This window comes from Methylopila sp. Yamaguchi, from assembly GCF_002897035.1.
Classification (GTDB): domain Bacteria; phylum Pseudomonadota; class Alphaproteobacteria; order Rhizobiales; family Methylopilaceae; genus Methylopila.
On record NZ_BAUX01000001.1, the window covers coordinates 57,672 to 169,215 of the forward strand.

General features: G+C 69.2%; 109 protein-coding genes, 1 tRNA gene and 2 pseudogenes (1 of these 112 running past the window's edge). 71 read left to right on the top strand and 41 right to left on the bottom strand.

Annotated elements, in window-relative coordinates; all coding sequences use genetic code 11:
* Window positions 1-273: the 5' end (the start) of a sulfurtransferase gene (locus METY_RS00265; RefSeq protein ID WP_244593460.1), read on the bottom strand. 648 nt of this gene lie to the left of the window's left edge; only the first 273 of its 921 coding nucleotides appear in the window; the start codon lies at window positions 271-273; its stop codon lies beyond the left edge, outside the window.
* Between the two features lie 150 nt (window positions 274-423).
* On the opposite strand from METY_RS00265, the gene METY_RS00270 reads away from it, so the two are divergent.
* The 9 genes from METY_RS00270 to METY_RS20965 all read left to right on the top strand — a co-directional run bounded on the left by METY_RS00270 (window position 424) and on the right by METY_RS20965 (window position 8,822).
* A complete protein-coding gene (locus tag METY_RS00270) occupies window positions 424-1,791 on the top strand; it encodes an LLM class flavin-dependent oxidoreductase (RefSeq protein ID WP_103119403.1) in 1,368 nt (455 codons plus the stop codon).
* 53 nt (window positions 1,792-1,844) lie between these two features.
* Complete coding sequence (locus tag METY_RS00275) at window positions 1,845-2,714, top strand: ABC transporter ATP-binding protein (protein WP_103119404.1); 870 nt, start codon at window positions 1,845-1,847, stop codon at window positions 2,712-2,714.
* A 12-nt stretch (window positions 2,715-2,726) separates the two neighbouring features.
* Entirely contained in the window at window positions 2,727-4,079 is a 1,353-nt protein-coding gene (locus METY_RS00280) for an LLM class flavin-dependent oxidoreductase (RefSeq protein ID WP_103119405.1), read from the top strand.
* Window positions 4,080-4,279: 200 nt separating this feature from the next.
* Window positions 4,280-5,341, top strand: a complete 1,062-nt coding sequence (locus METY_RS00285) for an ABC transporter substrate-binding protein (RefSeq protein ID WP_103119406.1) — start codon at window positions 4,280-4,282, stop codon at window positions 5,339-5,341.
* Window positions 5,338-6,420 (top strand): ABC transporter substrate-binding protein, encoded by a 1,083-nt coding sequence (locus METY_RS00290; protein WP_103119407.1) that lies wholly within the window; start codon window positions 5,338-5,340, stop codon window positions 6,418-6,420. The genes METY_RS00285 and METY_RS00290 overlap by 4 nt, the downstream gene beginning before the upstream one ends.
* The gene (locus METY_RS00295; protein WP_103119408.1) at window positions 6,417-7,235 is read left to right on the top strand and encodes an ABC transporter permease; all 819 of its coding nucleotides are present in this window, start codon (window positions 6,417-6,419) and stop codon (window positions 7,233-7,235) included. The genes METY_RS00290 and METY_RS00295 overlap by 4 nt, the downstream gene beginning before the upstream one ends.
* A gap of 2 nt (window positions 7,236-7,237) precedes the next feature.
* On the top strand, window positions 7,238-7,999 hold the full coding sequence (locus METY_RS00300; protein WP_103119409.1) for an ABC transporter permease: 762 nt from the start codon (window positions 7,238-7,240) through the stop codon (window positions 7,997-7,999).
* Window positions 7,996-8,337, top strand: a complete 342-nt coding sequence (locus tag METY_RS20960) for a hypothetical protein (RefSeq protein WP_160147273.1) — start codon at window positions 7,996-7,998, stop codon at window positions 8,335-8,337. The genes METY_RS00300 and METY_RS20960 overlap by 4 nt, the downstream gene beginning before the upstream one ends.
* The gene (locus tag METY_RS20965) at window positions 8,334-8,822 is read left to right on the top strand and encodes a TetR family transcriptional regulator (protein WP_160147274.1); all 489 of its coding nucleotides are present in this window, start codon (window positions 8,334-8,336) and stop codon (window positions 8,820-8,822) included. The genes METY_RS20960 and METY_RS20965 overlap by 4 nt, the downstream gene beginning before the upstream one ends.
* On the opposite strand, the pseudogene METY_RS00310 reads toward METY_RS20965, so the two are convergent.
* Window positions 8,819-8,947 (bottom strand): annotated as a pseudogene (locus tag METY_RS00310) (SDR family oxidoreductase); the annotation flags it as partial. The gene METY_RS20965 and the pseudogene METY_RS00310 overlap by 4 nt on opposite strands.
* A gap of 298 nt (window positions 8,948-9,245) precedes the next feature.
* Here METY_RS00310 and METY_RS00315 point away from each other — a divergent pair.
* The 9 genes from METY_RS00315 (at window position 9,246) to METY_RS00350 (ending at window position 15,848) form a co-directional block, all read left to right on the top strand.
* Complete coding sequence (locus METY_RS00315; protein ID WP_103119411.1) at window positions 9,246-9,821, top strand: hypothetical protein; 576 nt, start codon at window positions 9,246-9,248, stop codon at window positions 9,819-9,821.
* An 11-nt stretch (window positions 9,822-9,832) separates the two neighbouring features.
* Complete coding sequence (locus METY_RS00320; RefSeq protein ID WP_103119412.1) at window positions 9,833-10,648, top strand: SOS response-associated peptidase; 816 nt, start codon at window positions 9,833-9,835, stop codon at window positions 10,646-10,648.
* Window positions 10,649-10,892: 244 nt separating this feature from the next.
* Complete coding sequence (locus tag METY_RS20970) at window positions 10,893-11,324, top strand: hypothetical protein (RefSeq protein ID WP_160147275.1); 432 nt, start codon at window positions 10,893-10,895, stop codon at window positions 11,322-11,324.
* Complete coding sequence (repB, locus tag METY_RS20975; protein WP_160147276.1) at window positions 11,321-11,962, top strand: plasmid partitioning protein RepB; 642 nt, start codon at window positions 11,321-11,323, stop codon at window positions 11,960-11,962. Before METY_RS20970 ends, repB begins: the two co-directional genes overlap by 4 nt.
* Before the next feature lie 152 nt (window positions 11,963-12,114).
* On the top strand, window positions 12,115-12,390 hold the full coding sequence (locus METY_RS00330) for a helix-turn-helix domain-containing protein (RefSeq protein ID WP_103119414.1): 276 nt from the start codon (window positions 12,115-12,117) through the stop codon (window positions 12,388-12,390).
* 317 nt (window positions 12,391-12,707) lie between these two features.
* On the top strand, window positions 12,708-13,211 hold the full coding sequence (locus tag METY_RS00335) for a hypothetical protein (RefSeq protein ID WP_103119415.1): 504 nt from the start codon (window positions 12,708-12,710) through the stop codon (window positions 13,209-13,211).
* Window positions 13,208-13,576 (top strand): hypothetical protein, encoded by a 369-nt coding sequence (locus METY_RS20980; RefSeq protein ID WP_103119416.1) that lies wholly within the window; start codon window positions 13,208-13,210, stop codon window positions 13,574-13,576. The genes METY_RS00335 and METY_RS20980 overlap by 4 nt, the downstream gene beginning before the upstream one ends.
* 182 nt (window positions 13,577-13,758) lie before the next feature.
* Window positions 13,759-15,546 carry an AAA family ATPase gene (locus METY_RS00345; RefSeq protein ID WP_160147277.1) on the top strand — a complete coding sequence of 596 codons (1,788 nt, stop codon included), beginning with the start codon at window positions 13,759-13,761 and terminating at the stop codon, window positions 15,544-15,546.
* Window positions 15,543-15,848 (top strand): DUF6634 family protein, encoded by a 306-nt coding sequence (locus METY_RS00350; protein ID WP_103119418.1) that lies wholly within the window; start codon window positions 15,543-15,545, stop codon window positions 15,846-15,848. The genes METY_RS00345 and METY_RS00350 overlap by 4 nt, the downstream gene beginning before the upstream one ends.
* A gap of 240 nt (window positions 15,849-16,088) precedes the next feature.
* Here the strand turns inward: METY_RS00350 and METY_RS00355 are convergent.
* A tRNA-Gly gene (locus tag METY_RS00355) sits at window positions 16,089-16,162 on the bottom strand.
* Window positions 16,163-16,525: 363 nt separating this feature from the next.
* Here METY_RS00355 and METY_RS00360 point away from each other — a divergent pair.
* Window positions 16,526-17,119, top strand: coding sequence for an SCO family protein (locus METY_RS00360; protein WP_103119419.1), 594 nt, complete (start codon window positions 16,526-16,528; stop codon window positions 17,117-17,119).
* On the opposite strand, the gene METY_RS00365 is transcribed toward METY_RS00360, so the two are convergent.
* On the bottom strand, window positions 17,110-18,969 hold the full coding sequence (locus METY_RS00365) for a glycosyltransferase (RefSeq protein ID WP_244593461.1): 1,860 nt from the start codon (window positions 18,967-18,969) through the stop codon (window positions 17,110-17,112). The two genes, METY_RS00360 and METY_RS00365, sit on opposite strands and share 10 nt — an antisense overlap.
* A gap of 193 nt (window positions 18,970-19,162) precedes the next feature.
* Between METY_RS00365 and METY_RS00370 the strand changes: the two genes are divergently transcribed.
* From METY_RS00370 to METY_RS00380, 3 genes are all read left to right on the top strand, one after another.
* Window positions 19,163-20,011 (top strand): transporter substrate-binding domain-containing protein, encoded by an 849-nt coding sequence (locus METY_RS00370; RefSeq protein WP_244593462.1) that lies wholly within the window; start codon window positions 19,163-19,165, stop codon window positions 20,009-20,011.
* 75 nt (window positions 20,012-20,086) lie between these two features.
* Window positions 20,087-21,736, top strand: a complete 1,650-nt coding sequence (locus tag METY_RS00375; protein ID WP_103119422.1) for a lysine--tRNA ligase — start codon at window positions 20,087-20,089, stop codon at window positions 21,734-21,736.
* A 13-nt stretch (window positions 21,737-21,749) separates the two neighbouring features.
* A complete protein-coding gene (locus tag METY_RS00380) occupies window positions 21,750-22,034 on the top strand; it encodes a DUF6460 domain-containing protein (protein ID WP_103119423.1) in 285 nt (94 codons plus the stop codon).
* Between the two features lie 40 nt (window positions 22,035-22,074).
* Here the strand turns inward: METY_RS00380 and METY_RS00385 are convergent, their stop codons facing one another.
* Both METY_RS00385 and METY_RS00390 read right to left on the bottom strand, forming a co-directional pair.
* Window positions 22,075-23,166, bottom strand: coding sequence for a quinone-dependent dihydroorotate dehydrogenase (locus tag METY_RS00385; protein WP_103119424.1), 1,092 nt, complete (start codon window positions 23,164-23,166; stop codon window positions 22,075-22,077).
* Complete coding sequence (locus METY_RS00390; RefSeq protein ID WP_103119425.1) at window positions 23,163-23,528, bottom strand: DUF952 domain-containing protein; 366 nt, start codon at window positions 23,526-23,528, stop codon at window positions 23,163-23,165. Before METY_RS00390 ends, METY_RS00385 begins: the two co-directional genes overlap by 4 nt.
* 211 nt (window positions 23,529-23,739) lie before the next feature.
* On the opposite strand from METY_RS00390, the gene METY_RS00395 reads away from it, so the two are divergent.
* The 10 genes from METY_RS00395 to METY_RS00440 all read left to right on the top strand — a co-directional run bounded on the left by METY_RS00395 (window position 23,740) and on the right by METY_RS00440 (window position 35,909).
* The gene (locus tag METY_RS00395; protein WP_103119426.1) at window positions 23,740-24,369 is read left to right on the top strand and encodes a S24 family peptidase; all 630 of its coding nucleotides are present in this window, start codon (window positions 23,740-23,742) and stop codon (window positions 24,367-24,369) included.
* Between the two features lie 62 nt (window positions 24,370-24,431).
* Entirely contained in the window at window positions 24,432-25,310 is an 879-nt protein-coding gene (locus METY_RS00400; RefSeq protein WP_103119427.1) for an NAD(P)-dependent oxidoreductase, read from the top strand.
* 546 nt (window positions 25,311-25,856) lie between these two features.
* Window positions 25,857-27,065, top strand: coding sequence for an aminotransferase class V-fold PLP-dependent enzyme (locus METY_RS00405; protein WP_103119428.1), 1,209 nt, complete (start codon window positions 25,857-25,859; stop codon window positions 27,063-27,065).
* Between the two features lie 122 nt (window positions 27,066-27,187).
* Window positions 27,188-28,129, top strand: coding sequence for a D-2-hydroxyacid dehydrogenase (locus METY_RS00410; protein ID WP_103119429.1), 942 nt, complete (start codon window positions 27,188-27,190; stop codon window positions 28,127-28,129).
* 184 nt (window positions 28,130-28,313) lie between these two features.
* Window positions 28,314-29,180, top strand: a complete 867-nt coding sequence (locus tag METY_RS00415) for an NADP-dependent methylenetetrahydromethanopterin/methylenetetrahydrofolate dehydrogenase (protein ID WP_103119742.1) — start codon at window positions 28,314-28,316, stop codon at window positions 29,178-29,180.
* On the top strand, window positions 29,177-29,806 hold the full coding sequence (fchA, locus tag METY_RS00420; protein WP_103119430.1) for a methenyltetrahydrofolate cyclohydrolase: 630 nt from the start codon (window positions 29,177-29,179) through the stop codon (window positions 29,804-29,806). The genes METY_RS00415 and fchA overlap by 4 nt, the downstream gene beginning before the upstream one ends.
* A gap of 52 nt (window positions 29,807-29,858) precedes the next feature.
* The gene (locus METY_RS00425; protein WP_103119431.1) at window positions 29,859-31,028 is read left to right on the top strand and encodes a malate--CoA ligase subunit beta; all 1,170 of its coding nucleotides are present in this window, start codon (window positions 29,859-29,861) and stop codon (window positions 31,026-31,028) included.
* A 12-nt stretch (window positions 31,029-31,040) separates the two neighbouring features.
* Window positions 31,041-31,940, top strand: coding sequence for a succinate--CoA ligase subunit alpha (gene sucD, locus METY_RS00430; RefSeq protein WP_103119432.1), 900 nt, complete (start codon window positions 31,041-31,043; stop codon window positions 31,938-31,940).
* 103 nt (window positions 31,941-32,043) lie between these two features.
* Window positions 32,044-34,812: a phosphoenolpyruvate carboxylase gene (locus METY_RS00435; protein ID WP_103119743.1), complete on the top strand. Its 2,769-nt coding sequence runs from the start codon at window positions 32,044-32,046 to the stop codon at window positions 34,810-34,812.
* A gap of 122 nt (window positions 34,813-34,934) precedes the next feature.
* Window positions 34,935-35,909 carry an HpcH/HpaI aldolase/citrate lyase family protein gene (locus METY_RS00440; protein ID WP_103119433.1) on the top strand — a complete coding sequence of 325 codons (975 nt, stop codon included), beginning with the start codon at window positions 34,935-34,937 and terminating at the stop codon, window positions 35,907-35,909.
* Between the two features lie 92 nt (window positions 35,910-36,001).
* On the opposite strand, the gene METY_RS00445 is transcribed toward METY_RS00440, so the two are convergent.
* The 5 genes and pseudogenes from METY_RS00445 to METY_RS00465 form a co-directional block, all read right to left on the bottom strand.
* Entirely contained in the window at window positions 36,002-39,400 is a 3,399-nt protein-coding gene (locus METY_RS00445; protein ID WP_146035629.1) for a hypothetical protein, read from the bottom strand.
* Window positions 39,401-39,510: 110 nt separating this feature from the next.
* Window positions 39,511-40,209 carry a MotE family protein gene (locus METY_RS00450; protein WP_103119435.1) on the bottom strand — a complete coding sequence of 233 codons (699 nt, stop codon included), beginning with the start codon at window positions 40,207-40,209 and terminating at the stop codon, window positions 39,511-39,513.
* A complete protein-coding gene (locus METY_RS00455) occupies window positions 40,206-40,763 on the bottom strand; it encodes a DUF6468 domain-containing protein (protein WP_103119436.1) in 558 nt (185 codons plus the stop codon). The genes METY_RS00450 and METY_RS00455 overlap by 4 nt, the downstream gene beginning before the upstream one ends.
* A 3-nt stretch (window positions 40,764-40,766) precedes the next feature.
* Window positions 40,767-41,922 (bottom strand): annotated as a pseudogene (fliM, locus tag METY_RS00460) (flagellar motor switch protein FliM).
* 25 nt (window positions 41,923-41,947) lie between these two features.
* Entirely contained in the window at window positions 41,948-42,484 is a 537-nt protein-coding gene (locus tag METY_RS00465; RefSeq protein ID WP_103119437.1) for a flagellar basal body-associated FliL family protein, read from the bottom strand.
* A 310-nt stretch (window positions 42,485-42,794) separates the two neighbouring features.
* On the opposite strand from METY_RS00465, the gene flgF reads away from it, so the two are divergent.
* Genes flgF through flgH form a run of 4 tightly spaced genes read left to right on the top strand, consistent with a single transcriptional unit; the run spans window position 42,795 to window position 46,056 of the window.
* Complete coding sequence (gene flgF / locus METY_RS00470; protein WP_103119744.1) at window positions 42,795-43,538, top strand: flagellar basal-body rod protein FlgF; 744 nt, start codon at window positions 42,795-42,797, stop codon at window positions 43,536-43,538.
* Window positions 43,539-43,565: 27 nt separating this feature from the next.
* The gene (flgG, locus tag METY_RS00475; protein WP_103119438.1) at window positions 43,566-44,354 is read left to right on the top strand and encodes a flagellar basal-body rod protein FlgG; all 789 of its coding nucleotides are present in this window, start codon (window positions 43,566-43,568) and stop codon (window positions 44,352-44,354) included.
* Between the two features lie 5 nt (window positions 44,355-44,359).
* Window positions 44,360-45,289, top strand: a complete 930-nt coding sequence (flgA, locus tag METY_RS00480) for a flagellar basal body P-ring formation chaperone FlgA (protein WP_103119439.1) — start codon at window positions 44,360-44,362, stop codon at window positions 45,287-45,289.
* A 14-nt stretch (window positions 45,290-45,303) separates the two neighbouring features.
* Window positions 45,304-46,056, top strand: coding sequence for a flagellar basal body L-ring protein FlgH (gene flgH / locus METY_RS00485; protein WP_103119440.1), 753 nt, complete (start codon window positions 45,304-45,306; stop codon window positions 46,054-46,056).
* Window positions 46,057-46,210: 154 nt separating this feature from the next.
* On the opposite strand, the gene METY_RS00490 is transcribed toward flgH, so the two are convergent.
* On the bottom strand, window positions 46,211-47,401 hold the full coding sequence (locus METY_RS00490) for a PQQ-dependent sugar dehydrogenase (protein ID WP_200819561.1): 1,191 nt from the start codon (window positions 47,399-47,401) through the stop codon (window positions 46,211-46,213).
* Between the two features lie 59 nt (window positions 47,402-47,460).
* Window positions 47,461-48,450: a prolyl aminopeptidase gene (pip, locus tag METY_RS00495; RefSeq protein ID WP_103119441.1), complete on the bottom strand. Its 990-nt coding sequence runs from the start codon at window positions 48,448-48,450 to the stop codon at window positions 47,461-47,463.
* Window positions 48,451-48,677: 227 nt separating this feature from the next.
* Here pip and METY_RS00500 point away from each other — a divergent pair, with 227 nt between their 5' ends.
* The 3 genes from METY_RS00500 (at window position 48,678) to METY_RS00510 (ending at window position 53,485) form a co-directional block, all read left to right on the top strand.
* Window positions 48,678-50,051 carry a flagellar hook protein FlgE gene (locus tag METY_RS00500; protein ID WP_103119442.1) on the top strand — a complete coding sequence of 458 codons (1,374 nt, stop codon included), beginning with the start codon at window positions 48,678-48,680 and terminating at the stop codon, window positions 50,049-50,051.
* Between the two features lie 64 nt (window positions 50,052-50,115).
* Window positions 50,116-51,939, top strand: a complete 1,824-nt coding sequence (gene flgK / locus METY_RS00505; protein ID WP_103119443.1) for a flagellar hook-associated protein FlgK — start codon at window positions 50,116-50,118, stop codon at window positions 51,937-51,939.
* A 10-nt stretch (window positions 51,940-51,949) separates the two neighbouring features.
* Window positions 51,950-53,485, top strand: a complete 1,536-nt coding sequence (locus METY_RS00510) for a hypothetical protein (protein WP_103119444.1) — start codon at window positions 51,950-51,952, stop codon at window positions 53,483-53,485.
* A 161-nt stretch (window positions 53,486-53,646) separates the two neighbouring features.
* Here the strand turns inward: METY_RS00510 and METY_RS00515 are convergent, their stop codons facing one another.
* The 3 genes from METY_RS00515 to METY_RS00525 all read right to left on the bottom strand — a co-directional run bounded on the left by METY_RS00515 (window position 53,647) and on the right by METY_RS00525 (window position 55,832).
* Window positions 53,647-54,576, bottom strand: a complete 930-nt coding sequence (locus METY_RS00515) for a glycine--tRNA ligase subunit alpha (RefSeq protein ID WP_103119445.1) — start codon at window positions 54,574-54,576, stop codon at window positions 53,647-53,649.
* 79 nt (window positions 54,577-54,655) lie between these two features.
* Window positions 54,656-54,850, bottom strand: coding sequence for a hypothetical protein (locus METY_RS00520; RefSeq protein WP_103119446.1), 195 nt, complete (start codon window positions 54,848-54,850; stop codon window positions 54,656-54,658).
* A 100-nt stretch (window positions 54,851-54,950) separates the two neighbouring features.
* Window positions 54,951-55,832: a S49 family peptidase gene (locus METY_RS00525; protein ID WP_200819562.1), complete on the bottom strand. Its 882-nt coding sequence runs from the start codon at window positions 55,830-55,832 to the stop codon at window positions 54,951-54,953.
* A 202-nt stretch (window positions 55,833-56,034) separates the two neighbouring features.
* Between METY_RS00525 and METY_RS00530 the strand changes: the two genes are divergently transcribed.
* Window positions 56,035-56,361 carry a hypothetical protein gene (locus METY_RS00530; RefSeq protein WP_020188051.1) on the top strand — a complete coding sequence of 109 codons (327 nt, stop codon included), beginning with the start codon at window positions 56,035-56,037 and terminating at the stop codon, window positions 56,359-56,361.
* Here METY_RS00530 and METY_RS00535 read toward each other — a convergent pair.
* Together METY_RS00535 and METY_RS00540 are read right to left on the bottom strand one after the other, a co-directional pair.
* Window positions 56,355-57,170 (bottom strand): tRNA1(Val) (adenine(37)-N6)-methyltransferase, encoded by an 816-nt coding sequence (locus METY_RS00535; RefSeq protein ID WP_103119448.1) that lies wholly within the window; start codon window positions 57,168-57,170, stop codon window positions 56,355-56,357. The genes METY_RS00530 and METY_RS00535 overlap by 7 nt on opposite strands.
* Window positions 57,167-57,397: a putative signal transducing protein gene (locus tag METY_RS00540; protein ID WP_103119449.1), complete on the bottom strand. Its 231-nt coding sequence runs from the start codon at window positions 57,395-57,397 to the stop codon at window positions 57,167-57,169. The genes METY_RS00535 and METY_RS00540 overlap by 4 nt, the downstream gene beginning before the upstream one ends.
* Window positions 57,398-57,813: 416 nt before the next feature.
* Here METY_RS00540 and METY_RS00545 point away from each other — a divergent pair, with 416 nt between their 5' ends.
* On the top strand, window positions 57,814-58,818 hold the full coding sequence (locus tag METY_RS00545) for a polyprenyl synthetase family protein (RefSeq protein WP_020188047.1): 1,005 nt from the start codon (window positions 57,814-57,816) through the stop codon (window positions 58,816-58,818).
* Window positions 58,819-58,832: 14 nt separating this feature from the next.
* Window positions 58,833-59,333, top strand: coding sequence for a hypothetical protein (locus METY_RS00550; RefSeq protein WP_146035631.1), 501 nt, complete (start codon window positions 58,833-58,835; stop codon window positions 59,331-59,333).
* Window positions 59,334-59,481: 148 nt separating this feature from the next.
* Here METY_RS00550 and METY_RS00555 read toward each other — a convergent pair whose 3' ends face one another.
* The 3 genes from METY_RS00555 to METY_RS00565 are packed head-to-tail and all read right to left on the bottom strand — an operon-like array spanning window position 59,482 to window position 62,720.
* On the bottom strand, window positions 59,482-59,802 hold the full coding sequence (locus METY_RS00555) for a YnfA family protein (protein ID WP_103119451.1): 321 nt from the start codon (window positions 59,800-59,802) through the stop codon (window positions 59,482-59,484).
* Window positions 59,803-59,809: 7 nt separating this feature from the next.
* The gene (locus METY_RS00560) at window positions 59,810-60,655 is read right to left on the bottom strand and encodes a 4-(cytidine 5'-diphospho)-2-C-methyl-D-erythritol kinase (RefSeq protein ID WP_103119452.1); all 846 of its coding nucleotides are present in this window, start codon (window positions 60,653-60,655) and stop codon (window positions 59,810-59,812) included.
* 19 nt (window positions 60,656-60,674) lie between these two features.
* Window positions 60,675-62,720 (bottom strand): tetratricopeptide repeat protein, encoded by a 2,046-nt coding sequence (locus tag METY_RS00565; protein ID WP_103119453.1) that lies wholly within the window; start codon window positions 62,718-62,720, stop codon window positions 60,675-60,677.
* A gap of 150 nt (window positions 62,721-62,870) precedes the next feature.
* Between METY_RS00565 and trhO the strand changes: the two genes are divergently transcribed.
* The 4 genes from trhO (at window position 62,871) to METY_RS00585 (ending at window position 65,904) form a co-directional block, all read left to right on the top strand.
* Window positions 62,871-63,620, top strand: a complete 750-nt coding sequence (gene trhO, locus METY_RS00570) for an oxygen-dependent tRNA uridine(34) hydroxylase TrhO (RefSeq protein WP_103119454.1) — start codon at window positions 62,871-62,873, stop codon at window positions 63,618-63,620.
* On the top strand, window positions 63,617-63,835 hold the full coding sequence (locus METY_RS00575) for a SlyX family protein (RefSeq protein ID WP_444849059.1): 219 nt from the start codon (window positions 63,617-63,619) through the stop codon (window positions 63,833-63,835). Before trhO ends, METY_RS00575 begins: the two co-directional genes overlap by 4 nt.
* 116 nt (window positions 63,836-63,951) lie before the next feature.
* Entirely contained in the window at window positions 63,952-64,482 is a 531-nt protein-coding gene (locus METY_RS00580) for a gluconokinase (protein WP_103119455.1), read from the top strand.
* Between the two features lie 33 nt (window positions 64,483-64,515).
* The gene (locus METY_RS00585) at window positions 64,516-65,904 is read left to right on the top strand and encodes a GntP family permease (protein ID WP_103119456.1); all 1,389 of its coding nucleotides are present in this window, start codon (window positions 64,516-64,518) and stop codon (window positions 65,902-65,904) included.
* Window positions 65,905-65,972: 68 nt separating this feature from the next.
* On the opposite strand, the gene METY_RS00590 is transcribed toward METY_RS00585, so the two are convergent.
* Both METY_RS00590 and METY_RS00595 read right to left on the bottom strand, forming a co-directional pair.
* Window positions 65,973-66,395: an FKBP-type peptidyl-prolyl cis-trans isomerase gene (locus tag METY_RS00590; RefSeq protein ID WP_103119457.1), complete on the bottom strand. Its 423-nt coding sequence runs from the start codon at window positions 66,393-66,395 to the stop codon at window positions 65,973-65,975.
* 31 nt (window positions 66,396-66,426) lie between these two features.
* The gene (locus METY_RS00595; protein ID WP_020188036.1) at window positions 66,427-66,642 is read right to left on the bottom strand and encodes a hypothetical protein; all 216 of its coding nucleotides are present in this window, start codon (window positions 66,640-66,642) and stop codon (window positions 66,427-66,429) included.
* Between the two features lie 314 nt (window positions 66,643-66,956).
* On the opposite strand from METY_RS00595, the gene rpsU reads away from it, so the two are divergent.
* Window positions 66,957-67,271, top strand: a complete 315-nt coding sequence (gene rpsU, locus METY_RS00600; protein WP_103119458.1) for a 30S ribosomal protein S21 — start codon at window positions 66,957-66,959, stop codon at window positions 67,269-67,271.
* Window positions 67,272-67,285: 14 nt separating this feature from the next.
* Here the strand turns inward: rpsU and METY_RS00605 are convergent, their stop codons facing one another.
* Window positions 67,286-67,774 (bottom strand): DUF3617 domain-containing protein, encoded by a 489-nt coding sequence (locus METY_RS00605; protein WP_244593463.1) that lies wholly within the window; start codon window positions 67,772-67,774, stop codon window positions 67,286-67,288.
* Between the two features lie 925 nt (window positions 67,775-68,699).
* Here METY_RS00605 and METY_RS00610 point away from each other — a divergent pair.
* From METY_RS00610 to METY_RS20740, 3 genes are all read left to right on the top strand, one after another.
* Entirely contained in the window at window positions 68,700-68,990 is a 291-nt protein-coding gene (locus METY_RS00610) for a GIY-YIG nuclease family protein (protein WP_103119460.1), read from the top strand.
* 470 nt (window positions 68,991-69,460) lie between these two features.
* Window positions 69,461-70,099, top strand: coding sequence for a hypothetical protein (locus METY_RS00615; protein ID WP_103119461.1), 639 nt, complete (start codon window positions 69,461-69,463; stop codon window positions 70,097-70,099).
* Window positions 70,100-70,237: 138 nt separating this feature from the next.
* Window positions 70,238-71,713, top strand: a complete 1,476-nt coding sequence (locus METY_RS20740; protein ID WP_146035632.1) for a hypothetical protein — start codon at window positions 70,238-70,240, stop codon at window positions 71,711-71,713.
* Between the two features lie 10 nt (window positions 71,714-71,723).
* Here METY_RS20740 and METY_RS00620 read toward each other — a convergent pair whose 3' ends face one another.
* From METY_RS00620 to METY_RS00630, 3 genes are all read right to left on the bottom strand, one after another.
* Complete coding sequence (locus METY_RS00620; protein WP_103119462.1) at window positions 71,724-73,391, bottom strand: electron transfer flavoprotein-ubiquinone oxidoreductase; 1,668 nt, start codon at window positions 73,389-73,391, stop codon at window positions 71,724-71,726.
* 214 nt (window positions 73,392-73,605) lie between these two features.
* Window positions 73,606-73,785, bottom strand: a complete 180-nt coding sequence (locus METY_RS00625) for a hypothetical protein (protein WP_103119463.1) — start codon at window positions 73,783-73,785, stop codon at window positions 73,606-73,608.
* A 148-nt stretch (window positions 73,786-73,933) separates the two neighbouring features.
* The gene (locus METY_RS00630; RefSeq protein WP_160147278.1) at window positions 73,934-74,131 is read right to left on the bottom strand and encodes a hypothetical protein; all 198 of its coding nucleotides are present in this window, start codon (window positions 74,129-74,131) and stop codon (window positions 73,934-73,936) included.
* A 275-nt stretch (window positions 74,132-74,406) separates the two neighbouring features.
* Between METY_RS00630 and METY_RS00635 the strand changes: the two genes are divergently transcribed.
* On the top strand, window positions 74,407-74,706 hold the full coding sequence (locus tag METY_RS00635) for a hypothetical protein (protein ID WP_103119465.1): 300 nt from the start codon (window positions 74,407-74,409) through the stop codon (window positions 74,704-74,706).
* A gap of 48 nt (window positions 74,707-74,754) precedes the next feature.
* On the opposite strand, the gene METY_RS00640 is transcribed toward METY_RS00635, so the two are convergent.
* From METY_RS00640 to METY_RS00660, 5 genes are all read right to left on the bottom strand, one after another.
* On the bottom strand, window positions 74,755-74,994 hold the full coding sequence (locus METY_RS00640) for a hypothetical protein (protein WP_103119466.1): 240 nt from the start codon (window positions 74,992-74,994) through the stop codon (window positions 74,755-74,757).
* A gap of 81 nt (window positions 74,995-75,075) precedes the next feature.
* Complete coding sequence (locus METY_RS00645; RefSeq protein ID WP_103119467.1) at window positions 75,076-76,551, bottom strand: protein adenylyltransferase SelO; 1,476 nt, start codon at window positions 76,549-76,551, stop codon at window positions 75,076-75,078.
* Window positions 76,552-76,656: 105 nt separating this feature from the next.
* Window positions 76,657-78,069, bottom strand: a complete 1,413-nt coding sequence (locus METY_RS00650) for an FGGY family carbohydrate kinase (RefSeq protein WP_103119747.1) — start codon at window positions 78,067-78,069, stop codon at window positions 76,657-76,659.
* Between the two features lie 10 nt (window positions 78,070-78,079).
* The gene (locus METY_RS00655) at window positions 78,080-79,066 is read right to left on the bottom strand and encodes an NAD(P)/FAD-dependent oxidoreductase (protein ID WP_103119468.1); all 987 of its coding nucleotides are present in this window, start codon (window positions 79,064-79,066) and stop codon (window positions 78,080-78,082) included.
* A complete protein-coding gene (locus METY_RS00660; protein ID WP_103119469.1) occupies window positions 79,063-80,445 on the bottom strand; it encodes an NAD(P)/FAD-dependent oxidoreductase in 1,383 nt (460 codons plus the stop codon). Before METY_RS00660 ends, METY_RS00655 begins: the two co-directional genes overlap by 4 nt.
* Window positions 80,446-80,563: 118 nt before the next feature.
* Here METY_RS00660 and METY_RS00665 point away from each other — a divergent pair, with 118 nt between their 5' ends.
* The 8 genes from METY_RS00665 (at window position 80,564) to pdxR (ending at window position 88,914) form a co-directional block, all read left to right on the top strand.
* Complete coding sequence (locus METY_RS00665; RefSeq protein WP_103119470.1) at window positions 80,564-81,352, top strand: DeoR/GlpR family DNA-binding transcription regulator; 789 nt, start codon at window positions 80,564-80,566, stop codon at window positions 81,350-81,352.
* Entirely contained in the window at window positions 81,352-82,050 is a 699-nt protein-coding gene (locus tag METY_RS00670; protein WP_103119471.1) for a type 1 glutamine amidotransferase, read from the top strand. The genes METY_RS00665 and METY_RS00670 overlap by 1 nt, the downstream gene beginning before the upstream one ends.
* 133 nt (window positions 82,051-82,183) lie before the next feature.
* Window positions 82,184-83,125, top strand: a complete 942-nt coding sequence (locus METY_RS00675; protein ID WP_103119472.1) for an aminotransferase class IV — start codon at window positions 82,184-82,186, stop codon at window positions 83,123-83,125.
* A 119-nt stretch (window positions 83,126-83,244) separates the two neighbouring features.
* Window positions 83,245-84,441, top strand: a complete 1,197-nt coding sequence (locus tag METY_RS00680) for an ABC transporter substrate-binding protein (RefSeq protein WP_103119473.1) — start codon at window positions 83,245-83,247, stop codon at window positions 84,439-84,441.
* Between the two features lie 130 nt (window positions 84,442-84,571).
* On the top strand, window positions 84,572-85,654 hold the full coding sequence (locus METY_RS00685) for an ABC transporter ATP-binding protein (protein WP_103119474.1): 1,083 nt from the start codon (window positions 84,572-84,574) through the stop codon (window positions 85,652-85,654).
* On the top strand, window positions 85,651-86,511 hold the full coding sequence (locus METY_RS00690; RefSeq protein ID WP_103119475.1) for an ABC transporter permease: 861 nt from the start codon (window positions 85,651-85,653) through the stop codon (window positions 86,509-86,511). Before METY_RS00685 ends, METY_RS00690 begins: the two co-directional genes overlap by 4 nt.
* Window positions 86,511-87,332, top strand: coding sequence for an ABC transporter permease (locus tag METY_RS00695; RefSeq protein WP_103119476.1), 822 nt, complete (start codon window positions 86,511-86,513; stop codon window positions 87,330-87,332). The genes METY_RS00690 and METY_RS00695 overlap by 1 nt, the downstream gene beginning before the upstream one ends.
* Before the next feature lie 70 nt (window positions 87,333-87,402).
* Window positions 87,403-88,914 (top strand): MocR-like pyridoxine biosynthesis transcription factor PdxR, encoded by a 1,512-nt coding sequence (pdxR, locus tag METY_RS00700; RefSeq protein ID WP_103119477.1) that lies wholly within the window; start codon window positions 87,403-87,405, stop codon window positions 88,912-88,914.
* A gap of 27 nt (window positions 88,915-88,941) precedes the next feature.
* Here the strand turns inward: pdxR and METY_RS00705 are convergent, their stop codons facing one another.
* Both METY_RS00705 and METY_RS00710 read right to left on the bottom strand, forming a co-directional pair.
* Window positions 88,942-89,604 (bottom strand): response regulator, encoded by a 663-nt coding sequence (locus tag METY_RS00705; RefSeq protein WP_103119478.1) that lies wholly within the window; start codon window positions 89,602-89,604, stop codon window positions 88,942-88,944.
* A 4-nt stretch (window positions 89,605-89,608) separates the two neighbouring features.
* Window positions 89,609-91,021 carry a HAMP domain-containing sensor histidine kinase gene (locus METY_RS00710; protein WP_103119479.1) on the bottom strand — a complete coding sequence of 471 codons (1,413 nt, stop codon included), beginning with the start codon at window positions 91,019-91,021 and terminating at the stop codon, window positions 89,609-89,611.
* Window positions 91,022-91,234: 213 nt separating this feature from the next.
* On the opposite strand from METY_RS00710, the gene METY_RS00715 reads away from it, so the two are divergent.
* Complete coding sequence (locus METY_RS00715; protein ID WP_103119480.1) at window positions 91,235-93,040, top strand: methanol/ethanol family PQQ-dependent dehydrogenase; 1,806 nt, start codon at window positions 91,235-91,237, stop codon at window positions 93,038-93,040.
* Window positions 93,041-93,354: 314 nt separating this feature from the next.
* Window positions 93,355-93,780, top strand: coding sequence for a DUF983 domain-containing protein (locus METY_RS00720; protein ID WP_103119481.1), 426 nt, complete (start codon window positions 93,355-93,357; stop codon window positions 93,778-93,780).
* 24 nt (window positions 93,781-93,804) lie between these two features.
* Here METY_RS00720 and METY_RS00725 read toward each other — a convergent pair whose 3' ends face one another.
* Complete coding sequence (locus tag METY_RS00725) at window positions 93,805-95,175, bottom strand: aminotransferase-like domain-containing protein (protein WP_103119482.1); 1,371 nt, start codon at window positions 95,173-95,175, stop codon at window positions 93,805-93,807.
* Between the two features lie 203 nt (window positions 95,176-95,378).
* Between METY_RS00725 and METY_RS00730 the strand changes: the two genes are divergently transcribed.
* Entirely contained in the window at window positions 95,379-95,579 is a 201-nt protein-coding gene (locus METY_RS00730) for a hypothetical protein (RefSeq protein WP_103119483.1), read from the top strand.
* A 90-nt stretch (window positions 95,580-95,669) separates the two neighbouring features.
* On the opposite strand, the gene METY_RS00735 is transcribed toward METY_RS00730, so the two are convergent.
* The gene (locus tag METY_RS00735; RefSeq protein ID WP_103119484.1) at window positions 95,670-96,638 is read right to left on the bottom strand and encodes a Bug family tripartite tricarboxylate transporter substrate binding protein; all 969 of its coding nucleotides are present in this window, start codon (window positions 96,636-96,638) and stop codon (window positions 95,670-95,672) included.
* Window positions 96,639-96,783: 145 nt separating this feature from the next.
* Between METY_RS00735 and METY_RS00740 the strand changes: the two genes are divergently transcribed.
* The 6 genes from METY_RS00740 to METY_RS00765 all read left to right on the top strand — a co-directional run bounded on the left by METY_RS00740 (window position 96,784) and on the right by METY_RS00765 (window position 102,417).
* Window positions 96,784-97,683: a LysR family transcriptional regulator gene (locus tag METY_RS00740; protein WP_103119485.1), complete on the top strand. Its 900-nt coding sequence runs from the start codon at window positions 96,784-96,786 to the stop codon at window positions 97,681-97,683.
* A 112-nt stretch (window positions 97,684-97,795) separates the two neighbouring features.
* Window positions 97,796-98,794: a Bug family tripartite tricarboxylate transporter substrate binding protein gene (locus tag METY_RS00745; RefSeq protein ID WP_103119486.1), complete on the top strand. Its 999-nt coding sequence runs from the start codon at window positions 97,796-97,798 to the stop codon at window positions 98,792-98,794.
* A gap of 4 nt (window positions 98,795-98,798) precedes the next feature.
* A complete protein-coding gene (locus METY_RS00750; protein WP_103119487.1) occupies window positions 98,799-99,245 on the top strand; it encodes a tripartite tricarboxylate transporter TctB family protein in 447 nt (148 codons plus the stop codon).
* A 4-nt stretch (window positions 99,246-99,249) separates the two neighbouring features.
* Window positions 99,250-100,749, top strand: a complete 1,500-nt coding sequence (locus tag METY_RS00755) for a tripartite tricarboxylate transporter permease (RefSeq protein ID WP_103119488.1) — start codon at window positions 99,250-99,252, stop codon at window positions 100,747-100,749.
* Window positions 100,750-100,864: 115 nt separating this feature from the next.
* The gene (locus METY_RS00760; RefSeq protein ID WP_103119489.1) at window positions 100,865-101,113 is read left to right on the top strand and encodes a helix-turn-helix domain-containing protein; all 249 of its coding nucleotides are present in this window, start codon (window positions 100,865-100,867) and stop codon (window positions 101,111-101,113) included.
* Entirely contained in the window at window positions 101,113-102,417 is a 1,305-nt protein-coding gene (locus METY_RS00765) for a type II toxin-antitoxin system HipA family toxin (RefSeq protein ID WP_103119490.1), read from the top strand. The genes METY_RS00760 and METY_RS00765 overlap by 1 nt, the downstream gene beginning before the upstream one ends.
* An 18-nt stretch (window positions 102,418-102,435) precedes the next feature.
* Here the strand turns inward: METY_RS00765 and METY_RS00770 are convergent, their stop codons facing one another.
* Complete coding sequence (locus METY_RS00770) at window positions 102,436-103,632, bottom strand: L-talarate/galactarate dehydratase (RefSeq protein WP_103119491.1); 1,197 nt, start codon at window positions 103,630-103,632, stop codon at window positions 102,436-102,438.
* 269 nt (window positions 103,633-103,901) lie between these two features.
* On the opposite strand from METY_RS00770, the gene gudD reads away from it, so the two are divergent.
* The 3 genes from gudD (at window position 103,902) to METY_RS00785 (ending at window position 107,107) form a co-directional block, all read left to right on the top strand.
* Entirely contained in the window at window positions 103,902-105,236 is a 1,335-nt protein-coding gene (gudD, locus tag METY_RS00775) for a glucarate dehydratase (protein WP_103119492.1), read from the top strand.
* A 44-nt stretch (window positions 105,237-105,280) separates the two neighbouring features.
* The gene (locus METY_RS00780; RefSeq protein WP_103119493.1) at window positions 105,281-106,048 is read left to right on the top strand and encodes an HpcH/HpaI aldolase family protein; all 768 of its coding nucleotides are present in this window, start codon (window positions 105,281-105,283) and stop codon (window positions 106,046-106,048) included.
* Window positions 106,049-106,222: 174 nt separating this feature from the next.
* Window positions 106,223-107,107, top strand: coding sequence for a 2-hydroxy-3-oxopropionate reductase (locus METY_RS00785; protein ID WP_103119494.1), 885 nt, complete (start codon window positions 106,223-106,225; stop codon window positions 107,105-107,107).
* Window positions 107,108-107,147: 40 nt separating this feature from the next.
* Here the strand turns inward: METY_RS00785 and METY_RS00790 are convergent, their stop codons facing one another.
* Genes METY_RS00790 through METY_RS00805 form a run of 4 tightly spaced genes read right to left on the bottom strand, consistent with a single transcriptional unit; the run spans window position 107,148 to window position 111,486 of the window.
* The gene (locus tag METY_RS00790) at window positions 107,148-108,380 is read right to left on the bottom strand and encodes an acyl-CoA dehydrogenase family protein (protein WP_103119748.1); all 1,233 of its coding nucleotides are present in this window, start codon (window positions 108,378-108,380) and stop codon (window positions 107,148-107,150) included.
* A 13-nt stretch (window positions 108,381-108,393) separates the two neighbouring features.
* Window positions 108,394-109,779: an LLM class flavin-dependent oxidoreductase gene (locus METY_RS00795; protein WP_103119495.1), complete on the bottom strand. Its 1,386-nt coding sequence runs from the start codon at window positions 109,777-109,779 to the stop codon at window positions 108,394-108,396.
* Window positions 109,780-109,787: 8 nt separating this feature from the next.
* On the bottom strand, window positions 109,788-110,441 hold the full coding sequence (locus METY_RS00800) for a methionine ABC transporter permease (protein ID WP_103119496.1): 654 nt from the start codon (window positions 110,439-110,441) through the stop codon (window positions 109,788-109,790).
* Window positions 110,422-111,486: a methionine ABC transporter ATP-binding protein gene (locus tag METY_RS00805; protein ID WP_244593482.1), complete on the bottom strand. Its 1,065-nt coding sequence runs from the start codon at window positions 111,484-111,486 to the stop codon at window positions 110,422-110,424. Before METY_RS00805 ends, METY_RS00800 begins: the two co-directional genes overlap by 20 nt.
* Window positions 111,487-111,544 lie beyond the last annotated feature (58 nt).

Below are 111,544 nucleotides of genomic sequence, written 5' to 3' on the forward strand. Positions count from 1 at the left end.
CGCGGACAGGAGCTTCTGCAGGCTCTCACGGCTGGCGATGTCGCGCTTCACCGGATCGACCAGCTCCGAATGCCAGCGGATGTTGACGGCGCCCGGCACATGGCCGCGCTCGTAGACGCCCGGATCGACGCTGACTTCGAACACCTTGACCTTCGGGTTCTTCAGATTGTCGGCGACCCAGTCCGCCGTCACCACAGCGCTTCCCTCCGCGGCGGCGACGCCCCCGAGCGCTAGCGCGAACCCAAAGCCCAGAACCCCCGAAATCACCTTCATCGCCGGCCTCCTCAGCCGTTCGTCAGAACCATCGCCAATCTCACAGGCACGCCAGATTTTTATTATAGTCTTTCTGTCGTTTTAATTGACATTAGCGTGATGAATGTGTGGTGATGTGATCGATCGAATGGCGCCCGAGGGAGCACGACGATGGCGAAACGTCGCGACAAGCTGAAGCTAGGGGCCTTCCTCTATCCAACCGGCCACCACGTCGCCGCATGGCGTCACCCGCAAGCGCAGGCCGACGCGGGAGTGAACTTCCGGCACTACGTGGCGCTGGCGAAAAAGGCCGAAGCGGCGAAGTTCGACCTCGTCTTCATGGCCGACAGCGTCGCCGTGCGCGGCACGGACGTGGACGTTCTCAGCCGCGGCGCCCTGCGCTACGTCGCGCAGTTCGAGCCGCTGACGCTGCTCACGGCGCTGTCCGCGGTCACCACGAACCTCGGCTTCGTGGCCACCGCCTCCACAACCTACAATGAGCCCTTCCATCTCGCCCGCGCCTTCGCCTCGCTGGACCAGATCTCCGGCGGTCGCGGCGGCTGGAACCTCGTGACGTCATCGAACGAGACCGAAGCTCTGAATTTCGGGCTCGACGCCCATCCCGCGCACGCCGACCGCTACGAGCGGGCGCGGGAGTTCGCGGCCGTGGTCGAGGGCCTGTGGGACAGCTGGGAAGACGACGCCTTCGTCCGCGACAAGGACAGCGGGATCTATTTCGCCCGCGACAAGCTCCATGTGCTCCATCACCGCGGCAAGCACTTCCAGGTGAAGGGGCCGCTCAACGTCGCCCGATCTCCCCAGGGGCGTCCGGTGGTGGTGCAGGCAGGCTCTTCGGAAGCGGGCAAGCAGCTTGCGGCGGAGAGCGCCGAGGTGATCTTCACCGCGCAGCAGACGCTGGCCGACGCGACCGCGTTCTACGCCGACGTGAAGGGGCGGCTCGCCCAGCACGGCCGAGAGCCGGACGACCTGAAGATCATGCCGGGCGTCTTTCCCGTCGTCGGGCGCACCGAGGCGGAGGCGCGGGAGAAGTACGAGGAGATCCAGTCCCTCATCCATCCCGCGGTCGGCCTGTCGCTGCTGTCGCACATGACCGGCGGGCTCGACCTGTCGTCCTACGATCTCGACGGACCGCTGCCTGTGGAGGCGCTGCCCGTGACCGAGGGTGGCAAAAGCCGGCAGACCCTGCTGATCGAACTCGCCACCCGCGAGAATCTCACCATTCGGCAGCTCTATCTCCGCATCGCCGGCGCCCGCGGACACTGGACGCTGATCGGCACCCCCGAGCAGATCGTCGACCAGCTCGAAGAGCGCTTCCAGAACTACGGCGCGGACGGCTTCAACGTGATGCCGCCGCATCTTCCGGTTGGCCTCGACGATTTCGTCGCGCTCGTCGTCCCGGAGCTGCGCCGCCGCGGCCTGTTCCGCGAGGAATACGAGGGCCGGACGCTGCGCGAAAACCTCGGCCTCCGCCGACCGGAGCATTTCGCCCGCCGCGCCGTCGCGCAGGCCGCCGAATGAGCGTCTCTAGCGAAGACTTCGTCGCCCGAGGCCGCACTACGCGAGGACGCGACATGGACGCACGCGGCGGAACGGCGGCGGCGCATCTGGAGGTCACCGACGTCGGGAAGCGCTTCGCCGTCAACGGCGAGGCGTTCGCCGCCCTCGACCACGTGGCCCTCGGCGTCGCCAAGGGCGGGTTCGTCACCATCGTCGGGGCGAGCGGCTGCGGGAAGTCCACCCTGCTGCGCCTGATCGCCGGGCTCGACCGCCCCACGTCAGGCGCGCTGCGGCTCGGCGGCGTCCCTATCGACGGGCCGAGCCTCGACCGAGGGATTGTGTTCCAGGAGCCGCGGTTGTTTCCGTGGCTCACCGTCGCCGGCAACGTAATGCTCGGCCTCGAAAACGCGCAGATGCCGAAGTCCGCGAAGCGCGCGGCCGTCGCCAAGCATCTCGCGCTCGTCGGCCTCACCGCCTTCGCCGATGCCTATCCGCACCAACTCTCCGGCGGCATGGCACAGCGCGCGGCCATCGCCCGCGGCCTCGTCAACCGCCCGGCCGTGCTGCTGCTGGACGAGCCCTTCGGCGCGCTCGACGCGCTGACGCGGACGCGACTCCAGGGCGAGCTTCAGGCGATCTGGGCGCAGGAGAAGATCACGACCGTTTTCGTCACCCACGACGTCGACGAGGCGGTCTATCTCGGCGACCGCATCGTGGTGATGGCGCCGCGTCCGGGCCGCATCGCGAAGGTGTTCGAGAACGCCCGCCCGCGCCCGCGCGAGCGGACCGACGCCGCGCTCGTTCATCTGCGCAACGCGGTGCTCCGCGAACTGGAGGCGACGCTCGGCGCCGAAGCCCCCGAACCAACCCGCGCGGGCCCGCAGGCCGCCGCGCGGCCGCAGCGCCCTGCCGCCCTTCGGCTGCCGGGCGCCGCCGGCGCCTGAAGGAGAGCTTCCATGACCGCCCCCCGCCAGATGAAGCTGAACGCCTTCATCCACGCCACCGGCCATCATGTCGCCGCCTGGCGCCACCCCGACGCGCAGGCCGACGCCGGCGTCAACTTCGAGCACTACGCGCAGCTTGCGAAGACCGCGGAAGCGGCGAAGTTCGACGCGCTGTTTCTGGCCGACACCGTCGCGATCCGCGATGGGAACATCGAGAGCGCTAGCCGCACCGCGCGATACATCGTGCAGTTCGAACCGCTGACGCTGCTGGCGGGCCTCGCCGCCGTCACTGAACGGCTCGGACTGATCGCCACGGCCTCGACCACCTACAACGAGCCCTATCACATCGCCCGCAAGTTCGCGTCGCTCGACCACATCTCGGAGGGTCGCGCGGGCTGGAATCTCGTGACCTCCGCGACCGAGGGCGAGGCGCTGAACTTCAGCCGCGAGAAGCATCTGGAGCACGCGCTTCGCTACGAGCGGGCGCGCGAGTTCGCCGAAGTCGTGACCGGCCTGTGGGACAGCTACGAGGACGACGCCTTCCCGCGCGACAAGGCCGAGGGGCGCTTCTTCGATCCGGACAAGCTCCACGTGCTGAACCACGCGGGCAAGCACTTCCGCGTGCGGGGGCCGCTCAACACGGCGCGATCGCCGCAGGGGCGACCAGTCATCGTGCAGGCGGGCTCCTCCGAGGCCGGCAAGCAGCTCGCGGCGGAGACGGCGGACGTCGTGTTCACCGCCCAGCAGACGCTGGAAGAGGCGCAGGCGTTCTACGCCGACGTGAAGGCGCGCGCCGTCGCCGCCGGCCGCTCGGCGGACGCGATAAAGATCCTGCCCGGCGTCTCGCCGGTGGTCGGGCGCACACGCGCGGAGGCGCAGGCGACGTTCGAGAAGCTCCAGTCCCTGATCCACCCGGTGGTCGGCGTCTCGCTGCTGTCCAGCATGATCGGCGGCTTCGACCTGTCCGGCTACGACCTCGACGGTCCGGTGCCGGACCTGCCCGAGACCAACAACGGCAAGAGCCGGCAGGCGCTGCTGTTCGGCATCGCGAAACGCGAGAACCTGACGATCCGCGGCCTCTATGAGTGGATCGCCGGCGCCCGCGGGCACTGGACCGTCGTGGGCTCCCCCGAGGAGATCGCGGACCAGCTGCAGGAGCGCTTCGAACAGGGCGGCGCCGACGGCTTCAATGTCATGCCGCCGTATCTCCCGGGCGGCTTGGACGATTTCGTCGCGCTCGTCGTGCCGGAGCTCCGCCGCCGCGGCCTGTTCCGCACCGAGTACGAGGGCCGGACGCTGCGCGAAAACCTCGGCCTGCCCTACCCGCACCACTCGGCCGCCGGCCTCGCCCAGGCGGCGGAGTGATGTTCGTCATCTGAGGCTCCCCCTCACCCACCGTTGCGCGGCGACCTCTCCCACCGGTGAGAGGTGAAGACCAGCGCCTCTTCTCAAACGTCGGCGCGCTCGCGCAAGGCCGCCGTCGCTTACCTCTCCCCGGAGGGGAGAGGTCGGCCCGAAGGGCCGGGTGAGGGGGCTCTCCGCTATCCCGTAAGGATTGAAACGAAATGCGCTTCCGCCCCCTCCTCCTCGGCCTCATCGCTCTGCTTGCCGCGACCGCCGCCTCCGCCGAGCCGCTGACCATCCGTCTCGCCTTCTCGCAGGTTGGGACCGCCGGTCAGCAGTTCGCCGGCATCCAGACCTCCGCCATCGCCCACGCCCGTCATTACCTGGAGGACGAGTTCAGGAGCGAGGACGTGAAGATCGAATGGACCTTCTTCCGCGGCGCCGGGCCCGCCACCAACGAGGCGGTGGCGAACGGTCAGATCGATTTCTTCTCGCAGGGCGACCTGCCCTCGCTCGCCGGCCGCGCGGCTGGGCTGAAGACCAAGCTGCTCGCGAACGTCGCCGCACGCCAGAGCCGCTACCTCGCGGTGCGCCCGGACAGCGACATCACGGGCGTCGCGGACCTTCGGGGCAAGAAGGTCTCGCAGCACCAGGGCACCAACATCACGCTATCAATCCCGAAGATCCTCGCGAACCACGGGCTGACCGACCGCGACGTCCGCTTCATCAACATGGACAACGCGACGGCGGTCGCCGCGCTGCTGAAGGGCGACACGGACGCGGCGTTCGGGACCCAGCAGCTGCTGGAGCTCGCGAACAAGGGCCAGGTCAAGATCGTCTACTCGACCAAGACCGACGACCCGAGGACCACCAGCAACTCCGCATTCTTCGTCACCGAAGATTTCGAGGCCAAGCATCCCGATGTCACCTACCGCGTCGTCAAGGCGCTGACCAAGGCCGCGGCCTGGGCGTCCGACGAGGCGAACCGCGAAGCGGTGTTCGAGACCTGGGCGCTGAGCGGCGTGCCTGTCGAAACCTATCGGGCGGAGTTCGAAGGCCAGACAGTCGCCTACCGCAACTCGCCGCTGATCGACGACTTCCTCATCGAGTTCTACCGGGAGCAGGCCAAGCAGGCCAAAGCCTTCGGCTATGTCCGCAAGGAGGTCTCGGTCGACGGCTGGTTCGAGCCCAAATACCTTACGCGCGCGATCGCGGAACTCGGACTGAAGGACACCTGGAAGCCGCTCGACGCCGACGGCAAGGTCGTGGCGGTGAACCAGTGAGCGCCGCCCTCACCCGCCGCGCGCTGCTCACGGTCGGCGCCGCAGCCGGCGCCCTCGCACTGGCGCCCCGGCCGGCCCGCGCCGACGCGCTGACGGTGCGGATCGGCTACGCGGCCATCGGCGCCGACAACGCCCCCTTCGCCAACGGCACCATCGCCGCCACCGCCCACGCCGCAAACGCGCTCGAGAAGGCCTTCGCAGACCAGCCGGACGTGAAGATCGAATGGTTTTTCTTCCGCGGCGCAGGCCCCGCCGTGAACGAGGCGCTGGCGAACGGCCAACTGGACCTCGCCTACCAAGGCGACCTGCCCGCGATCGCCGCCCGCGCGAACGGCCTCAAGACCAGGCTCCTGCTCGCCGCAGGCGCCCGCACGCCGCTCTACCTCGCCGTCCAGCCGGACAGCGCAATCGCGACGGTCAAAGACCTCAGGGGCAAGAAGGTCGCGCTGTTCCGCGGCACGAGCGGGCATCTGGCCGCCGTCAAAGTGCTGACCGCGAACGGCCTGACCGAGCGTGACCTGCAGATCGTCAATCTGGACTACGCCGCCGCAGTCGCGGCCATCGCCAACAAGGACATCGACGCGATCTTCGGCCAGCTCAACCTGATCGGGCTGAAGGACAAGAGCGTCGCCAAGATCGTCTACACCACCAAGGGCGACCGCCCGGAGTTCGGCCGCAACGGGCACGTGCTGGCGACGGAGGCCTTCGAGCGGTCGCGTCCGGAGATCGTGCAGAAGGTGGTGACCACGCTGGTCCGCACCGCGCACTGGTCGTCGCTTCCCGAGAACCGCGCGGCGCTGATCGACCTCTGGGCCAAGTCCGGCGTCGAGAAGGGCATCCTCGCCCAGGATCTCGAAGGCGACGATCTCGCCGTGCGCTCTTCGCCGGTCATCGACGATTTCATCCGCGCGCAGTACGCCGCTCAGGCGCGAGCCGCCCGCGAAAACGGCCTCGTGCGCCGTGACGTCGACACCGACGGCTGGTTCGAGACGCGATACCTCGACGCCGCGCTGAAGGAGTTGAAGCTCGAGTCGTTCTGGCCGCGCTTCCGCGCCGACGGCACGAAGGTGAACGCATGAGCGCCGGCGAGACTCTCGCGGTCCTCGGCGGCGGCGCCGAAGCGCAGCCGAGCGGCGCGCGCATCCGGCGCGCCGCCGTCGGCCTGCTGGTCCCCCTCGCGGCCCTCGTCATCTGGGCCGCCAGCGCGCAGTACGGCTGGCTGCCGATCCAGATCTTGCCCGAGCCCCTGGTCGTCTGGGACAGCCTGGTCCAGCTCTGGAGTTCGGGCGAGCTTCTCGACCATGCGCGCGTGAGCCTGCTCCGCGTGGTGTACGGCTTTTCGGCCGGCGCTGCGGCGGGCCTCGCGCTCGGTCTCGCCATGGGCCTGTCCGAGACGGTCGAGGACTATGTCCGGCCGCTGTTCACGGCGCTGGCTCAAGTTCCGACGCTGGCCTCGATCCCGCTGCTGATGCTGCCGCTCGGCATCGACGAGGCGCTGAAGGTCGTCATCATCGCCAAGGCCGCCTTCGTGCCCATGACGCTGAACGCCTTCGCTGGCGTCCGCGGCGTGCCTGCGCAACTTGTGGAGGTGGCGCAGGCGTTCCGGTTCACCCGGCTTCAGCTGCTGCGCCGCGTGATCCTGCCCGGCGCGGTCGCGCCGATCTTCACCGGCGTGCGCTACGGCCTCACCAAGTCCTGGACGGCGCTGGTCGCGGTCGAACTCCTCGCCTCCTCGGAGGGGCTCGGCTACCTGCTGGTCTGGGGCCGCCAGATGTTCTGGCTCGACGTGGTCATCGTCGCGATGATCGCGATCGGCGTGGTCGGCTTCCTGATGGACAAGACGCTGGCGCTCGCCGAGACCCGGCTGCAGCGCTGGCGCGTGACGGCGGTCTGACCATGACCCGTACGACGCAGAAGATCCTCCGCGGCCTCGCCCTACCCGTTGGTCTCCTTGGGCTGTGGCAGCTCTCGGCCAGCCTCGGTTGGACCGACGTGCGCTTTCTTCCGCCGCTCGACGAGGTCGGAGGGACCTTCCTGCGCGAACTCGGCTCCGGCGGGCTCGCCACGAACATCGGCGCGAGCCTCGGCCGCAACCTCGCGGGCTTCGCCCTCGGCGCCGGCCTCGGCCTCGCCTTCGGGACGGCGACCGGCCTGTCGCGCCCGTTCGATCGGCTGTTCGGCCCGAGCTTCCACGCGCTGAAGCAGATCGCGCTGCTCGCCTGGGTTCCGCTGATCTCGATGTGGTTCGGCTTCGGCGAGACCGCCAAAGTCGCCTTCATCGCTCTCGGCGCGTTCATCCCCGTCGCGCTCAACACCCATGAAGGGATGCGCAGCGCCTCCGCCCAGCTGGTCGAGGTTGGGACCGCGCTGCGGTTCTCGCGCGCGCAGTTCCTCCGGAAGCTGTTCCTGCCGTCCGCCCTGCCCTCGATCGCGACGGGCCTGCAGCTCGGGCTGATCTACTCCTGGCTCGGGACCATTGGGGCCGAATACTTCATGGCGGTCGGCCCCGGGATCGGCGGGCTGATCATCGCCGGCCGCGAGCGCTTCGAGATGGACCTCGTGATGGTCGGCGTCGTCCTCCTCGGAGTGATCGGCTTCGCGCTCAATGCGCTGGCGACCGCCGCGACCAACCGTCTTCTGGTCTGGAGGACCGCATGACCGACAGGCTTCCATCCGCCGCCCGGCGCCGCTTCCTCGCGACGGCGGCCGCCTCACTCGCCGGCGCAGGCTCAGCGACGGCGTCCGACCTGGTTCCAGACTGGACGCGCACGCAAGGCGCTCCGATTTCGGGCTACGGGACGCCCTCCCCGTTCGAGAAGGAGGTCGCTCGCCGATCGCGTATCCAGCCGCCGTTTCCAAGCGCGGCCTCCAGCCTGACGCCGCTTGCGAAGCTCCATGGGATCATCACGCCCGCGGGCCTGCACTTCGAGCGCCACCACGGCGGCGTTCCGGCGATCGATCCGAGGTCGCGAAGGCGGCCGGCGTCGCCCGCATGACCGTGTTCAACTACTTTCCGCGCAAGGAGGACCTGTTCTTCGACCGCGAAGACGAGGGCCGGATGCTCGCCGAGGAGGCTTTGCTCGACCGCGGCGAGGGCGTCGCTCCGATCAACGCCCTGCACGCCCTTATCCACCGCCTTGCCGAGGAGCGGCATCCGTTCGCGTGGTTCGACATCAGAACAGCGAGATTCCGGCGGACGATGAACGCTAGCCCCGCACTGAGCGCGCGGGCTCGCGAGATTCTCGACGAGCTCGCGCGCGACATCGCCAGAATGCTGGCTCGCGAGGCCGGTGAGCGCGCCGCGCGCCCCAGGACTCGCCTTGCAGCCTCGATGCTGGTCGCCGCCTGGAGTGTCGCCCAGGAGGAAGGCCACGGGACGTTTTCGCGTTCGGGACGATCGGACGCCGCGCGGGCGGCGTTTCTGTCAGTCATCGACAGCGCATTCGCCGCCGCAAGGGTCATCGACGGAACAGCGACCTAGATCGATCGGGTCAGCCCGCCGTCCATTCGAATGTTTTGGCCCGTGATATAGGCCGCGCCGTCCGAGACCAGGAACGCGACCGTCGCCACGATCTCCTCGGCGCTTCCGGAGCGGCCGACGGGCACGAGATTGCCACCTAGAAGAGCGTGAACTCGGGGTTTGTCTCGATCGTCGGCGAGCCCATGATCGTCGAGGTGAACGCGTTCGAGACCTTCCACCTCAACACGATCAAAATGAAGGACCAGAAGTCTCCGGTAAGGGCCTGTAGCGGTAACATGTAGTAGCTGTATCGCGGAGCGAACTCGCCAGACGCACGCGACGCGGTCGCCGCTTCGAGACGCCGTGCGCAGGCGCGAACGCGGATCGTCCGCCAATTCGTGCACGACCCGAGGGATCAATCATCGAGGTCGGGGGGCGGAGCAGATGCTCGACTTGGAGCAGTTGAAAGCCGAATTTCCCGAAAATATCGCTCGACTTGAGCGTCTCACCCAGAACATGGTCGCCATCAATCTGGTGGAGCATGCCTATGGCAGGCTGACGCGCTTGAAGATTGCAGTTTCAATGGATCTTCTTCTCGAGATAGAGGATCTTACGACGGGTCTCGTAATGTTCTATGGTCGACTTTTCACACAAACGACTGGAACGACGAAGTTAATCCAAACAAAATACCCGCCGAGCTCCGCCCCATTCACGAACAAATTATGCAGTTGCGCCATGAGCGTTACGCGCATCATGGAGCCCATCCGTCTACCTCTTCCGACGTGTCGCTTGCGCGACATCGATCACGACGTCGTCGTAACGATCCAGGCTCGACTTGGGATGTGGATGGGTCCCGCGAAACACTGGGCGCCGCTGTTCGTCTGGCTGCAAAGCCACATCGCTGAAATGCTGGAGAAGTCGCGCGTCCATCTATCCCAGAAGAGCGGCGTGACCTGGCGGATGAACGCAGAACCACCTTCGCAGCCGCCTCGGATCATCGTGGTCGACCAAGAGCGCTAAAGGCCGACAGAATGTGCAACCTCTATTCGCTCACCAAAGGCCAGGCCGCGATCCGCGAGCTGACGCACGCGATGGTCGACCACACTGGCAATCTGCCGCCGATGCACGGGATCTTTCCCGACTACCCCGCGCCGCTCGTCAGGAACGGCCCGGAACGCCGCGAGCTTGCCTTGGCCCGTTGGGGCATGCCGTCGTCGAAGAAGGCCCTGTTCGAGGCCGCTAGGAAACGCGCGGGCGCGCTGGAAAAGAAGGGCAAGGCGGTCGATTTCGCCGAGCTGCTGAAGATGGAGCCGGACGGCGGGACGACGAACATCCGCAACCTCGCCAGCGCTCACTGGAAGCCGTGGCTTGGAGCGGCGAACCGCTGCGTGGTCCCGTTCACGTCGTTTTCGGAATACCAGCGCGGGCCGGACGGACGATTTTCGCCGATCTGGTTCGCGCTGAGCGAGGAGCGACCGCTGGCGGTCTTTGCGGGCGTCTGGATGGCCGGATGGTCGGGGGGCCGCAAGATCAAGACCGGCTGGGAGGACGGCGTCGACCTTTATGGGTTTCTGACGACCGAACCCAACGCCGTCGTCGCGCCGATCCATCCGAAGGCCATGCCCGTCATTCTGACCGAGGCTGACGAGATCGAGGTCAGGATGACGGCGCCGTGGGACGAAGCGAAAGCGCTACAGCGTCCGCTGGCGGACGACCGACTGGTCATCGTCGCGCGCGGCGCCAGCAGGACGGCTAGGCGCGTCGCGCGATCGCGCGATGCCGGCCGCATGTCCCTCGACCAAAGCGTGGTCGCGTCGACCCCAAGGCCGCCGCTTCAGGTTCATTAACCATCGCGAGTTTTCATCCTCGATCCGATCAGGGACAGCAGGGACGGATAATTCCTCATCGGGCGAACCGGGTCCCTCAAAGATCTCTCGATTTATAGATTTAGCGATCTCAAATAGAGACAGGTCGTTTCAACTGTCCCTGTTAGGAGGTTTCATGCGATTGGATCTAGAATGCCTCCGCCGGTTACGTCACGTCCCATGATGTGCGCGACGGCGCTGTTTCATCCGGGTCGTCGGAGATGGCATGGCCAAAACGAAGGAAAACGGGTTCGAGCTGTTTCGCGCCTCGCCCGCCGCGAAGCTGGTGCGGCGGATGATCGGTCTCGACATCGGGGCCATGGCGAGTTGGGGCGAGATGTCCGCAGCCTTCGGAAGGCGGATGGACGACCGCGGTTGGGAGCGGGTGTCGTCGGCCTTCCATGTCGCGTCGTCCGGCGAGGCGTGCGCGATGGCGGCGATCCTGTCCTCCATGGACTACCACACTCTTGCGGATCGGCTCCTGGCGGAGCGCAACGTGACGTTCCTCGACCTGCTGCGTCCGACCACGGGTCCGTTTCGCACCGCCGTCGCGCTCGCGATCATGCTGAACGAGGTCCCGCAAGCCTGGAGGGCCGGTCGCGAGACCTCGGCGCCCGCCCGGCCCGCAACCGATCTTGGAAAGGGGGCCGCGAGGTGAGCCTTCAGGAGAGCGCCGCCCAAGCGGTCTTGCCGATCGACCCGGACGTGGTCGATGCGCCGGCCCATCGCCGGCGGTTTGCCGATGACGACGTCTTCGTCGCCGCCATTCGCGAGGATGGGCAGATTGCGCCGATCGTCGTCCGTCCTCATCCAAACTCGGTTGGGCGCTTCGAACTGGTCTGCGGCTTGCGCCGCCTTGAGGCGGCGCGTGCGCTTGGTCGGCCCGTTCAGGCGATCGTGCGCGACCTTAGCGACGCCGAAGCGGCCCGGATCGAAGGCCAGGAGAATGTGGCGCGCCGAAACCTGACGTTCATCGAGCAGGCGGAGTTCGCGCGCGGTCTGGAGGGCCGCGGCATTTCACGCGCCGACATCATGGCGGCCTTGCAGGTCGACAAATTTGGGTTGGCAGCCCGGCTCCACATCGCCTTCGGCATTCCGTCGTGCCTAAGCGACGTAATCGGCCCGGCGCCGGCGTCCGGGCTCAACCGCTGGCGTAAGCTTGCGGAGCGATTGCGGGAGCCGGGCGCGCTCAAACGCGCTCAGGCGGCCGTCGAGACCCCGCAGTTCCAGCGACTGGCAAGCGACGCGCGTCTTGGACGACTGTCTTCGCTTCTGGGCGCTCGCGAGAAGCGCTGAGCGAGCGCCGCTGCAGGCCGACTGGCGGCCCCTGACGAGGTCGAAGCCCACCGCGGTCGAACGCTCGCGGCGCGCAAGTCGACGGCCGCCGTCGAGTTATCCACCGGTGTCACTCATAACCGGATGCGGCAGGTCGGCGGACACCTTCCAGTATGGCGGTGGAGAACCGCCATACCAAAGCCTTGCGGGCCAGGCTCGCTTACAACATCCGGCGGCTGAGACGACGTCTCGGCTGGAGCCAGGACAGGCTTGCGTTGGAAGCGGGGCTCAACCGCACCTATCTCGCCGAGGTCGAAAGTCGGTCCCGCAACATTGGCGTCGACAATGTCGCGAAGCTCGCCAAGGCGCTCGACGTCGATCCGATCGAGATGTTTCTGCCCGAGCGATCGGACGTCGCTCCCGCGCCCGACGCACCTCCTGTGCAGTGACAAGACTCTGATGGGCGCCGCTTCCGAGCGCGACAGCCGTCAAGTCAAGCTGATGCGGATCATAAGTCGTTTTGCATCCCGCAAATCCTGAACTTGTCCCTAATTCATGAAGGATACTTGTCCTCTGAATCCTGCTGGTACGCTTATCCGGCCGGCGACTCGAGCTGCGATACGGTCTTCTTGACGAGCCCACGTAATGTCGCTTATTGTAGACTACATCGGTTCGGCGTGAATAAGCCGAACTCTCAACAGACATAGCCGCACGACAGGGCGGATCTTCGGGCGCAGGGCCTTCGACTGAATGTCGGGCACCGTCTATGCGCCAGCCGAGCGATACGGCCTGCGATCTCCATCCGCATTCCAGCCATCGCCTGGCGATCGAGAGCCGCGCGTTGCTCGAGGCGCTCAAGCGCTTCATCAGCGCAAAAGGCGGCGTGTCGGACGCAAGCAGCGACGGCTTCGTCGACCGCGCGATCTACCAGCACGATCGGGCGTTCGAAGGCCTGGTCGTTCTGAAGGGGCAGTTTCCGCGTGGCGAAGTCGTCTACGTCACGGCCCCCGGCCTGTGCTTCAACGCCAAGAACCGCCCGTCGCTCGATGCGCTCGTCGCGCGCATCGCCCTCAGTCACACGGCGGAGCTGGTCGACAAGGTCGCCCTTCAGGCTCATGCGGTCGATGGCGACGGCGCGCCTCGCCGCATTCAGGTCCGGCCGGGTCGTCAGGGGCGGACGGAGCACCGACGCCGCCTAAAGGAGGAGCGGCGTCTCAGGCAAATCCGCCGCGAATGGTTCGGTCGCGATTCCTGGGAGCCGGGGCGATGAGGCCGCGCGCCGTCGTCCTGATCTTTCCGGACCGGCGCGTCCGGCGCCTGCGTCGCTCGCGGCCCACGGCGCTCAGCGCTTGGCGCGGTCCTCTCACCAAGCCCGGCTCGACATTGCATGCTGCGGTGATCGCAGGTCTGTCGCCGATTCATGTGTTGCGCGTTCCCCAATGGCGCGCGGCGGTTCAGGGCGATCCGGCGGCTGCGATCGGCGTCGCGATCGCTTTCGCGTTTTCGACCCGTCAGACCGCGCAGATCAGAGATCTCGTCATGGCGAGCCTCTGGTGGCACGCCTGCGCCGGAAACCGCGCCGCTGTGATGACGCTGCAGATGCTTCTGCGGGAACGGGGGCGGCTCAGGTCATGACAAAAGACGCCTCGCCCACGCCCGACGACGAATTGCCAGAGATGGTGAGAACCGCGCTCGGCCAACCCAAAGCGCTCCGGTCGTCGCGCACGAAGCGGAGCAGGTCGGCGGTAGTCGCCAAATCGCCGGGCAAGCCCCGCGAGGCGCCTCCGTTCGATCCCGTTGGCGCGCTGGCGGGCGCCATGCTCCAACGGGCAGTGTCGCCCGCGCTGCGCAAGCGAATCAACCGTCGCGAAGCGATCCTCGTGATCGTCGAGACGCCGAGCGCCGCGTGGACCGAGCCGATGGCCACGGTCGCGCGCGAGATGTTGCCTCACGTGCACACGACGCGGGCGAGCGCCCCACGCCGGGCCAGCGCCGGGATCGAAGTCTCCATTGTCGACGAGCCGCTGCTAGCCTTCACGCCGGAGCGCGATTTCTTCCACCCGAGCGTGTTCGCGGCCGCCGACGCAGTCGTCACCGCCAAGATCACCCCGACCGTCGTCACACGGGCAATCGAGCGCTGCTACAAGACGCGCGAGTTGGTGTCGGCCGCCGACATCGCCGGCCTCGATTTTCATGACCTTTGCCTGGCGCTGCGGCCAGGTTCGACGGCGAAAGCCGCGGTCGAACGCCTCGCGCGCAGTTCGTCGGCGCGGCGGACCACGATCGACGACGGCGGCGAGGGCCTCGACACGCTGGTCGGTTACGGCGCGGCGCTCGCAGAAATCCGCCGGATCGCAGCCGACCTTGTGCGCGTCCGCGACGGCCGGCTGCCGGGCCGGCTTTTGCCGTCGGTGCTGCTTTGGGGCGCGCCCGGCGTCGGAAAGACCCAGCTCGTTCGCGCGCTCGCAAGGACCGCCGGGACGCCCTTCGTGACCACCACCGTCAGCCACTGGTTTGCGGGCTCGCCGACGGGACTGACGCCGGTGCTCGAGAAGGCGCGCGCGTTTTTCGAACAGGCGGCGTCTTCGGCGCCGTGCATCGCCTTCATCGACGAGATCGACGGTCTGCCGGACCGCGCCCGCGTCGACAGCCACAATCGCGACTATTGGACCCCGATCGTCACGGAGGTCCTGACCCTGATCGACCGGACGCGGCGGCGTGGCGGCGTGCTGCTGGTGGCGGCGACGAACCGCCCCGACGACCTCGACGCCGCCTTGCGGCGCGCTGGCCGCTTCGATCGCCACATCGAGATCGTGCGCCCCCAGACAGACAAGGAGATCGCAGCCATCTTCCGCGCCTATCTCGGCGCCGACCTGAAGGAGTCCAACCTCTCGACGATCGCGCGCGCCGCGCTCGCCCGCCAGGCGACCGGCGCCGTCGTCGAGGCCTGGGTGTCGGCGGCGCGCGAGCTCGCGCGCGCCAGGAGACGTGCGCTGACGCTCGCAGACCTTTCCGCGATCGTGCTTCCGCCCGCGAAACTGTCGTCAGAGAGCGAAACGACGCTGGCGCTGCACGAATGCGCGCATGCGGTCGCCGGACGCGCGCTCGGCATAGGCGTGCCGCTGGTCTCCATTGTCGCGGCCGGCCGCTCGCTCGGGCGCGCCAGCTTCGACTTCGGCGCAGGTCCTCTCACCCGAGACGAGCTCGAGCGCCACGTCACGGCTGGTCTTGCGGGCCGCGCCGCGGACGAACTTTTTTGCGGCGGCGCCGAGGCCGGCGCGATGGGCGACCTGCGAGAGGCGACCCGCATGGTGGCGGGCATCCATCGCGTTCTGGGGCTTGGCGCGAAACTGTCATCGCGCGGCGTGCTCGAGACCGCCGACGAGATGCTCGCGCTCGACCCGGATCTCGCGCGCCTCGTCGAAAGCGAATTGCAGCGGCTGATGGGAGATGCGCGCCGCCTGGTCAGGGACTGCGAACCTGCGATCCGGGCGCTTGCGCAAACGCTTTTGACGCAGCGTGTCGTCGACCAGCGCGCGATCGACGCGGCGCTGGCGCGAAGCGGCGTTCGGCCGGGTTCGGCTCGGCTCGGAGAGCGACCGTGAGCCTCGAGGAAGCCGAGCTGCGCGAGGCCATGGCGCACCGGCTTCACGCTGCGAGCCAGGAGGCGCTGGCCGGTCAGCCGCTGCTGGAGCGCTGGGCCATAGACCGGTCGCTCGGTGGCGCTTGCCTGGTCGGGTATGTCAGCGGACATCCGCTGATCGCCGACGGCCGGTTCATGCGGTCGAGCCTCATCCGCCGCCATGCGCCCGAGGCCGGCTGGGCGCTGACGCTCAACCGCTTCTACCGGCTGGGAACGAGCATGGAGGACTGGCTGACGGCCTCGTTGGAGGCGTCGCGGCGATGAACCTGCGAATCCTCAAACGCCTAGGGAGTGATCAGGATTTACGGGTTCGGGATGCGCACGTCGCGGACGTCGGCGTCACGTTTGGCAGGCCGTCGGCGGAAGAGGGACAGACACCTTGGCCGATGAGGATTCGGCCCTTCGCCGCGCCAAATTGTTGTATCGATGTTGTACGGAGCGATTTTGAGGGACTGCAGCCGAGCGCCCGGAATCGCTATAAGATTGCGGAATATATGGAATTTTTGGAGCGGGCGAAGGGAATCGAACCCTCGTATGCAGCTTGGGAAGCTGCCGTTCTACCATTGAACTACGCCCGCCTTGGGCGGACCATAAGCTGGAGGCGCGCGGGGGACAAGACGGTTTCCCCGGGGTTCCTGCGCGAGACGCGCGCTCGTGATCGTGGTGGGTCGGCCCGGCCGTCGACGCCGTTTAGCGCAGGGAGTAAACGATCCGCGTGCGGCGTATCGGACGTCGCCGGAAGCGAAGGCGCCCATGGCCGAACCGGGCCTGACTCGTGACCGACGCCGAACCCGGCCCAGCGCGGCCGTGGCCGCGACTGCGCTCGGCCTCGCGGCGATGGTCGCGGCCGGAGTCGCGCTATGGGCGGAGGAGGGCGGCTCGGTGTTCCTCGCGAGCGCTTTCGCCGCCGTCATGACCTGTTTCTGAACGGAGTTTCGCGCATGTCCCCCCGTACGGCGTTTTTTGCGGGCGCGGTGGTCTTCGCCCTCGGCGCAGCCGGCCTCGGCGTCGCGCTGGTCCACCTCACCTCGGGCGGCGGCGCCGTCGCGACGCAGAGCTCCAGCGTCGGCGGCCCCTTCGCGCTGGTCGACCAGGACGGCGCGCCGGTGACGCAGGCAACCTTCAAAGGCCAGCCCTACGTCGTGTTCTTCGGCTTCACCCACTGCCCCGACGTGTGCCCGACGGCGCTGTCCGACATCACGCAGGCCTTCGAGGCGCTCGGCGCCGACAAGGACAAGATCCGCGCGGCCTTCGTCACCGTCGACCCCGCGCGCGACACCCCCGCGGACATGAAGGCCTATCTGGCGAGCTTCTCGCCGCGGATCATCGGCCTGACCGGCTCGCAGGAGCAGGTCGACGCTACGGTGAAGGCGTTCAAGGCCTACGCCAAGAAGGCGCCTCTCGCGGGCGGGGACTACACGATGGACCACACCGCGATCGTCTATCTGATGGACCGCAACGGCGCGTTCGTGCAGCCGCTCAACCTCAAGCGCGCCCCTGAGGAGGTCGCCGCCGAGCTCAAGCGCTACCTCTGAGCTCCGGACGCGCGACGGGAGGACAGGCCGTGCGCCGTCTTCTCCCAATGCGTGGCGCTGTCGAACACGATCTGACCAAGCGCGCGCCACGCCGCGGCGCCCACGAAAAGCCAGTAGACGGGCATCGTCAGCAGATCGACGGCGAGCGACGAGGGTCCCCGGCGGTCCACGCCGATCCAGCCGCAGGCGAGCCCCACGGCGTAGCCCGCGAGGAGGTTCGTGACGTGAAAGGTCGCGAGCGTCTGTTCCGCCAGCGAGGCGGACGGCGCGAGCAGCGCCCCTGTGCAGAGGGCGACCAAAATGCCTGCGACCACGGCGGGATAGGCCAACGCCGTGGCCGCCACCCCGCCGACCACCAGATGGGCGGCGACGAACCTGCGGATCCCAAGCCGGCGCGCGAGGTCTCCCGACCGCCGGCCATGTACGACCGCGGTCACCATGTAGCCTTTCATCCAGCGCGTGCGCTGGCGGATCCAGAGCCCGGGCGTGGCCGGCGCCTCCTCCCAGGTCACGGAATCGACCGCGCGCGTCGACCAGCCGCCGCGGGCGAGCCGGAGGCCGAGATCGGCGTCTTCGGTGACGTTTCCCGCGTCCCACCCGCCGACGGTGCGCAGGGCCGCGGTCCGGAAGTGGTTGGAGGTGCCCCCGAGCGGGATCGGGAGATCAAGCGCCGCGAGCGCCGGAACGACGACGTCGAACAGCGCCGCGTACTCGATGCGGAACTGCCGGGCGAGCCACCCGTCCCCATGGTTGTCGATGGCGAGGCGCGCCTGGACGCAGGCGACCGTCTCGGGGCTCGTGCCGAAGGCGTCGAGCGCGCGGCGCAGCTGGTCCGGCTCGGGGCGATCCTCCGCGTCGAACACGGTCAGGAATCTCCCTCGCGCCGCCATCAGGCCGGCGTTCAGCGCGCGCGGCTTGGTGCGCGGCCCGCCGGGCGGAAGCTTGAGCACCTCGATCCCCGCCCGCGGCGGACGCGCCTTGAGCGCGCCAAGCGTCTCCCCGTCGTCCGCTTCAACCAGGAGTTTGATGTCGAGCTTTGCCGCCGGGTAGTCGAGCCGCTCCAGCGCGTCGAGCAGATCCGGCACAATCGCCGCCTCGCGGGCGAGCGCTACGAGCACGGTGTAGACTGGCAGGCTTTGCTCGGATCGCAGCAGGAGGGGCCGTTCCGGCCGCGCCGGGTTCAGGGCGATCGCCAACCGGAACGCGTTCATGACGAAGAACAATCCGCCGATAGCGGACGCGCAGGCGGCGAACACCAGGGGGCTGACGAAGGCCGCTCCGGCGAGGCAGGCCGCGACGACGAAAAGCAGGGTCCGGGCGCGCGCGTCGATCTTCGGCATGCCGCGCGCCACCGTGAGCTCAGGCGAAACGAGCGTGGGGCCCATCGAGGCCGCCTCCGCCAGCGCGGGCCCCGCGCAGGAGACCGCGAGATCGACGAAATCCGCTGGTCCCAGCAGGGCGAGGCGGCCGCCCTCGGGCGCCCGCAGGGCCGAAAGACGCGCAAGGCTCGCGACCGAGACGCCGCGCGCGGCCACCACGATGACCTGTCGCGCATCCGCATCGCTGAGCGCGAGCGTTCCCGTCCGCATCGCCGTGGCGAAGGTCTCGGCGTCGATCGGCGCCGGCGGCGCCAAATCAGGGTCGTAAAGCGCGACGCCGAGACCGCGCGCGAGCCGCCCGACCAGATCCCGCTCCGGAAGGGGCCCGGACGCCAGCAGCGCGTCGAAGGGCTCGCATCCCGCATGGTCGGCCTCCGCCAGCGCTGCGAGAAGAGCGCCGGGAGCGACGCCGCCGGCCGCGAGCGCGACGAACTCCGGCGGAAGCGGGCGGACGACGCGGGCCGCCTCCAAGGCATTGGAACGGCGCAGCGGACCGAAGTGCGGGGGCTCGAGGCTGGCGCGCGAACGCGTCCCGCTCTCGGCACGAGACTCTTCCGCTCCCCGCACGATGCCCAGCCCCCCGGCGTTTACGCGCTCTGCAGGCGAAAAGTGTAGGATCGCCTGAAGCGAGGAGTCGAGTCCTATGCAACTTCAAGGCGCACTCGTGCGCGCAATCGCCCTAGCCCTGTTCGTCGCCGGCGCATGGACGCCCGCCGCGGCCCAGACTCCTGCGCCGTCGGCGGCGCCGAACGTCGCCATTCCGCGCTTTTCCGATCCGAGGACGCGCATCGAGAAGCCCGATCTGCCCGCGGGCCGGGTTCTGAAATGGGCGACGGGCGACGACTACCCGCCGTTCCACTACGCCGACGGCGACGGCCAGCCCGCGGGCTTCGCGGTCGATCTCGCGCGCGCCGTCTGCGCCGAGCTCCAGGTCGCGTGCACGCTCCAGGCCTGGCGCTGGGACGCGCTGCTCGACACGATCGACAAACGGCAGGCCGACGCCATCGTCGCCATGCTGCGGCCGACGCCGGAGATCCGCGCGCGCTTCGGCGTGTCGGAACGGTTTCACCAGACGCCGGCGCGCTTCGTGGCGCGCAACGATAAGGCGATCCCAGGCGCGACGCCGGAGGCGCTCGCCGGGCGCGCGATCGCCGTGGTGGAAGGGTCGGCGCACGAGGCCTTCCTCAAGACCTTTTTCCCCCAGGCGGCCGCGACGCCGTTCCGGAACGCCGACGAGGCTCTCGCTGCGGTGAAGGACGGCCGAGCGGACGCCGGCTTCGGAGACGGCGTGGCGCTGGCGTTCTGGCTGAACGGCACCGTCTCCGGCGGTTGCTGCCGGTTCGTCGGAGGCCCCTTCGCGGAAAGCCGGTATTTCGGAGAAGGCGTCGGCGTTCTGGTGCGCCCAACCGACGACAAGCTGCGGCAGGCGATCGACTACGCTCTGCAGCGGCTCGATGAGAGCGGAGCTTACGCCGAGATCTACCTCCGGCATTTCCCCATCAGCCTGTGGTGAGGGCTGCGTCGATTGACGCGCAGGCGGCCGGTTTCTAGTTTCCGCCCTCTTTTACCCCTAACGCCTGCAGGCATCATGACCGTCCTCGACGCATCCGCCCTCGCCGCTCTCGCCCGCACCTCGAACGCCTGGCCGTTCGAGGAGGCGAAGAAGCTCGTCGAGCGGCTGAAGAAGCATCCGAAGGACGAACCGGTTCTGTTCGAGACCGGCTACGGCCCCTCCGGCCTGCCGCACATCGGCACCTTCGGCGAGGTGGCGCGCACCACCATGGTGCGGAACGCCTTCCGCACGCTCACGGAAGACAAGATCCCGACGCGGCTGCTGTGCTTCTCGGACGACATGGACGGCATGCGGAAGGTGCCGGACAACGTGCCGGACCCGGCCGCCCTGCAGCCCTATCTCCAGATGCCGCTGACCTCCGTGCCGAACCCGTTCGGCGGCGACTACCCGAGCTTCGGCGCGCACAACAACGCCATGCTGCGGCGCTTCCTCGACACCTTCGGCTTCGACTACGAGTTCGCCTCGGCGACCGAGTACTACGCTTCGGGCAAGCTCGACGCCGTGCTCCTGCGCGCGGCCGAAAAGTACGACGCCATCATGGGCGTGATGCTGCCGACGCTCGGCGAGGAGCGGCGGGCGACCTACTCGCCCTTCCTGCCGATCTCTCCCGCGAGCGGCCGCATCCTCTATGTGCCGCTGAAGAAGGTGGACGCGAAGGCGGGAACGATCACGTTCACCGACGAGGACGGCGTGGACAAGACCGTGCCGGTCACCGGCGGCCATGTGAAGCTGCAGTGGAAGCCCGATTTCGGCGCGCGCTGGGCGGCGCTCGACGCCGATTTCGAAATGTTCGGTAAGGACCATCAGACCAACGCGCCGATTTACGACCGGATCTGCGAGATCCTCGGCGGCGTCGCTCCCCAGCATTACGTCTACGAGTTGTTCCTCGACGAGAACGGCCAGAAGATCTCGAAGTCCAAGGGCAACGGCCTGACGATCGACGAGTGGCTGACCTACGCCAGCCCGGAGAGCCTTGCGCTCTACATGTACCACAAGCCGCGCGAGGCGAAGCGGCTGCACTTTGACGTCATCCCGCGCGCGGTCGACGAGTACTTCCAGTTCCTTGGCGGCTTCGGCCGTCAGGAGCCCAAGCAGCAGCTCGGCAATCCGGTCTGGCACATCCACTCGGGCCAGCCGCCCGCCGCGGACATGCCCGTGTCCTTCGCGCTGCTGCTCAACCTGGTGTCGGCCTCCAACGCCGAGAACCGCGCCGTGCTGTGGGGCTACATCGGACGTTACGCGCCCGGCGTGACGGCGGAAACCCATCCAAAGCTCGACGAGCTGGTGGGCTACGCGCTGCGGTACTACGAGGACCACGTGAAGCCGACCAAGCGCTTCGCCGCGCCGGACGAGGTGGAGCGGCAGGCGCTGGAAAGCCTCGACGCGGCCCTCGGCGCCCTCCCCGCCGATGCGCCCTCGGAAGACGTGCAGGCGGCGCTCTACGACGTGGCGCGCGCCGTCCCGCGCTATCAGGACTTCAACGCCAAGGGCGCGACGCCGGAACGCCCCGGCGTCAGCCAGGAGTGGTTCTCGGCGCTCTACAAGACGCTGATCGGCCAGGAGAAGGGTCCGCGGTTCGGCTCCTTCATCGCACTTTACGGCGTCGACGAGACCCGGGCGCTGATCCGGCGCGCGCTCGACGGCGAACTCGCCCAGGCGGCGTGAGAGGGAACGAACGATGTCCTATGGGTCCTCCGGCGCCTCGCGCTTCTTCGGCGGCTCGCCAATCGGCGTCATCCTGCGTCTGCTGCTGCTGTGCGTGATCGTGGGCCTGGTGCTGGACCAGCTCGACCTCGACGTGTTCCGCCTGCTGGACTACGCGATCGACGTGGTCCGCGACCTGATCGCGAACAGCGCCGACCTGCTGCGGACGCTGCTGCGCTACCTCATCATCGGCGCGATGGTGGTGATCCCGATCTGGCTCGTCCTGCGCCTGCTCAAGATCGGCTCCGGCCGCCCCTGAGCCGGCGGAAGCGGACCGGGCGACGGGCTGGAACGAACCGTCAGCCCGGTCCGGCCGCCGCGACGGCGCGCGCGTCGACGCCGACGAGCGGCGCGAGTGAACCGGCGCCCGCCGCCCCGACCGCCTCGGTCAGAGTCGACAGCGTGCGGCGGACGAGACCGGGGCCTTCATAGATCAGGGCGCTGTAGAGCTCGACCAGCGTCGCGCCCGCCCGGATCTTCGCAAGCGCGTCCGCGCCCGACGCCACCCCGCCCACTCCGACCAGCGGGATGCGTCCCCCGGTGCGCAGGTATGTCTCGGCGAGCGCCCAGGTGGCGCGGCGGAACAGCGGCGCTCCGGACAGGCCGCCGGTTTCCCCGGCCGCCGCGGAGCGTAGCGTGGCGGGGCGCGCGAGCGTGGTGTTCGAAACCACGAGCCCGTCAAGTCCACGGTCCAGCGCGACCTGCGCCACGTCGTCGAGGCCGTAGAGGTCGAGGTCAGGCGCGATCTTCAGCAGCACGGGCCGACGCCGGCCGGTACGGGCCGCCGCCCGGTCGCGGGCGTCGAGAACGCGCGCCACCAGATCGTCGAGAGCCACCTTCGCCTGCAAATCGCGCAGGCCCGGCGTGTTGGGCGAGGACACGTTGACCACGAAGAACGAGGCGACCTCGGCGAAGGTCTCGACGCCCGCGACGTAGTCCGCGGTGCGATCGGCGGAGTCCTTGTTGGCGCCGACGTTCACGCCGACCACCCCCGGCCGCCCGGCCCGCCGCGTCAGCCGGCCGAGCGCCGCCGCCGAGCCGTCGTTGTTGAAGCCCATGCGGTTGACGATCGCGCGGTCCTCGCTGAGCCGGAACAGGCGAGGCTTCGGGTTGCCGACTTGGGGCTTCGGCGTGACCGAGCCGATCTCAACGAAGCCGAAACCCAGCGCCAGCATTGCGTCCGGGACCTTGGCGTCCTTGTCGAGGCCGGCCGCAAGCCCGATCGGATTCGGAAAGCTGAGGCCGAACGCCTGCACCGCCAGCCGGGGATCGCTGGGCGGCGGGCGCCGGGCGGGCATCCGCTCCAGCGCGGCGAGCGTCGCCGTGTGGGCGGTCTCGGCGTCGAGCGCGTGCAGCGCGACCCGTGCGAGCGGCCAGAGCGGCCCGATCACGTCGGGTTCTCCCCAAACGAGGGCTCAGGAAAGGCGTGGCGGCCGTCGGCGCTCAGCGGCAGCGGGCGGACCCAGCGCACCGCATCCAGCCCGAGCGGCGCGTAGAGGTGGGGGAACAGCGCGCCGCCGCGGGACGGCTCCCAGCGGAGGGCCTGTCCGAGCGCGCCGGGGTCGACCGCGATCAGCAGAAGATCGTCCTGACCGGCGAAGTGTTTCGCGGCGGTCTCCCTCGCCTGCGCGGCGGTCGAGAAATGTATGTAGCCGTCCGTCAGGTCGACGGGCGCGCCGTCGAAACGGCCGGCCGCCTGCGCCTCGCGCCACAGCGCGGCGGGCGCGATCTTGTAGATCAACTCAGGCGTCATGATCGATCGACCCTTGGACGGCGTGGGCGCGGAACGCACCTCGGCGTGCGGCGTTGAGGCACGGCGACGCCTCGTGGTGGATTAAAGCCGCGATGACGCGCTCGCAAGGCCGGGCGGGCCCCGATTGCCGCTGGACATGCGGCTCGAAAGGTACTAATTCCTATTGAAACGACGTCCGGGACGCCGTTTCGACACGGTGGAGTCCGATGTCATGCTGGGCCACGGCCAGATCTGGGCGGCGATAGACGCATTGGCGGCTAAAAACGGGCTGTCGGCGTCTGGGCTTGCGCGGCGATCAGGCCTCGATCCCACCACCTTCAATCGCTCGAAGCGCATCGCCGCCGACGGGCGACCGCGGTGGCCCTCCACCGAGTCCATCGCGAAGGCGCTCGACGCCACCGCGACCAACCTCGACAGCTTCATGGGCCTGCTGACCGACGGCGCGCCAACGCCGCGCCGGCATGTGCCGCTGATCGGCTTGGCCCAAGCCGGCGAAGGCGGTTATTTCGACGACGCCGGCTTTCCCGTCGGCCAGGGCTGGGACGAGATCGATCTGCCCGGCGCCGATCGGGAGAACGTCTACGCGCTCGAGATTTCCGGCGACTCGATGTCGCCCGTCTATCGCGACGGCGACGTCGTGCTGGTCTCGCCCGGAGCCGCGGTGCGGCGGGGCGATCGCGTGATCGTACGCACCACCGGCGGCGAGGTCCTCGCCAAGGAGCTCGCCCGCTCGACCGCCAAGCAGGTCGAGTTGAGGTCGATCAACCCGGCGCATCCCGACCGCACCCTTCCAACATCCGAAGTCGCGTGGATCGCCCGCATCGTGTGGGCCAGCCAGTAGCTCCCACCTCGTTCTCGTTCTCGTGCGCGTCCGCGTCCGCTTTCCATCATAAGGAGGTCGTCATGCAGGCGGCGTTTCTCGGGCTCGGCACCATGGGCGCGCCGATGGCTGCCAATCTGGCGAAGGCGGGCGTGGCCCTGCGGGTGTGGAACCGGTCCGAGGGCCCGGCGGCCCGGCTTGCGGAGTTCGGCGCGGAACCTGCTGCGAGCCCGGCCGAGGCGGCTCGCGGCACGGACGTGCTGATCGCCATGCTCGCGGACGACGCCGCGACGAGCGCCGTCCTGCTCGACGGCGGCGCGCTTGAGGCGCTCGCGCCCGGCGCTCTGCTCGTGAACATGGCGACGGTCGCGGTCGCCGTCGGCGCGTCGCTCGCCGCACAGGCAGAGAGCCGCGGCGTCGCTTACGTGGCGGCGCCGGTGCTCGGCCGGGTGAACGTCGCGGAGGCCGGCGAGCTCAACATCCTCGCCGGCGGCCGCGCCGACGCGATCAACCGCGCGCAGCCGCTGTTCGACGTCATGGGCCGCAAGACCTGGCGCTTCGGCGACCGGCCCGAGCAGGCGAACGCGGTGAAGCTCGCGGTGAACTTCATGCTGGCCAGCGCCATAGAGACCATGGGCGAAGCCGCCTCGCTCGCCGAGGGCCATGGTGTCGCGGGCGCCGATTTCCTCGCGATGGCGACCTCGACCGTGTTCGCGGCGCCCGCCTATCAGGGCTACGGCGCGGCGATCGCCTCAGAGACGTTCGAGCCGGCAGGTTTCAAGCTGTCGCTTGGGCTGAAGGACGTCAGGCTCGCACTGGAAGCGGCCGAGGCGGCGCGGACGCCGATGCCTTTCGCCGCCGTGCTGCGGGACAACCTGATCGACGCCGTCGCGCATGGCGAGGGCGACCTCGACTGGGCCGCGCTTGCGAAAGTCGCCGCCCGCCGCGCCGGGCGCATCTAATCCAACCCCAACGGGCTCCGAGCTAAGTGGCGCGCGGCCGGCCGGGCCGCGCGCGTCGCGTCCATAGGCGTCGTCCGCAACACATCTTCGGACGAGGCACTGATCGACGTTGTCGATCAGTCGATTTCCTTCGTACATCACACCTTTACTGAGGCGATGAAATTGCCGGAAAGGCCCGAGAAGCGGCCTTCCCTGGCATGCCAGCGCGGGATATGGATGGCTTTCGGCTGTTCGCGCCGGGAGCCTGCGCCGAAAGTCGCATCGTGCCTTGGAGAGATTCAAGGGCATCTTGCGCCATCGGTTTCGCGCCCGCGCGACGCCGAGGCGTTTGCGCGCGCTCAGCGCCTCCGGCTTGTGCGCCGTAAACGTTGATTACGACCAATCGGTCAGTCTAGAAGTTTTCCTGAACGATAACACTAGGCTAACTGAATTCACCAGAATATGCGGCGGATTCATCGTCCAAACGACCACGTGACCAGCTGTCGCATAGTTCTTTCTCTCTCTGATCTCTATTCTGCGCGCCAACAATGCGCTTAGGAGGAAACAATGGCGAGACGCCCCGGCAAGAACTTCCTGTTCGTCCCCGGCCCGACGAACGTCCCGGAGCGGGTGCTCCGCGCGATGGTCGTGTCGCAGGAAGACCACCGCTCGCCGATCTTCCCTGAGCTGACCAAGCCGCTCTATGAGGGCCTGAAAAAGGTCTTCAAGACGAAGGACGGCCAGGTCTTCATTTTCCCGTCCTCCGGCACCGGCGGCTGGGAAGCGGCGCTCACCAACACGCTCGCCCCCGGCGACAAGGTGCTGACGGCCCGCTTCGGCCAGTTCTCGCACCTTTGGACCGACATGGCCCAGCGCCTGGGCCTGGACGTCCAGATCCAGGAAGAGGAATGGGGCACCGGCGCCCACGAGGAGAAGATCGAGGAGGCCCTCGTCGCGGACACCGCGCATGAGATCAAGGCCGTCATGGTCGTCCACAACGAGACCGCCACGGGCGTGACCTCCAACATCGGCGCGATCCGCAAGGCGATGGACGCCGCCAAGCATCCGGCGCTGCTGTTCGTGGACTCGGTGTCGGGCCTCGGCTCGATCGACTTCCGTTTCGACGAGTGGAAGGTCGACTGCGCCGTCTCCGGCTCGCAGAAGGGCCTGATGCTGCCGGCCGGCCTCGGCTTTGTCTGCGTCAGCCAGCAGGCGCTGAACCTCCGGAAGAACTCGAAGCTCAACAAGGTCTACTTCGACTTCCAGGACCACATCAACACGAACCCCTCGGGCTACTTCCCCTACACGCCGGCGACCCCGCTGCTGCACGGCCTGCGCGAGTCGCTGCAGTGCATCGAGGACGAGGGCCTGGAGCAGATCTTCCGCCGCCATCACGTGCTGGCCGAAGCCACCCGCAAGGCCGTGGACGCCTGGGGCCTGAAGCTTTGCGCGAAGTCGCCGCGCTGGCACTCCGACACCGTGTCGGCGATCCTGGCTCCTGAGGGCATCGACGCGGCGAAGATCATCCGCCACGCCTATGACCGCTACAACCTGGCGCTGGGCGCGGGCCTGTCGAAGGTCGCGGGCCGCGTCTTCCGCATCGGCCACATCGGCGACCTGAACGAGCTCATGCTGCTGGGCGCGCTCGCGGGCGCGGAAATGTCGATGCTCGACAATGGCGTGAAGATCAAGGCCGGCTCCGGCGTCGGCGCCGCGCAGGACTACCTGCGCGACAATCCGATCGAGGCCCAGGCCGCGGCTCCCAAGGCGGCCTGACCTGACGTGAAGCGATCGGGCGCGCTGGACAGAGCGCGCCCGGTCGTCATTCTGCCACGGTCAAAAACGCCCGAGTCCCGACGGGGGAGCGCTCCCGCGCGGACCGGCGCAAGGGGAGCGCAATGACGCACAAGATCGTTTTTCTGGACCGCGAAAGCCTCGACGCCAAAGTCCGTGCGCCGAGCTTTCCGCATGAGTACGTGGAGCATCAGTCCACCTGGACGCCCGACGAGATCGTCGAGCGCCTGAAGGACGCCGACATCGCGCTGATCAACAAGGTGCCGATGCGCGCCGACGTGCTGAAGCAACTGCCGAAGCTCAAACTGATCGCCGTCGCCGCCACCGGCACCGACGTGATCGACAAGGCCCAGGCCAAGGCGCAGGGCATCGTCGTCTCGAACATCCGCAACTACGCCTTCAACACCGTGCCCGAGCACGTGATCGGCCTGATCTTCGCGCTGCGCCGCGCGATCGTGCCCTACGCCAACTCGGTGAAGCGCGGCGACTGGAACAAGTCGCAGCAGTTCTGCTACTTCGACTATCCGATCTACGACGTCGCCGGCTCCACCCTCGGCATCGTGGGCTACGGCGCGCTCGGCAAGTCGATCGGCAAGCGGGCGGAAGCGCTCGGCATGAAGATCCTGCCCTACGACGTCTTCCCGCAGGACGGCCTGGTCGACTTCGAGACCGTGCTGACGCAGTCGGACATCATCACGATTCACGTGCCGCTCACGCCCGACACCAAGAACATGTTCGGGGCGGAGCAGTTCAAGAAGATGAAGAACAGCGCCATCGTCATCAACACCGCGCGCGGCGGCCTGGTGGACGAGGCGGCCCTGCTCGACGCGCTGAAGTCCGGCGAGATCGGCGGCGCAGGCTTCGACGTGGTGGCGCAGGAGCCCCCGAAGGACGGCAACATCCTGTGCGACGCCGACCTGCCGAACCTCATCGTCACCCCGCACGTCGCGTGGGCGTCGAAGCAGGCCATGCAGATCCTCGCCGACCAGCTGATCGACAACGTCGAGAACTTCGTCGCGGGCAAGCCGTCGAACGTCGTCGAGTAAGGCTCCGGCCTCGAACGCCACCGTCATGCCCGGCGCAGCCGGGCCTTCACGACTTGCTCGTGCGGCCTGACGTCGGGGGCCAAAATTATGGATGCCCGCAAAGGCGGGCATGACGTCCCGCGTGGCCGACGGCCTGCGGCGTCAGACAGAAAACGTCCGCGGACGCGCGGCATCAGGGAAGACCATGACCAAGAAACTGCTGTTTCAGTTCGACACCGACCCGACCCCGAGCGTCTTCGACGTCGTCGTGGGCTACGACGGCGGCGCCGACCACATCACCGGCTACGGCAACGTCACGCCCGAGAACGTCGGCGCCTACGTGGACGGCACGATCTACACCCGCGGCGGCAAGGAGAAGCAGTCGACGGCGATCTTCGTCGGCGGCGGCGACATGGCGGCCGGCGAGGCCGTCTACGACGCCGTCCAGAAGCGCTTCTTCGGTCCGTTCCGCGTGTCGACCATGCTGGACTCGAACGGCTCGAACACCACGGCCGCGGCCGGCGTGGCGCTGGCCGTGAAGGCGCTTGGAGGCGACGTGAAGGGCAAACGGGCCGTCATCCTCGCCGGCACCGGCCCGGTCGGCATGCGCTCCGCCGCGATGCTCGGCAAGGAAGGCGCGACGGTCGCGATCGTCGGGCGCGCGCTCGACAAGGCGCAGAAGGCCGCCGACAACATCGAGAAGCGCTTCGGCGTGAAGGTCGAGGCGATCGAGGCGAAGAGCGGCGACGACCGCGCCAAGGCGGTGTCGGGCGCGAACCTCGTGTTCTCCGCCGGCGCGATCGGCCTGGAGCTGCTGGCCGAGGACGTCTGGAAGTCCGAAGCCTCGATCGAGATCGTGGTCGACTACAACGCCCAGCCCCCGCTCGGCATCGGCGGCATCGACGCCATGGACAAGGCCAAGGAGCGTCACGGCAAGCTCGCGCTCGGCGCGCTCGGCCTCGGCGGCCTGAAGCTGAAGCTTCACCGCACGCTCATCGGCAAGCTGTTCGAGGCGGCCGACCAGTCTTTCGACGCGGACGAGATCTACGCCCTCGCGAAGGAAATGGCATGACCGCCAAGGACCAGACCCTCGGCGTTTTCCTGGACGAGCTCGGGAGCGAGGCTCCGACGCCCGGTGGCGGCGGCGCGGCCGCGATCCACGGCGCGACCGGCGCGGCGCTGGTGTCGATGGTGATCAACCTCACGGTCGGCAAGCCGAAGTACGCCGAGGTCGAGGCGGAGCTGAAGGACGTGCTCGTCCGCTCGGAAGCGCTGCGCGCCAAGCTGACGGACGCGATCGACGACGACGTGAAGGCCTTCGACGCGGTGATGGGAGCTTACGGGCTCCCGCGCGGGACCGACGAGGAAAAGGCGGCCCGCGTCGAGAGGATCCAGGCTGCGCTCAAGGTCGCGACCGACGTGCCGCTCGATGCGGTGCGGCTCTGCCGCGAGGTGATCGACCTCGCGGCGATCACCGCCGACAAGGGCAACCTCAACGTGATCTCGGACGCCGGCGTCGCCGTTCAGTCGGCCTATGCCGGACTGCTGAGCGCCGCCCTCAACGTCCGGGTGAACGCCAAGTCGATCAAGGACCGGGAGTTCGCGGACGCCCGGCTCGCCGAACTCGAGACGCTGCTCGGCGAAGCCGAGGCGCTCACGAAGAAGACGTACGACGTGGTGAAGAACAAGGTGAGCTGACCACACACGAAAGCTCGCGCGTCGGTGCGTTGAAACGCAAGGGAGGGTCGTGATGGACGTTCACGAGTACCAAGCTAAAGAACTGCTCGCGAGTTTCGGCGTCGCCGTCCCTAAGGGGGCGGTGGCGTTCAGCCCGGACCAGGCGGTCTACGCTGCCACCGAACTCGGCGGCTCGTTCTGGGCGGTCAAAGCTCAGATCCACGCCGGCGCCCGGGGCAAGGCCGGCGGCGTCAAGCTCTGCCGCACCTACAACGAGGTGCGCGACGCGGCGAAGTCCATGCTTGGCAAGCGCCTTGTGACCTTGCAGACCGGACCCGAGGGCAAGCCGGTGCAGCGCGTCTACGTCGAGGTCGCCGATCCCTTCGAACGCGAACTCTATCTTGGCTTCGTGCTGGACCGTAAGGCCGAGCGCGTCGTCGTCATCGCCTCGACGCATGGGGGCATGGAGATCGAGGAGATCGCCCAGAACGACCCCGAGGCGCTGATTCAGATCGTCGTGGAGCCAGCGGTCGGCCTGCAGCAGTTCGAGGCGCGCGAGCTTGCGTTCCGGCTCGGGCTCAACATCCGCCAAGTCGCGGCCGCCGTCCGCCTCATCATGAGCGCGTACCGCGCCTTCCGCGACACCGACGGCGTGATGCTCGAGATCAACCCGCTCGTCGTGACCCGCGACGACCGCGTGCTCGCGCTCGACGCCAAGATGTCCTTTGACGACAACGCGCTGTTCCGTCGTCACAACGTCGCGGACATGCACGACCCTTCGCAGGGCGATCCGCGCGAAGCGCAGGCGGCTGAGCACAACCTGAACTACATCGGGCTCGACGGAGAGATCGGCTGCATCGTCAACGGCGCGGGCCTCGCCATGGCGACGATGGACATGATCAAGCACGCCGGCGGCAGCCCTGCGAACTTCCTCGACGTCGGCGGCGGCGCCAGCCCCGAGCGCGTGGCCACTGCGTTCCGCCTCGTGCTCTCGGATAAGAACGTCAAGGCGATCCTGGTCAACATCTTCGCCGGGATCAATCGCTGCGACTGGGTCGCGCAAGGGGTGATCCAGGCGGCGAAGGAGGTGAAGATCGAGGTGCCGCTGATCGTGCGTCTCGCCGGCACAAACGTGGAAGCCGGCAAGAAAATCCTCGAGGAGAGCGGCCTCGACCTGATCGCCGCCGACACGTTGTCGGAGGCCGCCCAGAAGGCCGTCGCCGCCTACAAGACCGCGGCCTGAGGAGACCCGATCATGAGCATCCTCATCGACGAGAAGACCCCGATCATCGTCCAAGGCATCACGGGCGACAAGGGCACCTTCCACACCAAGGAGATGGTGGAGTACGGCTCCAACGTCGTCGGCGGCGTGACCCCCGGCAAGGGCGGCAAGACGCACCTCGGCCTCCCCGTCTTCAACACCGTGAAGGACGCGGTGGCGGCGACCGGCGCGACGACCTCGATCACCTTCGTCGCCCCGCCGTTCGCGGCGGACGCGATCATGGAGGCCGCGGACGCCGGGCTCGCGCTCGTGTGCTCGATCACCGACGGCATCCCGGCCCAGGACATGATGCGCGTGAAGCGCTACCTCCGCCGCTATCCGAAGGACCGGCGGACCATGGTGGTCGGCCCGAACTGCGCCGGCATCATCTCCCCGGGCAAGGCGATGCTCGGCATCATGCCGGGCCACATCTACCTCAAGGGCAACGTCGGCGTGATCTCGCGCTCCGGGACGCTCGGCTACGAGGCGGCGTCGCAGATGAAGGCGCTCGGCATCGGCATTTCGACCTCGGTGGGCATCGGCGGCGACCCGATCAACGGCTCGTCCTTCCTCGACCATCTCGCGCTGTTCGAGCAGGATCCGGAGACCGACGCCGTGCTGATGATCGGCGAGATCGGCGGCCCGCAGGAAGCCGAGGCCTCGGCCTGGATCAAGGACAACATGTCGAAGCCCGTGATCGGCTTTGTAGCGGGCCTGACGGCGCCCAAGGGCCGGCGGATGGGCCACGCGGGCGCGATCATCTCCGCCCAGGGCGACAGCGCGGCGGAGAAGGCCGAGATCATGCTCTCCTACGGGCTGACCGTGGCCCCGTCCCCCGGCGACTTCGGCACGACGGTTGCAGAGGTTCTGGGCAAGCTCAAGAACGCGGCCTGACGCTCCGCACGCCGGCGTCGGCGCCTGAATTAGCGCCAACGCCGGCCGTCATCCGTCTCCAAAGACGGCGCGCCTCCGCACGTCGGTAGAAGTGGATCTCGCGATGACCTCGATCGTTCAACTTGCTCCCCGTCCGACGCCCGACGCCGGCTTCGCCGCTCCGATGATCACCGGCACCGAGCCGGACGTTGCGACCGAGATCCTGTTCCAGTCGCTGCTCGACGTCTGCCGCCGGCATCAGCCGGAGCTCGAGGGCGTGCTGAAGGGCGAGACCGACATCGCGGGCCTCAGCCCGGAGCTGATGGGCCGCGCGCTCCAGGTGCAGGGCATCTGGTTTCGCCTGCTGTCGATCGTGGAGGAGAACACGGCGATGCGGCGCCGCCGCCACGCCGAGCGCACCCTCGGGCGTGCGGAGGTCAAGGGCACTTTCTCGAGCGTCCTCGCCGACGCCGTCTCGGCGGGAGTGAAGCCGTCAGAGATCCACACCCTGCTGCGCGAGCTGCGCATCCGCCCCACCCTGACGGCCCACCCGACTGAAGCGAAGCGCGTGACGGTGCTGGAGAAGCTCCGGCGCATCTATCTCGACCTGCGCGAACTCGAGCTGCCCCGCTGGACCGAGCGCGAACGCGTCGCGCTGATCGCCGACCTGCGCGACCAGATCGAGCTGATCTGGATGACGGGCGAGCTGCAGCTCGAAAAGGCGACGGTCGTGCGCGAGGTCTCGTGGGGCCTGCATTTCTTCGACGAATCACTGTTCGACACGCTGCCGGAGGTCCTGGACTCGCTCGAAGCCTCGCTCGCCGAATACTACCCGGACGAGACCTTCGAGGTGCCGGCGTTCTTCCAGTTCGGCTCCTGGATCGGCGGCGACCGCGACGGCAACCCGTTCGTGACCTCGGCGGTCACCCGGACGACCCTCAAGCGCAACGGCCGCGCCTCCATGCGGCGCTTCCGCACCCGCATCGTCGATCTCGGCAAGCTGCTGTCGATCACCGAACGGTCGCTGCCGACCCCGATCTCGTTCCGCAAGGAGCTCACCGCCCGGCTCGCCGCGAGCGGCGACGGACAGGCCATCGAGGCGCGCAATCCCGGCGAGCACTTCCGGCAGTTCCAGACCTGCATCCTGCGGAAGCTCGACGCCACCATCGAGCGCAACAAGGAGGAGCCCGTCATCCTGCCGGGCCCGTTCTATGTCGACGCCGACGAGCTGATCAACGATCTTAAGGCGCTCGAACAGGGACTCGTTGAGGCCGGCTGCCGATCTCTGGCCGTCAATCAGGTCCGCCCGGTGCGCCGGATGGTCGAGCTGTTCCGCTTCTCCACAGTCCATCTCGACGTCCGCGAGAACTCCACCCGCACGACCAACACGCTGCGGGAGATGTGGGCCGCGATCGAGGGCCAGTCCGCCGATCAGGCCCCGGACGTCGAATCCCGCGAATGGCGCGCCTGGCTGACCTCGGAGCTGTCCAAGCCGAGGTCGACCCCGCGCCGGCTGGAAGGGCTGTCCGAAGAGTCGCTCGAAACGCTCGCGACCTTCGCCCTGGTGGCCGAGATGCGCACGGAGCTCGACCGCGAAGCCGTCGGCTGCTTCGTGCTGTCCATGACGCGCTCCGTGAACGACATCCTCGGAGTCTACGTTCTCGCCAAGGAAGCGCGGATCTATCTCGACAGCCCGGGCGTCGAGATCTGCCAGTTGCCCATCGTCCCGCTGTTCGAGACGATCGAAGACTTGCGCGCCGCGCCGGCGATCATGAAGGAGCTGCTGTCGATCCCGCTGGTGCGCCGGTCCGTGCGGTGGCAGGGCGGCTACCACGAGGTGATGATCGGCTACTCCGACTCAAACAAGGACGGCGGCTACTTCGCCTCGAACTGGGAGCTGTACAAGGCGCAGGCCAAGCTCACCGAGGTCGGCGAGCAGGCGGGCGTGCCGATCGCGTTCTTCCACGGCCGGGGCGGTTCAGTCTCCCGCGGCGGCGCGCCGACCGCGCGCGCGATCGCGGCCCAGCCCCCAGGCTCCATCCGCCGGCAGTACCGCGTCACCGACCAGGGCGAGGTGGTGTCGTTCAAATATTCGAACCGCGGCACCGCCGCCTACCAGATGGAGCTGACCGCGGCCTCCATCATGGAGCAGGTGCTGCGCTCGCAAACCGAGAAGCAGGCCTCCCGGCCGGAGTACGACGACGCCATGGAGGCGCTGTCGGGCGCCTCGCGCGCGGTCTACAGCAACCTCATCAACCATCCCGGCCTCGTCGAGTACTTCCAGAACGCGAGCCCGCTCGACGAGCTCGCGCTCTTGAACATCGGCTCGCGCCCCGCCCGCCGCTTCGGCGCGCGCTCGCTCTCCGATCTGCGCGCGATCCCCTGGGTCTTCGCCTGGGCCCAGAACCGTCACATCATCACCGGCTGGTACGGCATCGGCTCCGCGCTCAAGAACTTCATCGACGTCCGGGGCGAGGAAGGCGAAGCGCTTTTGAAGCGCATGTTCGAACAGTCGAAGCTGTTCCGGCTGATCCTCGACGAGGTCGAGAAGACGCTGCGGATGGTCGATCTCTCGATCGCACGCGAGTACTCCAGCCTCGTGCCGAACGAGGCCATCCGGGACGACATCTTCCGGATGATCGAGGAGGAGTACGCGCTGACCTGCGAGATGGCGCTGCGGGTCTCCGGCGGCGGCGAGATCGCGTTCCGATATCCCGCCTTCCGGGAACGGCTGGCGGAGCGCCTGCCCGTCATCAACCAGGTCAGCCACGAGCAGGTGGAGCTGCTCCGCCGCTACCGCGGGGAAACTGACGAATTCAAGCGCGAGGAGGCGAAATCCGCGCTTCTTCTGTCCATCAACTGCATTGCGGTCGGATTCGGCGCGACGGGATAAGATTAGATCCTCGGCTTATGCGCTTTTCGTAGTTTATCCGAACTGATGTGTTGCACCTTTAATTATAATGAGTACGGTCCGCCGCAGCGATCGTGCTTAGAAATTTGCTTCAGGAGGAAAGTATGAGCTTCACTCTGGTTCAGCAGGCCACGCCGCGTCTGCATCGTTCTGAGCTTGCGGTGCCGGGCTCGAACCCGACCTTCATGGAGAAGTCGGCGCAGTCGAAGGCCGACGTCATCTTCCTCGACCTCGAGGACGCGGTCGCGCCCGACGACAAGGAGCAGGCCCGCAAGAACATCGTTCAGGCCCTGAACGAGATCGACTGGGGCACGAAGACCATGATGATCCGCATCAATGGTCTCGACACCCACTACATGTACCGGGACGTGGTCGACATCGTGGAGCAGTGCCCGCGGCTCGACATGATCCTGATCCCGAAGGTCGGCGTGCCGCAGGACGTCTACGCGATCGACGTGCTGGTGACTCAGATCGAGCAGGCCAAGAAGCGCGAGAAGAAGCTCGGCTTCGAGGTTCTGATCGAGACCGCGCTCGGCATGGCGAACGTCGAGGCGATCGCGACCTCGTCGAAGCGGCTCGAGGCGATGTCCTTCGGCGTCGCCGACTACGCAGCCTCCTGCCGCACCCGCACCACCGTCATCGGCGGCGTGAACCCGGACTACTCGGTGCTCACCGACAAGGACGAGGCGGGCAAGCGCGAGACCCACTGGCAGGACCCGTGGCTGTTCGCCCAGCAGCGCATGCTGGTCGCCTGCCGCGCCTACGGCCTCAGGCCGATCGACGGCCCGTTCGGCGACTTCTCCGATCCCGAAGGCTACCTCTCCGCCGCCCGCCGCTGCGCGGCCGCGGGCTACGAGGGCAAGTGGGCGATCCACCCCTCCCAGATCGAGCTCGCCAACGACGTGTTCACGCCTTCGGAAGCCGAGGTCACCAAGGCCCGTCGCATTCTGGAAGCGATGGAAGAGGCCGCCAAGGCCGGCCGCGGCGCTGTGGCGCTCGACGGCCGCCTGATCGACATCGCCTCCATCCGCATGGCGGAAGCGCTGATCGAGAAGGCCAACGCGATGAAGGCCGCCTGATCAGGCGTATCGGACTTCGATCGCAATCCAAACGCAAAACGGCCGGGGCTTCGCTCCGGCCGTTTTCGTTGGAGCTCCCTGTCGCGACGACGTCAGCCCGCGCTCTCCGCGTGCGATGGAGCTGCGGTGCTTGCCGCTTCGTCTTCGGTCTGCTTGCGGTAGTCCTTGAGGAAACCCTCGAACGCGGCCGTCGTCGCGATCGACCGCGCAACCTCGCGGAAGGCCTCTCCGCGCGCTTCGATCGGCGCCGTCACCACTTCGAAGGCGTGCGCGTCCGGACTGTCCGCCATCTTGGACGCGAACTTCTGCCGGATGCGGTCAAGGCCGAGATCGTCGTCGGCGAGCGACAGCGAGATGGCGGCCCGCATCACGTCGGCGCGTTCAGACGCGTCCAGCGGTTCGGGCTTGCGCCACGCCGGACCAAGCGCCGCCTCGAAGGCGTCGCCCGCCTCGCTCCAGCGGCGCGCCGCCCAGAGCACGTCGGCCTTCAGCCGCGCCGCCTCGGGACCGAGGCCATCCGCCATCTCGAGCGCAAGCTCCGTGCGGCCGGTCTGCGCGAGCGCGCGCGCGTCGAGCATCAGGCGGGTGCGCACGAGCGACGCCGGCAGGTCGGCCTGCCGCGTCTTCTGCAGGACACGGGCCGCCTCCGCCGGCTTGTCGTTCATCAAGTGGATCATGGCGGCGCGCGCCGCGACCTGCGCGCGGCCGGCGCCCGTGAGGCGATTGTCGATCTGGTACTCGAGCAGGGCCGAAGCCTGGTCCAGCAGGTCGACCTCGACCAGCTTGTCCGCGAGCCGCCGCACCAGCTCGTCGCCGCGCTTGCCGCTCGGACTGAGCTCCTGGAAGTCGTAGAACAGCGCCAGCGCGTCGACCTTCTGCATGCGGTCGACCGCCGGGCCCAGGAACAGGTCGGTGAACCGGGCCTGCATCCGATCCTGCAAGGTGCGCGTGGCTTCGACGTCCGGGAACGCCTCGACCGAGGTCTTCAGCGTGGTGAAGGCGTCGCGCCAGCGCTCCGCGTCGGCGTAGAGGCCAGACAGGCGGGCGAGTCCCTCGGCTTCGATCCAGTCGCCGCGCCAGCCCGTCACCAGCCGTTCAAGCGCGGCGATGGCGTCCGGGATCGAGATCTTCCCGACCGTCAGCCGCAGCTCGATCGACCGAAGCTCCGCCTCTGCGGCGGCGATCGGGTCCGAGCCCTTCAGCACGACGTCGTAGGACTGCAGCGCCTTGTCTGTCTGGCCGAGCGCCTCGAAGACTCGGGCGCGCAGAACCTCGCGCGCGCTCTGCCCATGGACCGCCGGCAAAAGCTCCAGGCGATCGAAGGCGCTGACCGCCGCGACATGATCCTTCGCGTCGAGCGCGAGCGTGACCTCCATCTCGCTGAACAGCGCCTGGTAGTCCGGCGGCATCGCGCCGATCGCGGATTCGCCCTTGCGCAGGTAGTCCCGCGCAGGGCCGACGCGCCCCTCACCCGACTCGGCGAAGGCGCGCCATAGGGACGCCTCGGGGCTGGCTGCGAGCTGGGGCGTCGAGAGCAGCTGGATGGCGGTGGTGTAGCGCCCGAGCTGCGCCGCGGCCGACGCGCGCAGGATGGCGACGCGCGGGTCCCGTTCGGCGAGCCCATCGTCCCCAACCGTCGCCTCGATCACCGCCCGCGCGTTCGCCGCCATGCGCCGGAACGCATAGAACCGCGCCAGGGCGATCCGCGCTTCGATGCGCTCGTCCGGCGTGGCGCGGGCGGCCGCGTCAAGCAGCTTGCGTTCGCGCGCGTAGAACCGCTCCGAGACCGCCTCCCGGCCGCCGGCGGCGTCGAGCACGATATCAGACGCAGGTCCGCCGGAGCCCGCCTCCGCAGCGCGCGGCCCACCGCCAACCGAGAGCGACAGTCCGGCGTCGCGTTCGATCGCGAGCGTGTCCATCTTCGCCGTCAACCGCACGTCGTCGGCCATCGGCAGGGCGACCACGCCCTGGGCCGTGAGCATGACCCCGACCTCAACGAAGGCCTGCGGCCGCAGCGAGGCGCGGGTCGGTCCCGACAGAGACGCCACCATCAGGCGGTCGCCGAAGTCCGGATCGTCGATTTCACGAACGCCGCCGAGACCCTCGAGGTGCGCAACCAACGCGCCGCGGCCGTCCCGGCCGAAGTTGGACGCGAAGTCGATCGGATCGGCGCCGCCGAGGATGTCGTCGCCGAGCGAGAGGATCCAGGTCGCCCCTTCCGCCGCAGCCGTCACCGCGCGGGGCTCCGCCAGCTTGATGCGGATGACCCTCCCGCGCTCCACCACGCTCTGTTCGATGGCGAGGATCGCGCCGTTCGAGGCCTTCAGGACGTCGTCGAGCGGGATTGGATCGGGCGTGTCGAACACCGCCCAAGCCGTGCGGCCGCGTGCGAACACGGCGGCGGGAGTGGGCTTGTCGAACGGAAAGCGGATGCGGAGCGACTGGCCCGAGCGGCTGAGCTCCGGCCGCCCGGCCGCCGCCGGCGCAAGAGGGGTCGCGCGGGCCTCCGCACCGGCAGCGCTTTGCGCAGCTTGGGCCTGGGGCGGGGCGGGCGCCGGAGCAGGCTGCGGCGCGTGAGCCTCCGCAGCTACGGCCGAAGCAGCGGCGGCCGGTGCGCCCTTCCCGTCGTCGGCGAGGTCCAGGCGCGTCGTTGCATGATGGGAATCGGCGCCGCCTCCCGCGGTCGCCTCGGCGGAGGGCGCGGCGTCCTTGCGATCCACGTCCAGCACATAGGTGTCGTCTTCGCGGAAGCCGCGGACGTCGACGTCTTTCGGCGCCGGGACAACGACGGTGACCGCGCCGTTGGCGCGACGGACCAGGAGTCCGGCCAGAGGCGCAGGCAGCGACGCCCTGGCCGCGGCGAGGTCGAACGGCATGTCGGCGCCAAAGGTCACCAGCGCCGTGTCGCCCTTGCGCGTGAGATCGACCTGCACGCGAGGATCAACGCCGAACACCAGTCGGCGGAAGGTCGGATGCGTGGCGCCGGAAACCGTGAGCGGCCTCGCGGCCGCCGCCTTCCGCACCTGCGCCTCGAGCTCCGCGATCCGGCTTCGGCGCGCTTGGCGGCTCATCTCGGCCACGACCTCGGGCGGCAGGCTGGGCTTCATGCCCTTCCACGTCGTCGGCAGCAGATCGACGTAGAACGAGTCGCCCGCCTCCTGCGCGTTCAGGATCACGCCGCGCTCCAGCGCAAACCGGATGGCGGTGTCGTCGGCCTCTTTGCGGACGATGCGGACCAGACCGCGCAGATCGCGGCCGAGCGTGCCGAGATCGACCTCCGTCGGCTCGCCGAAGGTGACGACCAGCACCGTGCCCGACAGCGAAGCGCTGATCTTCGGCATCTGGTCGAAGGCGAAGACCAACCGCGCGTAGCCTTCGGACTGCATGCCGGCGGTCACCGTGGCGGTCGCGGCGCACGCGACATCGGCCGCGGCGCAGGTCCAGCCCAGCGCCAGCGCGGCGGCGATCGCCCGCAGTCTCACCCTCGACACGTCGACCAGGTCCCTCGCCCTCGCCCACGGCCGGACGGCCGCGCCGAACAGTCTTAAGGGCGAGCGGTTGGTGGAAGGTTACCGCGCAGGGGAATTCGCGCTCCGCGCGGTCAGGGATTCGCGGAGCGTCCGACGATCTGCGGCAGGTCGTTCGCCGCCACCGGGCGCGGGGCGAGCGAGCCGTCGCTCCGGCGCGCCATCGCGACCGTCAGCCTCTCCGCGCTGTCGGGCGACATCTGGCCCATGACCTCTGCGAGCTTGCGGGGGTTCATGCGGCTCGCGACCTCGATCAGCACGGAGGCGTCGAGGCGCTCGAAGATCCGCGCGGCCTCCTTCACCTTCATGCCTTCGTAGAGGACGATGAGCTCCTTGAACTTGGCCTTGTCCTCCTCGCGGCGGCGATCCTCCGCCGCCGAGACCTGCTCTTCGAGCCGTTTGAGCTCGGCGAGGCGCTCCTCCATCCGACGCTCGGCGGCCTTAATCAGGTTCTCGCGGACGTCGAGGTCGCTCGCTTTGGCCTCGATCGTCTCGCGGCGCTTCTGCAGCGCCTCCAGCAGCGCCTTCTCCGAAGCGGAGGAGGACGGCTCCGTCGGAGCCTCCTTGGGCCGCACGGCAGGCGCCGCGGCCTCGCTTGGCTCCGCCGCCTCGGGCGCGGCTCCGTGCCCTTCGGCCTTCGGGGCGCCGGCGGCCGCGGCGGGGCTGGCGAACAGGTAGCTCGTCTGCGTCACGAGACCGACGGTCTTCAGCGCGAGCAGCGCCGCAGCCGCGGTCATCACGATCGGCATCAGGCGAATGCGGTCGGCGGTCATGCCGGGGAACCAGCGCTGAGGGCGCGGATGCGCGAGGCGAAAAGCTCGGCCGCGGCGGCGGTCGCCGCGGAGCGACTGACGGGTTCGGCCTCCTCGGCGACGCGGCGGATCAGCGCGCGCGCCTCTTCCTCCTCCTCGGCGCGGCGACGGGCGGCCAGCCGGATGGCCTCGCGGTCCGCGTCGCGCCGGGCGATCTCGTCCATGCTCGCCTCGCGCGCCGCGTGGTCGCGCGCCGCCTTGGCGATCCGCGTGATGCGCTCGATCACCTCCTCGCCCGCGCTCAGCTGGCCGGCGATCGCGGTGGACATGGTTTCGGCGCGCCCCAGCCGCTCGGCCAGGGTGTCCTCGCAATGGCCGAGCGCAGCCCGGAGCGCGACGATCGCGCGTTCCGCCGCGTGGGTGGAGGCGACGAGTTCGGTGATCGTCTCGCGCATCACGCCCTCATCCGCTCGCAGCTTGCCGAGCCTGCGGTTCAGCAAAGCGCAGTAGGCGATCGTCGCGACGAGCAGGACCGCGACGAGCGACTCGATCGCGAAACCGACGACGTTCTCCATGGTTCAGGCGTCCTTCCGAGATTCCCCGGCCGCCTCGAAGGCGGCGAGCGTGGTGTGCGAGCGGCGCAGCGGACGGGCGATCTGGACCGCGACCTTGTCGCCCGCGCGTCCCATGCGGGCCTCGGTCAGGACCTGGTCGCCGCACCGAATCTCGACCAGTTCGTCGGGCGCGACATCGAGCATCAGCGTGTCCCCGATGTCGAGGTCGAGGATGGTGCGCAGCGGGAGTTTCTTGTCGTAGAGCACGGCGTGGAGCTCGGCCTGGGCGGACCAGATCTCGGTCGCGAGATGGCCTTCCCAGGTCGCGTCGCGGCCGAACTTCTCGCCCATGAACTGCTGCAGCAGCATCTCGCGGATCGGCTCGATCGTCGCGTAAGGCAGCAGCACCTCGATGAAGCCGCCGCGGTCCTCCATGTCGATCCGGAGATTGACGAGGATCGCGGCGTTGGCGGGCCGCGTGATGGCGGCGAAGCGGGGGTTGGTCTCAAGCCGGTCGAGCGAAAAGTTGACGTTGGTGATCGGCCGGAACGCCTGTTCGGCGTCCGCCAGCACCACCTCGATCATGCGCTGGACCAAGCTGGTCTCGATCGTGGTGTAGGGGCGGCCCTCGACCTTCATGGTCGCGGCGCCGCGGCGGCCGCCCAGCAGCACGTCGATGATCGAGTAGATCAGCGCGCTGTCCACCGTCATCAGCCCGAAGCCGTCCCCTGTGTGCCTTGAACACCGAGAGGATGGCCGGCAGCGGTATCGAATTGAGGTAGTCGCCGAAGCGCACCGAGCGGATGCCGTCGAGCGAGACCTCGACGTTGTCCGAGGTGAAGTTGCGCAAGCTGGTCGTGAGCAGCCGGACCAGCCGGTCGAACACGATCTCGAGCATCGGGAGGCGCTCGTAGGAGACGAGCGCCGAGTTGATGATCGCCCGGATGCCGGACTGGGAGTTGAGGCCAAGTTCGTGAGGGTTGAACCCGAGGAGGCCGTCGACCTCCTCCTGATTGAGCACCCGGTCCGGAGACTTTCGGCCGCCGTCGTCGGCGACGGTCGGACCGCCCAGCATCGCGGCCCATTCGGCCGCCATCGCCTCGGCGTCTTCGCCGACCTGCTCGGCCATCGCGGCGCCCCATTCGGCCGCGAGATCGTCGTCGTCGTCTTCCCCCGCCATCGTCCCGACCCTTCTGGTCCGCGCCCTACTGGACGACGACGTCCTTGAACAGCACCGCGTCGGCGCGCGCCGGCGCGATCGCGACGTTTACCCGGCGCAGAAGCTCCTCCTTGAGGCGGTACGCCCCTGCCGATCCCCGGATGTCGCTCGGGCGCATCTCGCGCAGATGGGTCTGGAAGCTGTCGATCACGCGCGGAAGCAGCGGCTTGATCGCCTCAACGAGCTCCGGGCTGCCGACCTCGAGCGCCACCGACATGCGGACGTACTGCTGCCGCTCCTTGTCGGCCGTCGCCAAGTTCACGGTCATCTCGGGCAGGTCGACGAACGCCGCCGACTTCGCCGGCGTCGCCGCCTGAGCTTCGCCCGTCCCGCCGTGCTCCCCCCCGTCATGACCGGAGGCCGCGGCGGTCTCGGCGCCATGGCCGCCGCCGCCCTTGGCGAACATCAGGTAGCCGCCCACGCCGCCGCCGATCACGACCGCCGCCGCAGCGGCCGCAATGATTATCAGCTTCTTCCTGGACTTCGGCTTCGCCTCGCCGCCGGCGCCTTCGGCTTCCGCCATTCCCGACACGCGGCTCGCGCCGCGCTCCCTCAATCGCCTACGCGGTCCATCCGCTAGGGTTAACGAATAGGTCGGAAAGGTTAATGAACTCTTGAAAACGCGTTTCGCCCGGCAAGTTCTGCCGGGCATTTTGCGCCGCCTGCTCAGATGGCGCCTGGCGGTTGCGCGCGGCTCCCGGTCGCCAATCCCCTCAGTTCTGAACATCCGCCGACATTGGCATGGCGCGTGCAGCTCCCTTGTCGTGAGCGCCGCTCGTCGGGGAGGACAAGCGGGGCGCACGCGGAAGCAACACGGACCACGGGAGCGTTTGGTGGAAAACGCGTCTCTCGTCGGGTTGTCGCGCCAGGTCGTCCTGCGTCGCGAACTCGACGTCATCGCCAACAACGTCGCGAACATGAACACCACCGGCTTCAAGGCCGAACAGATGGTGTTCAGCGAATTCATGATGCCGAACGCCCGCGACGGCACGTTCCCGACGCAGGACCAGAAGCTCTCCTTCGTGCAGCAGCGCGGGACCTGGCACAGCTTCGCCCCGGGCGACGTGGAGGCGACCGGCGGCGCGATGGATTTCGCGATCGACGGCGAGGGCTTCTTCGTGGTCGAGACGGAGGCCGGCGAGCGCTACACCCGCAGCGGAGCGTTCGGGGTCAACGCCTCGGGCCAGCTGGTGACAGCCAACGGCGAACGTCTCCTGTCCACCGCCGGCCCGATCCAGCTCGCGCCCAACGAGACCGGGCTGACGATCGGCCGGGACGGCACCATCGCGACGAGCGAGGGCGTACGTGGCCGTCTCCGCCTCGTCAGCTTCGCCGATCCCCGGGCAGTCCATAAGATCGGCGCCAATCTCTATGCGACCACGGAAGATCCCAAAGACGCGCCCGCCACGACCGCCGTGGTCCAGGGCGCGGTCGAGAAGTCGAACGTCAAGCCGATCGTCGAGATGAGCCGCCTGATCGAGGTGAACCGGGCCTACACGTCGATCTCCGGGATCCTCGACGCGCAGAACGACATCCGGCGTTCAGCGATCGAGAAGCTCGCCGAGGTTCCGGCGTAAGCCGGCGAAGACGGACGGAGACGCACCATGCGCGCCCTCAACATCGCCTCGACAGGCATGGCCGCCCAGGAGGCCAACGTCGAGATCATCTCGAACAACATCGCGAACATGCGGACCACCGGCTTCAAGCGCCAGCGGGCCGAGTTCCAGGACCTTCTCTATCAGTCGATGCGCCAGGTGGGCTCGTCGAGTTCGGACACCGGCACCGTCCTGCCCACCGGCGTCGACGTGGGCTCGGGCGTGAAGCTGGTCGCGACGCCGCGGGTGATGAGCCAGGGCACCGTCGCGCTGACCGAGAAGACCTACGACGTCGCCATCAAAGGCGAGGGCTTCTTCCAGGTCCAGCTCCCGGACGGCCGCACGGCCTACACCCGCGACGGCTCGTTCGAGCTCGACGCCAATGGTCAGCTCGTCACCGCCGACGGCTACACCGTGCTGCCCGGAATTACCGTTCCGACCAACGCCCTCAGCGTCAGCATCAGCGCGACCGGCGGCGTAGAGGCCACCGTCCAGGGCCAGACCGCCCCCCAGGCGCTGGGTCAGATCGAGCTGGCGCGCTTCATCAACAAGTCGGGCCTCGAGGCCAAGGGCGACAACCTGTTCCTCGAAACGCCGGCGAGCGGCACGCCGCTGGTCGACAATCCCGGGGCGGAAGGCTTCGGCTCCACGCTGCAGTCCTACCTCGAAGCTTCCAACGTCAACGCGGTCACCGAGATCTCCGACTTGATCGCTGCCCAGCGCGCCTACGAGATGAACTCCAAGGTCGTCTCGTCCGCGGACCAGATGCTGCAGTCCACCTCGTCGATGCTGCGGTGAGAGCCATGATCCGTCTCGCCGCCTTCGCCGCCGCCCTGCTGACCTCCTCCGCCGCCTTCGCGGCCCCGACGCTGCGCGCCGAAGCGCTGGTCTCCGCCGAGATCGTCACGCTCGGCGACCTCGCCGACGGCGCCGGCGCCGCTGCGGGGGTCGCCTTGTTCCGCGCGCCGGACTACGGCCTCACCGGCGCCGTGCCGGCCGACGTCGTGATCGCCGCCGCGCGGCGGGCGGGGGTCGAGAACGTCTCGGCCGGCCTCGTCTCCGAGATCGCAGTGACGCGGCTTGGCCGCAGCGTCACCGCCGATGAGGTGAAAGAGGCGATCGCCGCCCGCGCCGCAGCCGACGTCGGCGCGCAGCCGTCCGCCATGCGGGTGACGCTGGACGACGACCGCACCGTGCATCTTTCGCCCCAGAGCCGTGGCTCCCTGGACGTCTCCCAGTTCTCGCTCGACACCCGGACCGGCCGTTTCGAGGCTGTTCTCGGCGCGGACCGCGGCGCCCGCGGCGCGCGCGTCACTGGAGCCGCCGTCGAAACCGTCGAAGTGGCGGTGACCGCGCGCCCGCTCGCCCGCGGCGAGGTGCTCCGCGACGCCGACCTGATGGTCGAGCGCCGCCCGAAGGCGGGCAACAGCGACGCGGTGGATCTCGAAAGCGCGCGCGGCCTCGCCACTCGCCGCGCGCTTCGCGAGGGCCAGACCTTCCGCGCGAACGATCTCATGCGCCCTCAGCATGTGGAGCGCGGCGGCTTCGTCACGCTCGTCTACGGCGGCTCCGGCATGTCGCTCTCGCTCAAGGCCAAGGCGCTGGCGTCCGGCGCGCAAGGCGATCTCATCGACGTCCAGAACGTCCAGTCGAAGCGCATCGTCAGCGGCGTCGTCACGGGCCCGTCCGAAGTGACGGTCGCCGCCGCCCCGACCGCCGTCGCGCGGCGCTGAAAGGAACCTGTCCGATGCGCCTTCCCCTCGCCTTCCGCCTGACCGGCCCCGTGGTGCTCGCGAGCCTGCTGGCAGGCTGCGGCGCCGCCGACCGGCTCGCCAACGTTGGCAAGCAGCCCGCGCTCTCGGCGATCGAGAACCCCACGACCCAGGCGGGCTACAAGCCGGTGCAGATGCCGATGCCCGAGCCGATGCCGGTGTCGTACCAGCCGAACTCGCTGTGGCGGTCCGGCGCCCGCGGATTCTTCAAGGACCCGCGCGCCCGCCAGGTCGGCGACCTGCTGACGGTCAAGGTCGACATCACCGACAGCGCCAAGCTCGAGAACACCACCAAGCGCAGCCGCACCAACACGGAAGCCGCCAATCTCGACAACGTGCTGGGCTACGAGGGCTATCTGAAGAAGATCCTTCCAGGCGGGGTCGACCCGTCGAACGCCGTGAAGGCCGGCTCGACCTCGTCGAGCGAAGGCGAAGGCTCGGTCGATCGCAAGGAGACCTTGGTCACCAACGTCGCCGCGGTCGTCACCCAGGTGCTGCCCAACGGCTCGCTGGTGATCGAGGGCAAGCAGGAGATCCGGGTCAACTTCGAGATCCGGGAGCTGATCGTCGCCGGCATCGTCCGGACCGAGGACATCGACAGCGACAACACGATCGAGAGCGAGAAGATCGCCCAGGCCCGCATCGCCTATGGCGGCCGCGGCCAGATCACCGACGTGCAGCAGCCGCGTTACGGCCAGCAGGTGATGGACGTGCTGCTGCCCTTCTGAGCCCATCCCCCTTGCGGGCGGCGGCGCGGCAGGGCCCGCCCCGCCAGTCGCCCGCGAAGGCTTCGCGCGTTAACCCTGCGTCCACCCGCAGTTAACTCCGCGAAGCTGGACGCGGCCGCCGGCTCCCCCCGGCGGCCGCTCCCCTGTTCACGCTTCAGGAACGCCCGTTCGCAGCCGCCTTCAGGCGGAGCACCCGCCCCTCGGCGCTGTCGGTGAGCAGGTAGAGCAGGCCGTCCGGACCCTGGCGGACGTCGCGGATGCGCTCGCCCATGTCCTCGAGCAGCCGTTCCTCCTTCACGACCTTGCCGTCGCTCATCTCCAGCCGCGCCAGCATGGGCATGGCGAGGCCGCCGACGAAAACGCTGCCCTTCCAGCCGGGGAGCGCGTCTCCGCCGTAGAACGCGAGGCCCGAGGTTCCGATCGACGGAACCCACTTGTAGACGGGCTGCTCCATGCCCGCCTTTTCGGTCCCCTCGCCCAGCGGCGCGCCGGAGTACTCCTTGCCGTAAGTGATGACCGGCCAACCGTAGTTCTTGCCGGCCTCCGGCTTGTTCAGCTCGTCGCCGCCCATCGGTCCATGCTCCGTCACCCAGAGCGCGCCGTCCGCCGGATTGATCGCCGCGCCCTGCGGGTTGCGATGCCCGTAGGACCAGATCTCGGGCTTCGCGTCGGCCCGACCTTCGAACGGATTGCCCGCGGCGGGCTTTCCGTCGAGCGTCAGCCGTACGACCTTGCCGAGAGTCTCGTCGAGAGCCTGCGATTTGACGCGAAACTCCTTGTCCGAGCGTTCGCCGACGGTGACGAACATCGTCTTCCCGTCCGGCGCAAACACGATCCGCGAGCCGTAATGCTTGGTGGAGGCGTACTTCGGCGCCTGCCGCCAGATCACCTCGACGTTCTCAAGCCGCGGCGCGTTGTCCGCCAGTCGACCCCGCGCGAGCGCCGTGCCGTTGACGCCGCCCTCGCCCGCTTCCGAGAAGGTGAAGTAGACGAGCCGGCCGTTGGCGAAGTCGGGCGCGACGGCGACGTCGAGCAGGCCGCCCTGCCCGCGCGCGTCGACCTTTGGAAGGCCGGTGACCGCGGGCGAGACCTTGCCGTCGGGCAGGATCAGCCTCAGGCGCCCGGCCTTTTCCGTCACCAGCATCCGGCCGTCGGGCAGGAAGGCGAGCCCCCACGGATTTTCGAGGCCTGTCGCCACCGTCTCCACGGAGAAGCTCTGCTTCTCGGATTTGACCGTTTCGGCCTTCTTGGCCTGCGCGTAGGCGGGAACGGTGGCGGCTGGCGCCGACGCGAAAACCACCGCCGTCGCGAGCAGCAGGGAGCGGACGAGCGACGCCTGGCGCATGGGGAGCATCTCCGGTTGTGTCATGGACGGGAGGTAGGCGCGGACCTCGCCGGATCAAATCAAGAAGGCGTCAAGCGCGTCGCGAAGCTGTCGGTGGCGCGCACAAGACGATCGAGGATGCCCGGCTCAGAATAGGCGTGGCCGGCGTCGTCGGCGATGTGCAGTTCAGCCTCCGGCCAAGCCTTGTGCAGGTCCCAGGCTGTCACCACCGGGGTCGCCACGTCGTAGCGCCCCTGCACGATGACGCCGGGCGTTCCCCGCAGCTTGTGCGCGTCGCGGATCAGTTGGCCCTCTTCCATCCAGCCAGCGTGGGTGAAGTAGTGGTTCTCGATCCGCGCGAAGGCGAGCGCATAGGCGTCGCCACCGTGCTGGCCGGTGATGGCGGGGTCGGGCAGCAGGGTGATGGTTTCCCCCTCCCACACGCTCCAGGCCTTCGCCGCCTCAAGCCGCGCCGCAGGGTCGTCGCCGATCAGCCGCTTGCGGTAAGCGGCGATCAGATCGCCGCGCTCGTTATCTGGGATCGGCGCGAGGAACTTCTCCCACTTGTCGGGGAAAAGCAGCGAAGCGCCGGACTGGTAGTACCAGTCGAGCTCGAAGCGCCGGAGCGTGAAGATCCCTCGGAGCACAAGCCCGGACACTCTTTCTGGGTGGGTTTCGGCGTAAGCCAGCGCGAGCGTCGAGCCCCAAGAGCCGCCGAAGACGAGCCAGCGCTCCGCGCCCGTCATGACGCGCAGCCGCTCGATGTCCGCGACGAGGTCCCACGTCGTGTTCGCGTCGAGGTTCGCATGCGGGGTCGAGCGCCCGCAGCCGCGCTGGTCGAACAGCAGGATGCGGTAGCGCTTCGGATCGAACAGCCGCCGGTGAGCGGGGCCGCAGCCGCCGCCCGGCCCGCCGTGCAGAAAGACCACGGGGACGCCGCGCGGGTTGCCGCAGAGCTCCCAATAGACCCGGTGGCCGTCGCCGACGTCGAGCATGCCGTGGTCATAAGGCTCGATCGGCGGATAGAGCGTGCGCCTGTCGCCGACCTCCGCGCGTCTTGCATCCGCCATGTCGTCGCTCCGCTCCAACGCGCCGCTCGAATCCGCGCGACGGTGATCGCGTCGCCGACGTCCGTCAACCGCGCGGGAGGGCCGGCAGATTGTGCCGCCCGGCAGAACCGAGCCAGTCGGAGGAAAGGGGAGCGGGCAAAAAAAGGCTCAGAATCCAGCAGTCTCGCCTTGGCCTCGCGCTTGCTCCGTCCGAGAGGCGCGGGGACCGCCAGTTCGAGGAGAGTACGATGGGCATCTACGGTGCATTGACCACGGCGGTGAGCGGCCTCAGCGCTCAGTCCTACGCGCTCGAGAACATCTCGGGAAACATCGCGAACTCGTCGACGACCGCCTACAAGCGGACCGACACGGCCTTCCAGGACCTGGTGACGGATTCCTCCGGCGCGAAGACCCAGACCTCGGGCTCCGTGAAGGCTTACTCGCGTCCCACCAACGACCTGCAGGGCACCGTCACGGAGGCCGGATCGTCGACGTCGATCGCGATCAGCGGCGACGGCTATCTGTTGGTCCAGGATTCGACGGGCGCGGCGAACGGCTCGACGACCTTCACCGGAACCGATCTCTACACCCGCCGCGGCGACTTCGAGCTCGACAAGAACGACAACCTCGTCAACGGCGCCGGCTATTACCTGATGGGCAACCGCGTCTCGGCCTCGGGCGCGGCCTCGAGCACCCCCGAGGTGATCGACCTCTCCAACGACGAACTCTACCCCGCCGCCAATACCACCACCGTCACCTATCAGGCGAACCTTCCGACCGCGCCGAAGACGGAAAACTACGACGCGACCGATCCGACCTCGTACCTGCTGGACTCGTCCTTCGGCGCGTCGATCTCGGGCGACGACGCGGCCGACTTCCTCGCGAACTCCGTCGCGGGCGGTTCGGTGACGGTCTACGACCAGAATGGCGCGGCGAAGGAGCTGGAGGTGCGCTGGGGCAAGACCAGCAACGCCGACGCGACCTCGGGGGCCAAGGACACCTGGTCGCTGTATTACATGTCGGATTCGACGGCGACGGGCACGGAGACGGCCTGGACGCAGATCGACGCCGACGCCGGGACCGCCGGCGTGCAGGGCTACGTCTTCGAGGACGGCAAGCTGACGACGCCCTCCTCCGGCGCGACCACGATCGCCGGCCTGACGATCGACGGCACGAGCTACGGCGACGTGTCCCTGAACCACGGCGCGGGTCTGACCCAATACGCCGACAGCGCCGGCGCCGTATCCACCTCCAAGCTCAGCCAGAACGGCGTCGCCTCCGGCGAAATGACGAGCCTGGCGATCGAGGACGGCGGCTCGCTGGTGGCGACCTACAGCAACGGCAAGACCCGGACGCTGTATGAGATTCCGGTCGCGACCTTCGCCGCGGACAACCAGCTGAAGCAGATGGACGGCGGCGCCTTCGCCGTCACCGACGGGTCCGGCCCGGCGTCCATCGGCGGGGGCTCGTCGATCGTCGGCAATGCGATCGAGGGGTCGAACGTCGACATCGCGGACGAGTTCACCAAGCTCATCGTCACGCAACAGGCCTACTCGGCCAACACGCGCGTCGTGACGACCGCGAACTCCATGATGGACGACGTCCTCCAGATGCTCCGTTGACGTCGCTCCCGGCGCCGCCGCTTCCGGCGGCGCGCCGGCCGACCGTATTTGATCAGGCGTGACGATGGGCCTTTCCGCCTCGCTTTCCACCGCGCTCTCCGGCCTGAGGACCACCCAGGCCGGGCTCAATCTCGTCGCGAACAACGTCGCGAACGCGAGCACCCCTGGCTACGTCGCGAAATCGCTCGCCACGGAGCAGAGCGCGACCGGCGGCGTGAAGGTCACGGAGGTCAAGCGTCAGATCGACCTCTACCTGCAGCGGCAGCTGCGGTCCGAGAGCGCGACCAACGCGAACGCCGCCACCAAGGCGGACTACCTCGACCAGTTGCAGTCGCTCTTCAGCACCGTCGACGGCGACACCTCGATCGACAGCCTCGTCTCCAGTCTCTCGTCGGCCTTCGACGCGCTGGCGACGTCCCCCGACAGCACGACGATGCAGGGCTCCGCGGTGCAGGAGGCCGTCCTGCTGGCGCAGGCGTTGAACGACGCTTCGAACGGGGTGCAAGGCCTCCGCCAAAACGCGGACGACGCGCTCGCGAGCGGCGTCGACGTCGCGAACGAGGCGCTCACCTCGATCCAGGATCTGTCGCGCAAGATTGTCGCCTCCAAGGACGATGGAACCCGCGCTGCGCTTCAGGACCAGCGCGACCAGGCGATCAACGAACTCGCCGCGCTGATGGACGTGAAGGTCACGGACACCGGATCGGGCGACGTCCGGATCACGACGACCAGCGGCCTGACGCTTTACGACGCGGGCGAGGCCTCGCGGCTGTCGTTCGAGCCGACGTCCAACGTCATGCCGCAGAAGGCCTACTCCGAAGACGCTTCCGACAGCACGCTCGGCGCGATCACGCTCACGCGCTCCTCCGGCTATTCGGCCGACCTGCTGGCGGGCGGCGGGATTAAATCCGGGGAGTTGCGCGCTCTCGCAGATCTGCGCGACGAGACGCTGCCCGAGGCCCAGGCCCAGCTCGACGAGCTGGCGGCGAACCTCGCGCAGGCCTTCGGCTCGACGACCGTCGCAGGGGCGGCGGTCCCCGGCGGAGTGGAGCTGTCGACCGCGGGCGCGCAGCCCGGCGACACGATGACGGTCTCCTACACGTCCGGGGGCAAGACCCGGACGGTCACCCTGGTGAACGTGACGGACCCCGCGCGCCTGCCGCTCGACGGCGACGTCACGGCCGATCCAGGCGACGCCGTGATCGGCGTCGACTTCGCCTCGGCGACGGCCGCCGACGACATCGACGCGGCGCTTGCGGCCGCGGGGATCGACATCGACGCGGCCGAAACCGCCGGCGGCTTCGCCTTCACGGCGTCGGACGCGAGCGTGACCGTCGCCAGCGGTTCGTCCAAAATCACCGCCACCGCTCTTAGCGACGAAGGCGTGGCGCTGCCGCTGTTCGTGGACGCCGGTGATGCGATCTACTCCGGCAGCCTCGACGGCGGCGACCAGAGGACAGGCTTCGCGGGCCGCATCGCCGTGAACTCCGCCGTCGTCGACGATCCTGCGCTGCTGACCGCGTACTCCTCGACGGCCGCCGCGAGCGACTCCGCCCGCGCCGACTTCCTGGTCGACGCGCTGAAGACGGACCGCGGCTTCCGAACCGACGCAGGGCTCGGCGGGACGTCGTCCGGCTACAGCGGAACGATCGGGGAGTTCGCGCAGGACATCGTCGCTTATCAGGCCTCGGCCAGCGCGACGGCGACGCGCGTCTCGGAGAGCCAGTCGGCGGTCGTCTCCGCCTTGCAGGATCGGTACGCGGCGAAATCCGGCGTCGACGTCGACTCCGAGCTCACCAACCTGATCACGCTTCAGACCGCCTACAGCGCCAATGCGCGCGTGATGACGGCGGTCAAGGAGATGATCGACATGCTGCTGCAGTCGTAAGGGCCGACCGATGACCACGATCGCATCGAGCCTCTACAGCCCGAGCCTGCTAACGGCGATGGCGAACAACAGCGCCAAGATCCAGGATCTCTCGGAGCAGCTGGCGACGGGCAAGGTCTCCTCGACCTACGCAGGTCTCGGCACGGGACGCGACGTGGCGCTCGCCATGAAGGCGAAGCTGACGCAGCTCGACTCCTACGACAGCGTGGGGGCGATCATCAGCTCCCGCATCGGCGTCATGAACACCGTGGTCGACGGCCTCGACACCATCGCCTCGGAGATCGCGAGCTTCGACTCGAGCGCGAGCTTCAGCCTCTCGGGCGGCCAGACCGCGACCCAGTCTCAGGCGGGCGCCTACCTCGACGAGGCGATCAGCTACCTGAACACCGATTCTGACGGCCGCTATCTGTTCTCCGGGACCGCGACCGACGCCAAGCCGGTGCTCTCCGCCGCGCAGATGCTGGCTGACGATGGCGACAAGGCCGGGCTGAAGACCGTGATCTACGAACGCGGCCTCGCCGATCTCGGCGCGGACGGCCGCGGGCGGCTCGACGTCTCGGCGGCGAGCGGAACCTCTTTTACGGTGTCGGAGGAGGCGTCGGGGCCGTTCGGCTTCAAGCTCTCCGCCGTGTCGTCGTCCCTAACCGGCGGCGTCGTGGAGGGGCCGACCGGGGATCCTGCGACGCTGACGCTCGGCGTCGACGGCGCGCCGGCCGACGGCAACTCGATAACCGTGACGCTGACGCTGCCCGACGGATCGACCGAGGCGATGACGCTCACCGCCCGAACCGACGACGGCGCGGCGTTGCAGGACGGCGAGTTCCTGATCGCCGCGACGCCGGAAGAGACGACCGCGAACCTTCGGGCCGCCTTCGACGGCGCGCTCAAGACCCTCGCCGACACGTCGCTGACCGCGGCCTCGGCGGTGGCGGCCGGAGACGACTTCTTCACCAGCGGAGGCGAGCCCGCGCGGGTCGCGGGCTTTGACGGGACCTATGCGACCCAGGCCGAGCGGGAAGCCGCGCTCCAGGGCGCGACCGCGCTCGACACGACCGGGACCGCGGCCCGCACCGTCGCCTGGTACCAGGGGGACAGCTCCGCGGCCGATCCCCGCGACGCCGCGACTGCGAAGGTCGCCGACGGCGTGACCGTCTCCTACGGCGCCCGCGCCAACGAGGAGGCCTTCACGAATGTGATCAAGTCGCTGGCGGTGCTCTCAGCCACCAGCTTCTCGCCAAGCGACGGAAACGCCGAAGCCCGTTACGACGCGCTGCGTGAGCGGACTGTGGGCGCCTTGTCCTCGACCGAAACCACGTCGGCGCTGCAGTCGGTCGCCTCCGACCTCGCCCTCGCCAACACCTCGGTGAAGGCGGCCGGAGACCGGCACGACGCCGCCCGCGCGCTCGCCGAGGACGCGCTGTCTGGCGTCGTCGACGCCGACAAGGACGAAGTGACCGTGAAGATCCTGGCGCTGCAGTCCAGCATCGAAGCGAGCTACAGCGTGGCGGCGACCCTCAAATCGCTCAGCCTCGTCAATTATCTCTGACGCGGCGGTACAGGCACGCGGAGGCCGGCCGAAGGAGCCCCGTCGTTCCCCGCTCATCCAGAAATCTAGACCAGCTCGTCACGCGAGCGGCGCGGACCTCTGGATGCCCCGGATAAACCGGGGAAGGACGCCGCGCGAATTCTTGGAGGGCGCCGCCCCCGTCAGGCCGCCTGGGCGCCGCCGGCTTCGGTCTTCAGCCAGGCCGCGCCGCAGGCTTTCGCCAGTTCCCGCACCCGCAGGATGTAGCTCTGGCGCTCGGTCACCGAGATCACGCCGCGGGCGTCGAGCAGGTTGAAGGCGTGGCTCGCCTTGATCGCCTGATCGTAGGCGGGCATCGCCATCAGGTGGCGTCCCTCGCCCACGTCGCCGGCCTTCAGCAGCGCCCGGCACTCCGTCTCGGCGTCTTCGAAATGCCGCTTCAACAGGTCGACGTTGGCGTGCTCGAAGTTGTAGCGAGAGTACTCCTGCTCCGCCTGCCGGAACACGTCGCCGTAGGTGATCTTCTCGTCGCCGTCCCGGCCGTTGAAATTCAGGTCGAAGCCGCGGTCGACTCCCTGGATGTACATCGCAAGGCGCTCAAGACCGTAGGTCAGCTCGCCCGAGACCGGATCGCAGTCGACGCCGGCGACCTGCTGGAAATAGGTGAACTGCGACACCTCCATGCCGTCGCACCAGCACTCCCAACCGAGGCCCCAGGCGCCCAGCGTCGGGCTTTCCCAGTCGTCCTCGACGAAGCGCACGTCATGAACCGCGGGGTCGAGGCCGATGGCCTTCAGACTGTCGAGGTAGAGCTCCTGCAGGTTCGCCGGCGAGGGCTTCAGGATGACCTGAAACTGGTAGTAGTGCTGGAAGCGGTTTGGGTTTTCGCCGTAGCGGCCGTCCTTCGGGCGCCGGGAGGGCTGCACGTAGGCCGCCTTCCAGGGCCGCGGCCCCAGCGCCCGAAGCGTCGTCGCCGGATGGAACGTGCCGGCGCCCACCTCCATGTCGTAGGGCTGCAGCACGACGCAGCCCTGCGCCGCCCAGAACCGCTGCAGCGTCAGGATAAGTCCCTGGAACGAGCGGGAGGGGCTCAGGGCGTCGTCGGGGGTCATGTGCGTCGCGGTCCGGAAGGGCGGGAAAGCGCGCGGACGCTAGTCGCGGCCGGCCTTCAGGGTCAAGCGGCGCGGGCCGTCACCGGCCGCCGGGCCGCCATTCGCCGGTCGCGGGATCGCGGCGCAGCGTGGGGCGGACTGCCTTGTCCGCATCGACGGCGTCGCGGTCCGCGGCCTCAAGCTCACGGTTGATGCGACGCCACTCGCGCTTGATCGCTTTCGCGCCGTAGACGGCCCCCGCGGCGGCGGCGGCGAAAACGAGGAACGGCGGCATCGCGGTCTCCGAAGCGTTTGAATCCGAACTGGGACAGCCAGCGTCGACGGCGATCATGACGCCGTTGCGGCGACAGGCAAGAGAGCCTGTCGCGCTGGGCTCACAGGCCGAAGCGGGACCAGAGCGCACGCGCCTCGATCGCCGCCATCGCCTCGTCCGGCAGGCTCGCCTCGACGCCCTCGCCGCCGCGGCCCATCATCCGCTTCAGCAGCGGCGTCCGCTTCGTCGTTAGCCGCAGCTCCACCTTGTCCCCCCAGCGTTCGCGCATCACGGACCGCAGATCTCCGATGCGGTCGACGAGGCCGAGCGCGAGGCCCGACGAGGCGGTCCAGAACGCCCCGGTGAACAGCTCGGCGTCGTCCGACAGCGCTGCCCCGCGACGCTCTTTCACCAACGCAATGAAATGCTCGTGAACCTCGCGCTGAATCTCCTTCAGCCGCTCGACGTCCTCGGCCTTCTCCGGCTGGAACGGGTCGAGGATCGCCTTGTTCTCTCCCGAGGTGTAGAGGCGCCGATCGATCCCAAGGCGCTCGATCGCGCGGTCGAAGCCGAAGCCCGCGGAGACGACGCCGATGGAGCCGACGATCGACGAGGGGTCGGCGACGATCTCGTCGCCGGCGCAGGCGATCATGTAGCCGCCGGACGCGGCGACGTCCTCGACCACGACGGTCACGGGAAGGCTCGTCTCATCCGCGAGCTGGCGGATCCTGCGGCAGATGAGGTGCGCTTGCACCGGCGAACCACCGGGCGAGTTCACGATGATCGCGACCTCCTTCGCTCCCTCGACCGCGAAGGCCTTTTCCAGCTGACCCGCGACGCTCGACAGCGTGACCGCGGGCCGGAATGGCGTGCCGATCCCGATCGCGCCTTGCATGCGGACGACGGGAACAACGGCGGAGGGCGTTCGCCAACGGCTCGGCAGAACGGGGCGAAGGGCGGCCTTGAGGCGGGCGGAGGTCGAGAGGCTCATGCGGCGAGACATAGGCGTCCAGGCCGGCGGCGCCAACGCGGCCGGGATCGATGAACGCCCGATGAACGAAGGGCTCAGAGAGAATTCAGGGGTTGCGCCCTACTTCTATGTACCAGACGGCTTGGTTGGTCTGCGATGACGCAGACGGCGCGAGCCGACGGCATTCAGGGCGCTCCGCGGCATCGCGCGCCGCCCCTGTCCTGAGGAGGACGCCATGTTTCGTAAGTTCGTTCTCGCCGCAGCCCTCGCCGCTGGCGGCTTCGCCGCCGTCCCGACGGCCGCTTCCGCCGGCGACGTGTCTGTGCGCGTCGGGGTGGGCAGCCCCGGCTATTACGGCGGCGGCTACTATGAGCCGGCCTATCACCGCGGCTATCGCCATCGCTATCGGGAGCGTCCGTACTACGGCTACTACGCGCCCCGGCCGCGCTATTATGGCTACGGCCCGGCGCGTCCGCGCTGCCGCGTGACGACCGTGCGGTCGTGGAACGGCTACCGCTACGTGACGCGCACCCGCGAAGTCTGCGGTCGCCGCTACTACTGATCGGGGGCCTCGGCCCTGACGCGAACGCCGGCCCTCGGGGCCGGCGTTTTGCTGTCGTCCATCGCGAGCGCCGCCTGGCCCCGCTGGATGTCCATCGCCTCCGCGGTGAAGCCGTCGCCCTCGCCGTGAAGCACCAGGGGCGGCAGCAGCGCAAGCGCGCCACGGCTGCCTTTGCGCGCCGCGAACAGGATGCGGATCGCCGGCGCGTCGGCGCGCGCGTGCACCGCCCGCAGCCGCGCCCCGCCGAAGCGTCCCTCCGCCCGCGAGACCAAGTCGCCGATCGCCTCGGGGCGATGGATCATGATGAGGCAGCCGCCGGGCCTCAGCGCTCGGGCGGCAGCGCGCATCCAGACTTCGACCAATCCTTCGGCCGCAGCATGGGCGCGCGCCTTGTCGGCGTCCGGCGAGGCGCGGAACCGGCGCGCCGCGTCGAACGGCGGGTTTGCGACGACCAGATCGAGCGAGTCCCGGCGGGGGAAGCCATCGCCTCGCGCGACGTCCGCGACGTCGTCGGTCCGGACGTCGACCTTATCAGCGAGGCCGTTGCGCCGGATGTTTTCGGCGGCGACACTGGCCGTCGCGAAGTCGATCTCCACCAGCGTCACGCGGCCGGCTCCGCTCAGGGCGAGCGACAGGCCGACGGCGCCGACGCCCGCTCCGAAATCCGCGACCAGCGCGCCCTTCGCCATCCGGCCCCGGGCCGCCGCCGTCAGCAGCGCCGCGTCCGTGCCGACGCGGTGGCCCTTCCGAGGCTGCAGCAGCTTCAGCCGCCCGCCGAAGAACAGGTCGTCGGAAAGATCGCCGCTCACTGCGGCTCGGGGCGGAGCTCGTGCGACAGGCCGCTCTCCGCCAGAATGCGCCGGGCCTCCGCCGCGTCCTCGTCGCCGACCAGCACGCGCGCCGCGAGTATGCCGAGCGAGCCTTCGAGGACGCTCATGTTGGCGTCGAGCACGATGTGCTCCAGGCCGGCGTCGGTCAGCGTGGCCTGCACGAAGGAGAGCAGCACCCGGTCGTTGCTTCTGAGGATTTCCTGCATCGCGGTCCGTTCGGTTTCGACGTGGCCATGATGGCCCGCCCAGGGTCCGGGGGCAACGCGCCGTGGCGGCCGGGCCACAGCGGGGCGAACGTTGCCAGGCGTTTACATCTTGGGCGGCGACAGCCTCACGGCGGCCCAACTTGCGCCCCGACCGCCCCCGATCGTGCCGGCCTGTGACCGACGCCCTCGTGAGTGAAGAGCGCCATGCGTACCGAGTTGACCGCCCTCATCGTCGCCATTCTCCTGGTGGTCCTCGCCTCCCAGCAATTGATGGCGGCCAAAGCCGTCGGTCAGGCGCTCAGCGCCCACTGACGGCGGGCTCCCGACGTTTCGGCTTGTGCCCCTGGAGGCCTCTGGGTAGGGTCCCGCCGGTTCGCAACTGTCGAGGAGCGCCGAGTTTGGGCGTGGTGGTACCGTTGGACGAGCGGCAGGACGGAGGCGAGACCGCCGGCGTCGGCCCGCTCGTGGAGCTCGTCACGCCTGGCATGGAGCGCGTCAACGCCTTCATCCTGTCCCGCACGGGATCGGACGTCGCGATGATTCCCGAAGTCGCGAACCATCTCATCAATTCCGGCGGCAAGCGTCTGCGCCCGATGCTGACGCTCGCGACCGCGGCGCTCTCCGGCTATTCCGGCGACGGCGACGTGAAGCTCGCGGCCTCCGTCGAGTTCATGCACACGGCGACCCTGCTGCACGACGACGTGGTCGACGGCTCCGAGATGCGCCGCGGCAAGCTCGCCGCCCGCATGCTCTGGGGCAACGAGGCGAGCGTGCTGGTGGGCGACTTCCTGCTCGGCCAGGCCTTCAAGATGATGGTCGAGGTCGGCTCGCTGGAGGCGCTTCGCATCCTGGCCGACGCCGCTGCCGTGATCGCCGAGGGCGAGGTGATGCAGCTCGCCGCCGCCAAGAACACTGCGACCACCGAGGACGACTATCTCGCCGTCGTGCGCGGCAAGACCGCCGCCCTGTTCGCCGCCGCCTGCGAGGTCGGGCCGGTGATTGCGAACCGCCCGAAAGCGGAGCAGGCCGCCGCCCGGTCCTACGGCATGAACCTCGGCATCGCCTTCCAGCTGGTCGACGACGCTCTCGACTACGGCGGGCGCGAGGCCAAGCTCGGCAAAAAGGTCGGCGACGACTTCCGCGAGGGCAAGATCACCCTGCCCGTCGTGCTCGCCTACCGTCGCGGCTCCGAGGATGAGCGCGCGTTCTGGAAGCGCACGCTCGAAGAGGGGAAGATCGAGGACGGCGACCTTCCTGAGGCGATCCGCCTGCTCGCGAAGCACGGCGCGATCGACGCCACGCTGGAGCGCGCGCGCCATTACGGGGCAATGGCCCGGGACGCCCTCGCCCTGTTCCAGGACCGGCCGCAGGCGAAGCCGCTGCTGGACGTCGTGGGGTTCGTCACCGCGCGGGCGCACTGAGGGGCTTACCGGACGTGGCGACGGCCCGTGACTCAAGGCTGATGATCAGACCGCGGAACGCTGCCTACCTCTTCAGTGCGGGCACGATCGTTTTTATTGCCATCGCGATCTGGTGCAGCCTGCTTTGGACCGTCTTATGGGTCGACTTCATTCACTTCAATCCGCACCGCTCGCAGTCCAACGCACTCCTCACCGTCTTCTTCCTCACTCCCTTTGCGTCAATCTTCATCGCCGTTAATTCGGCTTTCCCACTGCTCGGAACCGGACTGTCTGCGTATCTTTTGGCCAAGCGTTTCGGCTGCGTTCCACTGTGGTCTTTGATCGCCCTTGCTCCCGCCTCCCTATTGCTCCTGTGGTGTCAGGACGTCGTGACGCCAACCCTACCGGCGCTTAGCATCGACGGGGATTCCGAGCCCATTGATAGCTGGACGCGCGTCTACTCGCGGTGGCGAGACATGTTCGCCCCTGCGCTCCTCATGAGCTGGCTCTCACAGATTTGGCTCTTCGGTCGCTGACCCCGTTACGTCTTGGGTGACGCGCCGCGCACGTTGGGCTGGCCGTCGCCGCGTCGCCTGACGGCGTCGTCTGGTTATCGCCCAATCCTCTGGCTTGTATCAGGCCCCGCGGGCGCCGAGCCGTGAATGTGAGACAAAGCGCTCGCCTTCACCCCCTCGGCCCGAACAGCACCACCGCCGCGCCGGCGACGCAGATCGCGGAGCCTGTGAGGTCCCACCGATCCGGCCGGACGCCCTCCATCGCCCAGAGCCAGCCGAGCGACGCCGCGACGTAGACGCCGCCGTAGGCCGCGTAGGCGCGGCCGGCGGCCGCGGCGTCGACGAGGGTGAGGAGGCAGGCGAAGGCGATCAGCGACGCCGCGCCCGCCCCGAGCCATGCGGGCGAAGCGCCAAGGCGGAGCACCGCCCAGAAGGCGAAGCAGCCGGCGATTTCGGCCAGCGCCGCCGCAACGTAGATGACCGGCGTCATGTGTTCCTCAGCGCAGCATCGTGGAGCGCACCCACCAGCTGGGGGCCGCTTTCGCGAGCGCCCGGGCGGCGCGCCGAGCCTCCTGGGCCGAGCCGAACAGGCCGAACACCGTCGCGCCGGAGCCCGACATGCGCGCGGTCCGACAACCTGTCTGGGACGCGAGCATCAGCAGCCCGGCCGCGATCTCCGGCGCGATGCGGACCGCCGCCGCCTCCAGATCGTTGCGGCCGCGGGCGATCCAGCTTCCAACGTCCTCCGGCGGCGCGTCGCCGTCGCGCATTTCGCCGGGTGCGAGGCCAAGCGCGCGGAACACGTCCGCCGTCGGCGCGGGACGCAGGGGGTTCATCAGCACCGCGGGCGTCGGCGCGATCTGGACGGGCGTCACCACCTCGCCCCGCCCGGTCATGCGCGCGGCCCGGGAGCGCAGGCACACCGGCACGTCGGAGCCGGCCTCCGCCGCTGCGGCGAGAAGGCGCGGGTCGTCGTTCGCCAGCCCATTAAGCTGCGCCAGCAGCCGGAGCGCCGCCGCGGCGTCCGCAGAGCCCCCGCCGAGGCCCGCAGCCACCGGAATGCGCTTCGTCAGCGCGAAGGCGCCGAGCGTCAGACCGTCGACGCGCGCGGCGAGGGCGCGAGCGGCCTTCAGCACGAGGTTGTCGTCTCCGTCTCCGGCCGGCGTCGCGAACGGGCCGTCGACCGTCAGGCCGTATGGCGCGGCGGGATCGAGCGTCAGCGCGTCCGCGGCGCAGCCGGCGAAGGCCGTAAGGCTGTCGAGCTCATGGTAGCCGTCGGCCCGGCGCCCGAGCACGTGGAGCGTGAGGTTGACCTTGGCCGGGGCGCGTTCGCGAAGCAGCATCGCGCGCGGTCGCGGCGCCTCAGCCGCCGCCCTTCTTCTCCTGCGCGTCGGCGGCGCTCGTCGGCGGCGTCTCCGGCAGGCCGTCCTTGAGCTTGGCCTCGATCTTCTTCAGGTCTTCCGGCTCCGGGTTGAGGTCGCGGGCGTGGCTCCACTGGAACCCCGCCTCGAGCCTGCGCCCGACCTTCCAATAGGCGTCGCCGAGGTGGTCGTTCATGACCGGGTCCTGCGGCCGGAGCTCGACCGCGCGCTCCAGCTCGCGGACGGCGTCGTCGAACTGGCCGAGCTTGAAGTGCGCCCAGCCGAGGCTGTCGACGATGTAGCCGTCGTCGGGCCGCAGCTCGACCGCCCGCTGGATCATCTTCATCCCCTCGTCGAGATGGATGCCTTGGTCGATCCAGGAGTAGCCGAGGTAGTTGAGCACGAGCGGCTGGTCGGGAACCAGCGACAGAGCCTTCTTCAGGTCGGCCTCGGACTTCGCCCACTCCTTGGAGCGCTCGTAGGCAATGCCGCGGACGTAATAGAGCGACCAGTCCGCCCGGTTCGCCACGGCGGGCTCAGCGGCGGCTGGCGCCGCCGCGGGCTCCGTCGCCGGCGTCGCGGCTGCGGTCGCCTGCGCGGGGGCCGGCAATACGATCGTCTGTCCCGGAGCAAGCGCGCCGGACCGAGGGATGCGCACGCCGTTCGCGCGGTTGAAGGCGGCGAGTTCCGGCCAGCGCTTCGGGTCGCCGAGGTGGTCGCGGGCGAGCGTCCACAGGCTGTCGCGGGACTTGACGACATAAGGCCTCGGCGCTCCGTCCGCCTGAGGCGCGGCGGCAGCCGGGGCGGCCGCCGCCGGCTCCGCGGTCTTCGCGGCGGAGATCAAGTTGATCGCCTTGGTGTAGGTCTCGGCCGCCTCTTTGAACTGCTCGCGCCCGCGCTCGATGTTGCCGAGGGCGACAAGCGCCTCCTGGTCGTCCGGCGCCGCCGCGATCAGCTTGGCGAGGCGCGCCTTCGCTTCATCGGTCTTGTCGAGGCGGTCGAGATCGATCGCGCTCTGGATGTCCGCGTTGCGCTTCAGCGGCGAGGAGGCGGGCACGCGCTCGTAGACCGCGATCGCGTCTTCGTACTGGTTCAGCTGGTCGTAGAGATCGGCCAGCGTGACGAGCGCCATCGGATGCTCGGGCTGAACGTAGAGCGCCAGTTGGAGATAGACGGTCGCGAGGTCCTCGCCCCCCTGCCGGGCGAGCGCGCCGCCGATTCCGTAGAGCACCTCCGCCACGCCTTCCTGGGCGTTCGAAGCCACGCGCTCGGGCGCGCGGCCTTGGGCGATCATCTCGCGCATCTCGCGGGCGAGCGGATGGCGCGGCCCGTTCTTCTCGAAATCGTCGAGCGCCTTCAGCGCGCCGGCCGCGTCTCCGTTGCGGGCGCGGAACGAAGCCGCGGCGAGCGCCACGCGCAGGGCGGCGCCGTCGCCGGCGAGCGCGGCGGCGAACCGCTTCTCGGCCTCCTCCTTCCGGCCCGTCAGGTCCGCGATCAGCGCCGCGTGGTAGTCGCGGAAGGCTCCGAAGAAGTCGGCGCCCTGAAGCTTGTCGAGCGCGGCGAAGGCGCGCTGCGGCTGGTTGGAGCCGACCCAGGACCAGCCGCTCAGCAGGGCGACGCTGAGATCGGCGAGCGGCCCGCGCGCGCCCCTTTCGAGCGCCGAACGCGCGGAGCCGTAAGACCCGGTCTTCAGCGCGCGCACCGCCAGGGCCAGCTGCGCGACCCGGTTGGTCGGATCGGCGGCGACCACCCGCTCGGCCAGACGCATCGCCTCGCCTTCGCCGCCCTCGGCGAGGCTGAGAAGGAAAGCGCGCTCAAGCAGCTGGGGGTTGCGCGGATCGGCCTTCAACGCCGCGCGGAAGAACGCCGCCGCCGCGTCGACGTCGCGCTGGGCGCCAGCGACCCGGCCCGCGAGATAGGCGCCGGCGAGCGAGGAGCGGCCGGCGAGCGAATCGATGTCGAAGGAGGTCTCGCGCGCGGCCGCAGGCGCCGCGGACAGCGCCGCAACGAGTGCGAAAGCGGCGGCGCGCCGATCGATGAACGTCACGTGTCCGGACCTCCGAGGCTTCCGCGCAGGGTCGCTTCGCGACGGCCGCGCATCGGCGCCACCATGGACCGGTTCGCCGGGCGCCCACAAGTCCGCCGCCCTGCGGCTCTGCGCCTGTTCCTGCGCGGCCGGGCCTGCTAGAGGCAGCGCATGTCCTACGCCGTCGCCGCCCTCTATCGGTTCACGTCGCTGCCCGACGCCGCCGCGTTGCAGGCGCCGCTGCGCGCGCTCTGCGAGGCTCATGACGTCAAGGGCACCATCCTTCTCGCGCAGGAAGGCGTGAACGGCACGGTGGCCGCGCCGCCGGCGTCGCTCGACGCGTTCCTGGCCGAACTGCGCGGCGGGCCGCTGTTCGCCGGGCGGCTCGACGGCCTGGAGCTGAAGCTCTCGACCGCCGCCAAGGCGCCCTTCGGGCGCCTGAAAGTGAAAGTGAAGCGCGAAATCGTCACCTTGGGCGACCCGGCGGCCGACCCGTCCGTCCGCACCGGAGCTTATGTCGCCCCCGCGGACTGGAACGCGCTGATCGCCCGCGACGACGTCGTGGTGGTGGACGTGCGCAACGCCTTCGAGGTCGAGATGGGCTCGTTCGAAGGCGCGATCGATCCCCGGACCCGGCGCTTCAGCGACTTCAAGGCCTTCGCCGCGGAACGGCTGGGCGAGGCTAGGGGTCGTACGGTCGCGATGTTCTGCACCGGCGGCATTCGCTGTGAGAAGGCGAGCGCGCACCTGTTGGCGCAGGGCTTCTCCGACGTGCGCCAGCTCAAGGGCGGCGTCCTGAAGTATCTTGAGGAGGTCCCGCCCGCCGAGAGCCGGTGGCGGGGGACGTGTTTCGTGTTCGACGACAGGATCGCGCTCGGCCACGGCCTGGCCGAGGCTCCTCCGAGGGAGACGGCGCCATGACCGTGAGCAGCGAGGCGGCGATGATGGAGCGCCTTGAGGCGCTCGAAATCCGGATCGCCTATCAGGACGAGGCGATCGAAAGCCTGAACCAGACCATCACTCAGCAGTGGGCGCTGATCGACGCGCTCCAGCGCCAGACCGCCGCGCTCGGCGAGCGGCTGGACGACGCCGCGAACGGCGTCGCGCCCGTCGACCGCCCGCCGCCCCATTACTGACGGCGGCTTGCCTCGCATGGCGCCCTTGGGGTCAGGTTCTACGGCGACCCGAACGCCGCCCCTTGCCGCGGCGCCGCAGCGCGTAATGTTTCGCCGACTTGGCGAGGAGACGTGACATGACGACCAACCGACAAAACGGCATCACCTGCGTGGTCGTGATGGGCCCCTCCGGCGTCGGCAAGACGACGACCGCCGAAGGCCTCGCGGCGCGGCTGGGCTGGAGCTTCGCCGAAGCCGACAGGTTTCACCCGAAGGCCAACATCGACAAGATGACGGCGGGCGTTCCGCTCAACGACGAGGATCGCGCGCCCTGGCTCGCGCTGATCCGTGACTGGATCAGCGAGAAGGCCCGGGCCGGCGAGAGCACGGTCGTCACCTGCTCGGCGCTGAAGCGGCGCTACCGCGACGTGCTGCGCGGCGCCGAGGCCCGCGTCCGCTTCCTCCAGCTCTCGGGCGAGGTCGACGCGATCCAGAGCCGCATGTCGTCCCGCAAGGGGCATTACATGCCGACCTCGCTGCTCGCATCCCAGTTCGCCGACCTCGAACCGCTCGAGGCCGACGAGGACGGCGCGATCGTCGACGTCTCGGTCCCGCCGGAGGAGGTCATTTCGGCAGGCGTCGAAAAACTCGGCCTCCCCCGCGACTGATCCCAGCGTCTCTACACCGCCCCAGGAGCCGTCATGAACGCCGCCGCCGCCGCCGCGCCCGCCCTCGGCGCAGGACCCCTGCTGTTGATCGCCGCCGTCGCGATCCTCGCGCTTCTGGTCCTCATCATCTACATGCGGGTCCACGCCTTCGTCGCGCTGGTGCTGGTCAGTCTCGTGACCGCCTTCGCCACCGGGGTGCCGCCGGCCAAGGTCATCGACACCCTGGTGAACGGCTTCGGCGCGACGCTCGGGCCCGTGGCGCTCCTCGTCGGCTTCGGCGCCATGCTGGGCCGCCTCGTCGAGGTGTCGGGCGGCGCCCAGGCGCTCGCCGACGACCTCATCCGCTTCTTCGGCGAGAAGCGCGCGCCGCTCGCGCTCGGCGTCGCCTCGTTGATCTTCGGCTTCCCGATCTTCTTCGACGCCGGCCTCGTGGTGATGCTGCCGATCGTGTTCTCGGTCGCGCGCCGCCTTGGCGGCGGGCTGCTGCGCTACGGCATTCCCGTCGCCGGCGCCTTCTCCGTCATGCACGTCTTCGTGCCGCCGCACCCCGGCCCGGTCGCCTCGACCGAGCTGCTGAAGGCCGACGTCGGCCTGGTGACCCTGCTCGGGATCGCGATCGCGATCCCCACCTGGTACGTGACCAGCTACCTCTACGGCCTCTGGATCGGACGGCGGATCGTGCTGCCGGTGCCGGATTTGCTCGCGGGAGGCCCGCAGGAGGCGCGGAAGGCGAACCCGCCGAAGTCCTCGACGGTGGTGTGGCTGCTGCTGCTGCCGCTCGCCATCATCTTCGTGAACACCGGCCTCAACGGCCTGCGTTCCATGGGCCTCGCCGACGGCGGGGCGACCTGGTTCCAGGTGGCCCGGGCGCTCGGGGCGACGCCGGTCGCGCTGCTCGTCGCCGTGCTCGTCGCCTCCTACGTGCTGGGCGTGCGCCGCGGCGAGAGCGCCCAGACCATCGAGAAGCTGATCGACGGCGCGCTCGGGCCGGTCTGCGCCGTCATCCTGATCACCGGCGCCGGCGGCATGTTCGGCGCGGTGCTGCGGGCGAGCGGGATCGGCGACGCGCTGGCCGGCGCGCTCAACGACATGGGCCTTCACATCTTCATCGCGGCCTATGTGATCGCGACCGCGCTCCGCGTCGCGCAGGGCTCGGCGACGGTCGCGCTGATCACCGCGGCCGGCCTCGTGCAGCCCGCGGTCTCAGCGGCGGGCTACGAGGGCGCGCAGCTTGCGGCGGTCGTGCTGGCGCTGGCGGCGGGCTCGGTGACGCTCAGCCACGTCAACGACAGCGGATTCTGGCTGGTGGGCCGGTTCTACGAGATGGACGTCAAGACCACGCTGAAGACCTGGACGGTGCTCGAGACGCTGATCGGCGTCATGGGCTTCGCGCTCGCGGGCCTCATCTTCGTGCTGGCCTGAGACGCGAAACGGGCGGGACCCGTCGGCTCCCGCCCGTCTTCACATCAGCTCGATGCGCGCGAAGCGGCTCAGCGGACGCCGAGCAACTCCACGTCGAAGATCAGCGTGGCGTTCGGGGGGATCACCCCGCCCGCGCCGCGCGCGCCGTAGCCGAGCTCGGCGGGGATCGTCAGCGTGCGCTTGCCGCCGACCTTCATGCCGGCGACGCCCTCGTCCCAGCCCTTGATGACCTGGCCGCCGCCGAGCCCGAAGGCGAAGGGCTGGCCGCGGTCGCGGGAGGAATCGAACTTCGCGCCCTTCTCGCCGCCCTTGTCGAGCCAGCCGGTGTAATGCACCTGCACGGTCTTGCCGGGCACGGCCTCGACGCCGGAGCCGACCACTTCGTCGACATAGGCGAGGCCCGAAGGCAGGGTCTTGGTTTCGGCGGCGGCGGCGCTGAGGGTCATGGCGAGAACGAAGGCTCCGGTCGAAAGAATGCGTAGAAACGTCATGGGGATGGGTCGGGCTCCCGAGGCGTGGGGATCAGGCGCCGGCGCCGAAGGGCGAGGCGATCATGCCCTCGCCGACGACGCGCTCGTGGCTTTCGCCGCGGCTCTTGACGCGGTACTGCGGCTCGAGGTCGTCGCGCTCGGCCGGCATGAGCCGGACGATCTCGACCTCGGCGGCGGTGCGGCCGTAGGCGGAGGCGGCGAGCGAGACGTGCTGGCCGACTTTGTAGCGATGGATGCGGTCTGACATCCGTCTTGATACCACGCCCTGCGCGGCGGCGACAGCGCGCTCTTTGCGGGCGTCGCGGAGGCCGCGCACTTGACATCCGGGCCTCCGCCCCCAATTGAAGCGTCTCCCGTGGGCCGCCTTGCGCCCGCGGCCGCGCCGGACCGATGCGTGTTTCGCCTGTCCGGCCCTTGTTCGCCTAAGCCGTACCCACGAAGGCCTCGCGCCGCTCGGGCGCGACTTGTTCCTTTTGACGGCGTGCGCCGGAACGTCTCCGCGTTCTCAGGCGCTATCGCTCCCGGCCCCGCGCCGCACACATCGAACTTGAAGGAGACGACGTGCAGGTTCTCGTACGCGACAACAACATCGACCAGGCCCTCAAGGTCCTGAAGAAGAAGATGCAGCGCGAAGGCGTGTTCCGCGAGATGCGCCAGCGGAAGGCCTACGAGAAGCCGTCCGAGAAGCGCGCCCGCGAGAAGGCCGAGGCCGTCCGCCGCACCCGCAAGGCCGCCCGCAAGGCCGCCCAGCGCGAAGGCCTGATCCCCGGCCCGAAGAAGAAGCCCCGTCCGGTCGGCGGCGCCCGCTCGCCGCGCTTCGGCGCGGGCGCCGGCGCCGGCGCGGCCCCCGCTGCGGGCGGCTTCGACCGCGCCTGAGGCTCAAGCCTCGTTCACCTGCCCGCCGGCACGTTGATCACCGTGCCATTGGGAAGAATGACGTCGCCCGGCCGCTGGCCGGGCGCGCACTCCCCGAGCTTCCGCGCCTCGATGGTGGTGCGGAAGCGGCGCTCGCCGCCGGGCTCCCCCGCGAGCCCCGTCATCACGGTGGTGGCCTCGGCCCGCGCGAAGCTCTCGAAATCCCCTGACACGACGATTTTGTTGTCGATCGAGGTCGGCCCCGACCGGCAGATCGCGCCGGCCGCGTAGCCGCCGTCCTCGGTGCGCTTGAAATCGTCGTTGCGGCAGGTGAGCCCTGTCATGGCCTGGCGCACCAGCCGGTCCGTCCCCGCCCCCACGCATTCCTTCGCGACCGTCCGCCCGGCGTCGGTGATGGTCGCGGTCTCCCACAGGCCCGGCGCGCGCGACGGCGGCGAGGCGGCGAGCGCCGCGCCGCTCAGCGCGAGCGAACCGGCGATCAGGGCGAGGCGGGCGGCGGGCATGGCGGTCCTCACGGCGGGGGCGGTCCTCGAAACGACGCGTCCGGCGGTCTCTCGCGCGCCGGATCGGCAGGGATGCTGGCCCGCCGCGCGGCGTTCGTCCATCGCCCCTTCGTCCGTCGTCCCCATCGATCCCGTCTCCCTTGGGCGCGCGCGCATCCGCCCGCCGGGGCTTGGTCGCCCCACGGCCGTTCGCTCCCCAGCGATGACGAGTCTCACGCAACGCGAATTCGGGAAGGCGCGGAACGCCGGGCCACCCTGTGTCTGTAGGTGCAGAGGTCGGTCGCCCGACGTTCCGCGCGCGGCGATTTCGCGTCTGGCTGCGGGCGGCTCCGGGGCGCTCCTGCCGGGAGGCCTTTCCAGCCGGGAGGAGACCTCTCGGCGTGTATGTGGCGTCCCTCGCGGTGGGCTGAAGCCTTCGGCCTTTGGGGCCGGAGGCCAAGCCGCCGCGTTCAGGCGGGTCCTGACCCTGGGTTAGGGCGCCCGTCATAGTGCGGGCGGGCCTCGCAACGCTTCCGCGCCCTAGCGCCCTGGTTCAGGAACGCTCGCGCGCGGAAGGCCCCGCAATTCAGACGTCCCGGGGCGGTGACATCCGGTCATCCCCGCCGCAGGCGCCGCCCCCTCCCCGCATGGCCGGCCGGTCCGGACACGCCTCCCGTGACGGGGAAAGGTTCTGGAAACGTGCGAGATGATAGGAATAAAGTCAAGGCGCTTTGCGCTCGGGCCGCCCTCGACGTCATGCCCGCCTTCGCGGCCATCCGCGACTTCCTCTCACGCCGGCGCTCGACGCCCAAGTCGTGGATACCCGCGCGAAGGCGCGGGCATGACGATGGAAAGGCCTCGAATTCCGCGGGCGCCGGAAGGGCCAACCTTCGGCGAGCGCGGGCGCGCTCTTGCGTCCTGTCGGTTCCGTTCGCAGCATCGACGGATGCGGTTTTCCTTCGTCTACCTCATGACCAACCGTCCGAACGGCGTGCTCTATTGCGGCGTGACGACCGACCTCGTCCGCCGCGTCGCCGAGCATCGCGGGGGCCTGCTCGCAGGCTTCACGAAGCGCTATGGCCTGAAGACGCTGGTGTGGTTCGAGACCCATGCGGACGTCACGGCGGCGATCGCGCGCGAAAAGGCCCTCAAGCACGCGACGCGCGCAGAGAAGGTGCGCCTGATCCACGCGACGAACCCCGAGTGGCGGGATCTCTGGCCCGAGATTTCGCAGTGATCCTTTAGACCGCCCTGACGTCATGCCCGCCTTCGCGGGCATCCACGACTTCCTTCTGCCGTCGGGCTCTTCGCCCAAGTCGTGGATACCCGCGCAAGGGCGCGGGTATGACGATGGAATTGTCTCACTCTTTGCGAGGCCGGAAGGGCCAACCTCCCCGTCATGCCCGCCTTCGCGGGCGTCCACGACTTCTTCCACCCGCGCGCTCGACGCCCAAGTCGTGGATACCCGCGCGAAGGCGCGGGCATGACGATGGAAAGGCCTCACCTTCTGCGACGCCGGAAGGGCCAACCTCCCCGTCATGCCCGCCTTCGCGGGCGTCCACGACTTCTTCCACCCGCGCGCTCGACGCCAAAGTCGTGGATACCCGGCTGCGCCGGGCATGACGGAGAGACCATTTGTCTCCTGCCCAATTCCAACTACCTGCGCCGGTCCGCCCCGCCATTGACGCCGCGCGGCGGGTGCGGGACATGAGCCTCATGGCAGACGAGCCCGCCCCCGCGACCGTCGACCCGCTCCGGCGCATCGGAACGCTGGCGGCGCTGGCCGTGCTGCTGGGCTTCGTAGTTCAGGGGCTGGTGCTGGCGGCGAAGCTCAGCTTCGGCGGCACCACGGGGGCCGCCGCCTTCGCGGTCGATCTCGCGGCGGGCGTCGCCTGGTCGGCGGTGGTGTGCCTCGGGGCCTCGATCGGGGTGTCGGCGTTCCGGGCGAAGGCGGCGCTCGCGGGGCTCGTCGCCGCGCTGTTCGCGCCGCTCGGCGTCGCCGCCGCCAAGGCCGCGAACCAGACCTTGAGCGCCGCGATCGGCCTGAGCGCGAAACCGGCCGCCCTCCCCCTGATCGCGCTCGCCGGTCTGAAGGCGGTCGAATACGCCGTGCTGGGCTTCGTCCTCGCGACCCTCGTCCAGCGCGGCGTCCAGAGGCTGCCGCCCTACGCCGCGACGGGCCTCACTGTGGGCCTCGTCTTCGGCGGCGCGGCGCTCGCCTTACGCCTCGCCGCCGCGCTCGCCACGGCGCCCGAAATCGCGGCGCTCGCCGTCAACGAGATCGTCTTTCCCGTGGGCTGCGCCGCGGTGGTCTATTTGGGGCAGGCTATGGGGCGGGCGGGGTAAACTGTTGACGCTGAGGGATCCCGTCCTCATCATCTAGATATGCCAGTGAGGAGCCGCAGGCAGATAGCCCTCGACCTTAATCGACTTAGGTAAAACCGAGCATAATTTCGCTTTGCTTACGCCAATCGATAAATCAGCATGAAAACATTTTTGGAACTAGAAGGAAATCATAGCCGCCTGCCTGTCAGAGTTGATGAAAATCCGACATCTACTGGTCATATTTATCTTGATAAATTAAATACGTTGATTACTCTTACTTCTCCAGATCAAAAATTTTTTGACGTTGATGAAAATGGCTGGTTCGATCTTAGCTTGATCGGATCGAACGGCTCAAGGATCTTACTGCATAACGCTCTCACCATGAATCAACGGAGTTTTACGCATGACCTAAGCTATGCAGAGCATCATATTTTTCCAAAAACGATGGTTTTTGATGCAAATGGTCTGGGGAAGAACTTTTTAATAAAGGAGATTTCGGCGCGCATCTATTACGCCGAATTTTTTTTCTGGTACCGTCACGTCGAAAGTCGATTTCTGTACAAATTTGGAAATAAAAATACCGAAACGCTTCGTAACCTCATGCGGGATGGCAACGCGCGCGATGGTGAACGATTTTTTCGGCCCGAGTTTATTTATGTTGTTCATAAATCCGGAAGTAATATAAAATTTAGAGTGGGCGACACGACTTACTCAATTGCTAGCGGTATGCAGAATTCGGGCGGCAATCCCGGGATAATAAACGTTAATCACTATCCCATTCTGTCTGTTTTGTTTGACAAAAGCGTAAACATAGACACCGCCCTTCAACGGATGTGGGAATGGAAAAGATTCTTTTCGCAGATTTCGTTGTCTGATTTGTATTTTGAGGGGATGAGTGCCCGGGGACCCCGCTTGGAATGGAGAAAGCAAGCTTCGTTTTACTTGCCGAACATCGCAGTTGAAAAGCCCGCTATATCAACCCGCAGATTTGGACTTCATCCTGGCAACATCCCTCTTAACCAGTGGAGCGATCGAGAAAGTTTAACTGATATTATGAAGTCTTGGATCTTAAAAGAGTATACGCGGAAGGAATTTCGCGTCGCTATTGATTTCGTGATTTCTAGAATGGAGAAACGTACTGATATCGCAGATATTGTTCGGCTTTGTTCCGCTATAGAGTCACTCGATGAACTCAAACCGGCGTCATCTGCGATCGATCCCGAGGATTTGAAGTACGTGATTGCCGGAGCGGTGTCGGCAGCTAAAGAACGAGGGCTGCTGCAAATTGAAGACCGTGTCCGTGGAATTTTGAAACTCCTCGAGCATCAAAGCCTTCCAAGCAAATTAAAGCAACTTGGAAAAGCCGTACGTAGGTTTATAAATAGAAGTGAATTTGACATCGTTTTGAAGCACACGCTCAAGTTAAGAACAATATCTGCGCATGGCGGGCTCCCTCCCGCCTCCACGCTCCCAACAGTTGGGCCGACAGTAGAAGCGCTTGTATGCGTGATGGTGATATACGATTTGACAACAAACGGAATGTGCAAGGGCGAAGATGCGCACACTAAGCTTAACGCAATCGGTCAAGCTAAATGGTCAATTTCATATCTGAGGAAGCTTGCTTCTTTGGATTAGGCTTAGATCCTCACATGCCCGAATAATTCGGCCCGCCCGCGCCTTCCGGCGCGACCCAGACGATGTTCTGGTTCGGGTCCTTGATGTCGCACGTCTTGCAGTGCACGCAGTTCTGGGCGTTGATCTGGTAGCGCGGGGCGTCGGCGCCCTCCTCCACCCATTCGTAGACGCCGGCCGGGCAGTAGCGCTGCGACAGCCCCGCGAAGACGTCGTGCTCCGAGGTCTTCTGAAGCGTCATGTCCTTCACCTTGAGGTGCGGGGGCTGGTCCTCCTCGTGGTTGGTGTTGGACAGGAACACCGAGGACAGCTTGTCGAAGCTGATCTTGCCGTCGGGCTTGGGGTAGGCGATGGGCGAAAAGTTCCTGGCCTCGCCGGTCGCGGCGTAGTCCGGCTTGCCGTGGGGCAGCGTGCCGAACAGCGAGAGCCCAAACTGCTCCGCCCACATGGAGAGGCCGCCGAGCATCACGCCGAGGCGGGTGCCGAACTTCGACCACAGCGGTTTGACGTTTCGGACGGGCTTGAGATCCTTGCCGATCGCGCTGTCGCGCCAGGCGGCGTCGTAAGTCGCGAGCTCGTCCTGGGCGCGGCCGGCTTTCAGCGCCTCCACCAGATGCTCGGCGCAGAGCTTTCCCGACAGGATGGCGTTGTGGCTGCCCTTGATGCGGGGGACGTTCACGAAGCCAGCCGCGCAGCCCACCAGCGCGCCGCCGGGGAAGCTGAGCTTCGGCACGGACTGGAAGCCGCCTTCGGTGATGGCGCGGGCGCCGTAGGAGAGACGTTTGCCGCCTTCGAAGGTCTCGCGGATCGCCGGGTGCGTCTTGAAGCGCTGGAACTCGTCGAAGGGCGAGAGGTAGGGGTTTTCGTAGTTGAGGTGCACCACGAAGCCGACGGAGACCAGGCCGTCGCCGAAGTGGTAGAGGAACGAGCCGCCGCCGGTCCTGTCGTCGAGCGGCCAGCCGAAGGAGTGCTGGACGAGGCCGGGCTTGTGCTTCTCCGGCGCGACCTGCCACAGCTCCTTCAGGCCAAGCCCAAATTTCTGCGGCTCGGACGCGGCGTCGAGCTTGAAGCGGTTGATAAGCTGCTTCGAGAGCTGGCCGCGGGCGCCCTCCGCGAAGATCACGTATTTGCCGCGCAGCTCCATGCCGCGGGTGTAGTTCGGGCCGGGCTCGCCGGATTTCGCGACGCCCATGTCGCCCGTCGCGACGCCGGTGACGGCGCCTGAGGCGTCGAACAGGATCTCGTTCGCCGCGAAGCCGGGGTAGATCTCGACGCCGAGCGCCTCAGCCTGCGCGCTCAGCCAGCGCGTGACGTCGCCGAGCGAGACCACGAAGGCGCCGTGGTTCGACAGGATCTTCGGCATGCCGAAGCTCGGCAGGCGGATCGCGCCCTTCTCGGTGAGATAGAGGAAGCGGTCGTCCGAGACCTCGGTCTTGGCGAAGGCGGTCTCGTCCTCGCGCCAGTCCGGCAGCAGCGCGTCGAGGCCGATCGGATCGACCACCGCGCCGGAGAGGATGTGGGCGCCGACCTCGGAGCCCTTTTCCAGCAGGACGACGGAGAGCTCGGGATCAAGCTGCTTCAGGCGGATCGCAGTGGCGAGGCCCGCCGGGCCGCCGCCGACCACGACCACGTCGAAGTCCATGCCCTCCCGCTCGGGGAGACCCGCCGCTCCATCGCTCATGTCCGCCTTGGCTCCTCAACTCATACGCTTTGGTGCGCTGCGGCGCACGTTGGAACGGTTCGCATCCCTGCCCGTCCAAGGCTAGGGCGACGATCGTCCGAAGCGAGCAATTCGTGACCAAAGGCGGAGGAGGCTTGGGCCCGCGGCAGGGGCCGGCGCATGAAAAAGCCGCCCGAGGGGGCGGCTTGCGGGCGTGGGCGGAGCGGCCGCCGGCTCAGCGACGCTCCTGCTGGGCGGTGCGCAGGCAGCGCTGCCGGCCCTCGTTGACCTCGCGCCGTTCCTGCTCGGCGACGCGGTGCGCCGCGGCGGGCTCGCATCTCAACGAGCGGAAGTCCCAGCCCGAGTCGTCGGAAGTCGTCTCCCGATCTCCGAAATCGCTCTCGAAATCGTTCATGCCGCACCCCTCAGCATCTGGCGAGGAGTGTGGAAAAAGCCGGACGGGGAGTCAACATACCGCAGCGCAATATTGGCCGGGGCTTGCGCGCGGAGGTCGTGGGAAGCCGCCGGCGGGGCGGCCTCCCATCGTGGCGGCGGGCTTCAGCTCAAGCCGGCTCAGCAGCCGGGGCCGCCTTAGGCTTCGCGGCGCGACGCTCCTTGCGCTTGGCGGCGACGCGGGCGGCCTTCGCGGCCTCGCGCTTTGCGGTCTTCGCCTCGGCGCCGGCGGCCACCCGCGCGGCCCGCTTCGCCTCGCGCGCGGCGGTCTTCTTCTCGTCCGTCGCGGGCGTCGTCTCATCAGCCATGTGTCGCTCCTCAGCGGTGGCGTTACGGGCCGTATGTTGGAGCGCGTCGGCAATTTGTCAAACTATTTTACGTTTTCCGCGCGCATGCGACGCATCGGCGGACCCGTCTGAGCCAGATCGCCTGGGATGGGGTAAGACGGGACCCCGCGCGACGCGCGGGATTCGAACGCGCGCCGGACGGCGTCCGCGCCCTTAGCCTGGGGACGGGCGCGCGGTCACGGCGTCGCGAACCGTCCGTCGGTCTCAGGCCGATGGACGCAGTGGGAGAACGACCGATGAAACCGATGATCTTGCTCGCCGTCGGCGCCTGCGCTCTGGCGCTCGCCGGCTGCAACGGCGAACGGCGCGGCTACGGCGGCGGGTACGGCTACGAGCGCAGCACCATCGTGGTGGGCGAGGACTACCGCGGGCGGCGGGACGATTACCGCGCCCGGCGCGAGTGGCAGGCCCGCCGGGACGCGGACCGCCGCGCTCACCGCATCGAGCGGGACCGGCGCGAAGACGCCCAGGACCGCCGCCGCGAGCGGCGCGAGCGTCAAGAGGACCGGCGCGAGCGTCGCAACGACTGGCGCTGATCGCCGACCGCCCGCCGGCGACCGCTCCTGCGCGGCCGCCGGCGTCATTCAAGCCGTGGCGTCGGCCCCGTCTTCGGCCTCGTTCATCAGCGCCGTGACGTCGGCCGCCGTCAGCTTGTATTTCGCCATCAGTCTCAGGGTGATGGCCACGGCGCGGGGCACGTCCTTGCCGTTGTCGTCCGCAGCCCAGCGCCGGGTGGTGCGCTCGTCGGTCTGGAAGAACTTGCTCGCGCTCGACAGCGAGAGCCCCACTTCGGCCAGCGCGTCTCGGTACTCGGCAGGCGACATCGGCCCATCTCCGTCGGGTTCGAATGTGGAAGCCCCGGCTTCCTAGCCGAAGAGCCGCCCCCTGTCCGCCTTCGCGCTCGCTCAGGTGCCGCAAAACGTCCTGTAAGGCGTCTCCGGGACCGGCGGCGCGACCGCGTAGGGCGAGGCGTCGGCCTCGGGAGCGTAGGGGTCGGACAGGGCCTCCTGAAGGGCGTCGAAGGGCGCGAAGTCGCCGTCCTCGACCGCTGCGGCGAGCGCGGCCTCCACAAGATGGTTGCGGGGGATGAGAGCGGGGTTCGCGCGGGCCATCCGCCGGCGGCGCGCGCCCGCCTCGTCAGGCTCGCGCGCGAGCCGCGCGCGGTAGCGCTCCGCCCAGGCGTCGAACGCCGTCGGATCGACGAACAGCTCGCGGGCCGCCGGCGCAGGCTCGCCCTCCGCGACCGCTCCGAGCCTGCGGAAGGTCAAGGTGTAGTCCGCCAGGCCCTCCGCCATGCGGTCGAGTAGGTCCTGGACCAGCTCCGCGTCGCCCTCCTCCTCCGTCCGCAGGCCGAGCTTCCGGCGGTAGCCGTCGAAATAGGCGGCCTCAAAGGCGGGGGCGAAGCGGTCGAGCGCCTCGGTCGCCTCGGCGATGGCGCGCTGCTCGTCCTCGGAGATCAGCGGCAACAGGCATTCAGCCAGCCGCGTCAGGTTCCAGTGCGCGATCGCGGGCTGGTTGGCGAAGGCGTAGCGGCCATGGCGGTCGATCGAGCTGAACACCGCCTTGGGATCGTAGGCGTCCAGAAAGGCGCAGGGGCCGTAGTCGATGGTCTCGCCCGCGACCGAGCAGTTGTCGGTGTTCATGACGCCGTGCACGAAGCCGACGTGCATCCATTGCGCGACGAGGGCCGCCTGGCGCGCGACGACGCCCTCGAGCAGCGCGAGCGCCCGGTCGGGCCGCGCGGCGCTCTCGGGATAGTGCCGAGCGACGACGTGGTCGACGAGCGCGGTCAACGCCTCAAGGTTCCGCCGGGCGGCGAAAAACTGGAAGGTGCCCACGCGGATGTGGCTCGCGGCCACGCGCGTCAGCACGGCGCCCGGCAGCTTGCGCTCCCGATGCACCGCCTCGCCGGTCGTCACCGCGGCGAGCGCGCGCGTGGTCGGCACGCCGAGCGCGGCCATCGCCTCGCTGACGAGGTACTCCCGCAGCACCGGCCCGAGCGCCGCCCGCCCGTCGCCGTTGCGCGAGAACGGCGTCGGGCCCGAACCCTTGAGCTGGATGTCGCGGCGGAGGCCGGCGCGGTCCACGACCTCGCCGAGCAGGATCGCCCGGCCGTCGCCGAGCTGCGGCACGAACTGGCCGAACTGGTGGCCGGCGTAGGCGGCCGCGATCGGATCGGAGCCTGGGAGTACGGCGTTGCCGGCGAAGGCCTGCGCCGCCGCTTCCCCCGAGAGCGTCTTGGGGTCGAGGCCCAGCTCGTCGGCGAGCTCCCGGTTCAGCGCGACGAGGCGCGGCGCGGCCACCGGCGTCGGCGGCGTGCGGCGGTGAAACGCGTCGGGCAGGCGGGCGTAGCTGTTGTCGAACGGGATGCTGAGCGTCACAGGGGTCCTGACGGTGCGGAGGCGGGGGTCTTCGCCATATGGGCCTGGCGCTGCGGGGATTGAAGGTCGCGCTCAGGGCGCGCGTGCTTCGATCCCTAACCCGCCTCACACGGCGCGCCAGCCTCGGGTCCGTGCGACCGCCTCGGCGAAGCGCGCGCGGCGGGCCTCCCGCGTCTCGCTCCCGCGCAGCGCGTGGCGGCGGGCCTCGGCGGGGACCGCGAGGTCGATCCCGAAGGCGGAGGCGGCGAGCGCCGCCGCCCCGAAGGCGGTCCGCTCGTCGAACGCGCCGACCACAACCTCGCGCCCGAGGCTGTCTGCGAGGAACTGCGCGAAGTAGCCGCTGCGGCTGAGGCCGCCGTCGATGGATATTGCGGGCGCGAGGGGGACGCGCGCACCGATCGTTGCGACCACTTCGGCGGTCCGGAGCGCGATCCCCTCCAGCAGCGCCTGGCGGAGATCGGCGCGGGTGGTGGCTGCCGACATACCGAGGAACAGCGCGGCGGCCGAGCGATCCCAATGCGGGCAGGCGAGGCCCGACAGCGCGGGGACGAAGACGAGCCCGCGGTCGATCGCGGGCGGCTCCGCGAAGCCGTCGAGCTGAGAGACATCGTCGACGATCCCGATGCGCATCGCCCATTCGACGGCGGAGCCCGCGTCGTAGACGCCGCCGTCCACGGCGTAGGTCGTCGCCTTGCCGATCGCCCAGGCGACGGTCGGCAGCAGCCCCTCCCCCGCCGCCCGCACGATCTCGCCGCCGGTCACCGCCAGCGCGAAGGCGCCCGTGCCGAAGGTGATCTTGGCGTCGCCCGGCGCGCGACAACCGTGTCCGTAGAGCGCCGCCTGCTGGTCCACGACGGAGGCGACCACCGGGACCCCTTCGATCCGGCCGAAGCCGCCGACGGTGGGGCGGATCTCCGGCAGGCAGTCGAGAGGAACGCCAAACAGGGCGCAGAGCTCCGGGTCCCAGCGGCCGGTCGCGAGACCCATGAGGGACGTGCGCGAGGCGGTGGCGGCGTCGGTCGCGAACAGGCCGGCGAGCCGGTCGAGGAAGAAGGCGTCGGTCGTGCCGAGCCGCAGCCGTCCGGCGTTGCGCGCGGCCTGGACGCGCGGGAGATGGCGGAGCAGCCAGCCGAGCTTGGAGGCGGAGAAATAGGCGTCGAGGGGAAGACCGGCGCGGGTCTCGACCAGCGCGGCGTGGTCCGCCAGTCCGGCGATCGCGTCGGCGGTGCGGTTGTCCTGCCACACGATCACCGGCGACAGCGCCTCGCCCGTGAGGGCGTCCCAGGCGAGGCAGCTCTCGCCCTGGTTCGCGAGCGCCAGCGCGTCGACGGGACCGGCCGCCGCGACGCAGGCGCGGACGTTGGCGAGCAGCTCCTCGGCGTCGTGCTCCACCCAGCCGGGGGCGGGATGGCTCTGCGCATGGCGCACCGCGTGCGCGATCACCGCTGTTCCGTCGCTCGCGTCGACCACAAGCGCGCGGGTGGAGGTGGTGCCCTGGTCGATCGCCGCGATCCGCATGGGGGCCACGTTACGGCGGAGGAAGCCGGCCGGCGAGGTCGGCCGCCACGTGATCCGCGATCGCCCGCCCGCGCGACCAGCACCAGCCCGCGGTCTCGACGCTGCGGTCGAGCACGCTGGCCGCGAAGATCCGCGGATCGCTCGTCCGGCCGAAGGCGTCGAGGACGGGCCGCCCGCGCTCGGGATCCATGGTCAGGCCTGCGGCGCGGGCGAGGCTCGCCTCCGGCGTGAAACGGCCGGTGAACAGAACGCCGTCGCAGGCGACCTCCGAGCTCGCGCCGTCGGCATGGGCGAGCGTGGCCCGCCGCACCCGCGGGCCCCCTACGATGTCGACGACCTTGGCGCCGTAACGGAGCGGAACGCCGAGGAGGCGCGGCAGCGCCATGAACGGGGGCCAGCACTGCGGCCCGGCCTGCTCCTCCACCATGGCGACGGGCGCCGCGCCGATCTTTCGGCAGGTGAGCAGGCTCGACAGCGCGACGAGCTCCGTGCCGACCACCAGGGGACGGCGGAACGGCGCGACGCCATGCAGGTACACGAAAGCCTGCAGCGCGCCTGTGGTGAGCACGCCGAGCGGCCGCTCGCCCGAGACCAGGCGGGCCGCCCGCGGGGTCTCGCGCACGCCGGTCGCGAGCGCGAGCCGCCGCGCCGCGATGCGGCGGACGCCGTCGTCGCCGGTGGTCGTGACGACGATCGCCGCGCCCTCGCGGGCGATCTCCACCACGTTGGTCGCGAGCCTGAACGCGACGCCTGCGCGGACCGCGCGCTCCGCCAATCGCCGGGCGTAGGCCGGCCCCGTCAGCACACGGCCGAACTCGCGCAGGCCGAACGGCGGGTGGCCGCAGTGGCGCGGGTTGCCGCCGGCGCCCGCCTCGCGGTCGACGACCAGCACCGACGCGACGCCCGAGGCCTTCAGCCGCGTCGCGAGGCCAAGCCCTGCAGGGCCGGCGCCGACGACCAGCGCCTCGACCTCGACGTCGATGACCGGGGCGCTCACGCGGCCTCGGGAGGGGTCGCGAGCGGCGCGCTGAAGCGGCCCTCGGTCAGGGCCGCGAGGCGCGCGAGGCAGTGGAAGCCCTGGCAGCGGCCCATGGCGCAGCGGGTGCGGCGCCTCAAGCCCCCAAAGTCGCCCGCCGGCAGCGGACCGGTCAGCGCACGCTCGATCTCGCGCCGCGTGACGAGTTCGCAGTGGCAGACGACGCCGCCGTGGCCGGCCTCGCTCCAATCCCTCGGGCGATGCTCGGCGAGGTTCGGCATGGGCTCGATCTCGGGCGCGGCGGCGGGCGCATGAGAGCGGCCCATGCCCTCATAGAGGCCGTAGACATGGCGGGCGATCCCGAGCGCCGCCGTCATGCCGGTGGAGCGAATGCCGCCCACCGTGATCCAGTTGCGGTCCGGCGTGGCCGCGATCCGGTAGCCCTTCTCTTCGGTTGCTGGGCGTAGCCCCGCGTAGGTCGCGGTGACGGGCATGCCTTCGAGCGCCGGCAGCATCTCGACCGCGCGCGCGATCAGCGCCCTCGGCGCGGCCTCGTCGGTCGCCGCGCCGTCGCGGTCCTGCTGCTCCTCGGCGGTCGGCCCCACCAGCACGTTGCCGAACGCGGTGCGGCAGAGCACGACCCCCTTGGTGCGCTCGGTCGGCACCGGCAGCACGATGGTGCGCAGCAGGCTGGCGGCGGCCTTGTCGAACACCACGAACTGGCCCTTACGCGGACGGATCTCGAAGGCGCTCGCGCCCAGCAGACGGCGATCGACGAGGTCGCCGTAGAGCCCTGCGCAGTTGATCACGACGCGGGCGCGGCGCCGCCCCCGGGGGGTCTGGAGCGCCCATTGCTCGCCCTCGAACCGCGCCGAGGCGACGTCGCCGCCAAACAGGATCTCCGCGCCGAGCGCCTTCGCCTGCAGGAGATAGGCGAGGAACGGCGACCAAGGGTCGATGACGTGTTCGCGCGGCACGAGCAGGGCTTCGCGCGCCCCGTGGCCGAGATGCGGCTCCCGCGCCCGGATCTCGGCGGCGCTCAACCGCCGCACGTCCTCGACGCCGTTCGCCAGCGCCTGCGCCTCGACGCCGTCGAGCGCCGCCTGCTCCGCCGCGGACCAGGCGACCACCATGGCGCCGGTCTCCAGCACCGGCAGGTTGAGGCCGTCGCGGATCGCCATGTACTCGGCGTAGCCAGCCTGCACGCAGGCGTGCTCGAGGCTCCCCGTCGGCGCGTCGAAGCCAGTGTGCAGGATGGCGCTGTTGGCCTTGCTCGCGCCCGACAGCAGATCGGCGCCGCGCTCCAGCACCAGCACCTTCGCGCCTTCGAGCGCGAAGCGCCGGGCCATCGCGCAGCCGACTGCCCCCGCTCCGATGATCGCGACGTCCGCGATGGCCATCCGGCTTCCGCTGCTCCCGCTTCGCCCCCGCGGGCGCGTTTCCACAACATGAAACTCTCAACTTGACTGTTCGGTCAACTTGAATGACCGTTCGTACATCGCAGGAGAGAGGCGCGGCATGAGGCCGGACGAGCGGCGCGAGCGGATCGTGGCGATGGTGCTGGAGCGGGAGAGGGTGTCGGTCGACGCTCTCGCCGACGCGCTCGACGCCTCCCGCGAGACCATCCGCCGCGACCTCGCCGAACTCGACGGGCAAGGCCGGCTCCGCAAGCTGCACGGCGGCGCCACGCTGCCGGGCCCAAGCCTGTATGAGCCTGACCGGGAAGGCCCGTTCCAGGCGCGGCTCGCCGAGAACGCCGCCGCCAAGCGCGCGATCGCGCGCGCGGCAGTTGGACTGTTCCGGCCGGGCGACACGCTGTTCGTGGACACCGGCACCACCACGCTGCTGTTCGCCGAGGAGCTGTCCCGGGCGCGCGGGCTCACCGTCATCACCAATTCGGCGGCGATCGCAGCCCTCGCCTCCCGCGGCGAGGACGCCCAAGCTTTCCTGCTCGGCGGCGAGTACCGCGACGGCGGCGCCGAATGCCTCGGCGCCATGGCGATCGACCAGATCCGCCGCTTCCACGCAGTCCACGCGGTGCTGACCGTCGGCGCCGTCCATGATGCGGGCGTGCTCGACTACGACGCCCGCGAGGCCGAGATCGCCCGTGCGATGGTCGCCCAGGCGCGCGCCGTCACCGTGCTCGCCGACGCGTCGAAGTTCGACCGCAACGCGCCCTTCGTCGTCGCGCCGCTGGAGGCGGTCAGCCGCATCGTCACGGACGCGGTCCCCGCGGGGCCGATCGCCGACGCGCTGGTCGCGGCCGGGGTCGAGGTGGTCGCCGCGCGCGCCGCAGGGGCGTCGTGATGCGGGTGCTCGCGGTCGAGAACTACGCCGGCACCCACTTGGGGCTCGTGGGCCGGGCGCTCGACGAGGCCGGCGCGGCCGTGGACCTCCGCCGCATGCAGGACGGCGACCCGCTGCCCTCGGACGACGACGGCTACGACGGATTGGTGGTGCTGGGCGGCGCCCAGAACGCTCTGGCGGACGAGACCCATCCCTATCTGTGGCCCCTCGCGCAGCTCACAGCGCGCTTCGGCGCCGCCGACAAGGCGGTGCTCGGCATCTGCCTCGGCGCGCAGATCGTCGCCCGCGGCCATGGCGGCCGGAACCTGATCGGCCGGCCGATCGAGATCGGCTGGAGCGACGTCACGACGACCGACGCCGGTCGCGCCGATCCTGTCATCGCGACGCTTGGCGAGCGCGCGCCGCTGTTCCACTGGCACAGCGACAGCTTCGAGCTTCCGCCCGGCGCGGCGCATCTCGCCGTCTCCCTGCAGACGCCCAACCAGGCGTTCCGGCTCGGGCGCGCGGTCTATGGCGTCCAGTTCCACTTCGAGGCCGACACGACGCTCGTCGCGGAGTGGATCGGCTCCTACCGCGGCATGCTCGACCGCGACGCCCCGGCCTTCGCGGAGGCCTACCCAGCCCAGGCGGCGGCGCTCGGCCCCGTCGCCGACCGCGTCGGCCTCGACGTCGCGCGCGCCTGGGTGGCCGTGGTATGAGCGAAGCCGCAAAAACAGGCATGCCTGAAAAGTGGCCCTGTCGTTTCTTGTCGAAGCGGCGCTTTTGGCTGGGCCGCTTGGGCGCGAACGTGGCGTCCGAACGCGAGCGATCCCGCTTTCAGGAGCGAACCACATGAGCGACACTGCGCCGGACTTCTCGATGGGCGCCGCCTACATGAACGGCGTCTACGTGCCGATCGCGGAGGCCAAGATCCCGGTCGGCGACTGGGGCTTCACCCATTCCGACGTCACCTACGACGTCGTGCACGTCACCGACGGCGCCTTCTTCCGCCTCGAAGACCACCTCACCCGCTTCCACAAGTCGCTCGCCGGCTATCGGCTCGACCCGGGCGTGACCCGCGACGAGATGCGCGAGATTCTCGGCAAGGTGGTGGCCCTCTCCGGCCTGAAGCGCGCCTTCGTCGCCATGCTGTCGACCCGCGGCATCCCGCGCGTCTACGGCTCGCGCGACCCGATGGACTGCGACAACACCTTCATCGCCTACGCGGTGCCGTGGGTCGACGTGATCAAGCCCGAGGTGCAGGAGCGCGGCGCGCATCTGCTGGTCGCCTCCGTGCCGCGCATCTCGCCGAAGTCGCTCGATCCGACGCTCAAGAACTACATGTGGCGCGACTTCACCCGCGGCATGTTCGAGGCGAAGGACAAGGGCTTCGACACGGCCATCCTGCTCGACCAGGAGGGCTACCTGACCGAGGGCGCCGGCTTCAACGTCTTCATCGTCAAGGGCGACAAGGTGATCACGCCGGACCGCGGCGCGCTCGAGGGCGTCACCCGCCTGTCCGTGCTCGACCTCTGCCCGGAGCTGGGGCTGGAGCCGGTCATCGGCCCGATCACCTTTGAGGACCTGATGGACGCCGACGAGGTGTTCACGGCCACCACCGCCGGCGGCGTCATGCCCTGCTCGCGCGTCAACGACCGGATCTACGGCAACGACCGGCCGGGGCCGATCAGCCAGAAGCTCAAGGACACCTATTGGCGGAAGCATGTGGAGGGCTGGCACATGACGCCGGTCAACTACGACGACGCCGAGAACCCGTTCAAGGCCGCGGCCTGAACGGACCGGACTGCGAAGCGGGCCCGGCTGCCGCCTGCGGCCGAGGCCCGCGCTAAAAAATCGGGGAAACGACCAAGGCAGGCTCAGACGCTCACACCCCTCGTGACAAGGGCTTGGCCATGACGACGAACGACAGCCTACCGCTTGGGTCTGCGGCCTCGCCCGCGGGCTTCGACCGCCGCAAGGCGCTGAAGACGATCGCCGCCGGCGCCGCCGCCGCGCTGGCGACGCCCTACGTCCGCCCGGCCTCCGCCGCGCCGACCACGCTGCGCGCCCTGATGTGGGAGGTCTACGCCATTCCCGAGGTCATCAAGGCCTTCGAGGACAAGCACAACGTCAAGTTCTCGCCGACGTTCTTCGACGGCAACTCCGAGGCCTACAACAAGCTGCGCGTCGGCGGCACGCGGGACTTCGACCTGGTGCAGGCCGACGGCTTCTGGCCGGGGCTGTACTACCGCGAGAAGCTGATCCGGGCGATCGACTACGCCAAGATCCCGAACACGGCCAAGGTCTTCCCGGTCTTCAAGCCGGACCGCTTCAAGCTGCTGACCGACGAGGCCACTGGCAAGCACTTCGGCGTCACCTGGTGCTGGGGCAGCTACGGCACGACCTACAACACCGCGATGATGCCGAAGGAGAAGGTCCAGAGCATCGAGTGCCTGTTCGATCCGGAGTTCTCCGGCCGGCTCGCCACCAGCGCGCGCTTCGAGGAGAACATCGCGCTCGCCGGCATCCTTGTCGCGACCCGCATGGGCACCAAGGACAAGCCGCGCCCGGACGGCAAGCCGTTCAACCCCTACGTCCTCAGCGACGAAGAGCTGGCCGGCGTCGAGAAGCTGCTGATCGAGCAGAAGAAGCTGCTGCTCACCCGCTACAACGACAACAACACGCTTCAGCAGCTGCTGGAGAGCGGCGCGATCGCCGCGGCGCCGGAGTTCGCCCAGTCCTACCGCGTGCTCCTCGCCAAGAAGGCCAAGGGCGAGATCGACGCCGACTTCGCCCACCAGCTCATCCCGAAGGAAGGCGGCCTCGGCTGGGTCGACACCTGGCTCGTGACGTCCGGCGTCGCCGACGGCCCCATGCTCACGCTGTGCGAGCAGTTCATGGACATGATGCTCGCGCCCGAGATCATGAAGCAGCAGGCGCTGATCGGCGGCGCCTCGACCACCATCGACATCCGCTCGATCGCGACGCCCGAGGAGCAGAAGCTCTACCTCATGGACCGCACCGAGGAGCTGTCGGACATGTACATGTTCGACCAGCCGTCCTCGACGGAGAAGTGGGAGCGGGTCTGGTCGCGCATGCAGGCCGCCTGAGCCCTTCGAGCGTGCGCGGCTCCTTCTCGGGCCGCGCGCGCTCAAGCGGCGCGCCGGCGTCCGTCTCGCCCACGAACGCCGGCGCGCGAGCTTCTTTCCGATCCGCGTCGTCCGCAGGAGTTCCCAGCGCGTGTCCTACATCTCCCTCGACGGCGTCTCGAAGCAGTACGGCGCCGCCTGGGCCGTCGACCGCGTGGCGATGGCGATCGAGAAGAACGAGTTCGTCTCGCTGCTGGGCCCCAGCGGCTCCGGCAAGACCACCCTGCTGCGCATCATCGCCGGGCTGGAGAAGCCGACCAACGGCCGCGTGCTGATCGGCGGCGAGGACGTCACCGATCTGCCGCCGCACAAGCGGGGCGTCGCGATGGTGTTCCAGGAGTTCCTGCTGTTCCCGCACCGGACCGTGCGCGAAAACCTCGCCTTCCCGCTGCGCATGCTGAAGCTGCCGAAGACCGAGGCCGACGAGCGCATCGACTGGGTGCTCGGCATCCTCTCGCTGCGCGGGCTCGAAGGCCGCTACCCCAACCAGCTCTCCGGCGGCCAGCAGCAGCGCGTCGCGCTCGGCCGCGGGCTCGTCGGCCGGCCGAAGGCGCTGCTGCTCGACGAGCCGCTCGCCAACCTCGACCGCGAGCTGCGGCAGGAGATGGAGGTCGAGATCCGCAAGCACCAGACGGCGCTCGGCATCCCCTTCATCTACGTCACGCACAACCAGGAAGAGGCGCTCTCCATGAGCGACCGGATCGCGGTGGTGCGGAACGGCCGGATCGAGGATTTCGCGCCGCGCGCCGAGATCTACGACCGGCCGAAGACCGCCTTCATCGCACAGTTCGTCGGGCGCTCGAACCGCTTCGTCGGCGTGCTGAAGCGCGAGGGCGCGACCGCGGCGATCGACGCCGGCGCCGTCGCGCTCGCGACCGCCGACCGGCCGGAGCTCAAGGACGGCGCGGCGGTCGCGGCCTATGTGAAGAACGAGAAGATCCGGCTCCGGACGCCGGAGACGCTCCGCGCCCTCGGCGCGAACGCGCTGGCGGCGACGGTGAAGCACGTCATCCTGCGCGGCGCCTACGCCGAGTACGTCCTGACCTGGGCGGCCGGCGAGATGATCGCGAGCCGGCCCCGCGCGGAAGTGGAGTTCTCCGCCGGCGACGCCGTGGTCGCGCATTGGGACCCGGCCGACGTCGACGTGTTCCCCGAGAAGGAGGCCGCCGCGTGAGGACCCGCCTCGCCCCCTGGCTGACGCTCGGCGTCCCGACCGTCTTCCTGGTCGCGCTGTTCGTCCTGCCGTTGCTGTCGATGCTCGTGCTCAGCGTCTGGCGGACCGAGAACTACCACATCGTGCAGGACTGGAACCTCAGGAACTACTGGGTGCTGGCGACCGACGGCGCCTACGCCACCTTCCTCCTCCGCTCGATTGCGATGGCGACCGCGGTCTCGGTGATCTGCACCGCCATCGCCTGGCCGGTCGCCTACGGCATCACGCTCTACGGCGGGCGCTACAAGCTGCTGCTGACGCTGGGCTTCGCGGTGCCGTTCCTCACCGGCGAGGTGCTGCGGGTGATCGCGCTGCAGGGGCTGCTCGGACCGGTGGGCCTCGTCAACGGCGTGCTGATGTCGCTGGGGGCCGCGCCGCTGCGCGCCATCATGTACACCAACGTCGCGAGCGCGATCGGCCTCGTCTACCTCTACCTGCCGATCGTGGTGACGGTGATCTACCTGTCGCTGCTGAACTTCGACCAGCGCCTGCTCGACGCCGCCAAGATCTTCGGCGCGAGCCCGGCGCGCGCCTTCTTCGAAATCGCCTGGCCGCTCAACCTGTTCGGCACGCTGATCGGCTTCGCGCTCTGCTTCATCCCCTGCCTCTCGGCGACGCTCGCCCCGCGCTTCCTCGGCGGCCCCAACGGCACGCTCTACGGCATGGCGATGGCGCAGCAGTTCGGCGAGAGCGGCACCTGGGCGCTCGGCGCCGCCATGGGCGTGGTGCTGTTCGCGCTCTCGATCGCCGCGGTGTTCGTGGCGTTCCGCACGGTCGACCTGCGCCGCACCGGCTTCACGGGCTTCGGGAGGGGCTGATGCGGTTTCGTCCGGGCAAGATCGCGCTGATCGCCGCCGTCGTCGTCTCGTACCTCTTCCTCTACCTGCCGATCGTGCACATCGGGCTCGCGAGCCTTTCGCGGAACTCGAGCTTCCCCTATCCGCCGCACTGGTCGTTCGCGACCATGTCCCGGCTGCTCGGCAACTCGCTCTACCAGACCGCGCTCGGCAACAGCCTGCTGCTGGGCGTGCTGGTGGCGACGCTCTCCACCGCGCTCGCCGGCGCCGCCACCATCGGGCTGATGCGGCACGCGGGCCGGAAGACGACCCTGTTCCTCGCCCTCTTCATCGCGCCGCTGTTCGTGGCCGAGGTGCTGCTCGGCATCTCGTCGCTGATCTTCAGCGGGCTGTTCCTCGGGTTGCAGGGCAACCTCGGCTCCGCGGTGCTCGCCAACGTCGTGCACTGCTTCTCCTACGCCCTGCTGATCATGGCGACGCAGCTCTACCGCTACGACTGGCGGCTCGACGACGCCGCCATGGTGTTCGGCGCGACGCCCGCGCGGACCTTCTTCGAGGTGACCCTTCCGCTGATCTGGCCGGGGCTGCTGGGCGCCTTCATCGTCACCTTCATCATGGCGTTCAACAACCTCGAGATCTCGTTCTACCTGCTGGGCGCCACGCCCACCCTGCCGTCGGTCGCCTGGGGCGCGCTGCGCTACGGCGTCAAGCCGGAGCTCTACGCGCTCGCGACCTGCGTGAACCTCGTGGTGCTCTGCGTGCTGGCGGTGATGTTCGTCCTGATGCGCACCGGGCTCGCCACCTTCGGCCATCGGCCGGAACGGGAGCGCGCCGCGGTCTGACCGCCGACGGACCCGCGGCGCGAATCTTGCGTTCGGTCGGCGTCACGCGACCCTTCGCCCGGATGCCGCCTTGCCTCTGCTCGACGCCCTCGGTCTCGACCTCGAACGCCGGCCCGACGCGCCGCTGCACCGGCAGCTCTACGAGCGGCTGATCGACGGCATCGCCGCCGGCGCCATCAAGCCGGGCGAGAAGCTGCCCTCGACGCGCGATCTTGCGCAGTTTCTGGGCGTCTCCCGCAACACCATCATGCTGGCGTTCGAGCACCTGACGGCGGAGGGCTTCCTCGAGGGCCAGAGCGGCTCCGGCACCTACGTCGCCCGGGAGCCGCCGTCGAAGGCGGCGACCCCCGCCCCGGCGCGCATCAACCCGGCGCTGCGCGCGGCGGGCACGCTCGACCGCTCCTTCGCCTGCGGCGCAGGCTTCGCGGACGTTCCCGCCACGCTCCGGCACATGCGCCGGCCGGTGCCGTTCCGGTCCAACTTCCCGGCGGTCGACGCCTTCCCCGTCCAGGTCTGGGCGAAGCTCGCGGCCGACATCTATCGCAAGATGAGCCCCGAGCTCGCCGGCGAGCTGATGGGCGAAGGCGACCCGCAGGGCTACGCCCCGCTGCGCGAGGCGATTGTCGAGCACGTCACGCTCGGCCGCGGCCTCGTCTGCCGGCCGGAGAACGTCGTGGTCTTCGCCGGCGCCCAGCACGCGGTCGACCTCGCCTGCCGCATCCTGCTGACCGAGGGCGAGACCGCCTGGTGCGAGGATCCGGGCTACGACGGCGCCTACGCCTCCGTCACCGCGGCGGGAGCCCGGCCCGTGGCCGTGCCGGTCGACGCCGACGGACTGGACGTCGCCGCCGGCGTGGCGCGGGCGCCCGACGCGCGGCTCGCCTATGTCTCGCCCTCGAAGCAGTTCCCGCTCGGCATGAGCCTCAGCCTGGAGCGCCGGCGGGCGCTGCTGGACTGGGCGGGCCGCGCCGACGCCTGGATCCTCGAGGACGACTACGACGCCGAGTTCCGCTACGCCGGCCGTCCGCTGCCCGCCCTGCACGCGCTCGACCGCGAGGCCCGCGTGATCTACCTCGGCACCTTCTCGAAGACGCTGTTTCCGGGGATCAGGCTTGGCTTCGCGGTGGTCCCGGACGCGCTGGTCGAGGCCTTCGTCGCGGCCCGCTCGGTGACCGGCCGCTACTCGCCGATGCTGGAGCAGGCGCTGGTCGCACGCTTTATGAGCGAGGGCCATTTCGCCAGCCACGTGCGCCGCATGCGCAAGCTCTACGCCCAGCGGCAGGCGCATCTTCTCGACGCCCTCGCCCGGCGGCTCGGCAACTGGATGACCCCGGAGCCGACCGACACCGGCATGGAGATCGTCGCCCGGCTGCGGCCGGGCCTGAGCGCGCGGCGGGTGGCCGCCGCCGCGGTCCAGGAGGGGCTGGAGCTGATGCCGCTCTCAGCCCTCGCACGCGAAGCCGAGGTCGACGATCTCCTCACCATCGGCTTCAGCGCGTTCTCGGCGGAGCAGATGGACGAGGGCGTGGAGACTCTTCGGACAGTGCTCCTGCGCCTGGAGTCGACGTCGCGCGCGCCCTGAGGCCCCAGGAGACCGACAGGACCGTCGTCAGGCCGGGCCGCCGCCCGCGGCGCGCATCTCGAGCAGGCCGGCGTCGATCGCGACCCACACGAGGTTTGCGTCCGTGCGGGCGTTGAGCTTCGCCTTGATGCCGGAATGGTAGTTCTGGATCGTCTTCTGGCTGAGCGAGAGCGCGTCCGCGATCTCGTCGGTCGTCATGCCCGAAGCGATCAGCTGCAGGATCTCGACCTCCCGCGGCCCGAGCGCGTCCAGCGGCGACTTGCGGCCCGACAGCCGCTCGACGGCGATCTCGTGGGCGATGTCGTCGCTGACGGCCTTGCCGCCGGCCGCGATGGTCGCGATCGCGGCGATCAGCGCCTCGGGCGGGCTGCTTTTGGTGACGTAGCCCGCCGCGCCCGCCTCGAAGGCCTTCAGCGCGTAAGACAGGCCCTCGTGCATCGTGAAGACCAGGATCCTCGCCTTGCGGTCGACCGCGCGGATGCGCCGGATCGCCTCCAGCCCGCTCGAGCCCGGCATGCTGAGGTCCACGACGACGATGTCGGCCGGCTCCCGGCGGTAGGCGAGATAGGCCGCCGCCGTGCTGTCGGCCTCGCCGGTGACGCGGTAGCCCGGCTGAAGCTCGATCAGCTTGCGGTAGCCGGCGCGCACGACCGGATGATCGTCGACCAGAAGGATCGTGAGGTCGCTCATCGCGTCAGGCCGCCTTGTCCTCGATCTCCGGTCCGCGCCGCTCGCCGGCGCGCGCGAGCGGGATCACCGCCGAGATCCGGACGCCGCGCTCCGATGCGCCCGCCTGGAACCGTCCGCCGAGCGCGTCGACCCGCTCGCGGATGCCGACGAGGCCGTGTCCGCGGCCAGCGCCGAGATCCTGCGCCGAGCCGCCGCCGTCGTCCTCCACCGTCACCGAGACGGCGTCCGTCGGCTCCGCGGAGCGTTCGACGCGCAGGCGGACCTCCTGCGGCCGGCCGTGCTTCGCGGCGTTGGTCAGACCTTCCTGGGCGATGCGGTAGACCGTCAGCGCCGCCTGCTCCGGCGCGCCGTCGACGTCGCCTGCGAGCTCGAGCCGGAACACAGGGCGCTGCGCCGCGATCGCGACGCGGGCGTTCCAGCTCGCCACGAGATGCGCGAGGCTGTGCTCCAGCCCGACGTCGTCGAGCTCCGGAGGCCGCAGCCGGGCGAGCGCGTTCTTGAGCGTGGCGGCCATGCCTTCGCTGAGGCCCGCGATCTCGCGCGCGCTTTCAGCGATGTCGGGGCGGTCCTTGGCGCTCGCGGAAGCGATCGCGGCGGCGAGCGCGCGGGCGCCGGTGAGGCACTGGCCGAACTCGTCGTGGAGGTCCCGCGCGAGGGCGAGGCGCTCCTCCTCCTGCACGTTGAACAGACGCCGGGTCACCGCCGCGCGCGCCTCGGTGGTGCGGGCGAGGCGCTCCGTCAGGTCGTTGAACGCCCGGGCGACATGGGCGAACTCGCGGGCGGCGAAGTGCGGCAGGCGCACCGAATGGTCGCCGCCCTCCAGCCGCTTCAGCCCACGCACGATGGTCTCGACCGGCCGCAGCGCGTGGCCGATCGCAAGTGTTGCGAGCAGCGCGATCGCAATCGCCATCGCGCCCGCGACGCCGATCACGACGCTGACCTGCCGCCAGGCCCGCCATGCCACCGTCCCCGGCTCCGCCTCCGCTTCGACCGTCCCCACCTCGTGGCGGCCGCTCGCGACGGTCCGGGTCGCCGGCTCGACGGCGCCGAACAGCGCGCCGTTCAGGGCTTCGAACCAGCGGGGCGCCTCGCCCACTTCGGACAAGCCGCCGCAGAAGCGGGTCGGCGCGTCCCCGGTCCAGGCGAGCGTCACGCAGAATCCGGGTCCGATGATCCGGAGGGTGTCTGCGGTGCGCCATTCGGGAAAGGCGAGCTTGGCGCCGGAGCCCTGGGCCCCTCGGAACATGACCTCGCGCCAGGCGAGGTTTCGCGCCTCCCGTTCGACGCGCTGCGCGGTCGCCGCCACCTCGTCCCGGATCACGCGGTTGGCCTCGATCATCGTCCAGGCGCCCGCGCAGGCGAGGCACAGGGCCACGACCGCAAAGATCCGCAGAACGAGGGCCGCCACCAGCGACATGTTTTCGCCTTCCGTCTCAATGTCTTGGTGTCCAAGACCAAAGCCCCGAAAGCAAGCGTCCCCAGCGAGATCAGGAGAAGTTCCCAGCGCATGTCGGGAGCCGCGCTCTTGGGATCTTCTCTCTTATCAGCAGTTTCACAAGGACAGCGGACGGATCGCTCGAGACGAAACAAAAGACGCCGCCGGCGCCGCCCGCGCTTCCGGAGAACGTCCATGAAACGCGCTTTGCTTTTCGGCCTCGGCGCCGCGATCCTCGCCGGATCGGCGCCCGCTTTCGCCAACGACAGCGTCGAGGCGATCCTCAAGGACCCCAAGCAGTGGGGCATCCAGACCGGCGACTACGCCAACACCCGTTACTCCAAGCTCGATCAGATCACGGCGAAGAACGTCGACAAGCTCCAGGTGGCCTGGACCTTCTCGACCGGCGTGCTGCGCGGCCATGAGGGCGGCCCGCTCGTGATCGGCGACGTGATGTATGTCCACACGCCGTTCCCGAACAACGTGTTCGCGCTCGACCTGAACGACAACGGCCGCATCATCTGGAAGTACGAGCCCCGCCAGGACCCGAACGTGGTCCCGGTGATGTGCTGCGACACCGTCAACCGCGGCGTCGCCTACGCCGACGGCATGATCTTCCTGCAGCAGGCGGACACCACGGTCGTCGCGCTCGACGCCAAGTCGGGCAAGAAGATCTGGTCGGTCGTCAACGGCGACCCGAAGAAGGGCGAGACCAACACCGCGACCGTGCTGCCGGTGAAGGACAAGCTGCTGGTCGGCATCGCCGGCGGCGAGTTCGGCGTGCGCGGCCACCTCACCGCCTACGACCTCAAGACCGGCAAGCTGGCATGGCGCGCCTATTCGATGGGCCCGGACAAGGATCTCCTGGTCGACCCCGAAAAGACCACCGAGTTGGGTAAGCCGATCGGCAAGGATTCGTCGCTGAAGAGCTGGCAGGGCGACCAGTGGAAGATCGGCGGCGGCACTACCTGGGGCTGGTACTCCTACGATCCGAAGCTGAACCTCGTGTATTACGGCTCCGGCAACCCCTCGACCTGGAATCCGAAGCAGCGGCCCGGGGACAACAAGTGGTCGATGACGATCTGGGCGCGCGATCCCGATACAGGCGTCGCCAAGTGGGTCTATCAGGTCACCCCCCATGACGAGTGGGACTACGACACCACCAACGAAATGATCCTCACGGATCAGAAGATTGACGGTAAGGAGCGCAAGCTCCTCACCCATCCCGACCGCAACGGCTTCGCCTACACGCTCGACCGCGAGACCGGCGAGCTGCTGGTCGCGGAGAAGTACGACCCGGTGGTGAACTGGGCCACGAAGGTCGACATGGACAAGTCATCCAAGACCTACGGCCGCCCGCTTCTCGTCGCCAAGTATTCGACGGAGCAGAACGGCGAGGACGTGAACAGCCAGGGCATCTGCCCGACCGCGCTCGGCACCAAGGACCAGCAGCCCTCCGCCTACTCGCCCGAGACCGAGCTGTTCTACATCCCGACCAACCACGTCTGCATGGACTACGAGCCGTTCCAGGTGGCCTACACGGCGGGCCAGCCCTACGTCGGCGCGACCCTCTCGATGTACCCGGCGCCCAACAGCCACGGCGGCATGGGCAACTTCATCGCCTGGGATAACAGGGCGGGCAAGATCGTCTGGTCCAACAAGGAGATGTTCTCGGTGTGGTCCGGGGCGCTGGCGACCGCCGGCGGCGTGGTGTTCTACGGCACGCTCGAGGGCTACCTGAAGGCGGTCGACGCCAAGACCGGCAAGGAGCTTTACAAGTTCAAGACGCCGTCCGGCATCGTCGGAAACGTCATGACCTACGAGAACAAGGGCCAGCAGTACGTCGCGGTGCTCTCGGGCGTCGGCGGCTGGGCCGGCATCGGCCTCGCGGCCGGCCTGACCGGCGGCAACGAAGGCCTCGGAGCCGTCGGCGGCTACGCCGCGCTCGCCCAGTACACCGCTCTCGGCGGGCAGCTCACGGTGTTCGAGCTCCCGCGTTGACCCGATTTCGGGCCCGGACCTCCGGACCCCCCGCTTTTCCATAGCGTGTCCGGGCTTCCCTTCCTCCCTCGGCCCCGACGCAGAACTTATGGACACGGCGAGCTCCCTCGTGGGCTCGCCGTCTTTTTTTGTCCCGACGTCGGGACGGGCAGCCGAACCCCATCGGCGCGCAGTCTGAAGCCGCGACGAGGGAACGATCGACCTCGAGAAAAACTTTCGGGCGGCGGCGGTGCGCGCTATCGGCTGCGGAGCTTCATCAACATGTCTGCATACATTCTTGACAATGTATGCCTTAGATCCTATCTCTCTCGCGCATGAAGGCCTCAGAGGAGACTCCCATGACGGCGGCGACCTATCCCCGCCTGAACCCCTACGACGTGGGCGTGCGCGGCCGTTGCCCGCGCTGCGGCGAGGGGAAGATGTTCAACGGGTTCCTGACGTTGAAGCCGAAGTGCGAGGTCTGCGGCCTCGACTACTCCTTCGCCGACCCGGCGGACGGGCCGGCCTTCTTCGCCATCACCTTCGCCTGCCTGCCCTCGGCCTGCTTCGCGGTCTGGCTGGAGCTCGCCTACCAGGCGCCGTACTGGGTCCACCTGGTCACGACGGTGCCGATCATGCTGGCGACGCTGCTGCCGCCGCTGAGGCCCCTGAAGGGCTGGCTGGTCGCGAGCCAGTACTACCACAAGGCCGCCGAGGGCCGTCTCGTCCGCCCCGGCGACGAGGACGACGCCGAGCGCTGAACCTTGGCCGGTCGTCGGCGGCGCTCACACCACCTCGTGCAGCGTCCATCGATCGTCGCTCAGGATCTGGGCCAACGTGGTCAGCGCGGAGGCGAGCCGCACCCGCTCCGGCACCGCGCCGAGTGAAATCCGCACCGCCTCGACCGCAGGGCCGCCGGCGTTGAACGCGTCGGACGGCGTGACCGCGAGACCCTGCGCCCGCGCCCGGTCCGCCAGCCGGCGCCGATCCCAGCGCGCCGGCAGCGGCAGCCACAGATGCAGGCCGTTCGGATGCGCACGCCCGTCCGGCAGAGCCGCCCGGGCCAGCGTCTGGCGCGCGGCGGCTTCAGTGCGCACGCCGTCGAGAAAGACCTGCGCCGTGCCCTCCCGGATCCAGCGTCCGAGCACCGCCGTCATCAGCGGCGGCGCCATCAGGCTGACCGCGCGAAGGCCCCCGACGAGCTCGGCTCGCGCCGCCGGCGACGGCGCCACGACGTAAGCCACCCGCAGGCCCGGCGTCAGGCATTTCGACAGGGTGTGGACGTGCCAGGTGAGATCGGGCGCGAGAGTCGCGAAGGGCGGCGGCGCGTCCCTCGCCAGCGGCGAATAGGGATCGTCCTCCAGGATCGGCAGGTCGTGGGCGGCCGCGACGGCGGCCAAGGCGCGCCGCCGCGCCTCCGGCATGGTGATGGCGGTGGGATTTCCGATCGTCGGGTTCAGATAGACGAAGGCCGGCTTGCGCGTCTTGCACAGGCGATCGAGCGCGTCCGGCCGCATGCCGTCCGCGTCCGTCTCGACCACGCGCGCATCGAGGCCGTACTGGTGGGCGATCGACAGGGCGCCGGGATAGACCAGCGGCTCGCAGGCCATGCCGTCGCCGGAGCCTGCGACGGTGGTGGCGATCGCCGCCATCGCGCCCTGCGCCCCCGCCGCGACGAGGATGCGGTCCGGGTCGACGGCGCCCAGCGTCGGCCGCAGCCAGGTCGCCGCCGCCGCCCGGTCCGAGCTCGAGCCCGCGCCGGGGTGGTAGGACATCAGCTGGTCGATGTCGGTGCGCGCCACGAGATCGGCGACGCTCCGGCCCAGAACCTCCGCGAGCCGCACGCCGCGCGGCGCGGGCGGAATGTTCATGCCGAGGTCGATCGGCGGGGCCGCGGGATCCCGGCGGGCCGCGACGAAGGAGCCGCGCCCCGTGACCGCGTCGAGCAGGGCCCGGCGCCGGGCCTCCGCGTAGGCCCGCGTCACCGTGGTGAGATCGACGGAGAGCGCCTGCGCGAGGCTGCGCTGCGGCGGAAGCCGGTCGCCCTCGCGGAGCGCCCCGGAGGCCACCGCGCCCTCGATGGCGTCCGCGATCTGCAGATAAAGCGGCCCGCCCGCCGGGTCGATCCGGGGCGTCCACGACGTCGCGCCGCTCATCGCCGACCCTCATCCATGCACTCGCCGGATTGTATGCGGGACATTCCTGCCGACAATCAAGCGCCAGATGGCGGCGGGGCCCTCGCGCCATCGCGAATGACATAGCTCAAAGCCGCGGCCGGCCGACGGTGCGACGGTCTTGCCGGTCGGCGGCGCCTCTCGGGCGAGGCGCCGGAACTGCAGCGACAAGGAGCGGCGTTTCGATGATGGGCTGGTTCGTTCGGCTTTCCCTCGCCCTGGCGAGCTTCGTCACCGCCGTCTTCGTGGCGCGGGACGCGCCGAACTTCGGCGTCGTCAACGTGTTCGTCGCGATCACGCTGCTGGTGCTGGGCCTCGCCGTTCTCGCCGTCTGGTCGCCGGTCGTCCTGTGGGCGAAGGGCGCCTGGCGGAACCTGACCTCCTGAGCCCTGCGGGTCGCGCAGGCCGCCAGGGCCTGCCTAGCCGCGGGAGACGGGCGCCGGGCCGCGGACGGCCCGGCCGGAGACGCCTCCTTGTTACGGCGAGGGAATGTTGCCGTCCGCCACCACCTGCTTCCAGCGGGCGATCTCCTTGGCCTGAAACGCCTCGAACTCCTTGCCGGTGTTCGCCACCACGTCGAAGCCGGTCTTGGCGAAGGCGGCCTTGACCGCGTCGGTGCGGAGCGCGTCGGTCAGGGCCTTCTCGAGCTTGGCGCGGACGGCCGGATCGAGGCCCTTGGGCGCGCCGAAGGCCTGCCAGGAGTAGACGTCGACGCCTTCGACGCCCTGCTCCTTCAGCGTCGGAACGTCCGGCAGCATGGCGTGGCGCTCGTCGCTGGTGACCGCCAGCGCCTTGACTTTGCCGGCCGCGATCTGCGGGGAGATCACGCCGAGGTTCTGGAACGAGGCGTCGGTCTGGCCGCCGATGAGGTCGACGATGGCCGGTCCGCCGCCCTTGTAGGGGATGTGGTTTCCGCTGGTCCCGGTCTTCTGCCAGAACAGCTCGGCCGTCAGATGATCCGAGGAGCCGGAGCCGGAGCTCGCGAACGAGACCTTCTCGGGGTTCGCCTTCAGGTAGGCGATCAGCTCGCCGACGGTGTTCGCGGGAAAGTCCTTCCGGACCACGAGCACGTTGGGCGTGCGCACGGCGACGGTGAGCAGGTCGAAGTCCTTGGCGGCGTCGTAGGTCAGACCCTTGAACAGCGCCGGGTTGATCGACCACACCGACAGCGCGGCGCACAGGATGGTGTAGCCGTCCGGAGCCGAGCGCGCGACGGCGGCCGCGCCCATGTTGCCGGTCGCGCCCGGGCGGTTCTCGACGATCATGTTCGCGCCGATCGTCTTTTCGGCGGCGGCGGCGACGATGCGGGCCGCGGCGTCCGACCCGCCGCCCGGCGGGAACGGCACGACCACGGTGATCGGGCGCTCGGGGTAGCCGGCCGCGACGGCCGGGACCGCGGCGGCGACGATCGCGGCGGCGGCGCAGATAGCTCGAACGATGCGCATGTGCGCGTCTCCTGTCAGGCGTTCCCTGGGGCGGGCGCTCTGGCGGCGCCGCTGCCGAGGGAAACGCTAGCGGGGGCGTCGATGCTGGTCTAAGCCAGATGCGGCATCGTCTGATGCCGTTGACGCATCGTTTGGCGACGGCTCCATGTTCGAGTTCACCCATCTGCGCTGTTTCGTGGCGGTGGCCGAGGAGCTGCATTTCGGGCGCGCGGCCCGGCGGCTGAACATGACGCAGCCGCCGCTCAGCCGTCAGATCCAGCTGCTCGAGCACCTGCTCGAGGCGAAGCTGTTCGAGCGCTCCAACCGGCGGGTGGCGTTGACTCCCTCGGGCCGGGCCTTCCTGCCCGAGGCGCGCCGCCTGCTGCAGCTCGCGGAAGGCGCGGCGATGTCGATCCGGCGCATCGGCGTCGGCGAGGCGGGCACTGTGACGATCGGCTTCACCGCCGCGTCCGGCTACGACTTCCTCCCCCGCATCGTGCGCGAGCTGCGGGCGGAGCTCGCGACCGTCGACCTCGTGCTGCGCGAGGCCGTGACCTCGGCGCAGCTCGACGCCCTCGCCTCCGGCCGGCTCGACATCGCGCTGGTTCGGCCGCCGGTCCGCCGCGCGAGCTTCCGCTCCAGGATCGTGCTGCGGGAGCCGATGATCCTCGCGCTGCCGGCCGGCCACCCCATGGCCGCGCGCGACGTGATCGACCTGCACGATCTCGGCGACGAGCCGGTGATCAGCTACTCGCCGTTCGAAGCGCGCTACTTCCACGATCTGGTGCTCAGCCTGTTCGGCGCCGCCGGCGTGCAGCCGACGATCACCCAGCACGTCAGTCAGATTCATTCGGTGCTGGCGCTGGTCCGCATCGGCCTCGGCCTCGCGCTGGTGCCCGAGGCGGCGGCGAAGCTGCGGTTCGACGGCGTCGTCCACCGCCCGATCCGGTCGCCGGGCGAAGGCATGGCGCAGCTCGCGGCGGTCTGGCGCACCGACCAGGAAAACCCGGCGGCGGAACGCGCGCTTGAGGTCATCCTGCGCCAAGCGCCGCCGCTCGACAGCTAAGCGATACGCAGGCGGCATCAATCGATGCTGTTTTTGTCTTGGACAGCAACGACGCGCACTGGGACCCTCGCCTCCAAATAACCCGCGCAAAGCGGATCCAAGGAGGACTCCCATGACGTTCGCAGCGACGCCGCTCACCCGTCGCCTCGCGCTCGGCCTTGCCGGCGCGGCGCTTCTCGGCATGACCCACACGGCGCCCGCCGCGGCGCAGACCTTCGATCGCCCGGTCCGCATCATCGTGCCCTACGCCCCGGGCGGCACCTCCGACACCCTCGCCCGGATCATCGCCCCGCTCCTTCAGGAGAAGGTCGGCCAGCCGGTCGTTGTCGAGAACAAGCCGGGCGCCGCCGGCAATATCGGCGCGGACGCCGTCGCCAAGGCCGACAAGGACGGGCAGACCTACCTGCTGACCGACGTCGGCACCGTGGCCTCGGCTCCCGGCCTTTTCGCCGACCTCACTTACAAGCCTCTCGAAGACCTCGCGCCGGTGACGATGGTGATGTTCTCGCCTTATGTGCTGGCGGTGAACCCCAAGCTCGAGGGCGTGACCGACGTCGCCAGCCTGCTCGCCTACGCCAAGGCCAACCCTGGCAAGCTCGCCGTCGCGAACTCAGGGATCGGCGGCGTCAACCACATCACCGCCGTCGCCATGGCGAAGGAGCTCGGGATCCAGTGGAAGACCGTGCCCTACAAGGGCGGCGCGGCCGCGACCCAGGCCGTGGTCTCCGGCGAGAGCAAGGTGATCATCAACGGCGCCACCGCGACGCTGCCCTTCGTGACCAACGGCCAGCTCAAGGGTCTTGCGGTGACGGGCGACGAGCGGGTCGCCGCCGCGCCCGATCTCCCGACCTTCAAGGAGGCGAAGCTGCCGCAGCCCAACGTCGGCTCGTGGCAGGGCCTGCTGACCACCGCCGGCTCGCCGCCTGAGAAGATCGCCGCGGTGAACGCCGCGGTGAACGAGGCGCTGAAGCGCCCCGAGGTGATCGAGCGCATCAAGCAGCAGGGCGGCCGCGTGGTCGGCGGACCGGCGGACGACCTCAAGACCTGGCTCGCGACCAACACCGAGAGCTGGGGCAAGATCATCGCCGACGCCGGGATCAAGGGCCAGTGAGGCCGTGACCACCCGCTTCGACCTGCAGGACGCGCTGTTCGGCGCGTTCCTCGTCGTCGTCGCCGCGCTGGTGTTCTACGCGACGCGGACGTTGAGCTTCGGTTCGCCGGCGGACATGGGCCCGGGCTTCATGCCGCGTGTGCTCGCCGGGATCGCGCTGGCCTTCGGGCTGTTCTTCGCCGCGCGCGGCTTCAGCCGCGGCGGCGAGCCGATCGATCCTCCGCGGCTGCGCCCCTTCGTGGCGGTGCTCGGCGCGATCGCGGCCTTCGCCCTGCTTGGCGTGAAGGCGGGCTTGGCCGTCGCCGCCGTCGCGACGGTTCTGGTCGCCGCCGCCGGCAGCGACGAGACCCGGCCGGTCGAAGTCGTCCTGTTCGCGATCGCGCTGGCGGCGGCCTCCGTGCTGCTGTTCGTGAAGGCGCTGGCGCTCCCCATTCCCGCCTGGCCCTGGTGACGGCATGGAGCTCTTCGACAGCCTGTTCCTCGGCCTGCAGGTCGCGGTCGAGCCGCAGAACCTGCTCTACTGCCTGTTCGGCGTCCTGATCGGCACCGCGATCGGCGTGCTGCCCGGCATCGGGCCGATCCCGACCGTCGCGCTGCTGCTGCCCTTCACCTTCGGACTGGAGCCCGCGACCGCCTTCATCATGCTGGCCGGCATCTTCTACGGCGCGCAGTACGGCGGCTCGACCACGGCGATCCTGGTCAACGTGCCGGGCGAGACCTCGTCGGTCGTCACCTGCATCGACGGCCACCAGATGGCGAAGAAGGGCCGCGCCGGGCACGCGCTGGCGATCGCCGCCATCTCCTCCTTCTTCGCCGGCACCGTGGCCACCATCGTCATCGCGCTGCTCGCGATTCCGCTCGCGGCGCTCGCGCTCAAGTTCACGGCGGTGGAGTACTTCTCCCTGCTGGTGCTCGGCCTGATCGCCGCGGTCGTGCTCGCCCACGGCTCGGTCGCCAAGGCCCTCGCCATGATCGTGCTGGGGCTGATCCTAGGGATCGTCGGCATCGACGTCTCCTCCGGCGCCTCGCGCATGACCTTCGGCATTCCGAACCTCGCGGACGGGCTCGATTTCGTTCCCGTCGCCATGGGTCTGTTCGGCCTCGGCGAGATCATCGCCAACCTCGAGCGTCCGGCCGAACGCCGCGTCGTGGCGCAGAAGGTCGGGAGCCTGATGCCGAGCGGGCCGGACCTGCGCCAGGCCTTCCCCGCGATGGTCCGCGGCACCGCGATCGGCTCGTTCCTCGGCGTGCTGCCGGGCGGCGGCGCCGCGCTGCCGCCCTTCACGGCCTACGCGCTGGAGAAGAAGTTCGCGAAGGATCCCTCACGCTTCGGACATGGCGCGATCGAGGGCGTCGCGGGGCCGGAGGCCGCCAACAACGCCGGCGCGCAGACCAGCTTCATCCCGCTGCTGACGCTCGGCATCCCGTCGAACGCGCTGATGGCGCTGATGATCGGCGCGCTGATGATGCACGGCATCCAGCCCGGTCCGCAGATCATGACCGAGCAGCCGGCGCTGGTCTGGGGCCTGATCGCCAGCATGTGGACCGGCAACCTGATGCTGCTGGTCATCAACCTGCCGATGATCGGGGTCTGGATCGCGATGCTGAAGATCCCCTACCGGCTGATGTTCCCGGCGATCGTGCTGTTCTGCTGCATCGGCGCCTACGGCATCTCCAACTCGATGTTCAACGTCTGGCTGATGCTGGGCTGCGCCGCGATCGGCTACTTCTTCATCAAGGTCGGCGTGGAGCCCGCGCCGCTGCTCCTCGGCCTCGTGCTCGGGCCGCAGCTCGAGGAGAACTTCCGCCGCGCCATGCTGCTGGCGGACGGCGACGTGACCGTGTTCGTCACCTCGCCGATCAGCGCGGCGATCCTCGCCATCGTCGCGCTGCTGCTGATCGCGATGTTCTCGCCGAAGATCGCCCGAAAGCGCGAAGAGGCGCTGGTGGAGTAGGACCGCTCCATACGCGTATGCGTATATCAGGCTTTTATACGCATACGCGTATATGCCCCTTATATACGCGTATGCGTATATTGATTGATTATACGCATACGCGTATTATGGCGATATGGCCGAACACATAGCTCGTACCGAACAGCAGTTGGGCGCCATCATACGACGGCAGCGGCGCAGCGCAGGCCTGAGCCAGAGCGCATTAGGTGAACTGGTTCATCTGCGGCAGGCGACAATCTCACGTCTCGAAAAGGGCGAACCCGCCATCCAGCTCAAGACACTTATGGAAATCCTGGCGGCTCTGCAGCTTGAGCTCGTTGTCCGCCCTCGCTCGACTTCAGACCAGATTATCAATCTGTTCTGATGGCGAAACGTCCAACTCGCATTCCCCTGAACGTCTTCCTCAACGGACGGCACGTCGGCGTGCTGCGCCGCCAGTCAAGCGGCGCCGTCGACTTCCGTTATGACCAAGCGTGGCTTGGTTGGGCGACGACATTTCCCATCTCGCATTCGCTGCCGCTGCGCGAGGAACAGTACATAGGCGACGCGGTCGCCAACGTCTTCGACAACCTGCTCCCGGACAGCCTCGCGCTCCGGACGCGCATCGCCGAGCGCGTCGGCGCGGCGGGGGTCGACGCGTACAGCCTGCTCAGGTCGCTCGGCCGCGACTGCGTCGGCGCTCTTCAGTTCCTGCCCGACGGCGAGGATCCCGGTCCGGCGGGGGAGGTCCGCTCCCAGCCCATGTCCGAGGACGACGTCGCCCGGCTCATCGATAATCTGGCGTCGGCGCCGCTGGGCGTTGGCCCGGAGGAGGATTTCCGCATCTCGCTGGCCGGAGCGCAGGAAAAGACGGCGCTGCTGCGCATCCGGGACAAGTGGTTCAAACCCTTGGGCGCGACGGCGACCACGCACATCCTGAAACCGGAGATCGGCGCGAGGGCGCTCGGCGTCGACTTTCCCCACAGCGTCGAGAATGAGCATCTCTGCCTCAGGCTCATGGCCGCGTTCGGCCTTCCCGTCGCCGAAACCGAGATCGCCGAGTTCGGAGGACGGCGCACGCTGGTCGTCCAGCGGTTCGACCGCTACTGGCGCAGCGACGGAAGGCTGTTGCGCTTGCCGCAGGAGGACATCTGCCAGGCGCTCTCCGTGCCCCAGACCCTCAAATACCAATCCGAGGGCGGGCCCGGGGCGACGCGAATCCTTGACCTGATGAAGGCGAGCGACACGCCGCAGGACGATGTCGCGACATTCCTCCGGGCGCTGGTCGCCTTCTGGCTGATCGGCGCGACGGACGGGCACGCGAAGAACTTCAGCATCTTCCTCGCGCCAGGCGGGCGCTTCCGCATGACGCCGCTCTACGATGTGCTGACGACCCAGCCGACGGTGGACGCCGGCCGGATCAGACGGAACCAATTCAAGCTCGCCATGTCTCTCGGCAAGAGCCGTCACTACCGGGTCGACGACATCGCTCCACGGCATTTCCTTGAGACCGCGGCGGACGCCGGCGTCGGCGGCTCCATCATGCGCGCGATCCTCGACGATCTCGCAGCGAACGCCCTGCGCATCGCGACCGAGGTTGTCGAAGAACTCCCCGCAGGCTTCCCTGAAGAGCTGACGGCGTCGATTCTGAACGCCATCCGACGCCGCGCGCCATTGCTCGCGGTTTAACGGGGTCCGCGCCGCTCCTTACCCCCGCTTGCCTTCCTCATGCGTCGCCACCGTCCAGGCGCGGGCCTGCTCGCTGATGGTGAAGCCGAGGCCGGGGCGGTTCGGCACCACCATGCGGCCGTCGCGGATCTCCAGCGTCTCGTCGAACAGCGGCTCCAGCCAGTCGAAGTGCTCCACCCACGGCTCGCGCGGGTAGGCGGCGCAGAGGTGGAGGTGGATCTCCATGGCGAAGTGCGGCGCCATCTTGAGGCCCTTGAAGTCGGCGAGCGCCATGATCTTCAGGAACTGGGTGATGCCGCCCACCCGGCCGGCGTCCGGCTGGATGAAGTCGACGCTGTCGTTGCGGATGAGTTCAAAATGCTCGGCGACGGAGGTCAGCATCTCGCCGGTCGCGATCGGCGTGTCGAGGGCGGCAGCGAGCTTGGCGTGCCCCTCCGCGTCATAGGCGTCGAGCGGCTCCTCGATCCAGAACAGGTTCATGGGCTCCAGCGCGCGGCCGACGCGGGAGGCGGTCGGTCGGTCCCACTGCTGGTTGGCGTCGACCGCGACGGGGAAGGCGTCGCCGAGCAGCTTCCGGACCGCCTCGACCCGGCGTAGGTCCACCATCGGGTCGGGCTGGCCGACCTTGATCTTGACGCCTCCGATGCCCTTGTCCTTCAGGCGGGCGCAGCTCTCCAGCACCTCCTCGATCGGCGACGACAGGAAGCCGCCGGACGTGTTGTAGGCCCGCACGGAGTCCCGGTGGGCGCCGAGGAGCTTGGCGAGCGGCAGACCGGCGCGCTTCGCCTTCATGTCCCAGAGCGCAATGTCCATGGCGGCGATCGCCTGAACCGCAAGGCCCGAGCGGCCGACCGAGGCGCCGGCCCAGCAGAGCTTCTCCCAGAGGCGCGCGATGTCGTTCGGGTCCTCGCCGATCAGGTTGTTGGCGATCTCCTTGGCGTGCGCGAACATGCCGGGGCCGCCGGCGCGCTTCGAATAGCTGAAGCCGTGGCCGAAGGCGCCGCTGGCGCTCTCGATCTCGCAGAACAGGATCGAGACCTCGGTCAGCGGCTTCTGCCGCCCGGTCAGCACCTTGGCGTCGCTGATCGGGGTCTTGAGCGGCAGGAAGGCGAGCGAGAGCTTCACCCAGGCGATTCGGTCGGTGGTGGCTTCGCCGGGCGCGAGGCCAGCCATCAGCGGGTTCGCGGCGATCGTAGAGGGCGTCGGGACGTTCATGGGGCGGTCTCCTCGGGTTGAGGCCGCCGTTCGCGCGCGGCCGTCTTGGCGTCGCGCTGAGGGGGACGCGACGATAGCCATACCGCGTCCGGATCGCCCTTCTCGATCCAGAGCGCGCATCAATCCATGCGAGGTTTGACTTCACTGGATGACGTCCATGATGCCCATGACGCATCGAACCATTCGCTCTTTGGCTTGGACCGGCATCGTCGCCGAGGCTTAACGTCGGCCCCGCACCGGCCGCCAGACGCCGGATCGAGGGAGCGGACATGCCCGGACCGAGCGACACGCCCGTCGTCACCGAAATGCGCGTCGTGCCGGTCGCAGGCCACGACAGCATGCTGATGAATCTGAGCGGCGCGCACGGCCCGTTCTTCACCCGCAACCTCGTCGCGCTCACCGACAGCGCTGGAAACACTGGCCTCGGCGAGGTGCCGGGCGGCGAACGCATCCGCCAGACGCTGGAGGACGCCCGCGAGCTGATCGTGGGAAGCGCGATCGGCGACTGGAACCGCGTGCTGAACGCCATGCGCGCGGCCTTCGCCGACCGGGACAGCGGAGGCCGCGGCCTCCAGACCTTCGATCTGCGCATCACGATCCACGCGGTGACCGCGATCGAGAGCGCGTTCCTCGACCTGCTGGGCCAGCACCTCGACGTGCCCGTGGCGGCGCTGCTCGGCGAAGGCCAGCAACGCGACGCCGTCGAGATGCTCGGCTACCTCTTCTACGTCGGCCCCTCCGATCGGACGCCCCTGCCCTACCGGCGCGCGGAGAGCGGCGACGACTGGACGCGGCTGCGGGACGAGGAGGCGATGACGCCCGACGCCGTCGCGCGGCTCGCCGAAGCCGCGCACGCGCGCTACGGATTCAACGACTTCAAGCTGAAGGGCGGCGTGTTCTCCGGCGAGGATGAAATGGCCGCCGTCACCGCCATCAAGCAACGCTTCCCCGACGCGCGCGTGACGCTGGACCCCAACGGCGCGTGGTCGCTGAAGGAGGCGATCCGCGTCTGCAAGGGCCAGGGCCACATTCTCGCCTACGCCGAGGACCCCTGCGGCGCTGAGGAGGGCTTCTCCGGCCGCGAGATCATGGCCGAGTTCCGCCGCGAGACCGGCCTGCCGACCGCGACCAACATGATCGCCACCGACTGGCGGCAGATGCGGCACGCGATCCAGCTCGGCTCCGTCGACATCCCGCTCGCCGACCCGCACTTCTGGACCCTCGCGGGCTCGGTGCGCGTCGCGCAGCTCTGCCGGGACCACGGCCTCACCTGGGGGTCGCACTCCAACAACCACTTCGACGTCTCGCTCGCCATGTTCACCCACTGCGCCGCCGCGGCGCCGGGGCGGGTGACGGCGATCGACACCCACTGGATCTGGCAGGACGGCGAGCGCCTGACCAAGGAGCCGTTGCAGATCAAGGGCGGCCTCGTCGCCGTGCCGGAGCGGCCGGGGCTCGGGATCGAGATCGACTGGACCGAGGTCGAGAAGCACCACGAACTCTACAAGACCCATGGCCTCGGCGCCCGCGACGACGCGGCGGCGATGCAGCACCTCATCCCCGGCTGGATCTTCGACAACAAGCGCCCCGCGATGGTGCGCTGAGCGCGGATCACGCCGACAGACGCCATCGACACAAGGGACCGGCGATGAACCTCCCCCAGAACACTTTCAAGACCGCGGTTAAGGCCGGCCGCCAGCAGATCGGCCTGTGGTCGAGCCTCGCGAGCCACATCTCGACCGAGGTGATCGCGGGCTCCGGCTTCGACTGGATCCTGCTCGACATGGAGCACTCTCCGAACGACCTCGCGGACGTCTACGTCCAGCTGCAGGCGATCATGGAAGGCCCGACCCAGGCCATGGTGCGGGTGCCGAGCGACGACCCGATCACCATCAAGCGCATCCTCGACGCCGGCGCCCTGTCGCTGATGATCCCGAACGTCGAGGACGCGGACCAGGCCGCCCGCGCCGTCGCCGCCACCCGCTACGCCCCGCGTGGCGTCCGCGGCTTCAGCCAGGCGCCCCGCGCGGCCCGCTTCGGCCGCGTGGCGAACTACCATTCGCTGTGCGAGGAGCAGATCTTCGTCACCGTCCAGATCGAATCCCAGCGCGCGCTGGACAACCTCGAGGAGATCGCGGCGGTCGAAGGCGTCGACGGCGTGTTCGTCGGCCCCGGCGACCTTTCCACCAGCCTCGGCTACATCGGCCGCCAAGGCCACGAGGACGTGGTCGCGACCATCGAAGCGACGCTGAAGCGCATCGTCGCCGCCGGCGCGGCCCCCGGCATCCTCACCGGCGACGAGACGCTCGCCCGGCGCTACATCGCAACGGGCTCGCTGTTCACCGCGGTCGGCTCCGACATGAGCCTCCTGGCCCGCACCACCGAGGCGCTCGCCAAACGCTTCAAAGAGGGCTGAACACCGGCGCTGATGGGCGGTCATGCCCGGCGAAGCCGGGTATCCACGACTTCGCTGGGCGTAGCGCTTGACGTCCAAGTCGTGGATGCCCGCGAAGCGCGGGCATGACGGAGTAACCGTTCTCCAAGCGTCCACAGTTTCTCCATAGCCTATACACAGACCCGGAGACCTCTCATGAACATCGGATTCATCGGCCTCGGCATCATGGGCAAGCCCATGGCCGGCCACCTCATCGCCGGCGGCCACACGCTGTTCCTGAAGACGCGGCGCGAGGTTCCGGCGGAGCTCGTGTCGGCCGGCGGCAAGCCATGCGCCTCCGCGGCCGAGGTCGCGGAGAAGAGCGACGTGATCATCACGATGGTGCCGGACACGCCGGACGTGGAGACGGTGCTGTTCGGCGAAGGCGGCGTCGCGGAAGGCCTGTCGGCCGGCAAGATCGTGGTCGACATGAGCTCGATCTCCCCGATCGCGACCAAGGGATTCGCGGAGAAGGTCGCCGCCAAGGGCGCGTCCTATCTCGACGCGCCGGTCTCCGGCGGCGAGGTCGGCGCCAAGAACGCGGCGCTGTCGATCATGGTCGGCGGCGAGGAAAGCGACTTCGACCTCGTGAAGCCGCTGTTCGATCTGATGGGCAAGACCGTGACGCATGTCGGCCCGGTCGGCTCCGGCCAGGTGGCCAAGGTCGCGAACCAGATCATCGTGGCGTTGACCATCGAAGCGGTGGCGGAGGGGCTGCTGTTCGCCTCGAAGGCCGGCGCGGACCCGGCCAAGGTCCGTCAGGCGATCACCGGCGGCCTCGCCACCTCGCGCATCCTGGAGCTGCACGGCGAGCGCATGATCAAGCGCACCTTCGATCCCGGCTTCCGGATCGCGCTGCACCAGAAGGACCTGAACCTCGCGCTCGAAGGCGCCAAGGCGCTCGGCGTCAGCCTGCCCTCGACCGCGATCGCCCAGCAGCTGTTCTCGGTCTGCGTCGCGAACGGCGGCGCCGGCTGGGATCACTCCGGCATGGCGAAGGCGCTCGAGATCATGGCGAACCACGAGATCGCCAAGGCCTGAGCGGCGCGCGCGGGCGGCCGCTTAAGCTCGCCCCCCCGCGTCAGTAGAACCCGGTCAGCGGCAGCCGCTCGGCCGAGATCAGGTGCTGCCCCACGCTGCGCGCCTTGTAGGCGGCGGGGTTGTGGGAAGCCAAAGTGCGGGCGTTGCGCCAGTGCCGGTCGAGGTTCGCGCTCTTCTTGGTGGCGGAGGCGCCGCCGGCGTCGAACACCAGCGAGCCCGCGCGGATCGCCAGCGCGTCGACGACCACCTTCGCCTTCGCCGCGGCCAGCGCGCCCTCATGGGCGGCGTCGATCTGCGGAACCCCGTCGACGCGCGAGGCCACGGCGCGGTCGAGCGCGTCAGCCGCGGCCAGCACCGCCGCCTCGGCGGCGAAGGCGGCGCTTGCGATCTCGCCGACCGCCTGCTGCAGGATGGGATCGTCCGCCGGGCGCTCGGCCGGCGCGAAGGAGAACGAGCGCTTGCGGGTGCGCACCAGCTCCGCCGCGTCCTCGGCGGCGTCGCGGAGGATCCCGGCCACGATCGCGGTCAGGAACAGCTGCGAGTAGGAGCCGGTGTAGGGCCGGGCGAAGCCGACGCCCGCGCTCTCGTCGTCGAAGATCACCTCGTCCGCCGCGACAGGGACGTCGTCGAGCCGGGTCGTGCCCGTGCCGGTCAGCCGCTGGCCGACGCCGTCCCAGTCGTCCTCGAGCGTCAACCCCTTCCGGCCCACCGGCACGATGGCGCTGACGAAGCGGTCGGCCTCGTCCTGCGCGCGGACCAGCACGTAGTCCGAGTAGAGGCTTCCGGTGCTGAAGTACTTCACCCCCGTCAGCGAGAAGCCGTCGCCGCGGGCGACGAGCCGCGTGTCGAAGCTCGTGCCGCCGACGCTGCGGGCGTTGATCTCGTTCATCGCCAGCCCGACGATCGCGCCGCCGGCCACGAGCTGCGCCCAGCGGACGTGACGGTCGCCGGTCGAAGGCAGCGCGAAACGCTCGACGTAGCCGAAGTGGTTTCGGACGATGTGCGCGACGTTGGGGTCGGCGGCGGCGAGCAGGATCACGACCGACAGCAGCTCGCGCAGCGTGAGCCCGGCGCCCCCCTCCTCCTTCCGCAGCCGCAGCGCGCCGAAGCGCGCCGCCCGCAGCAGGTCGATCTGGGCGAAGGGCAGCGTGCGCGTCGCGTCGCGCTCGGAGGCGCCCTCGGCGATGGCGGCGAGCAGTTCCGAGAGCTCGCGCGAGCCGGGCGTCGGCAGACGCGGCGCGACCACGCGCAAGGGAGTGCTGAGGGCGGTCATGGGCGTCTCCTGATCATTCGGCGGCGTCTGCGGCGCGGGCGTGGCGGAAGCCGGCCGCGGGATGGCGTGCGTCCACACGGGGACCCGCGCCGCCGAGCTTTTCGCGGAGGGTTCCGGGGGCGTAGGCGCGCTTGTACCGCCCGCGGCGCTGCAGTTCGGGCACGACGAGGTCCGCTACGTCCTCGTAGCTCTCCGGCGCGACCGCGCAGGCGAGGTTGAAGCCGTCGACGCCGGTGGCGGCGACCCAGGCCTCCATCCGATCCGCGACCGTGGCCGGCCCGCCGACGAACACCGGTCCGATGCCGCCGACGCCGACATGCTCCGCCACCTCGCGCACGGTCCAGACCCGCGAGGGGTCGGCGCGGGTGATGTTCTCCATGGCGGTTCGGCCGGCGTCGGTCTCCACATGCGCGACCTGCTGGTCCAGCCGGTAGGTCGAGAAGTCGACGCCCGTCCAGCCGGACATCAGGGTGAGCGCGCCCTCGGCGCTTACGTAGCGTCGGTAATCCGCGAGCTTCGCCTCCGCGGCGGCGTCGGTCTGCGCGACCACGACGGTCGCCATCGCGAAGATCGTGATCGCGGCGGGGTCCCGGCCGGCCTCGGCCGCGAGCCGGCGAATGTCCGCGACGCGCGGGGCGATCGCCTGCGGGCTCGGGCCCGACATGAACACGCATTCGGCGTGGCGCGCCGCGAAGGCCCGGCCCTTGGGCGAGGTTCCCGCCTGGTAGATCACCGGCGTGCGCTGGGGCGACGGCTGCGACAGGTGGACCGCGTTCACCTCGAAATGCGCGCCGCGGTGCACGAAGGGGCGCACCTTGGTCGGATCGGTGAAGACGCCGCGCGCGTGGTCCCGCACCACGGCGTCGTCGTCCCAGCTTTGCTCCCAGAGCCCGTAGACGACGTCCATGTACTCTCCGGCGACGGCGTAGCGGTCGTCATGGGCGCGCTGTTTCGCGAGGCCTGCGGCGCGGGCGGCGCTGTCGAGATAGCCCGTCACCACGTTCCAGCCGACGCGGCCGTCGGTGAGGTGGTCAAGCGTGGACATCCGGCGCGCGAAGGGGAACGGCGGCTCGTAGCTCAGGTTCGAGGTCACGCCGAAGCCGAGGTGCCGGGTCGCCGCCGCCATGGCGGGCACGATCAGCATCGGGTCGTTCGCGGGGACCTGCGCGCCGCGCCGCAGCGCGGACGCAGGCGAGCCGCCGTAGACGTCGTAGACGCCGAGGACGTCCGCCAGGAACAGCCCGTCGAACAGCCCGGCCTCCAGGGTCCTGGCGAGGTCAATCCAGTAGCTCAGCCGGTTGAACTCGGCGGACCGATCGCGCGGATGCCGCCAGAGGCCGGGAGACTGGTGCCCGACGCAATTCATGGCGAAGGCGTTGAGACGGATGTCCTTCGGCATGGGCGCTCCTACCGCGCGCTCAGGCGGCGGACCGCGACGTCGCCCGCGAACTGGACCACGCAGACGAGCGCGATCAGCACCACGATCACGGCCGCCATGACGGTGGTGTCGAAGCGTTGGTAGCCGTAGCGGATGGCGAGGTCGCCGAGGCCGCCCGCGCCGACCGCGCCCGCCATGGCGGAGGCGCCGATCATGGTGACGACGGTGATGGTGAAGCCGCCGACGATGCCGGGCAGCGCCTCGGGCAGCAGCACATGGCGGACGATCTGCCGCCGGCGGCAGCCCATGGCCTGTGCGGCCTCGATCAGCCCGGCGTCGACCTCGCGCAGCGACACCTCGGCGATGCGCGCGAAGAACGGCGTGGCCGAGATCGACAGCGGCACGATGGCCGCCCAGACGCCGATGGTGGTGCCGGTCACGAGCCGCGTCAGCGGCAGCAGCGCCACTAGCAGCACGATGAAGGGGGTCGCCCGAAAGCCGTTGACCACGGCGGCGAGAGTCCGGTTGATCCGCGGAGCGGGCGACAGCCCGTCGGGCGCGGTCAGCACCAGCAGGACCGCGATCGGCACGCCCGCCGCGAGCGCGACCAGCGCCGATGCCCCGACCATCGTCAGCGTGTCGAGCAGGCCGTGCAGCAGGCGGTCAATCATCTGCGGCGACATAGCCGAGCACCTTGGACGAGGGCGCGAGGCCCGACAGATTCGGCGAGCTCGCGAGCCGCACGGCGAGCAGCAAGCGCCCCTGGGTGTGGCCGCCGATGCGGTCGAGCTGCGCCGAGAGGATGCGCGGCTTGGCCCCGCCGAGCGCCGCCGCGATCGCGCCGATGTCCGGCTCTCCCTCGCCGGAGAAGGTGAGCTCGACGATCGCGTCGCTCCGGCCCTGCGGCGCAGGGTCGGGCCGCAGGCGGTCCGCGACGTCCTCGGGAAGCCCTCGCGCCAGCGGGCGCAGCAGCGTGCGGGTGGCCTCGTGCCGGGGCTCGCCGAACACGCGCCAGACCAGCCCGACCTCGGCGATCGCGCCCCGGTCCAGCACGAGCACCCGGTCGCAGATCTCGCGGATCACGCTCATCTCGTGGGTGATCAGCACGATCGTCAGGCCGAGCCTGCGGTTGATGTCCTTGAGCAGCGCGAGGATCGACTGCGTGCTCTCGGGATCGAGCGCCGAGGTCGCCTCGTCGCACAGCAGCACGTCGGGCCCCGCCACCAGCGCGCGGGCGACGCCGACCCGCTGCTTCTGGCCGCCGGACAGGCGGGCGGGATAGGCGTCGCGCTTGTCCGTCAGCCCGACCAGCGCCAGCGCCTCGCGGACGCGACTCTCGATCTCGGCGCGCGGACGCTTCGCGACGACCAGCGGCAGCGCGACGTTCTCGGCGACGGTCTTGGCCGACATCAGGTTGAAGTGTTGGAAGATCATGCCGACGCGGCGGCGGAGCGCGACCAGACGGTCCTCGTTCAGCGCGCCGACGTCCTCGCCGCCCACGAGCACCTGGCCCTCGGTCGCCGTCTCCAGCCGGTTGATCAGGCGGAGCAGCGTCGACTTACCGGCGCCGGAGCGCCCGATGACGCCGAAGATTTCACCCGGCTCGATCGCGAGGTCGATCCCGGCGAGCGCGGGCGCGGCGCTGGCTGCGTAGACCTTGGAGACGCCGCGGAAGCCGATCGACCCCGCGCGCGCCGCCCGCTCGCGCTCCGCGCTCTGGTCGAACATCAGCGGTTCGACGAACTTCGGCGTCCAGTGCGGGGACGCAAGCGGCGGCGGCGCCTCG

Bases quoted from the DNA above. Each gene is read 5' to 3' on its own strand.
- METY_RS00270 (WP_103119403.1), top strand. From the start codon at position 424: ATGGCGAAACGTCGCGACAAGCTGAAGCTAGGGGCCTTCCTCTATCCA.
- METY_RS00275 (WP_103119404.1), top strand. From the start codon at position 1,845: ATGGACGCACGCGGCGGAACGGCGGCGGCGCATCTGGAGGTCACCGAC.
- METY_RS00280 (WP_103119405.1), top strand. From the start codon at position 2,727: ATGACCGCCCCCCGCCAGATGAAGCTGAACGCCTTCATCCACGCCACC.
- METY_RS00285 (WP_103119406.1), top strand. From the start codon at position 4,280: ATGCGCTTCCGCCCCCTCCTCCTCGGCCTCATCGCTCTGCTTGCCGCG.
- METY_RS00295 (WP_103119408.1), top strand. From the start codon at position 6,417: ATGAGCGCCGGCGAGACTCTCGCGGTCCTCGGCGGCGGCGCCGAAGCG.
- METY_RS00300 (WP_103119409.1), top strand. From the start codon at position 7,238: ATGACCCGTACGACGCAGAAGATCCTCCGCGGCCTCGCCCTACCCGTT.
- METY_RS20960 (WP_160147273.1), top strand. From the start codon at position 7,996: ATGACCGACAGGCTTCCATCCGCCGCCCGGCGCCGCTTCCTCGCGACG.
- METY_RS20965 (WP_160147274.1), top strand. From the start codon at position 8,334: ATGACCGTGTTCAACTACTTTCCGCGCAAGGAGGACCTGTTCTTCGAC.
- METY_RS00315 (WP_103119411.1), top strand. From the start codon at position 9,246: ATGCTCGACTTGGAGCAGTTGAAAGCCGAATTTCCCGAAAATATCGCT.
- METY_RS00320 (WP_103119412.1), top strand. From the start codon at position 9,833: ATGTGCAACCTCTATTCGCTCACCAAAGGCCAGGCCGCGATCCGCGAG.
- METY_RS20970 (WP_160147275.1), top strand. From the start codon at position 10,893: ATGGCCAAAACGAAGGAAAACGGGTTCGAGCTGTTTCGCGCCTCGCCC.
- METY_RS00330 (WP_103119414.1), top strand. From the start codon at position 12,115: ATGGCGGTGGAGAACCGCCATACCAAAGCCTTGCGGGCCAGGCTCGCT.
- METY_RS00335 (WP_103119415.1), top strand. From the start codon at position 12,708: ATGCGCCAGCCGAGCGATACGGCCTGCGATCTCCATCCGCATTCCAGC.
- METY_RS20980 (WP_103119416.1), top strand. From the start codon at position 13,208: ATGAGGCCGCGCGCCGTCGTCCTGATCTTTCCGGACCGGCGCGTCCGG.
- METY_RS00345 (WP_160147277.1), top strand. From the start codon at position 13,759: ATGCTCCAACGGGCAGTGTCGCCCGCGCTGCGCAAGCGAATCAACCGT.
- METY_RS00360 (WP_103119419.1), top strand. From the start codon at position 16,526: ATGTCCCCCCGTACGGCGTTTTTTGCGGGCGCGGTGGTCTTCGCCCTC.
- METY_RS00375 (WP_103119422.1), top strand. From the start codon at position 20,087: ATGACCGTCCTCGACGCATCCGCCCTCGCCGCTCTCGCCCGCACCTCG.
- METY_RS00380 (WP_103119423.1), top strand. From the start codon at position 21,750: ATGTCCTATGGGTCCTCCGGCGCCTCGCGCTTCTTCGGCGGCTCGCCA.
- METY_RS00390 (WP_103119425.1), bottom strand. From the start codon at position 23,528: ATGACGCCTGAGTTGATCTACAAGATCGCGCCCGCCGCGCTGTGGCGC.
- METY_RS00395 (WP_103119426.1), top strand. From the start codon at position 23,740: ATGCTGGGCCACGGCCAGATCTGGGCGGCGATAGACGCATTGGCGGCT.
- METY_RS00400 (WP_103119427.1), top strand. From the start codon at position 24,432: ATGCAGGCGGCGTTTCTCGGGCTCGGCACCATGGGCGCGCCGATGGCT.
- METY_RS00405 (WP_103119428.1), top strand. From the start codon at position 25,857: ATGGCGAGACGCCCCGGCAAGAACTTCCTGTTCGTCCCCGGCCCGACG.
- METY_RS00410 (WP_103119429.1), top strand. From the start codon at position 27,188: ATGACGCACAAGATCGTTTTTCTGGACCGCGAAAGCCTCGACGCCAAA.
- METY_RS00415 (WP_103119742.1), top strand. From the start codon at position 28,314: ATGACCAAGAAACTGCTGTTTCAGTTCGACACCGACCCGACCCCGAGC.
- fchA (WP_103119430.1), top strand. From the start codon at position 29,177: ATGACCGCCAAGGACCAGACCCTCGGCGTTTTCCTGGACGAGCTCGGG.
- METY_RS00425 (WP_103119431.1), top strand. From the start codon at position 29,859: ATGGACGTTCACGAGTACCAAGCTAAAGAACTGCTCGCGAGTTTCGGC.
- sucD (WP_103119432.1), top strand. From the start codon at position 31,041: ATGAGCATCCTCATCGACGAGAAGACCCCGATCATCGTCCAAGGCATC.
- METY_RS00435 (WP_103119743.1), top strand. From the start codon at position 32,044: ATGACCTCGATCGTTCAACTTGCTCCCCGTCCGACGCCCGACGCCGGC.
- METY_RS00440 (WP_103119433.1), top strand. From the start codon at position 34,935: ATGAGCTTCACTCTGGTTCAGCAGGCCACGCCGCGTCTGCATCGTTCT.
- METY_RS00450 (WP_103119435.1), bottom strand. From the start codon at position 40,209: ATGACCGCCGACCGCATTCGCCTGATGCCGATCGTGATGACCGCGGCT.
- METY_RS00455 (WP_103119436.1), bottom strand. From the start codon at position 40,763: ATGGAGAACGTCGTCGGTTTCGCGATCGAGTCGCTCGTCGCGGTCCTG.
- METY_RS00465 (WP_103119437.1), bottom strand. From the start codon at position 42,484: ATGGCGGAAGCCGAAGGCGCCGGCGGCGAGGCGAAGCCGAAGTCCAGG.
- flgG (WP_103119438.1), top strand. From the start codon at position 43,566: ATGCGCGCCCTCAACATCGCCTCGACAGGCATGGCCGCCCAGGAGGCC.
- flgA (WP_103119439.1), top strand. From the start codon at position 44,360: ATGATCCGTCTCGCCGCCTTCGCCGCCGCCCTGCTGACCTCCTCCGCC.
- flgH (WP_103119440.1), top strand. From the start codon at position 45,304: ATGCGCCTTCCCCTCGCCTTCCGCCTGACCGGCCCCGTGGTGCTCGCG.
- METY_RS00490 (WP_200819561.1), bottom strand. From the start codon at position 47,401: ATGCGCCAGGCGTCGCTCGTCCGCTCCCTGCTGCTCGCGACGGCGGTG.
- pip (WP_103119441.1), bottom strand. From the start codon at position 48,450: ATGGCGGATGCAAGACGCGCGGAGGTCGGCGACAGGCGCACGCTCTAT.
- METY_RS00500 (WP_103119442.1), top strand. From the start codon at position 48,678: ATGGGCATCTACGGTGCATTGACCACGGCGGTGAGCGGCCTCAGCGCT.
- flgK (WP_103119443.1), top strand. From the start codon at position 50,116: ATGGGCCTTTCCGCCTCGCTTTCCACCGCGCTCTCCGGCCTGAGGACC.
- METY_RS00510 (WP_103119444.1), top strand. From the start codon at position 51,950: ATGACCACGATCGCATCGAGCCTCTACAGCCCGAGCCTGCTAACGGCG.
- METY_RS00515 (WP_103119445.1), bottom strand. From the start codon at position 54,576: ATGACCCCCGACGACGCCCTGAGCCCCTCCCGCTCGTTCCAGGGACTT.
- METY_RS00520 (WP_103119446.1), bottom strand. From the start codon at position 54,850: ATGCCGCCGTTCCTCGTTTTCGCCGCCGCCGCCGCGGGGGCCGTCTAC.
- METY_RS00525 (WP_200819562.1), bottom strand. From the start codon at position 55,832: ATGTCTCGCCGCATGAGCCTCTCGACCTCCGCCCGCCTCAAGGCCGCC.
- METY_RS00530 (WP_020188051.1), top strand. From the start codon at position 56,035: ATGTTTCGTAAGTTCGTTCTCGCCGCAGCCCTCGCCGCTGGCGGCTTC.
- METY_RS00540 (WP_103119449.1), bottom strand. From the start codon at position 57,397: ATGCAGGAAATCCTCAGAAGCAACGACCGGGTGCTGCTCTCCTTCGTG.
- METY_RS00555 (WP_103119451.1), bottom strand. From the start codon at position 59,802: ATGACGCCGGTCATCTACGTTGCGGCGGCGCTGGCCGAAATCGCCGGC.
- METY_RS00560 (WP_103119452.1), bottom strand. From the start codon at position 60,655: ATGCTGCTTCGCGAACGCGCCCCGGCCAAGGTCAACCTCACGCTCCAC.
- trhO (WP_103119454.1), top strand. From the start codon at position 62,871: ATGTCCTACGCCGTCGCCGCCCTCTATCGGTTCACGTCGCTGCCCGAC.
- METY_RS00575 (WP_444849059.1), top strand. From the start codon at position 63,617: ATGACCGTGAGCAGCGAGGCGGCGATGATGGAGCGCCTTGAGGCGCTC.
- METY_RS00580 (WP_103119455.1), top strand. From the start codon at position 63,952: ATGACGACCAACCGACAAAACGGCATCACCTGCGTGGTCGTGATGGGC.
- METY_RS00585 (WP_103119456.1), top strand. From the start codon at position 64,516: ATGAACGCCGCCGCCGCCGCCGCGCCCGCCCTCGGCGCAGGACCCCTG.
- METY_RS00590 (WP_103119457.1), bottom strand. From the start codon at position 66,395: ATGACGTTTCTACGCATTCTTTCGACCGGAGCCTTCGTTCTCGCCATG.
- METY_RS00595 (WP_020188036.1), bottom strand. From the start codon at position 66,642: ATGTCAGACCGCATCCATCGCTACAAAGTCGGCCAGCACGTCTCGCTC.
- METY_RS00605 (WP_244593463.1), bottom strand. From the start codon at position 67,774: ATGCCCGCCGCCCGCCTCGCCCTGATCGCCGGTTCGCTCGCGCTGAGC.
- METY_RS00610 (WP_103119460.1), top strand. From the start codon at position 68,700: ATGCGGTTTTCCTTCGTCTACCTCATGACCAACCGTCCGAACGGCGTG.
- METY_RS00615 (WP_103119461.1), top strand. From the start codon at position 69,461: ATGAGCCTCATGGCAGACGAGCCCGCCCCCGCGACCGTCGACCCGCTC.
- METY_RS20740 (WP_146035632.1), top strand. From the start codon at position 70,238: ATGAAAACATTTTTGGAACTAGAAGGAAATCATAGCCGCCTGCCTGTC.
- METY_RS00620 (WP_103119462.1), bottom strand. From the start codon at position 73,391: ATGAGCGATGGAGCGGCGGGTCTCCCCGAGCGGGAGGGCATGGACTTC.
- METY_RS00625 (WP_103119463.1), bottom strand. From the start codon at position 73,785: ATGAACGATTTCGAGAGCGATTTCGGAGATCGGGAGACGACTTCCGAC.
- METY_RS00630 (WP_160147278.1), bottom strand. From the start codon at position 74,131: ATGGCTGATGAGACGACGCCCGCGACGGACGAGAAGAAGACCGCCGCG.
- METY_RS00635 (WP_103119465.1), top strand. From the start codon at position 74,407: ATGAAACCGATGATCTTGCTCGCCGTCGGCGCCTGCGCTCTGGCGCTC.
- METY_RS00640 (WP_103119466.1), bottom strand. From the start codon at position 74,994: ATGTCGCCTGCCGAGTACCGAGACGCGCTGGCCGAAGTGGGGCTCTCG.
- METY_RS00650 (WP_103119747.1), bottom strand. From the start codon at position 78,069: ATGCGGATCGCGGCGATCGACCAGGGCACCACCTCCACCCGCGCGCTT.
- METY_RS00660 (WP_103119469.1), bottom strand. From the start codon at position 80,445: ATGGCCATCGCGGACGTCGCGATCATCGGAGCGGGGGCAGTCGGCTGC.
- METY_RS00665 (WP_103119470.1), top strand. From the start codon at position 80,564: ATGAGGCCGGACGAGCGGCGCGAGCGGATCGTGGCGATGGTGCTGGAG.
- METY_RS00670 (WP_103119471.1), top strand. From the start codon at position 81,352: ATGCGGGTGCTCGCGGTCGAGAACTACGCCGGCACCCACTTGGGGCTC.
- METY_RS00675 (WP_103119472.1), top strand. From the start codon at position 82,184: ATGAGCGACACTGCGCCGGACTTCTCGATGGGCGCCGCCTACATGAAC.
- METY_RS00680 (WP_103119473.1), top strand. From the start codon at position 83,245: ATGACGACGAACGACAGCCTACCGCTTGGGTCTGCGGCCTCGCCCGCG.
- METY_RS00695 (WP_103119476.1), top strand. From the start codon at position 86,511: ATGCGGTTTCGTCCGGGCAAGATCGCGCTGATCGCCGCCGTCGTCGTC.
- METY_RS00705 (WP_103119478.1), bottom strand. From the start codon at position 89,604: ATGAGCGACCTCACGATCCTTCTGGTCGACGATCATCCGGTCGTGCGC.
- METY_RS00710 (WP_103119479.1), bottom strand. From the start codon at position 91,021: ATGTCGCTGGTGGCGGCCCTCGTTCTGCGGATCTTTGCGGTCGTGGCC.
- METY_RS00715 (WP_103119480.1), top strand. From the start codon at position 91,235: ATGAAACGCGCTTTGCTTTTCGGCCTCGGCGCCGCGATCCTCGCCGGA.
- METY_RS00720 (WP_103119481.1), top strand. From the start codon at position 93,355: ATGAAGGCCTCAGAGGAGACTCCCATGACGGCGGCGACCTATCCCCGC.
- METY_RS00725 (WP_103119482.1), bottom strand. From the start codon at position 95,175: ATGAGCGGCGCGACGTCGTGGACGCCCCGGATCGACCCGGCGGGCGGG.
- METY_RS00730 (WP_103119483.1), top strand. From the start codon at position 95,379: ATGATGGGCTGGTTCGTTCGGCTTTCCCTCGCCCTGGCGAGCTTCGTC.
- METY_RS00735 (WP_103119484.1), bottom strand. From the start codon at position 96,638: ATGCGCATCGTTCGAGCTATCTGCGCCGCCGCCGCGATCGTCGCCGCC.
- METY_RS00740 (WP_103119485.1), top strand. From the start codon at position 96,784: ATGTTCGAGTTCACCCATCTGCGCTGTTTCGTGGCGGTGGCCGAGGAG.
- METY_RS00745 (WP_103119486.1), top strand. From the start codon at position 97,796: ATGACGTTCGCAGCGACGCCGCTCACCCGTCGCCTCGCGCTCGGCCTT.
- METY_RS00755 (WP_103119488.1), top strand. From the start codon at position 99,250: ATGGAGCTCTTCGACAGCCTGTTCCTCGGCCTGCAGGTCGCGGTCGAG.
- METY_RS00760 (WP_103119489.1), top strand. From the start codon at position 100,865: ATGGCCGAACACATAGCTCGTACCGAACAGCAGTTGGGCGCCATCATA.
- METY_RS00765 (WP_103119490.1), top strand. From the start codon at position 101,113: ATGGCGAAACGTCCAACTCGCATTCCCCTGAACGTCTTCCTCAACGGA.
- METY_RS00770 (WP_103119491.1), bottom strand. From the start codon at position 103,632: ATGAACGTCCCGACGCCCTCTACGATCGCCGCGAACCCGCTGATGGCT.
- gudD (WP_103119492.1), top strand. From the start codon at position 103,902: ATGCCCGGACCGAGCGACACGCCCGTCGTCACCGAAATGCGCGTCGTG.
- METY_RS00780 (WP_103119493.1), top strand. From the start codon at position 105,281: ATGAACCTCCCCCAGAACACTTTCAAGACCGCGGTTAAGGCCGGCCGC.
- METY_RS00785 (WP_103119494.1), top strand. From the start codon at position 106,223: ATGAACATCGGATTCATCGGCCTCGGCATCATGGGCAAGCCCATGGCC.
- METY_RS00790 (WP_103119748.1), bottom strand. From the start codon at position 108,380: ATGACCGCCCTCAGCACTCCCTTGCGCGTGGTCGCGCCGCGTCTGCCG.
- METY_RS00795 (WP_103119495.1), bottom strand. From the start codon at position 109,779: ATGCCGAAGGACATCCGTCTCAACGCCTTCGCCATGAATTGCGTCGGG.
- METY_RS00800 (WP_103119496.1), bottom strand. From the start codon at position 110,441: ATGTCGCCGCAGATGATTGACCGCCTGCTGCACGGCCTGCTCGACACG.
- METY_RS00805 (WP_244593482.1), bottom strand. From the start codon at position 111,486: ATGTTCGACCAGAGCGCGGAGCGCGAGCGGGCGGCGCGCGCGGGGTCG.